This window comes from Nocardia sp. NPDC005998 (genome assembly GCF_040614395.1).
GTDB lineage: Bacteria > Actinomycetota > Actinomycetes > Mycobacteriales > Mycobacteriaceae > Nocardia.
In genome coordinates this window covers 115,021-230,363 of sequence record NZ_JBEXUI010000004.1, presented here as the reverse complement: position 1 = coordinate 230,363, position 115,343 = coordinate 115,021, and the positions used below count along the sequence as shown (strand labels likewise).

Sequence of the window (115,343 nt, the reverse complement as noted above, 5' to 3'; positions counted from 1 at the left end):
TTGGATGCGCACAGTCGTCTAGAACCAGAGGATCACTTCATGGAACTCGGTTTTCATCTACCGATATTCGATATCGATGGCGGTACGACGGCCATCGCCGGTGAACTCGCCAGGGTGGGCGCCGCGGCGGAGGCGTCCGGTGCGACCTGGCTGTCGTTCATGGACCACTACTTCCAGATCGAGCCGACCGGTCTACCGGCGGAGTCGAACATGCTGGAGGGCTACACCACGCTCGGCTACCTGGCCGCGCACACCTCGCGCATCGAACTCGGCCTGCTGGTCACCGGCGTGACGTATCGGCATCCCGGTCTGCTCGCCAAGATCGTCACCACGCTCGATGTCCTGTCCGGTGGCCGCGCGGCACTGGGGTTGGGCGCCGCCTGGTTCGAGCGCGAGCACCAAGGGCTCGGTGTGCCGTTCCCGCCGATCGCCGAACGGTTCGAGCGGCTGGAGGAGACACTGCGGATCTGTCAGCAGATGTGGGACCCGCAGAACAACGGACCCTTCGACGGCAAGTACTACCAGTTGGCCGAGACGCTGTGCTCGCCGCAGCCGATCAACCGGCCCAAGGTGCTCATCGGCGGCAGCGGCGAACGCAAAACGCTGCGGTTGGTCGCACAGTACGGCGACGCCTGCAACCTGTTCGGCTCCTCCCCGGAGGAGGTCGGCCACAAACTCGACGTACTGCGACGGCATTGCGACGAAGTCGGGCGCGACTACAACGAAATCCGCATAACCATGATGGCCAATAATCCGCGCCCGGATCCGAACACTCGCGACGAATTCGTTCGGCAGATGGCCGATTACGCCAAACTCGGCGTGCACACCGTCATCATCATCCCGACTACCGGCTCCCCGGCCGCCTGGATCGACGCCATGGCTCCCGCCGTTTCCCAGCTCGCCGATCTCTGAAACCGGTCTCGCTACGGCACAGGCCTTTTCGACACCCCAGACGCGCGATCGTCTCCGTGTGGTGGCGAAAGGGCCTGTGCCGTCGAGGATGTGACGCGCCCGACTCGCGCAGGGGTAACCGCAACAGCGGGATGTGGATAGGGTGCTGACATCTGTACCGAACAGAGGAGCGGGTATGCACGCGAACTGTCGGAGCAGGCCGGGCGTCTCGTATCGCGTGCGCATTCGCGCCGGTCTCGCGGGAATGGTCGCCGTCGTGCTCGGCGTCGCAGGCGTGGCGACCGCAGGTGCGGCGCACGCCGACCGTGCGGTGGGCGAACTGGTGTCTTCGATCGCGCAAACGCCCGGTTGGGGCGGGTTCGATCGGGTCTCGGTGCTCGAATATGTCACCGAAGGCCCGGCCGGTGCCACCACAACGGCGACGGGATTGCTGTTCACTCCGATTGGCACACCGCCGCCCGGTGGTTGGCCGGTCATCGCCTGGGACCACGGCACCAGCGGCATGGGCCCGCAATGCGGAATCACCACCAAGCAGGCCAGGGGTGACGCCTCGTATCTGCACCGGCTGCTCGACCAAGGCTATGCGGTGGCCGCGCCCGACTATGTCGGCTTACATCCCGGTGCCGCGACACCACATCCGTACCTGCAATCGCGCACCGAAGCCACCGCGACCATCGACCTGGTTCGCGCCGCACGCACCGCCGATGCCAACCTGTCGACGAGGTGGGCGGTCGTCGGTGTCTCACAGGGCGGACACGCGGCGCTGAATACCGGCGCCCTCGCCCCGACCTACGCCCCCGAACTCGACTTCCGCGGCACCGCGGCCTTCGCACCACCCGCCAACCTGGAGCACACCATCGCCCTGGCGGGCCCATACGTGCCCCAAGTACCCGTCCTGGACGGCGTCACCGCCAATATCGCCGCCGCACTCGACGGTATGCGCTTGGCCTACCCCACCGCCGATATCGACAGCTACTTCACCCCGGCCGGCATCGCCCTCATGGACCGCCTGGCCACCCTGTGCGTAGCCGATTGGCCCGCCCAGGCCACCGACCTCCCCCTCGGCTCCTTACTCGCCAAACCACTGCTCACCGGCGACTTCCCGGATCGCCTGGCCCACTACCTTTCCGTCCCCACCTCCGGGTACCGCCAGCCGCTACTCATCACGCAGGGCCTCGACGACACCACCGTCCCTTACCCCCTGACCGCCGCCCTACTCACCGAATTGACCGCATCCGCAACCCGCTACGAATTCCACACCTACCCCACCGGCCACCAGGGCATCGTCGAAGCCTCCTGGCCCCAACTCATCCCCTACCTCACCGGCCTGTTCACCTAGACGCACGAATCCCCCTCCGACGCAACAGATTCAGCCTGGCAGGACGGATCGAGATGGATACCTCCCAACGCTATCGCCACTTCGCCGAGGTCGAAGCACGAGGCAACTCGCACGGTCAGACGCTGGACTGGTTCGTCGACGGGCTCCGGGCGTAGGTCAGGCGGGTGTGTTGTTCAGGAAATGGACCGCTTCCCACAGGTGGTCGTCCGGGTCGGCGAAGTAGCCCGCGTAGATGCCCCAGGGGCGGGTCAGGGGTGGGCGGACGATGGTGCCCGCCCGCTTGTTCGGCCTGGTGCAGGATCAGGTCGACGTCTTCTCGACTGTCGAGGAACAGGCCCAGGCTGATCGGGGATCCCGTGACGCGTTCGGGTGGGATCCCGGCGTCCAGTGCCAGGTCGGTGCGGGCGTACAGGGACAGGATGAGGCCGTTGTCCAGGGTGAACATAGCTACCGAGCCGCCCGGGTACTGCTCGTCGCGGACGAATTCCGTGCCGATGATGCCCGGTGAGGACAGGCCGAGGCCGTCCCGGTAGAAGTGTAGGGACCGTTCCAGGTCGCGCACGGCCAAGGTGATCGCGTTGATATTCGCCTTCATACCGATCCTCCTGATGCTCGAACAGTGGCCGGGGCAATGGCCCCGGCCACTGTTCAGTCAATGCGAGCGGAATCCGGAAGTCTTGAACGAATCGGACGCGCCCGGCCCGGCGGTTCAGTCGAGGCGAAGCATATCCGGCCAGACCCGCGACCAGGGCTGGCGTGCGGTACAGCGCCAGATGGTTACGTTGCGGGTGACATCCGGGTAGCCCAAGCGTGCGTCGACGCGTCCCACCGAAGCCAATTCACTACAGGCCGTGTGCATTTCGTCCTCGGCATTGCCGACCCACAGCACCGTGGTGGCGGAATCCGGCGGAGTGCCGAAGTATCCGAAGCCACGGTTGGGGCTGTAGACGGCGGGCAGTCCGTAGCGCTGCCTATCGATATCCAAAGCGCTTGCCTGCCAATAGGAATCGGCAATGATGACGGCATCGGACCGTTGCACTTCCGGCAGCGCCAGATAAGCATCAGCGGTCGCCTCGCGCAGTTCCGGCCAGCCGAACCTGCCATAGAGGCTGATTTTGATACTGGCCTCGGCCTGGCTGTCGACCGGATCGATGGACGACTCGGGCTGCCACGGCATAGCGAAAGCCGCGATCGCCGCCGAAACCGCGACGAGCGCAACAGTCACGTACCTGCGCCGCCGCGCCGTATTCGCGGTCCAGCGCACCGCGCCCGCCGCCATTACGGCCGCATAGCATCCGGCCGCGTAGTAGGGGCGACCGTTGGTGGCGATGAACACCACCATCAGCAGCGGCGGGACCACCGCGAGGAATCGATACAGCCGCAGCGATTCCCAGCGCAACAGCGCCCAGATCCCCGTGATCAGCAGTACCCCACCGAGTAGACCGGCGAAAGCCAGCGCCATCGGCAGCCAGGTGTACCGGCCGCCGGCCGTCGACTGCTCCGCCGCGACCACCGCACCCAATCGCAGCTGCGGCCAGTCGTGCTCGATCTGCCACATCAGCGTCGGAACCGTCACCAGCACGACCAGCCCCGCACCCACCCACAGCACCGGCCGCCGCAGCAGCTCCCGCGGACCATAGATCGCCACCCCGATGGCGACCGCGACCCAGAAGAACGGAATCAGCCATTTCACCTGGATATCCAGCGCGGTAGCCAGCGCTGCCCATAACAACAGACTGTCGCGGCGCGTGCGCACCCACCGGATCAGCAGCCAGCTGATCAATACCCACAGCGCCGTGTCGATCGTATTGGTAGCCAATTGAGTTCCCTGCACGAGCAGGAACGGCGAGGTCGCATACGCCACCGCGGTCAACACCTGCGCATTCCGCGACCCGCCGAACTCCCGCGCGATCTGCGCACTGATCAGCACCGCGGCAACCGTCACCAGCGCGGCCGGAATCCGCAGGGCCACCAGCGATCCCGGCGCGATCAGATCCATCAGCCTGGCGATCGCGGGCAGCACCGGCCCCTGATCAGCATATCCGAATGCGAGTCTGCGCCCGGCCGACAGGAAATACAGTTCGTCACCGAAGAACCCGTACCGCCCCAGCGAGGCGAACAGCATGATCGCCGCCACCGCCGCGATCGCCCCGACGCCGAGCCAGGCGAACGGCGGTGTCGCCGCGCCGCTCTCGCGCTGCTGAACTTCGCTTTCCATCAGATCAGTCATCGCTTCCCCTCTTACCGGTCGCCACATCGAATAACCGGCACACATGGGCCGAATAGGTTGTCATATCGAAGTCCTTGTCCCGAATGGCCCGCCCGGCCGCGCCGTCGATGGCATCACGGATCGACATGGCCATTACCCGCGGATCGAAGTCGCCGAATTCACCGCGCCGCTGCCCCTCCCGCATGATGTCGACGAGCGGCTGGATGATCTCCTGTTCACCCTCTGCCGAGGCGAAGCGCGGCTTGCCGTCCGCATCACGCAGATTCAGCACCACGTCGATCAGCGCCGCGACGTACCTCTTATTCGCATCGATGAACTGCAGATTCGACCCGATATAGGCGAGCAACTGATTGTGCGCACCCTCCGCGGCCATGACCGCGGGCGCGATGTGCTCGCCGGCGGACACATACAGCTGGATGACCAGCTGCTCCATCAGCTCGTCCTTCCCGGCGAAGTGATACGAGATGACTCCTTTGGAGATCCCGGCATGCTTGGCGATCCGCGCCAGCGAGGCACTGCCGTACCCCACCTCGGAGATCACCTCCACCGCCGAAGCAATGATCTGCCGCCGCCGCGCCTCCTCGATGAACGACCGCCGCTGACCAACCGTCTCATTTTCTGGCCGCACGGCCAAATTTTAGGCGGCCCGGATGAAAGGCCACATCAACCCCAAGGATGACTCCCACCTACCTCGCGAGGATGACCGAGCGATCACCTGAAGCGGCCCCTGCTATTCGCGACCACCCCGGTGTGGGATCACCCCCTGAAACGCCGAAAGGCCGCGCTCCCAGCGGAAGCGCGGCCTTCGGTTCGAAACCTACAGGTACTGGCCCGTATTCGACTCGGTGTCGATGGCGCGGCTGGCGCTGGCGTTCTTGCCGGTGACCAGCGTGCGGATGTAGACGATCCGCTCACCCTTCTTACCCGAGATGCGAGCCCAGTCATCGGGATTCGTGGTGTTGGGCAGGTCCTCGTTCTCGGAGAACTCGTCCACGATCGAATCGTAGAGATGCTGGATGCGCAGGCCCGGATTGCCGGTGTCGAGTACCGCCTTGATGGCGTACTTCTTGGAGCGGTCCACGATGTTCTGGATCATGGCGCCGGAGTTGAAGTCCTTGAAGTACAGGACTTCCTTGTCACCGTTGGCGTAGGTGACCTCCAGGAAGCGGTTGTCCTCGCTCTCGGCGTACATCCGGTCGACGACCCGTTCGATCATCGCGCGAATGCACAGCCCCTTGTCGCCGCCGAACTCTTCGAGATCGTCGGCGTGCAGCGGCAGTCCCTCGGTCAGGTACTTCGAGAAGATGTCCTGCGCCGATTCCGCGTCCGGCCGCTCGATCTTGATCTTCACATCGAGACGTCCGGGCCGCAGGATCGCGGGGTCGATCATGTCCTCGCGGTTGGACGCACCGATCACGATGACGTTCTCTAGGCCCTCGACACCGTCGATCTCCGAGAGCAGCTGCGGCACGACCGTGGTCTCCACATCGGAGGACACGCCCGATCCGCGGGTGCGGAAGATCGAATCCATCTCATCGAAGAACACGATCACCGGCGTACCTTCGGACGCCTTCTCGCGGGCCCGCTGGAAGATGATCCGAATGTGACGCTCGGTCTCACCCACGAACTTGTTCAACAGTTCGGGGCCCTTGATGTTCAGGAAGAACGACTTGGCTTCCTTGGCATCCTCACCGCGCGCCTCGGCGATCTTCTTCGCCAGCGAGTTGGCGACGGCCTTGGCGATCAACGTCTTACCGCAACCGGGCGGACCGTAGAGCAGCACGCCCTTGGGCGGGCGCAGCGCGTACTCGCGGAACAGATCCTTGTGCAGGAACGGCAATTCCACCGCATCGCGGATCTGCTCGATCTGGCGACCGAGACCACCGATATCGCTGTAGTCGACATCGGGCACTTCCTCGAGCACGAGGTCCTCGACCTCGGCCTTGGGGATGCGCTCGAAGGCGAAGCCCGCCTTGGTATCGACCAGCAGCGAATCGCCCGGCCGCAGTTTGCGCACCGGAGAGTCGGGATCGTCGAGATCGTCGACCTCGGCGACCTTGGCCAGCGGACCCGCGAGCCACACCACGCGCTCCTCGTCGGCATGTCCGACAACCAGCGCCCGGCGTCCGTCGTCGAGGATCTCGCGCAATGTGCCGATCTCACCGACCGCGTCGTAGATTCCGGCCTCGACGACCGTGAGCGCCTCATTGAGGCGGACGGTCTGGCCGTACTCCAGGGTCGAGGTGTCGATATTGGGTGAACACGTCAGGCGCATCTTGCGTCCCGAAGTGAACACGTCGACCGTCTGATCCTCGTACACACCGATGAGAATTCCGTACCCGCTCGGTGGCTGACCCAGCCGGTCGACCTCCTCACGTAGCGCGACCAACTGCTGCCGCGCTTCCTTGAGGGTGTCCATCAGCTTGGTGTTGCGAATGGTCAGCGAATCGATGCGGGCTTCCAATTCCCGTGCGCGATCCGGCGAATCGGCAAGTTGCCTTCGGAGTGCAGCCGCTTCGGCGCGTACCGCCTCGAGCTCTCTCCAGGCCGCCGAATCCGAATTCTCGATGGGGCTCATGTGCTGCTCCTCCCAGTCCCGGTCTATCAACGCTACCGGGCGTGAACCGTTCTCGCTTTCCGACATGGTTTCGTCGTGATCACATCTGGGCCGCGATCGGCGGCGGAACCACCATGTTAGCCTGCCCTAACCAGGCCACGGCGACCTGCTTCGCCGACCGAACCGAAAGGTTGCTGACGATGCTCCTTCCCGCCAGGACACTTCGCATGTCCATGGTTATCGCCGCGGCGGCAATGGCCACTACCGTCGGCCTCACCGCCTGCGGCTCCGACGATAAGTCCGATGTCAAGGCCACCGCTACCTCTTTGTCCGCCGCGACGACCAGTACCGCGGGTCACGGCAGCGCCGCCGCGCCCACCGCCGAAGCGCTCACCGCCGTCCTGGACGCCCTTTCCGACCCGGCCAAGTCCACCTCCGAGAAGGCCGGGCTCATCGTCGGCGGCGAGAAGCGCACCGCCAATATCGACCAGATGAACAAGGCGCTCGGCGGCTACGGCAAGCTGACCTACGCGGTCGCCGATATCACCAGCAGCGGCAACACCGCGACCGCCCAGGTGACCATCACCTCACCGCACGGCACCGCCCCCGCCATGCCAATGACCTGGGAATATGTCGACGGCACCTGGAAGCTCTCGGATGCCAGCGGCTGCCTGATGCTCGGCTTTGCCCAGGCCCCCTGCGTTCCGGCCTAACCCTTCGACGGGCGGCGCTGCGGCTTCGGGGTGACCGTGCCCTCGGCTAGCCGCCGCGCGCTGACCAGGAAGGCGGTGTGGCCCTGCATCCGGTGCTCGGGCCGCACCGCAAGTCCGACCACATGCCAGCCGCGCACCATCGACTCCCAGGATCGCGGTTCGGTCCAGCACTCCTGCTCGCGCAGCGCCTCGACCACTTTCGACAATTGTGTGACAGTCGCCACATAGACCACCAGCACGCCGCCCGGGACCAGTGCCTTGGACACCGCGGGCAGCGCATCCCATGGCGCGAGCATGTCCAGGACCACCCGATCGACCGGCGGGCCGTCGTAGTCGGCGACATCGGCCACGGTGATCGACCAGTTGTCCGGACGCTCACCGAAGAAGGTCTCGACATTGCGGATCGCGTGCTCGGCGTGATCCTCGCGGATCTCGTAGGAGACCACCTCGCCCTGCGGGCCGACCGCGCGCAGCAGTGAGCACGTCAGCGCACCGGAACCCGCACCGGCCTCCAGCACCCGCGCGCCGGGGAACATATCGCCCTCGTGCACGATCTGCGCGGCGTCCTTGGGGTAGATGACCGCCGCACCGCGCGGCATCGACAGCACGTAGTCGATCAGCAACGGGCGCAAGGCCAAATACGGCGTGCCATTGGTGGACTGCACGACACTGCCCTCATCGGCGCCGATGAGATTGTCATGCTTGATACCGCCGCGATGCGTGTGGAACTCCTTACCGGGCTCCAGCACCACGGTGTAGAGGCGCCCCTTGGCATCGGTCAGCTGTACCCGGTCCCCGATGGTGAATGGCCCGGTCCGTCTGGCCGTCATGTATCTCCGTTCGCTGGTCGGTGCGGTCTAGCCGTACGGCACCGGCGTGTCGGTACCGCCGGATAGCCTGCCAGGTATGCATTCGCCGGTATCCACGCCCCCTGCCGACACCGCACGGGAGCCTGCGCACGATCGCCAGCGCCCGGCGCTGTCTCCTTCTCGGGCAATGGATTTCAAGCAGTGCCCGCTGAAGTACCGGTTCCGTGCGATCGATCGGATTCCGGAACCGCCGACGCGAATCGCGGTGCGGGGCACGGTGGTGCACGCGGTACTGGAGGATCTGTACGGACTGCCCGCCGCGGATCGACTACCCGCACGCGCCGCCGCCCTCGCCGAACCCGCCTGGGCCCGGGTGCTGGCCGACCGGCCCGAGATCGCCGAGTTGGTCGCGCAGGACGGTTTGGCCGAATTTCTCGACGAGGTCCGCACCCTCGTCGAGGCGTACTACCGGCTGGAGGATCCGACCCGGTTCGATCCGGAGTCGTGTGAGTCGCGGGTGGAGGTCGAGCTCGACGACGGGGTGCTGTTGCGCGGGTTCGTCGATCGGATCGATGTCGCGCCGACCGGCGAGCTGCGTGTGGTGGACTACAAGACCGGCCGCGCGCCCGGACTTGCCCAGGAGACCAAGGCGCTGTTCCAGCTGAAGTTCTACGCATTGGTGGTGCTGCGCACCCGTGGCATCCTGCCCACCCAACTGCGGCTGATCTACCTGGCCGACGAGCAGATCCTCACCTACGCCCCCGACGAGGATGAACTACTGCGCTTCGAACGCACGCTCTCGGCGCTGTGGCAGGCCATTCTGACGGCAGGCCGCACCGGTGACTTCCAGCCGAGCACCAGCTGGCTGTGCGGCTTCTGCAGCTACCAGAATCTGTGCCCCGAATTCGGTGGCACCCCACCGGCCTATCCGGGCTGGCCGGATGGTGGCACCGGGGAGTCGCCGGATGAAACCTTCGCCGACGCGGTCTCCGACTGAGCGGACTCGCGCTCAGCCGGTGAACAGATCCAGATTGAAGCCGTGCGAACCGAGTACGGCGATCACACCGATCAGGACGAGTACCCCGACCACATCACCGATCGCAATGAGCGCATTGCGAATCCGCCACCACGAGCCGACCTGCTCGATACTCGGTTTCACCGCGTCCTCCCCTGTGCTTCGTTCCCGAACGATCCGGCCGTCCGAGGTGTTCCGTTGTTTGTTTCGCCTAACACGCCCCAAGTGTTGACGGCGAATCATTAAGTTTTCGTGAGATCGACCCCGAACTAAATGCACACCGCGCACCAAGGCACGCCGCAGCGATGCTCGCCGGGGCGACCGGCGAGCATCGGAACGACGGGTTACCGCCGCGGATCTACCCGGTGAAGTTGTGGAACAGCAGCACCGACAGACCCAGTCCGACAGCCAGATTCACCACGGCCGCGGAGCCGAAGACCACCACCGGGCGCCAGCCCGCCTCCCGCAGCCCGCGCACGGAGAACTCCAGGCCGATGGAGACGAAAGCGAGGATCAGAAACCAGGTGCGCAGATCGTTGACGATCGCGATATGCGCCGCACCGGACTTCTTATCGGCCGACTGCAGGTACAGGGTGCCGATCACGGAGGCCGCGACGAAGCCGAGCACGAACTTCGGGAATCGTTCCCAGAATTGGCGCGCCGAGGGCCGGGCCGCGCCGGGGGTGCGTTCGACCCGGAGCGTGAAGTAGGCGGTCAGCGCGATCGCAACAATGCCGATCAGCGCGTTCTGCGTGGTCTTGACGATGGTGGCGATCTGCAGCGCCTTCTCCCCCGCGATTGCGCCCGAGGCCGCGACGGCCGCGGTGGTATCGATATTGCCGCCGATCCAGGCACCGGCGACCACGTCGGAGAGGCCGAAAACATCTGCAAGCCAGGGCAATACAAAGATCGACGGCAGCGCGAAGATGATCACCAGCGACGCCGCGTACGCGATCTGTTCGCGCTTGGCCTGCACCGCGCCCGCAGCCGCGATGGCTGCGCTGACACCGCAGATCGAGACGGCCGAGGCCAGCAGGGCACGCAGCTTATCGTCGAGGCCCAGGCGGCCACCCAGCCACCAGGTGAAGCCGAAGACCGTGGTGATCAGCAGCAGCGCCTGCACGATCGACGGTCCGGCGGCGGTGATCAGAATCCTCAGGTTGATCGATGCGCCGAGCAGTACGACACCGGTCTTGATGAAGAACTCGGTGCGGAAACCGGCCGAAAGGCGTTCCCGCAGATCGAGTTTCGCGAGTACAACATTTCCGATCAGACCGATGGCGATGGCATAGACTGGAAATTCGATCGACTTGGCCACCCGCTCGAGCGGAGTGTCGACCGCCCAGCGCGGCACGTGGGTGTCGAAGTAGCGGGTCAGTGCGCCGAGCAGGATGACCACCGCGATACCGGCCGCGATCTCTGCCCCAGTTGGGCGCGAAATCGCTTGTAGTGCAGAGGTTTCGGACTGAACGGGGGCTTGCTCAGCAGTCACCGCGCTCGACTCGGTGGGGTCCGGCTCCGATGCTGCGTTGTCGGGCTCGGCGGCAACGCTTGCGGCGTCGCTCTCGGTCTCGGCTTCGGTCTCCGACATCACGGCACCAGCCAATCCGGGATCGCGCCGATCAGGACCAGGGCAATGAGGACCAGGCCGACGATTGCCGCCAGCCAGTCCTCATTCCACGCGAATGTGCTGCCCGAACGTTCGGCGGGCGGTGTCTGTGACACGGTGGTACTCCTTGCATTTCCTCATCGAGGCCGCAACGTACCAATCAACCGCAGGTCAGCGCACCGGTTGCAATCGCAGTGAATCGATCACTCGGATATAAGGACTCGGCCCCGCCGGACCGACGGGGCCGAGTCGCTCGAAACGTGTCAGAAGGCGCGGCAGGACCGAATATCGAAGGCCAGGATCGCCTTCGCGCCGAGTTCGGCGAGCCGGTCCATCACCTCATTGCCCTGTTTGCGTGGCACCATCGCGCGAATGGCGACCCAGCCCGGATCGGCGAGCGGGGATACCGTCGGAGATTCGAGGCCGGGCGTGATCTTGACCGCCTCGTCCAGCAGCTCCTTCGGGCAGTCGTAGTCCAGCATGATGTACTGCTGGCCGAAGACGACGCCCTGGATGCGCGCGATGAGCTGGTTGCGGGCCCGTTCCTGCTGGTCCGAACCGGCGCGCTCGATCAGGACACCCTCCGAATCGCACAGCGTCTCGCCGAAGGCGACCAGGTTGTGCTGGCGCAGGGTGCGGCCCGACCCGACCACATCGGCGATGGCGTCGGCCACTCCGAGCTGGATGGAGATCTCGACGGCACCGTCGAGGCGGATCACCTCGGCCTCGATGCCCCGCCGCTGCAGGTCGCCGAGCACCAGATTCGGGTAGGAGGTGGCGATGCGCTTGTCGTAGAGATCCTCGACCTTCCATTCGCGCCCGGCCGGGGCGGCGTAGCGGAAGGTGGAGCGGCCGAAGCCGAGTGCGAGCCGTTCCTGTACCGGTGCACCGGAATCCAGCGCCAGATCGCGGCCGGTGATGCCGAGATCGAGCTCACCGGAGCCGACGTAGATGGCGATGTCCTTGGGCCGCAGGAAGAAGAATTCGACCTGGTTGGCCGGATCGAGGACGGTCAGATCGCGGGCATCGGTGCGCCTGCGGTAACCGGCCTCGGCCAGGATCGATGTGGCCGATTCGGAGAGTGCGCCTTTATTGGGGACTGCGACGCGCAGCATGGTTGAGTCCTTTCGGGAAGAAAAACTACGGATCGACGCGCCGTCACAGATGTCGGTACACGTCTTCCAGCTTCAGCCCGCGGCCCACCATCAGCACCTGGACCCAGTAGAGCAGTTGCGAGATCTCTTCGGCGAGCGCTTCGTCGCCCTCGTGCTCGGCGGCCAGCCAGATCTCCCCGGCCTCCTCGAGCACCTTCTTACCCTGGAAATGCACGCCCGCGTCCAATGCCGCCACGGTCCCGGACCCCTCGGGGCGGGTGACCGCACGATCTTGCAGCTCAGCGAACAGGGTTTCGAAGTTCTTCACGATGAGCCATTGTTTCAGACCCGGGTGCGGGGCCGTCGCTCCGGCCCATAACGCAGGACATCCCCGTCGCCCGGCGTATCGGGGGACGGGGATGCGGTCGGCGGGGTCAGGCTCCGGCGAGCAGGGCCTGCAGGTCGGCGACGGCGGTGCGCAGGTGGTCCGCGAAGGCGTACATCTCGTTGGCGACCGCCTTCGGCGTGGCCAGATAGAGGTTCCACCGGTCCGGAAGCAGCACGTAGGCGATGCCGATGCATTTCGGACTGGTCGAGCCGAAGCCGAAGTATCGGATATTGACCGACGGTGCGGAACTGGTGCTCAGGTAGTCGTCGCGCATGATCGTCCAGCCGGGGCTGGTGTACAGCGGGATCGGTTCGGTGACGCCGAGTTCGGCCCCGCGGCGCCGCTGGATCCACTCCAGCTCCCACAGATGCTGTTCGGGCGCGTCACCGGCCTGGCACTGTTTGGCGCGGTCGACGTGCGCGCTCGCGGCGCTCAGCGCGGCGCGCAGCCGATCGGCGTCGGCAGCCGCCGGGTCCTGCATCGTGTCGACGAAGGCCACCATCTCCGGTGTCACCACGCGCATGGCCTCGGTGCGGCCGTTGCGGTACTGCCGGGTGGCGATGGATTCGTACGTGGCCCCGGTCAGCCCCTTGCTGCGCCGGTGCGCCAGTTGATAACTCAGCTGGGCAAAGGCGTCCGGTGAGATGCCGAGCTGCTTGGCCTGCGTCGTCCCGAAATCGAAAGATACTGTCGCGGTGGCATTCTCGGACGCGTAGTGGGCGAATGCCGCGCCCGCCGCGGCGATATCGGTACGCAGGGCCGCATCGAGGACGAATTCGATCGGCTCCACCACGGGCAATCCCTGCGCCTTCGCCCCGGACCGGGTGGCATGTTCGACGGCAGGGGCCTGCAACAGGGTGTCCACGAAGGACAGGATGGTGGTGCCGTCGAGTCCGCAGTGCTCGACATTGATGCCCGCCTGCCCGTCCCCGAAGACGATGAACGATACCGACTTGTCGAACCAGCGGTTGGCGCTGTCACCGTGCAGCAGCTCGTCACAGGCCTGCAGTTCGTCGCGCGGGGCGAAGTCCTCCAGACACAGACAGAACAGTGCCGTCTCAATGGTGTCCAACGCGGCCAGGTTGGCCGGTTCGGCGCGCAATACCTTTCTGCTGGCGGCCCATTCGGCCCGCGCCTTGGTGGTCAGATGTCCGACGGCGGTATCGGTGCGGGCCGAGCGCGCACCGGCCTTGAGCACCGCGCGCAGCCCGTCGGCGAGATCATCGAGCGAATACGGCGCACCATCCGGACCGATCACATCCATCCGGAACATGGTGCCGTGGAAGAACACCACGATGTGCCGGGCATCCGAGGGGCCGGGCCATTCGTCGCTGTAGGGCACCCGCACGGAATCCTGTATCTCTCCCGGAATCCGGGTCTCGGAGAACAGGTATTTGTTCTGCCACATCGACAGCTGCTGGCCACGCTGGGTTACCGGCGCGATCGCCTCGACATCGAGCGCCAACTTGTAGTCGACCGCGGCCGCGATGATTCCGGCCGCGCGCTCCACCTGCGATGCGCCGGTGGAGCTGGCCAGCGGGGTGTCATCGCGGAAGAGGAAGAAGAAGTTGGCGTTGAGCGCGATGCGATCGCGACGGCCCAGGTAGCGGGATGGCCAGAACAGATCCAGCCAACTGCCGACGCCGGGGGTGGCATCGTATTCGGCCAGTGCCGCATGCAGCGTCCGGCCGGGTCCGTCGGCGCGTAGCAGGTCGGCTACCGCGGCCTCGGTGGTGGCGAATTCATCGGCGGTGAGCAGTGGAGCACACCACTGCAGCAATCGCTCGCAGCTGTCCTCCAGCGTCGGCAGGGGCACCCGGGGCAGGTGGTCGTCGGCGGCGAAGGTGCGTTCGGTCAATGCGAGTCCTCGGGGTCGGGGTATTTCGGGAGCGGTCGCGAGATGTACAGGTTGGCGAGCAGCCAGCCTGTGCTTTCCTGGCCATCGGTGTCGATACCGCTGGCGGCCAAGGTATTCAGCACTTGGGTGCGTTCACTGTCGGAGGCGAATCTACGTTGTTCGAACACCCCGGGGGCTCGCTCGGTGCGGTAGCCGAGCGCGGCCAGTTCCGCGGCGATCGACTCGAAACTGAACATGCGTAATACGAAGTGTGCCATCCACGGCCGCCGACGCGGGTGCGCGAGTGCGACACGCGCCAGCGTCTTCTCGGTGACATATCCGACACAACCGGTCGAGATAACGATATCCGCGGCCGCCAGCGTACGGCGTTGCTCGTCGGTCGGTTCGGCGGCCTCCAGATCGGCGTGCACCGTGTCGTGCAGGAATCCGGCGGCGTGTGCGTAGGACAGTGCGGGGCGGGCGGCATCCATGCCGATGAAGCGGACGCCGGGGAGTTGGTCGCGGGCATCGAGGCGGGCGCGGTCGCGGGCGATGAGCGCGGCCTGGTCGGCATCCTCGGCCGTGCGGTAATGGTCGGCCAGATCGCTGATGGTGGTGTCGAAGCGCAGCAGGGCCGCGTTTACACCATAGGAGCAACCGATGTCGAGCACGGTCGGGGCGTCCACGCGCGCGGATGCGCAGTACTCTCGAATCTGTTGCTGGAAGAACGGTTTCGCCAGTTCCGGTATGCGGTAATCCAATTCGGACATCCGGGCGTAGTACTCGCGCGGATCGGGACGGTCGTAGATGTCGTCGAAGGAAGCTTTCCCGGTCGTGTGCAACGGCACTGGCATGTCGTCCCTCTCAGTCGAGCAACCGATCGCCACGGACGGCGGCGGCCGCGGCGGCTAGGTGATCGGGCAGTACCCGCCCGAACAGCTGGCGGGTGCGTTCCACGGTGCCGATGACACCGGGCCGATCGGTGTAGGCGAAGATCGCCGAATGCCGTGCCGTGCCGCCCTCGACCGGTGAAACGCGGTGCAGGGAGAAGCGGCCCTGGAACAGTTGCAGGTCGCCGGGTCGCAGCTCGAGGCGCCGGACCAGTCGCGCACCGGATCCGGTGAGCACGTCACGCACATCGTCGAACTGCTCGGCGTGGGGTGAACGGATATTCGGGCAGTATTCGAAGACGCCACCGGTCTCGGCGGGCTGGGTCAACATGCTGACCGTAAATTCGTTGGTGTCGAAATGCCAGGGATGCGACATGCCCGGCGCCACCACATTCAGACACAGTCCGGCCAGCGGATCGGCGAATTCGTGCAGTTCGGCCAGCCCGAAACAGTCCGCGACGAAGCGTTGGAACAGCCCGCTGATATAGAGCCGGTGAATCAGCGCGTCGACCGGAATGCGGTCGCGCGGGACGAACGCATTGCCGCGTTCGAGCACGATGCGCCCCGGATGGTCTTCCAGCAGTGCGGTATCCAGCGGAATGTTGTAGGCGTTGACCCGCTCGACCTGATAGTGCGCATCGGGGGCCATCGCCTCGCCCTCGGCGCGCAGGGTCTCGATCAGCTCCGGGCGGATGAACTCGCGCAGCACCGTACAGCCGCCGTCGGCGAGTTCGGCGCGGGCCTGCGCCACGGCAGCTCGCCACGCTTCGCCGTTCGGATCCGCCAGCGGATACCGTGCCGTATCGACGATCTCGTCCAGGACACTCGTCGCTGCCATGGCGTAAATTTTGGTGCAGCGGCCGACGACACGCCCGGGATTCGACAAAGTTGCCGGTGACTACGGTCACACCTACCAGCAGCGCGCACTTGCGTTGCGGCACAGTAACTCTCGCTATGCCGAGGCGGAGTACCGATGCACGATCAGCGGGCCCGAGCGATCATGGACGGTCCAGATGCGGCTCGATCGGCCAGCGCGCGGCTCAACCTCGAACGTGCAGAGCGTCTTCCAGATCGTTGATGTTCAACCCTACCAACGAATCACGGAATACCCGCCCCGGCGCGTCCGAAACCGCTATCTCACACGGGATCACGATCACCGCACAGCCCGCCGCGGCAGCCGCGGCCGCGCCGGTCGGCGAATCCTCCAGTGCCACACAGTCTCGCGGGTGCACGCCGAGGAGTTCGGCGGCGCGCAGATAGATCTGGGGCGCGGGCTTGCCGTGCTCGACCTCGTCACCGCAGACCGATACGTCGAAGAAGTCACGGCCGAGGGTATCCAGCCCGAATTCGGTAAGCGACCGCTTGGTATTGGTGACCAAGGCGGTCGCCAGCCCCGCGGTGCGCACCATTGACAGCGCATCCTTCGCACCGGGTCGCCATGGGATCGGGCCCGCCATCAACTCGGTCACCCGCCGCTCGATGAATTCGCCCGCGGCGCGCACCGTCTCCGGCGTCGGGTCGATGCCGAGGCCGTCGAAGATCAGCCGCAGCGCGTTCGGTCCCGATGCGCCGATCAGCGCATGCCGCAGTCCATCGCTCATCTCGTGGCCGTGCGCCCGTGCCAGCTCCCGCACCGCGATATCCCACAGCTTCTCCGAATCGAGCAGTGTGCCGTCCATATCCCACAGCACACCGGCAAGTCGCGCCGTCACCCGATTCGTCTCCTCAACCTCTACAAACCCGACGCGGCGATCAGCAACCGCCCATTATCCGACGAGACCTGGATCCACCGGTTCTCCGATGTGGTCGAGCCGTTCTTCAGGCTATAGGTAAGCGAAACCACCGCCCGATTCTCCCCGTTCGGTGTGACGCCGCCCACGCTCACCGAGCGCACGGTGGACCAGAACTGCGAATAGGAGCCGAAGCCGCCGGTCTGGCCCTGGTAGGCGGGCGTGAGCTGGGACCACGCGCCCTGCACATTGCCGGGCAGCATCCCGTAATAGCCGGAGATGAATTGGGAGACCCGGTCCGCGGTGGCCGGGCCGAACGGGGTGGTGCTGACGGTCGTCGGCGACACGGTGGTCGACGGCTTGACCGGCGAGGTCGGCGTCGGCTGAGCCGTCGTGCTCGGCTGGGAGTTCGACGCCGCGGTGGTCGCCGGTGCCTGCTCCGGCTGACCGGGTTCGATCGCGATCGGCGACTGCGGGCCGTTCTCCGGATTGTTCACCGCGGGCGCTGAGGTCGAGGAGCCGCCCGCCGTACCGCCCTGATCGTCGTTCTTCAGCGACGACGTGATCACCACAACCAGTACGAGCACCGCGACCGCCGCGGCGACCGCCACCGCGATCAGCCTGCCGCGACTCTGCTCCGCGCCGCCGCCACCGCCACCGCCACCGCCACCGCCGGGCACGGTGCCCCCGGACCTCGGCGGTGCGACGGTGACCGCCGGTGCGGCGGGTCCGGACGGTGTTGCGGCGACCGCATCCCTGGCCCCGGCCGCCTGGCCAGCGCCGGGCTTGTTCAGCACTGTCGTCGCGCCCGCGTCGGCGTCGGTCGTAGCGGCGCCCGGCGCTGGCATAACCTTCGTCGCCGCTGGCGTGCTCGCCAATGCCGGGGCGCGGCCCGCCGCAACGGCTTCGAGCGCCTCCTTCGCCTCCCGCATATCGGGCCTGTCATCGATCGAGGCGGACAGCAATCGCATCAGCACCGGACCGAGTTCCCCGGCGTGCCGCGGCGGCGGCACCTGCGCCCGCGCCGCCGCGTGCAGCACCGCGAGCGCGTTATCCCCATCGCCGAAGGGTGGGCTGCCCTCGACCGCCGCGTACAGCGTGGAGCCGAGTGCGAAAACATCCGAGGCCGGTTCCGGATCCTCGCCGCGCGCCACCTCCGGCGCGAGATAGGCCGGTGTGCCCGCCAGGAATCCGGTCGCGGTGACCGTCACATCGCCGACGGCGCGGGAGATGCCGAAGTCGGTGATCTTCACCGTGCCGTCATCGCCGACCAGCAGATTCGCCGGTTTCACGTCCCGATGCACGATGCCCGCCGCATGCGCCGCGGCCAGCGCGGCAGCGGCCTGGGCGCCGATGCGCGCCACCTCGGTCGGCGCGAGCGTGCGCCTGCCCGACAGCTTCGCCGCCAGACTCGGCGCGTCCATGTACTCCATGACCAGCCAGGGCTGGCCGTCCTCCTCGGCGACATCGAAGACGGTGATCGCATTGGGATGGTGCAGTCGCGCGGCGATGCGGCCCTCGCGCATGGCGCGCAGTTTGGCCTCCATCGCCTGTGTCCGGGACAGCCCCGGCCCGAGTAGCAACTGCTTCACCGCGACCGTGCGGCGCAGCCGAACGTCGGTGGCCCGCCACACGACACCCATGGCACCAGTGCCGATCGGATCCGTCAGCCGATACCGTCCAGCGATCAACCGGTCCGCTGTCATGGTGTTGAGCCCCTCCTGCTTGCCCGCCGAGCCATCTCGCACTCCGCGCGTAAGCGGAAATCCTCGAAAATGCTACGCGCCGAACTACATTGCACCCGAATTGCAGCAGGACGCTCGCATCCGCCGACTGCCCCGGATGCAGTACCAACAGTTCCGACTTTGTCATACCTGACCGACATCCATCCACCGCCACGCGCACCCGAAGCCGATACCCCAGGTCAGGCGGGTGCGGCCGTCGAGACACGCCCGCGCGTCGCGGGTCCTCGTGTCGCGTCGCGCGCCCTTTCCGCCGCAATTGATCTCGCATATCACGAGGTAATCAAGGCCCTGAACGCATCGAGCGAACGCAGTCCGATGCGGCGAGAATCACACCGTCGCGTCCGGTCGGATAACGAATTCGGATCGGAAACAGACCGATCGGCGTTGCCCGACCGCGCCCCGGCGCGTCGACGGCGATCAACCCAAGCCCGCGGCCCCGGGTATCCGAGCCGAGCGTGCCGGTCCGACCGAATCCGTCAGGCGTTGAAGTACTTCGCCTCCGGATGCAATAGGACGAACGCGTCCGTCGACTGCTCCGGGTGCAGCTGCAGTTCTTCGGAGAGCACCACACCGATGCGATCGGCCGCCAGCAGGTCGACCAGCTTCGCGCGGTCTTCCAGGTCCGGGCAGGCGCCGTAGCCGAAGGAGTAGCGGGCGCCGCGGTAGCCGAGCTTGAAGTACTCCAGCACATCCGACGGATCGGAGTCGGCCACCGAATGTCCTTCCAGCACCAGCTCCTCGCGGATGCGGCGATGCCAGTATTCGGCGAGCGCCTCGGTGAGCTGGACACCGATGCCGTGCACCTCGAGGTAGTCGCGGTAGTTGTCGGCCGCGAAGAGCTCATTGGCGAAGTCGGCGATCGGCTGCCCCATGGTGACCAGCTGGAACGGCAGCACATCGACCTGACCGGTTTCGCGGGCGTGATCGCGCGAGCGGATGAAGTCGGCGATGCACAGGAAGCGGTCGCGCTGCTGACGCGGGAAGGTGAACCGATAGCGCTGCGGCGCGTCCGGATGCGGCTCCGTCAGCACGATCACGTCGTCACCCTCGGAGACAGCCGGGAAATATCCGTACACCAGCGCCGCGTGCTGCAGCACGTTCTCGGTGGACAGCCGGTCCAGCCAGTAGCGCAAGCGGGGCCGTCCCTCGGTCTCCACCAGCTCCTCGTAGCTCGGTCCCTCGCCGCCACGCTGGCCGCGCAGACCCCATTGGCCCAGGAACAGCGCGCGTTCGTCGAGCAGTCCCGAATACTCGTGCAGCGAAACGCCTTTCACCACCCGAGTGCCCCAGAACGGCGGCACCGCGACCGGCAGATCGACGGCCACATCCGAGCGCGCCGGCACCTCGACCGGCACCTCGACCGCTTTGCGCTGTTCGGCGATCCGCTTGGAGCGCTCATGGCGCGCCTTGCGCTCGGCCGCCTTCTCGCGTTCGGCGATCGCCTCCGGACTGTCCGGATCGATTCCGCCGCCGCGCTTGCGCGTCATGATGTCGTCCATCAACCGCAGGCCCTCGAAGGCGTCGCGGGCATAGTGCACATCGCCCTGGTAGACCTCGGTGAGGTCGTTCTCGACATATGCGCGGGTCAGCGCGGCACCGCCGAGCAACACCGGGAACTGGTCGGCGACGCCCTTGGCGTTGAGCTCCTCCAGGTTCTCCTTCATCACCACGGTCGACTTCACCAGCAGACCGGACATACCGATCACATCGGCCTTTTTGTCGACGGCGGCGTCGAGAATAGTCGCGATCGGCTGTTTGATGCCGAGGTTGACGACCTCATAGCCGTTGTTCGAGAGGATGATGTCGACCAGATTCTTGCCGATATCGTGCACATCGCCCTTGACGGTGGCCAGCACGATGCGGCCCTTACCGCTGTCGTCGGTGACCTCCATATGCGGCTCCAGGTAGGCGACCGCGGTCTTCATCACCTCGGCCGACTGCAGTACGAACGGCAGCTGCATCTGGCCGGAACCGAATAGTTCGCCGACCGTCTTCATGCCCGACAGCAGTGTCTCGTTGATGATCTGCAGCGGCGGCACCTCGGTCATGGCGGCATCGAGATCGGCCTCCATACCGGCCTTCTCACCATCGACGATCCGCCGCTCCAGCCGCTCGAACAGCGGCAGCGCGGCCAGCTCCTCCGCGCGCGAGGCGCGCGACGATGAGGCCGACACACCCTCGAACAGCGACATGAGCTTCTGCAGCGGGTCGTAGTCCGTGCGGCGGCGGTCATAGACCAGATCCAGCGCCGTCTCGCGCTGCTCCTCCGGGATGCGCGCGATCGGCAGGATCTTGGAGGCGTGCACGATCGCGGAATCCAGTCCGGCCTGGACGCATTCGTGCATAAACACCGAGTTCAGCACCTGGCGCGCGGCCGGATTGAGGCCGAAGGAGATATTGGACAGGCCGAGGGTGGTCTGCACCTCCGGATGTTTCTGCTCGAGCAGTCGAATGGCCTCGATGGTCTCGATGCCGTCGCGCCGCGACTCCTCCTGACCGGTGCCGAGGGTGAAGGTCAGCGTATCGATAATGATGTCGCTTTCGCGCAGACCCCAGTTGCCGGTGATATCGGCGATCAGCCGTTCGGCGATCTCCACCTTCTTCTCGGCGGTGCGGGCCTGCCCCTCCTCATCGATGGTCAGCGCGACCACCGCGGCGCCGTGTTCGGCAACCAGCTTCATCGTCTGCTGGAATCGGGATTCGGGGCCGTCGCCGTCCTCGTAGTTCACCGAGTTGACCGCGCAGCGACCACCCAGATGCTCCAGACCGGCCTGCAGGACCGGGGTTTCGGTGGAGTCGAGCATGATCGGCAGGGTCGAGGCCGTGGCAAGTCGCGCCGCCAGCGCCGACATATCCTTGGCGCCATCGCGTCCGACGTAGTCGACGCACAGGTCGAGCATGTGCGCGCCGTCGCGGGTCTGGTCCTTGGCGATATCGAGGCACTTCTGCCAGTCCTCGGCCAGCATGGCCTCGCGGAACGCCTTGGAGCCATTGGCATTCGTGCGCTCACCGATCATCAGGATCGAGGCGTCCTGTTCGAACGGCACCGCGCTGTACATGCTCGATACGCTCGGCTCGTGCACCGGTTCGCGGCGCGCGTCCAGCGGCGGCAGCGTCGGCTCCACCTCGCGCACCGCCGCGGTTACCTGGCGAATGTGCTCCGGCGTCGTACCACAGCAGCCGCCGACCAGGGCGAGTCCGAATTCGGAGACGAAGTCGCGCAGCGCGATGGCGAGCTCTTCGGGGGTCAGCGGATATTCCGCGCCGTTCGCGCCGAGCACCGGCAGACCGGCATTCGGCATGACCGAAACCGGAACCGTCGCATGCCGGGACAGATGGCGCAGGTGCTCGCTCATCTCATCCGGCCCGGTGGCGCAGTTCAACCCGATCATATCGATGCCGAGCGGCTCGAGCGCGGTGAGCGCCGCACCGATCTCACTGCCGACCAGCATGGTTCCGGTGGTCTCCACGGTGACGTGGGTGATGATCGGAATCCGTCGCCCCAGCTTGGCCATCGCGCGCTGACTGCCGGTGACCGCGGCCTTGACCTGGAGCAGGTCCTGGCAGGTTTCGATGAGAATGGCATCGGCACCTGCATCGAGCATGCCCAGCGCGGCCTCGGTGTAGGCATCGCGCAGGGCGGTATAGGGGGCATGACCCAGCGTCGGCAATTTGGTGCCCGGCCCCATCGAGCCGAGCACATAGCGCGGGGTGCCGTCGGCACTTGGACCCATCTCGTCGGCGATCTCACGGGCCAGCCGGGTGCCGCGTTCGGACAGATCGCGGATCCGGTCGGCGATATCGTAGTCCGCGAGGTTCGGCAGATTGCAGCCGAAGGTATTGGTCTCGACCGCGTCCGCACCGGCCTCGAAGTAGGCGCGATGAATGCTGCGCAGCACGTCCGGGCGGGTGTCGTTGAGGATTTCGTTGCAGCCCTCCAGGCCGCGGAAGTCGTCCAATGTCAGGTCGGCGGCCTGCAACATCGTGCCCATCGCACCGTCGCCGATGACGACACGCCGACGGAGCGTGTCGAGAAGCGTGGTATCGAACGCGGCGGAGCTGGACGCAGACATGTGATCAAGCGTAGTGGGCCGGTAGGACATGCCGAACCACCGTGGCGGTGTCGGGGACCACACCTGCCCAGACAGATGAACACCCGGTGCCGCGCCGACCGCGCAAATTCAACGCGACGTGCTCACACGCCGTAGGCTGACCGAGGTGAACTCCAGTGAACCTCCGGTATCACCCGAGCCGGAACTGCCGACATTGCGGGACCCTGTGCTGGTCGCCGCCTTCGAAGGCTGGAACGACGCGGGTGATGCGGCAAGCGGTGCCGTCGAGCATCTGGAATTGATCTGGGATGCCGAGCCGCTGGCCGAACTCGACTCCGAGGACTACTACGACTACCAGGTCAACCGGCCGACGGTGCGTCAGGTCGACGGTGTGACCAGGGAAATCCAGTGGCCCTCCACCATGCTCTCGGTCTGCTCGCCGCCCGGCAGCGACCGCGATGTGGTGCTGCTGCGCGGTATCGAACCCAATATGCGCTGGCGCAGCTTCTGCGGGGATCTGCTCGAGTTCATCGAACAGCTGGGTGTGCAGACCGTCGTCATCCTTGGCGCACTGCTCGCCGATACCCCGCATACCCGCCCCGTCCCGGTCACTGGATCGGCCTATAGCAAGGAAGCCGCCGAGCGGTTCAGCCTGGAGCAGACCCGCTACGAGGGACCGACCGGTATCACCGGTGTACTGCAGGACCAGTGTGTGAAGGCGGGCGTGCCCGCCGTCTCGTTCTGGGCGGCCGTACCGCACTATGTCTCACAGCCGCCGAATCCGAAGGCGACCATTGCGCTGCTGCACCGCGTCGAGGATGTGCTCGATATCGAGGTTCCGCTCGGCGAACTGCCCAAACAGGCCGAGGACTGGGAGACCGCCGTCAACGAGATGACGGTGGGCGATGACGAGATCAGCGAGTACGTGCGCTCGCTGGAGGAACGCGGCGACGCGGCCGTGGACCTGAACGATGCGATGGCCAAGATCGATGGCGACGCGATTGCGGCCGAATTCGAAAAGTACCTGCGTAGGCGGGGTCCGGGCAGCTTCGGACTGTAATCGGTTCGGGCCGTTGCAATTCGACTTCGGACAATTCACCGAAAGTTCGCCAGGGGGGCACTCGTAGGTATGGAAAGGCTTACCATCTAGACTTCTCCGGTGACTATTCACCGGATCGTCGCGCACCTTCGCACTTTCGACGACCGGATCGCCGTCCTCTGCTCTCGATCTCCATCGGCGGCCGTCACAGCAGCGGAATCGGTGCCGGATGGTTTGGAGCGGATCACCTATGCGCAGCTGGCGGCACTTGTCGAGGAGTATGCGCGACAGCTGGGAGCGAACCGGCGGCTCGTCGCGCTCAGGGCGCGCAATGATATCGACTCCCTCGTCGCGTATCTGGGCGCGCTGAGCGCGGGCTGCGTAGTCCTGCTCACCGCGGAGATGACCAGCGAATTGCTGGCCACCTACGATCCCGATGTCGTGATCGATGGCGACGTCGAGGTCCGGCGCGAGACCTCGACGCACCACCTGCATCCGGATCTCGCACTGCTGCTGAGCACTTCCGGCTCGACCGGCTCGCCGAAGCTGGTGCGCCTGTCCGCCGCCAACCTGCTGTCGAATGCGCAGGCCATCGCCGAATATCTGGGCATCGCCCCCGATGATCGCGCCGCGACCACACTTCCGATGTTCTATTGCTACGGATTGTCGGTCGTGCACAGCCATCTGCTGCGCGGCGCGAGCCTGCTGCTCACCGACCGATCGGTCCTCGACGACCAGTTCTGGGACGAAGTCCGCGATCACCGGGTGACCTCGTTCGCGACCGTGCCGTACACCATCGATCTGCTCGACCGCATCGGCTTCGACCGCATGCGGCTGCCCGATCTGCGCTATATCACGCAGGCCGGTGGCTGCCTCGCACCCGAGCGGGTGCGCGCGTACGCGCGGCTCGGCGCGCGCGCCGGATGGGACTTCGTGGTGATGTACGGCCAGACCGAGGCCACCGCGCGGATGGCCTATCTGCCACCGGAATTGGCCGGGAAACATCCGGACTGTATCGGTGTGCCGATTCCCGGCGGCCGGTTCACCCTGGAGCCGGTGCCGGACAGCGAGCACAAGGAGCTGGTCTATCACGGCCCCAACGTGATGATGGGCTATGCCTGCTGCCCGCGCGATCTCGCCCTCGGCCATACGGTCGAATCCCTGCGCACCGGCGATCTGGCGCGGCGCACACCCGAGGGTATGTATCAGGTGGTCGGCAGGCGCAGCCGCTTCGCCAAGATCTTCGGACTGCGCATCGACCTGCAGCGGCTCGAATCCGGTTTCGCCGCTGCCGGTTTCACCGCCTGTTGCACAGATAGTGGCGACCAGTTGGTTGTCGCCGTCGAGAGTCCGGCGGAATCGGTTGCGGCGGTGGCCGCCGAACTGTCCGGTCTGCCCGCCGCGGCCATCCGCACCTGCGCCGTCGCGCAGATACCGCGCTTACCCAATGGCAAGCCCGACTATTCGGCGATCCGGCAACTGCGCACATTCGAACCCGATCTGCCAATACGCGATATCCGCGCGCTCTACGCCATCGCCCTCGGCATCGACCCCGCCCTGATCCGCCCCGACAGCACCTTCGTCGACCTCGGCGGCAACTCACTGACCTACATCACCACCGCGACCCGCCTCGAGCGGGCACTGGGCCGACTGCCCGCGAACTGGCCGGATCGCACCGTCGCCGAACTCGAGCGGGTGCCACACGGCCACACCGCATTCGGCCGCTCGGTCGACACACCGACGCTGCTGCGCGCCGCCGGGATCGTCCTCATCGCGGGTTCACATATCGGGATGTTCGTGCTCTGGGGCGCGGCGCACATCCTGCTCGGCGTCGCCGGATTCAACTTCGCCCGCTTCGCCGTCACCATGACCCCGCGTGCCGAACGACTGCGCAACGCGCTGCACACGGTGGCGCTCATCGCGATCCCGACCGCCGCCTGGGTGGCGCTCACGCTGCTGTTCACCGATTATTACGGCTGGCAGAACGTGTTGCTGCTCAATAAGATTCTCGGCCCGCGCGACAGCCCTACCGCAGGGCACCTGTGGTTCATCGAGGTGCTGGTGCTGTTCATGGTGGTGGCCGCGCTCCTGGTGCGCGTGCCGTTCATCGATACCCTCGCGCGCCGCGAGCCGTTCTGGTTCGCCATGGGGCTGGTGGCCATCACCATGGTGTTCCGGATCTGGTCGTTCGGGCTCTATCCGGCAAAGGATGTGCCGTTTTCACCGCTGGCCTGCTGGTTCTTCGCCCTTGGCTGGGCGGCCGCGAAGGCTACGGCAATCTGGCAGCGGCTGCTGGTGAGCGCCGTGCTACTGATCTCGGTGCCAGGCTATTTCGGCGTTCCCGATCGGGAGCGGCTCGTCATGGCCGGACTGCTGCTGCTGATCTGGCTGCCCGCAGTACGGGTGCCTGCCCTGGTGGCCGGGGTGGCCGCGCTGCTCGCCGACAGTTCGCTATTCGTCTATCTGCTGCACTGGCAGGTCTATCCGCTGTTCGGGCAACACCATGTCGCAGCGCTGCTCGCATCACTCGGGGCCGGTGTGGTCGCGACGTGGTTGGTGACGAATCTGCGCCGCAGATCAGTCCTCGTCAAGAGCTTGTTCGCGAAGGGCCCCTTCTCGAACAGCGCAGCTCTCGATGGTCCACACCTGGGCCGCCGCGTCCTGGGCCAGCTTCGCGAGCAGAATGTCTCGCGGAATCGTCTGGCCGGCAAAGTGATCGAGTGACGGAACCACGACGTGGTGCGCGTCGGCCCGCTTGAGCTCCTGGGTCAGCTCGGCGAATGCCGTGCCGTCACCGGAGGTCGATTCGTGGAATGTTGCGGCGAAGCACAGTCCTTCTTCACGGGCGAGGCTGCTCATCGCATCCTCGAGTTCTGCACCGTGGCCATCGGCCAGATCGTCACGCAAGTATCCATAGATCAACGCTTCCACCCGAACCTCCATTGGATTGGGATCTCTCGCTGTTCTCTTCTGTGGATCTCCCCCGTCACCGACGGGTACTGCGCACGTGCAAGAGCAGATGTTCTTACATATGGGACTTGGCAAACCCTCCGCGCCCATATCCAGCATGTAGGACGCAAAACTGCGAGTGCAGGTGTCAACCCAGTGACATCTGTGTGCCCTATCCGGGCCACTGAGCGTTAACTGGTGCGATACTACAGATGTGGCCGCTGGAGACGATCGACCCGTCTGGGCTGTGCGAATGCGCTCCGAACGTGATGCGCGAGGATGGTCACAAGCCGACGCCGTCCGTGTGATGCGCGCGAAGTCTTCGCACAACCTGCCGACGGACAGTACCCTGCTTCGGAATTGGCGGCGTTGGGAGTCGGGTGAGTCGAGACCGGATGATTTCTATGCTCCGATCATCGCCGCCGCATTTGATACGGTCACGGCCGCGTTCTTTCCGAAGAACCGCCCGAACCGCGATGACGAATTGCTTTCGGCCACTGGTATGGACACGCTCGAGTTCATCGGCCGACTGCGGATGTCCGACGTCTCCTCCGCCACACTGGATGCCATCCGGATCACCGCCGAGCGACTGTGTTGTGAGTACCCGTATGCCGATCCGCACGATCTGCACGCCGAGGGCACGTCGTGGCTGCGCCGCATCACCTCACTGCTCGACGGCCGCCTGACTTTGTTGCAGCATCGGGAAATTCTCGTACTGGCCGGTTGGGTTGCGCTGCTGGTCGGTTGCGTGGACTACGATCTCGGCCGCCGTACCACCGCCGAGGCCACTCGGCGGGCGGCCCATTCGCTCGGCCAGGAGGCCGAGCACGCCGAAATCGTCGGCTGGAGTGCGGAAATGGCTGCTTGGTTCGCCCTGACCCAGGGCAACTACCGCGGCGCGATCGAGGCGGTCGACCCGGCGCTGCTGACCAGCGGCAAACTCGGTGTCGGTGTCCAGTTGGCCGCACAACGTGCGAAGGCCTGGGCCCGACTGGGGAATCGGCACGAGGTCGAGGCATCGCTGAATCAGGGTCGAGCTATTCTCGAGCGACTCGACCATCCGACCAATCTGGACAACCACTTCGTGGTCGATCCGCAGAAGTTCGACTTCTATGCCATGGACTGCTGCCGGGTCGCGGGCGAGGACACGCTCGCGGAATCCTATGCGCGCGAGGTGATCCGGAACTCGACCAGAGCCGACGGGACGGTACGCAATCCGATGCGGGTGTCCGAGGCGCATCTGACCCTCGCGGTGGTCGCCGTGCGCGCCCGCGATCTGGAGTTGGCGGTGCACGAGGGCATGCGGGCCTTCTCCGGGAAGCGCCGGTCGCTGCCGTCGCTGATGTGGATCGCAGGTGAGGCCGCGCGCGAAATCATCGAGCGGTTTCCCGGCGATCCGCGCGCCCTGGTTTATCTGGACCAGTTGCGTGCGCTGTCGCCCGGGTGATCATTTGCTCATCGGCATCTGTTGTTGATTCGCGGTAGTTTTGGCTCATCGCTTGTCTGAGGGAGGGCGATGAATCGAGTTCGCGTCATTGTGCGTCGCGATGCGGACGAATCCCTGCGGACCACGGTGCTGGAGGCGGATGCGCCGATCGCGGACCGGGTCGCGCCGCTGCCCGAACAGGTGGCGTTCGCATGGGATGTGGTCGGAGGTCAGCCCGAAACTGTGCGCAGGATGGTCTTCCAGATCGGTATGGCGCTGCGTGACGCGATGTTCGAACCGCGCACGACCTGGCATCTCACCCGGCTCGTCGACGGATCCGATACCGAGGTGGTATTCGATGTCGACGACAATACGATGCTGTTGCCGTACGAGATGCTGATACTCGCCGACGACCTGCCGTTGGCCATGCGGCCGAATGTGGCCGTCTCGCGTCGGTATTCCGGTGCCGGGCAGCCCGCCCCCGTTCTCGCGCCGGGACCGATGAAGATCCTCGCCGCGGTGGCCGCGCCGACCGAAACTCGCACGGCGAATCTCGCATTGGATGTCGAGGCGGAGATGCAGGCGATCCTCGACGCGGTATCGCAGGTGCCGACCGAGGGTGGCGGCGGTGTGCGCATTCTGGAAGTCGCCTCGCTGCAGCAGATCACCACGGCGCTGCGGGCCGAGGAATTCCATGTGCTACATCTGAGTGCGCATGGGTCGGCGACAGTGCTGGAGCTAGAGGATGAGGACGGCGATCCGGATGTGGTCGACGCCGCCGATCTCATTGCCGCACTGCGGGCATCGGGGCGGGCGCTGCCGTTGGTGGTGTTGTCCAGTTGCGGCGGCGTCGATGGGGGGCCCGCCGGATTGGCCCGCACCTTGATCGGTGGGGGTGTCGAACGGGTGCTCGTCATGCAGACGCAGGTATCCGATCGGTATGCCACACAATTGGCGAAGTCGTTCTACGCCGCGCTTTCCGGCGGATCGGTCGCCTTCGCGCTGAGTCGGGCGCGCTATGCCCTCGAACAGGAGCGGCTCGCCGATGCGGCGGACATTCCGCCCGAGTGGTTCGTGCCGACGCTGCTCACCGGGGTGGCGGACCGGCCGCTGTGGGATCGCAACGCGCCGCCGCGGCCACTCGGTCGGCGCACCCAGGCGCCGAGCGGTGCGACGGTGCGTGAGTTGCCGGTCGGATATCTCATCGGCCGCCGAGGACCGGTTCGCGATATCGTGCGGCTGCTCGACACCGCTGATAGCGGACCCGGCGCGGTGATCACCGGGATGGGCGGACTCGGGAAGACGGCGGTGGCCGGACGAGTTGCCGCGCGCATGCGCGAACGGGGCTGGCATATCGCCGAACATGTGGGGAAGTGGAATCCGACGGCGCTGTGCGCCGCGGTGCGCGCGGCCATTCAGGACGATCCGGCATTGCGTCCGGTGGCCGACGATCTTGCCCGCGATGGTGACGGACAGGTGCTCGAGCATATCCATCGGCTATTGGCCGGGAGCCGATTGCTATTGCTGTTCGACGATTTCGAGCAGAACCTGACCCGGCCGGACGGTGCGGCATTCCTCGATCCTGGTTTCGCCGAACAGTTCTCGCAGTTGTGCCGGGTCGCAACGACGGGACGGCTGTTGGTCACCTGCCGGTATCCGATTCCCGGTGGTCTCACCGAGGTCGGACTGACGCCATTGAGTCCGGCGGAGTTACAGCGAATGTTCCTGCGGCTCCCCCAGATCAGCGGTCTCGGACCGGGTGAGCGTCGGCTCGTCGCGCGGACCATCGGCGGTCATCCGCGGCTCATCGAATTTGTCGACGCGCTATTGCGCGGTGGGGACGGCACATTGCGACCGGTCGGTGAGAAGTTGCGCCGCTTGGCCGATGAGCATTCCGTCGATCTCGGTCCGGACCGGTCGCTGGCCGAAAGTCTGGATACCGCGGTGGTACTCGGCTCCCGCGATATTCTCGTGGACGCGCTGGTGGATCTGCTCGATGCGGCCGAACGCGAACTACTGCTGCAGATTTCGCTATCGCGGACGCCACTGCGGGATCTGGATATCTATCACGCCCGCTTCGGTCCCGACGCGACGCGTACTCAGCGCCGTACCGTCATGGCGACCATCGAAACTCTCCTGAGGTTGACACTGCTGACCACCGATGACGACCGATATGTCGTGCACCCGTGGGTCGCCCAGGCACTCGACACCTATCAAGGCCCCGAACGCATCAGCCGCCACAGCCGAGCCTATGCGATGCGACTGGCCCGAATCTCTGCCGGCTTCCGTGATTTCGACGATTACAGCGAGGCATGTCGACATCTGCTCGCCGCGGGCCGGTACGCGGAGCTCACCGAACTCGCCATCCCCTGCTGCCGGGAGTTGGATCAACTGCAGATCGCGGCGTTGCTCGGCGAGATCATGCCCACCCTGCCGGATGACACTCCCGGCTATCTGGAGCTCGGCGACCGCGAGGTGCGGGCTTTGCGCCGAACCGGAAACCTCGGTGCCGCAACCAATCGCCAAACTGTTCTGGTCGGTGTGCTGCGGTCCCGAGTCCAGTCCTCCCGGGGTAGTGCGGAATCTCGACGCGCACTCGTCCTCGGTCTGGACACCCTCGGTGAACTCGCCATGCTGGCAGGAGATCTCGGCACGGCCCGCGAGCATTACAGCCGGTCCCTGCGCACCGCACGGCATCTCACCAGCACCGACCCGCACAACGTCGATATGCAACAGGTCCTCAGCCGCGCACTGGAGAGCCTCGGCGATATCGCCGTGCGCAGCGGCGATCTCACTGCCGCGCTGGCCCACCACACCGAGGCACTGGCCATCCGACGCAGCCTCGCCGATAGCGACCCCACCCGTAGCGAACTGCGCCGCGATCTCGCCAACGCCTGCCTGCGACTCGGCGACCTGGCGATACTGACCGCCGATCTCGACGGCGCACAGCACCTCTACACCGAATCCCTCACCCTGCACGGTGGTCTCACCGACTCGGGTCCCGATGCCGCCGAATCCCGTCGCGGCGTGGCCATCGCACACGGCAAACTCGGCGACCTGGCCATGCGCGCGGGCCACGGCGATACCGCCAGCCGCCACTATCTGGAAAAGCTCCTCATCAGCAACGAACTGTCCAGGGCCGATCCCGGCGACACCGAAATCGCCCGCGATGTCGCCATTGCCATGCAGCAGATCGGCGATGCCGCGCTGCTGTTCGAAACCCCCGAGGAAGCGGTCACCTTCTTCACCGAGTCGCTGGCCATCCATCGCGAACTCGCGGAAAAAGATCCGGGCAATGCCGAATACCAGCGTGACCTCGCCATCGCCCTCAACCGCTGCGGCGACGTCGCCCTACAACTGGGCGAACTGCACAACGCCCGCACCCACTACACCCGATCCTTGGCCATCCATCGCAAATTCGCCGATGACGATCCCGCCAACGCCCGAAATCAACGCGACCTCAGCATCTCGCACGACAAGCTCGGCGACCTGGCCATGCGCACCGCCGACTATCTGTCGGCCGACCACCACTACACCCAATCCCTAACCCTGGCACAACAACTCGCGGCGGCCGACCCGACCAATACCGAAAAACAACGCGACCTGAGCATCTCCCACCATCAGCTCGCCAAGGTCGCCGTCGCCACCGGCGCCTACACCCTCGCCTTCCGGCACAACACCGCGGCCCTGACCCTCGCCCGTCGCCTCGCCGTGGCCGACCCGGAAAATCTACAGCTGCACCGCGATGTCGGCCTGATCCTGTCCGCCATCGGCGCCGCCGCCGAACGCGAGAACGACTACGACTCCGCCATCGAGGTCTACCGCGAGGCCCTCTCGATCGCCAAGGATCTCCTCGAAACCGACCCCGCCAGCCCCCGCGCCCTGCGCGATATGGAGTTCGCCATGACCAACCTGGATCGAGTCCTCGACATGGTCGAGCCGAACCGGGCCGCCGGCACCGGCATCGACGCCCTCATCGAACAGGGCAAGACCTTGCTCCGGCGCCTCCTGCCTCCGCCTCGGCAGCCATGATTCCGCAGGTAGCCGCAATCTCTGTAGCACCGTGTGCCGCATCCGCTGTAACGTCGGGTGTATGGCGGTGCGCATGAACATCTCGATGGATGACGATCTCGCCGCCCGGCTGCGGGCGGCCTCGAACGATAAGTTGAGCGACTACATCGCCAAGGCCGTGCGCCGGCAGCTACTCGAGGATGAGCTCAGGGCACTGCCCGATAGCACCGGGACCGAATGGGCGAACGACGCCGAACAGACCGCAGAGCACGTATTGTTCGGCCGTGCCAGCTGAACCCACCCGACTAGGCCAGATCTGGAATCTCGTCAGCCATATCTCCGGACGTCGCGCGACCGTGGTGATCGTGGACTCCGATGTGGTGATCCGCCAGCGTCCAATGCTGGTCGCGGCACCGGTGCGGGAGGCTCGCGAAGTACCGTCACGCCATCAATTGCTTACCGTCGCAATGCCGGAGAGCTCACAGGTGATCGCGTTGTACGACATCGCGATCGTTGCGAAGGACAGTCTCACCGAGCAGGTCGGTGAGCTCGCACCGGATGTGCTCGAACAGGTCAAGATCGGGCTGCGGGCTCGATTCGACCTGTGAGCGGCCGAGTGGCGAACCGCAGCAAACCGGACACAGCCACGCCGAATGGGGGTCGGTCGTAACGGCCGCGATCGACCCGCTACTACCCTGTTCCCGGTGACCGACTCCGTTGACGGCCTGCCGTATGCCGCACCCGCACTGTGGGATGAGCGATTGCGGCTGTTCTCCTTCGCTACGGCTGAGAAGCGGGCGGAGTATCTATGGGTGCTGCGGGCATTCGACAGTGCGCGCGCGGCGTATGTGGTGTTGTTGCACGCCGACGATGTGGCGACCTGGATCGAACGCAGCGGAGACGATGCGCCGCGGTTGACGGGAGCGGAGATCGGGCCGCTGCTGGATCAGCTGCACCACTGGGGCGTGGTCGAGCGCAGTTACGACGGAACGCGGGCGGCGACACTCGCGGAGTATCGGAATCGGCACTACGTCTATCAGCTCACTCAGGCCGGGTTCAAGGCATATCGAGCGGTCGCGGGGGTCCTCGAAGCGCGACTGGACGAGGCTGCACTATCGCGACTGGTGTTGCCCGAGTTGCTGGCTGATCTGAATACGCTCGCCGAAGCGAATAGGGCCGGTGACGCCGAGCGCGTCTACCGGACGCTGCGCCGTCTCGATGCCGCGCTCACCGATATGGCGGCGCGGGCCGCGCATTTCTACCTCTCGCTCGGCGATATGGTCCGCACCACCGAGATCACGCCGGAATCGTTCCTCGCGCACAAGGACGCGCTGCTCGCGCATATGCGTGAGTTCAGCATGGATCTGGCCCGTTTCGCGCCGCGGCTGGCCGCCGCTATCGGCGAGATCGAGGAGACCGGAGTCGGCGAACTGATCGAGCGGGCGGCGGGCTGCGACGAACGGGTGCTGCTGAGTGTGGCCGAGCGGCAAGCGGATTGGCGGGCGCGCTGGCAGGGATTGCGAACCTGGTTCGTCGCGACGGCCTCCGACATTCCGGGCGAATCGTCCTCGACCGAGGCCGATCGCCTGCGGGAGGCGACCATGAGCGCCATTGCCGCCGTACTGTCGCTTTTGCGGCGGGTCACCGAGACCCGCAAGGGCGGGGTGAGTCGCGAATCGGCACTGCGGCATCTCGCTGGCTGGTTCACCGCCGCGCCCACCGCCGACAGCGCACACGCGCTCTTCGACGCCGTCTTCGGTCTCGGCAGGCCACGGCACCTATCGCTGGAACATCCGGACGCGGAGCTGATCCCGCCGATCCGGTCCTGGTGGGAGGCGCCGCCACTGGAGATCTCGCGCACCCTCGCCGAAACCGGCAGGCCACCGCAGGCCGGTGCCCCGGCCCGAATTCAGCGCAACGACGCCGGAATCCGCCGACTGCGCGAGGCCCAACTCGAGGCACAGCGCGCCCGCGCGGAGGCCGCCAAATCCCTCGCCGCCGCCGATGTGCACGACCGCGTCCTCGACGAACGCGAGACCGAGGTGTTGTTGCGCCTGCTCGACGCCGCCTCCACCGCATGGGTTCCGGTCAGCGGCCGCGTCGACGGCACCACCGGCTCCGACAGCGGCGTCACTCTCACCGTCTCCGAACATCCCGGCTCGACCGTGGTCCACACCGCCCGCGGCCTCCTGCATTTGAACAACCGCCGACTCCAGGTCGAGCAGACGGCCCGGGGACGGCGCGCATGATCCACGCCCGCCGCGTCGACTCCCTTGCCCTGGACAACTACCAGCGCGCCGCCCGGGTCATCCTCGCCAACCACCTGGTCACCAGGACCTTTCCGGATCGGATCGCGCTGCCGCTGATCCGCCGCTGGGCCACCGAACTCCGCGAGGACCTGGCCGAACTGTTCGGCTACCGACTCGAGGTCACCGAAACGACCGCCCGGCTGTTCCCGGTCGTCGATCGCCTCGACTCCGGCAAACCGGCTCGCGCCGTGACCGACCGCGTCTTCGACCGCCGTCGCTACGCCTACCTGGCCCTGGCACTGGCCGCCCTCGGCCGCGCGGGTGATCAGATCACGTTGTCGGAGTTGGCCGATCAAGTGGCCGCCTATACCGGCCGGGTCGACGGCCTCGAACTGTCCCCGGACCGCGCCGCCGACCGCGATGCCTTCGTCGACGCCGTCGGCTGGCTCGCGCACCGCGGCGCGCTCACACTGGCCGATGGTGACGCGGGCGGCTGGGCCGCCGATCCGGAGGCGGGCGAGGCGCTCTACGACATCGACCGACCGGTGGTCTTCGCCCTGTTCCGCCCGCCACGCGCGCTACAGCATCTGCACAGCGTCAGCGGTCTGCTCACCGAGGACGCCATGGCGCACGGCCCGGCCGCCAATGCGGCGGCCGCCGACGCCGCGCGCCGGGTACGCCGCGGCCTCATCGAGCGTCCGGTCGTCTATGCGGATGATTTGGCCTATGACGAACGTCCGCTGCTGATGCAGGACCGGGTCGTCGCGGATGTCGAACTGTTCACCGGGCTGCGCGCCGAACGCCGGGCCGAGGGCGTCTCGCTGATCGATGTCTCCGGCCGCCTCTCCGATATCCGCTTCCCGGGCACCGGCACGCTGGCGCAGGTGGCGCTGCTGCTGGTCGGTGAGATCGCCGACCGCGTACTCGATATCGATCACCCGGTACCGGTCCGCCACGGTGCACCCGATCCGGCGGTCGCACTGGCCGAACAGCTCGACGGCGCCATTCCGGAATCCACCGTATTCGTCCCGCTCGCCGACCTCCCATCGACCGATCTCGAAGTGGTGGAACAGGATTCGGATTCGTATCCGGATACGGAGGCGATGGCCACGGTGCGGGCGACCTACCCCTTCGTCGAAGCGAGCTGGGTCGGCGAAACCGTACAGGCGCTCACCGACCGCTACGGTGTCACCTTCGCCGCGCAATGGCAGGCCGATGTGCCCGGACTGACCAGGGAGGTGACCGCCCTGCTCGAACGGCTGCGCCTGGTCCAAGTGGTCACGGACGGCCTGATCATCCTGCCCGCCCTGGCGCGCTACCGCGGCGCGGTCGTCACCGTCCGCACGAAGCGCGCCGCCGAATTATTCGTCACCGCCTCCGACAGCATCGGAGCCGACAGCGTTGGTACGGAAGGGATCTGAAACATGTCGCTCATCCACGGCGGAGTGCGGTTCGTCCCGACCCGCGCCGGGATCATCAACCTGTGGGACTACCGCGACCAGGAGTACTGCTTCGCCGACGGCAGGCTGGTACTGCGCGGACCCAACGGTTCCGGTAAGACCAAGGCCCTGGAGGTGCTGTTCCCGTTCGTACTCGACGGCCGGATCGAACCGCGCAGGCTCAACCCGTTCGCCGGTGAAGAGCGCACCATGAAGTCGAATCTGCTGTACCGCAAGCAGGAATCGGCATATTCGTATGTGTGGATGGAGTTCGCACGCGGTAAATGGGACGATCCGGAGGTCGTCACCATCGGCATCGGCATGCGCGCCACCCGCTCCTCCGATAAGGTCACCCGCTGGTATTTCGTCGCCGACGGCCGTGCGGGCGTGGACTTTTCGCTCATCGGCCCCGATGACCGGCCGCTCACCCGCAAACAGCTGGCCGAGCAGATCGGCACCGACGCCATCGTCGACCGTCCGGTCGAATACCGCAATGCGATCGACGCGCGCATGTTCGGCCTCGGCACCCAGCGCTACGACCAGCTGATCAACCTCATTCTCACGCTGCGCCGCCCGCAGCTCGCGAAAAACCTAGATCCGCGCGGACTTTCACAGGCGCTCACCGATGGTCTGCGCCCGCTCGACGAGCAGCTGATTCTGGACGCGGCCCGCTCGTTCAGCGATATGGAGGAGGTCGGGCGCACGCTCGAGGGGCTGGTCCACGCCGACACGGCCACCAGGTCCTTCGTGGGGGTGTACCGGAAATACCTTGCGGTACAGGCGAAGACCGATGTCGACCAGGTGCGCACCCGGCTGGACGCGGTGACCCACGCGAGCACCGCACTGTTCGCCGCCACCGCACTGCGCGAACGTCGCGAGGCCGAACGCACCGCCGCCGAGGCGCGCGCCGACGATGCCGACCGCGCCTACGAACAGGCCCTCGCCGACCGGGAAACCCTGCAGCGCTCCAGCGCCTACGAGGGCAAACAGCAGCTCGACGATCTCGCCGACGCGGTGCGCCGCCTGGAGACCTCGGCCGGCGTGCACCGGGATAAGGCGCTCAAGGCGCGCCAGACCCTCGATCAGCGTGGCCAGGAGGCCGAGCGCGCCAGGGCGGCCGTACAGCAGGCGGCGGCCGCCTTGGCGCGCGGTGAGGACGAGTTGCGTGCCGCCGCCGAAGAGGCGGGTATCACCTGGGCCGGATCGGCCGACCAGGCTCGTGGCGACCAGCTCACCGCCGCGGTCCGCGGACATGCCGAGGAGCGCGACGCCGATGTGCGCGCGGTCCGCAAGGCGCTGGGTCTGATGGATTCCGCCACGGCCGAACGGACTCGGGCCGAACAGCTCGCCGAACGGGCACGGGCGCTGCGCGAATCGGCCGCTGCCGAGGTGTCCGCCGCCGAGGCCGCCGTTGTACTGGCTCGCACCGAAGCCGCTGGCGCACTGCGCACCTGGTGGGATGCGCATCGAGAGGTGTACTCCCCCATTCGGAAGGGCCTTTTCGAGGCGCTCGACGCGGCATTGGCCACTGCGGGCTCCGATGCGGGCGCCGGTGTCGGCGAGGTGCTGGCCGAACGCGCCGAACCGCTCCTCGACGACATTCGCACCCGCCGTCAGGAAGCGCGGGCCAGCGCCGCGCTGGCCGGTGACCGTATTGTCGCGCTGCGCACCGAACGCGACGCCGTCGCGGGCCAACGCGACGAGGCACCACCGGTTTTCGCCGCTCGCGCCCGCAAGGCCGAGGGACGTGCGGGTGCTCCGCTGTGGCGGCTGGTTCGCTTCGCTGATTCGGTGACTCCGGAGCAGGCCGCGGGCATCGAGGCCGCCCTGCATGCCGCCGATCTGCTCGACAGTTGGATCTGCGCAGCAGCCGAACGCCCGGACTACACCTCCGATCAGTTCCTGGTTCCGCTACCGCCCGAGGCCAGGCCGTCCGGGCGCACACTCGCCGATGTCCTTGTCGTCGAGGATGATTCGGCCGACCTGACCGTGCCCCAGCAGGTCGTCGCCGATGTTCTCGCCTCCATCGCCCTGTACGACGAGGACTCAGATCTCGGCAGCGCGGTCGCGGTGAGTACCACCGGCGGGTTCCGCCAAGGGGTGCAGGTGGGTCGCCACCACAAGCCCGAGGCCGAATTCATCGGCGCCACCGCCCGCGCCAAGCGCCGGGAAGTCCGGCTCACCGAACTCGCCGCCGCGCTCGAGGCAGCCGAGCAAGCCCAGCGCCAAGCACAGGCCGATGAAGCCGCCGCCGCTGCCGAACTCGCGCGAATCTCCGCTGCCGCCAAGGCATTACCGCGCCCGTCGGCGGTCACCGCCGCCCTGCGCGCGGTATCGGAATCGGCGGGCATGATGCGGTCGCGCTCCGAGGTGGTGGCACAGGCCGAGCGCGACCTCGACCAAGCGGTGGCCGAGGCGTCCGCGGTGGAGAAGAAGTTGCGTTCGGTCGCCCAAGCGCACCGCACCCCGCGCGATGCCCGCGAGATCGATGCCCTCGCCGCCGCCATCCGCCATTTCGAGAACACCGGAACCGGCCTGCTGCGGCTGCGCGCCGACCACGAACGGGAGCGCGAACGCGAACGCGAGGGTTCGGACCGCTTCGATGAGGCCCGCGATCTGGCCGAGGCCTTCGCCGAGGAGGCCGAGGCCGCCGATGCGGGCTACCAGGAACAGCTGCGCAAGCTCGAAACGCTGCGCGAGGCACTGGGTGCGGGCGCCGCCGATATCGATCGCGAACTCGAACAGGCCCGCGCGAAGATCGAATCGACCAGGGCGGAGCAGAAGGCCGCCCGCAAGGCCGCGAATGCGGCGATCGAGGCGATCGGTGACGCCGAGGCGGCCTTCCGTACTGCACACGAATCGCTGGGCACCGCGCTCACCGAGGTGCTCGCCGATGTGCAGGCCCTCGCGCCCTACGCACAACCGGATCTGCTCACCTTGCTCGGCGCTCCCACCGACAGCCGCTGGCCCAGCAGCGATGCCGCCTGGTCGACCCCCGAACAGCTGCTCTACCGCATTTCGGCGGCCGGACCCGAGGCCGAACCACAGGTGCTGCCCGACGAGGTCGCCGAACTCTTCGACAATCTCACCGCCGCCACGTCATCCGTGCGGGCGGGCGAGGCCGCCCGCAAATCCACCCGCAGTGCGGTCACCTCGGCGCTGCAGGAATTCGATGCCGCGCTCGCCGGTTCCGGCCGCGACTACCGGCTGCAGTGGGATGCCGCGGACGGCCTGACGGTGGTCGGGGTCCAGGACGACAACGGTTTGTCGGCGCTCGCGGATTTCGCCACCCGCATCGATTCCGCCCGCCGCGATCAGGAATTGCTGCTCACCGATGCCGAACGCCGCATTCTCGAGGATGCGCTGCTGACCGGTCTGGCCCAGCAGATCCACGAACGCACCAGCGATGCACGCGATCTCATCGCCCGTATGGGCGCGGAGATGAAACAGCGCCGCATGTCCTCGGGCAATACGATCGGCGTGCACTGGGTCCTGTCCGACAGTCTCTCCGATGCCGCCCGCGCCATGTGCAAGCTGCTCGACCGCGACGCATCCTCGCTCGTCGCCGACGATCTGGCGGCGATCCGCGCTCACTTCGCCGCCGAGATCCGCGCCGCCCGCGCCGCGCATCCGGAGCGTTCGTATCCCGAAATCCTCGCCGCGACATTGGATTACCGGACCTGGCGGGTGTTCTCCTTCACCCTCATCTCGGCCGACGGCAGCGAGGACAAGCTGACCGTGGCCCGGCACAGCGCGCTGTCGGGTGGTGAGCAGTCGGTTTCGCTGCATCTGCCGCTCTTCGCGGCCGCGCACGTCATGCTCGATTCGGCCGACCCGCAGGCCCCGCGCCTGCTCGCACTCGACGAGGCCTTCGCGGGCGTCGATGACAACGGCCGCAGCGAACTGCTGGGCCTGAGTGTGCAGTTCGACCTCGACCTGTTCATGACCGGCTACGACTTGTGGATCACTTATCCGCACGTCCCGGGCTGCGCGCACTACGATCTCGCGCATTCGGCGGCCGAGAACACCGTCAGCGCCACGCTACTGGTATGGGACAGTGGTGATCTGCTCGCCGAGCACGACGGCACCGACCTCACCTCGGCCCTCGGCTCCCCCAACCGCCGCCGTGTCCCGAACGGGATCGAAGGCGGCCTCGCACTGGACAATATGCCGGGCGCTCCCGCCCGCGTTGGCTGAAACCCGAATGGATAGCAGTGTCTTCGAGCTCCACCCCGACCCACCGCAAGGTCGCCATCGCCACCCTGGTCGGCACCACCCTCGAGTGGTACGACTTCATGCTCTACGGCACGGCGTCCGCGCTGATCTTCACTAAGCAGTTCTTCCCGACGCTGAGCCCCGCCGCCGCGACACTGGCGGCATTCAGCACCTTCGCCGTCGGCTTCGGCGCGCGGCCGATCGGCGGACTGCTGTTCGGCCACTACGGCGATCGGATCGGCCGCAAGACCACCCTCGTGGTCTCGCTGATCCTCATGGGTGTGAGCACCACGCTGATCGGCGCGATCCCCACCTACGACAGCATCGGATTCTGGGCTCCCGCACTGCTGGTCGGCCTGCGACTGGTGCAGGGCGTCGGACTCGGCGGCGAGGGCGCTGGTGCGGTCGTGCTGTCGATGGAGCACGCGCCGCGCGGGCGGCTCAATCGGTACGCCAGCTTTCCGCAGATGGGCACACCGGCCGGACTGGTGCTGGCCAATGCGATTTTCCTCGGCACCAGCGCGCTGCTGCCGGAGTCGGCATTCCTGTCCTGGGGTTGGCGAATTCCATTCCTGCTCAGCGCGATTCTCGTCCTTGTCGGGCTCTGGGTACGGCTCGGCATCACCGAATCCGCGGACCATGCCGCCCTCATCCGGCGCGGCGAGGTCGCGGCCTTCCCGCTGCGCGACGCCCTGCGGGTGGGACCCGTTCGACTGTTGCTGATCCTGTTCGCCGCGATCGCCACCTCGGCGGTCGTCTATATCTTCATGGCATTCACCCTGAGCTACGGGACCAAAGCACTCGGATTCAGCCGAAACTTCCTGCTACTCGGCGTCATCATCGCCTCGCTCGTCTGGGCCGCGACCATGCCGCTGTGGGGCGCGCTCGCCGACCGCAGTACCACGCGTCGGGTATTCCTGGCGGGCACGGCCGCGCTGACGGTGTGGTGCGCGGTCTACTTCCCGCTGCTGAACACCGGAAACAAGGCCGTGGTTCTGCTCGCACTGCTCGGCATGGGGGTGACGCTACCGATCAGCCACAGCGTCGGCGGAATCATTGTCGCCGAGATGTTCCCGGCGTCGGTGCGCTATTCGGGCACCTCGCTCATCGTGCAGACCTCGGTGATCCTCGGCGGCGCGCTGGCACCGCTCATCGCGACCGCGCTGTGGACCGCTGGCTCGACCTCCACGGCGGTCAGCTGCTACATCGTCGCCGTCTGTGCGCTGAGCACGATCAGCACGGCCGTACTGTGCTGGGCGCTGCCGATTCGGACATCACCCACCCAGGATGAGATCTCGGAGCCGGTGCCCGTCGGCTGAAACCGCGGGCCGATCGGGTCGCTCGCGATGCGGAGCTACAACCCGAGCAAACTGCTGAGCCACGGCGGAATCGGAATCGATGGCGGAATCGGCAGGACCGGCGGATTCGGCAACGACGGCGCTGGAGCTCGGCCGCCGCCGTCGCTCGCATCGGCGCGCAGCGCCGGGCACATCCCGCCCGGTGTGGTGGCGAGTTCGAAGTGCCACCACTCGTTCTGATAGATCCGGCACAGGCCCCAGCGGTTTCCGTTCGTCTCCAGCCACTGCGCACCGGCCTGCGGCCCGACATCGATGGCCCGGCCCTGGACATGCGGCGACTCATTGGGCGGCAGCACCCAGCGGCGCGCTTCGTCGGGGCTGCCGTAGGTTCGCACTCCGTCGTCCCACAGCGCCTGCTGCTCGGCGGGCGTGCGGTAGCCGGAATTGATGTACAGCGAGACTCCCTCGGCATGCGCCTGGTTCTCCGCCATTGTGTACGCCGTGGCGAGCCCCGGCTCCAGGCCCTCGGTTCCGCTCGCGTTACTGGCCACCTCGCGCTGTTCGACCGGTGCGGCGGTCGCGGTGGGCATCGCCAGCCCGACGGCGACGATCGCCGGAAACAGGGCGGCAGGTATGCCCAGCCGGGCACGACGCGTCAGCAACATGCCAGCGATAGTAGCGACCCTGCCGCGAACCACCCCGCATCTACATCGGCTCCCCACAGCGGGCAACCCCGCTCCGGCGACCAGCACCCCGACCGCCGATCATCGACAGCAACACACCGGCGAATGCGCGGACACCACCGCGTCCGAACAGACACCATTCACATAGCTGTCCACATATGCACAGCACAATAAGTCACCAATGTCCGAAACATCCTGTGCCACGCCCGATTTGTCGCAGCGGAAATCCCGCTGTCCACAATGTATTCCAGTGTTGTGGATCACAATCACCAACTCCCAGCTACCGTCGAGAAACCGATAACCCATCCGCCTTCTCAGCCAACAACTCCACGAGAAGACCGACTGCGCTTGGGCCCCAGGAGTTTTGCCTGCAAGCCGACTGCCGCCGAACACAAAAGCACCCTTTGTCGGGATCCGCAGGCACAAACGGTGCGAATCCTGACAAAGGGTGCAGATTTCGACGGGGTGTTCGGGCCGGGCCACAATGCCCTCCCAAAGCTCAGGCGGGACGCGCCCACCCCGAGCGGCGAATCCCCTCCGCCGCATCACGATTGCGATCAATCCGCTCGTCGATCTCCGTCCCGTGCGCCCGGGCATAGGCGATCGCGATTTCGATCTTGCGCGCCTGCAGATCCGATAGCTGACTCAACACGGCGATCCGGCGTTCCACCGGTCCGTCGAGTTCCTGTAGGCGCGCAACGACTTCCCACACATCCGGTCCGGCGGCCAGCGCTGCCCGGCGGTCGGAGATGGGACCTCGAAAGACGATTCCGGGATAGTCGAGCTGATCGAAACCCTCTCGGATCAGACGGTTGAGCAGTGCGGTCGAACTTGTCCCCGCACGAGCGGCGCGTTCGGCCAACCTACGGCTGGCCGATTCCGAGATACGAAACGACGTACTCATAGCCCTCCTCGACCTCCATCGACACCAGTGCAGCGATGTTCCCCAGTTCAAGGGTGCCTTGCTTGGAGGGCAATGCCACCCGGCAATCGGGGGGACATTTCCGTGTCCGCGCCAATGCCCTGATGGGGCCGAAGGTTGACTCCGGCGGTGATCAGACGCGCTCGGCCGAACGCGTCCGCACGCGCAACGCAATCGGCTTCTGGGTTTCGGCGAAGAAGTCGTTGCCCTTGTCGTCCACAACGATGAACGCCGGAAAGTCTTCGACCTCGATCTTCCAGACCGCCTCCATGCCCAGCTCCGGATACTCCAGGACCTCGACGGACTTGATGCAATCCAGCGCCAGTCGCGCCGCGGGTCCGCCGATGGAACCGAGATAGAAACCGCCGTGTTCCTTACACGCCTTGGTCACCTGGGCCGAGCGATTCCCCTTGGCCAGCATGACGAACGACCCGCCGGCGGCCTGGAACTGATCGACATAGGAGTCCATCCGGCCTGCGGTGGTCGGACCGAAGGAACCGGAGGCGTAGCCCTCGGGCGTCTTGGCCGGACCCGCGTAGTACACGGCCATCTCGCGCAGGTATTCCGGCATCGGCTCACCCGCGTCGAGGCGTTCCTTGATCTTGGCGTGCGCGATATCGCGGGCCACCACCAGCGGGCCGGTCAGCGAAAGCCGGGTCTTCACCGGGTATTTCGACAGCTCCGCGCGGATCTCCGACATCGGCCGGTTCAGGTCGACCTCGACCACATCGCCGCCGAGGATGGAGTCGGTCTGCTCCGGCAGGTAGTGTGCGGGCTCGCGCTCGAGCTGTTCCAGGAACACACCCTCGGGTGTGATCTTGGCCAGCGCCTGCCGGTCGGCCGAGCAGGACACCGCGATCGCGACCGGGCAGCTCGCGCCGTGCCTGGGCAGCCGCACGACCCGCACGTCGTGGCAGAAGTACTTGCCGCCGAACTGCGCGCCGATGCCGAAGGACTGGGTGAGCTTGAAGACCTCTTCTTCCAGCTCCAGATCCCGGAAGGCATGTGCCGCCAGCGAACCCTCGGTGGGCAGCGTGTCCAGGTAGTGTGCCGAAGCGTATTTCGCCGTCTTCAACGCGAATTCCGCACTGGTGCCGCCGATGACGACCGCGAGGTGGTACGGCGGGCACGCGGCGGTGCCGAGCGAACGAATCTTCTCGTCCAGGAACTGGAGCATGCGCGTGGGATTGAGCACCGCCTTGGTTTCCTGGTACAGGAACGACTTGTTGGCCGAGCCACCGCCCTTGGCCATGAAGAGGAATTTGTACGACGGATGTGCGGGATCGCCCGGGGTGGAGTACAACTCGATCTGCGCGGGCAGATTGGTGCCGGTGTTCTTCTCGTCCCACATGGTGATCGGCGCGAGCTGCGAGTAGCGCAGGTTCAGCTTGGTATACGCGTCGAATACACCGCGGCTGATCCATTCGGCGTCATCCACACCGGTCAGCACGCCCTCGGACTTCTTGCCCATGACGATCGCGGTGCCGGTGTCCTGGCACATCGGCAGGATGCCGCCCGCGGAGATGTTGACATTCTTGAGCAGGTCCAGCGCGACGAAGCGGTCATTGCCACTGGCCTCGGGATCATCGATGATCCGGCGCAGCTGGGACAGGTGCGCAGGCCGCAGGTAGTGGCTGATGTCGTGCATCGCCTCGGCGGTGAGCAGGCGCAGCGCCTCGGGCTCGACCTGCAGGAAGGTGCGGCCGTTGTGTTCGAAGGTGTTGACGCCCTCGGTGGTGATCAACCGGTATGGGGTGTCGTCGGCGCCGATCGGCAGCAGATCTGAATAGCGGAAATCCGGCGCGGTCACGGACGCACTCCTTCGGGCGGGCCTGGGATCGGTCTACGCAGGCTGGTCACGAGCACAGCGAGCGTATCGGCCGATCACCGGCCGACCATTGCTTAGGCAAGCCTCACTCGATGCATCGCGTCAAAAGGTTGCACGTTCAACCCCAGCAGTGCTACCTCTCAGATCTGGCAGTTGTCGCGCGACAAACGCGGCACGACAATCCACCTGATATGTCAGAGTTTGGAGCGCACTCGTGACCGATCCCCACTGGCTCGATGATGTCGAAATGCGTGCGTGGGTGGGATATGTGCGCACCCGCGACCTCATCGCCGCCGCGGTCGGGCGCGACTCATCCCGGGAGTCGAACCTCACCTACGTCGAATATTCGGTGCTCGCCTATCTAGCCGACGCGCCCGACCACCGACTCACCTTCGCCGATCTGGCCACCAAACTCGAATGGTCGCAGAGCAGGCTCTCCCATCAGATCACCCGGATGGAGAAGCGCGCGCTGGTCGCCAGGGAACCGATTCCCGACGATGCCCGCCGTACCGCGGCGCGGCTCACCCCGCGCGGCGCGGAGGTGCTGGGCACCGCCGCGCCCGCTCATGTGCGCAGCGTGCGCAGACATATGGTGGACATACTGGACCGCCAGCAATTGGCCGCCCTCGCCGATATCTACGACACGCTGCTCACCCATCATCGAAGAGCCGCCGCCCCCGAATAGCCCGACCGCCGGTCAAGCAGACTGTACGGCGCCCGCCGGTACACCGAGCGCCCGTTCGAACCCGTCCGGCACCACCAGATCGCTGCGATCGAGCTCGCCGACACTGGTCTTACGCAGTCCCAACAGCGCCGAATCAATACCGCCACGCAGGATGTCGAGCACATTCTCGACGCCCGCCTGCCCGTTCGCGGCCAGGCCCCACAGATAGGCCCGCCCGATCATTACCGCGCGTGCCCCCAGCGCCACCGCCTTCACCACATCGCTGCCGCGCCGGATGCCGCCATCGAGCACCACCTCGATCTGTGACCCGACCGCATCGGCCACCACGGGCAGGGCCCGGATCGCCGCCGGAGTGCCGTCGAGATTATTGCCGCCGTGATTGGATACCGAGATCGCCGCGACACCGGCGTCGACTGCGCGCTGCGCGTCGTCGACCCGCATCACCCCCTTGAGCATGACCGGACCAGCCCACTGCTCGCAGATCCACGCCACATCGGCCCAATCCGGTGCTGGCGTGCCCATCCACTCGCCGTACGCACCGAAAAAGCCCGGTGCCGGTCCATCGCCGACGGCCATATTCGGCGCGGTGAGATCCGGAATATGCCCGGACCGAGCGTAAGTCGCGAGCCAGCGCGGCCGCGCCAGGGTCTGCGGTGCGAATCTCAGCATGGTTTTCAAGTCGAGCTTTTCCGGGATCACCGGGCTGCCCCAGTCGCGTCCGTGTGAGAAGGACCAGTCCAGGGTCAGGATCAGACCGACCGCGCCCGCCGCCTTGGCGCGCGACATCCGTTGCAGGATCTCATCTTTCGAACCGCACCAGTACAGCTGGAAGAAGGTCGCCGGATTCGCCGCGATGACCTCCTCGATGGGCTTGCTCGCGAAGGAACTGAGTCCCATGGCGATGCCGCGCGCCGCGGCCGCACGCGCTACGGCCACCTCACCGTCCGGGTGCACCGCCTGCACGCCGGTGGGCGAGATCAGCACCGGCATCGAAAGCTGCTGTCCCAGCAGGGTTGTCGACTGGTCACGAGCGCCGATCGGACCCGCGCAGTGCGGCGCGAAGCCGAGTTCGGTGAAGGCCCGCTGATTTTCCTCGATGGTCTGGCCGCGCTCGGATCCGGCGATCAGCGCGCCGTACACCGATTTCGGTAGTCGTTTCTTTGCCCGCCGCTGCGCTTCGGCAACGGTTTCGAACCAGGGGTTCACGAGAGGGGTCCTTTCGGGGAAGCCACCGGCCACCACAGCCGGATCTGTTCGTTCAGGTCAGTGGTCAGTTGCTGCAGCAGGGCATGGCCCTCTGCGGCGCTCGCGCCATTCGGATCGCCCAGTACGCCATTGGCGCTCACCGCGCGCACTCCCCCGGCACGCAGCAGCGGCAGGATCTCAGCCAGCGGCCGGGTATCGCCGGCGACGGCGAGCTCGGCACGGACGACATCGGGCCGCAGCGCCAATTGCATGGAGGTCTCGGCGCGGCCCGCGTGTGGATCACCCGGATAGCGCGGCATGTACACCCGCACGTCACGGGATTCACTGCGCAGCAGCGCCGCGGCCGCGCGCAGCGGTTCGAGATTGCCGCCGTGCCCGTTGACGAGCACGATGCGGTCGAAGGTATCCGTGGCCGAACGGCACAGCTCCACGATCAGCAACTCCAGGGCGGTCCGCCCGATCGACAGCGTGCCGGCGAAACCCGCGTGTTCACCGCTGGATCCATAGGGAATCGGCGGTGCCACGAGCACATCCGGGCGCAGTTCGGCCAATCGCGCGCACAATGCCACCGCGATATCGGTATCGGTCGACAGCGGCAGATGCGGTCCGTGCTGTTCGGTCGACCCCACCGGCACGGCCAGGATCGCGCCCGCGGCGGCGCGCTCACCAGCTTCCGGCCAGGTCAGCCGCGCGGCCACACTGTGGTCCGCGACACTTTCCAACATGCCGCGAGATTATCGTCAGCGACTGACATAATCAATACCGTGACAGATGCCAGGGTGCGGGGCCGTCCACGCGGCACGACCAAGCGCGAACTCGAACTGATCGCCATGCGACTGTTCACCGAACAGGGCTTCGACGAAACCACCGTCGACCAGATCGCCACCGCCGCTGGTATCAGCGGACGCACCTTCTTCCGCTACTTCCCGTCCAAGGCGGAAGTGCTCTGGTACCAGTTCGACGACGAGGTCGCGGCACTGCGCGCGGCCTTCGCCACCGTGCCCGATGACGAGCCGATGATGACCGCAGTGCGCCGAGTCGTGGTGAACGCCAACCGATATCGCGCCGAGGACGTGCCCGAACTGCGCATTCGCATGCAGCTGGTCGGCAGCGTGCCCGCGCTCGCCGCCACTGCTGGCGCACATTACGACGCCTGGGAGCGCGCGGTGAGCGCCTTCGCCGCGCGTCGACTCGGCGAACCCGAGGACGGCCTGCTCCCGCTCGCCGTCGGCCGTACCACACTGGCCGCCGCGCGTGCCGCCTTCGATGCCTGGCTCACCCGCGCCGACACTCACCTGACCGTCTACCTCGACGAAGCGCTCGCAGCCCTGGCACGTGGATTCGCGCCGCAGGCCGAGGGTTCGGATCTACCATCGAGCTAACGGCAGGTTTCACCGGCGACCGAGATGGGGTATGACTAGGCTCGGTATCGGCGCGCAGCCGAAGGTACGACTATCCCGACAATCCCGTCGAAAGGGGCTGGAATTTCCATGTCCGAGGTGTCCATGAGCCTTTCGGCGGATTCTCTGCCCGTAGGACCCGTCGACACGCTGCTTCCACAGCTGGTCGAACACTTGCGGCAGAACCGAACTGCGCTGCGCGAAGAGTGGGCCAGGCGGATCACCGATGCCCAGCTGCTGACCGCGATGACCCCGGAGGAGATCTTCTCCGAGGCGACCTCCATGTACGACAACTACGTCGAGGTGCTCGTGACCGGTAGCGTCGAGGCCTTGCAGGCCTACGCACGCGATCTGTCCGAACGCATCATTCCGAGAGGAGTCGACACCGACGAGGTCCTCGGCATCGTGCTGCTCCTGCGTGACGTGCTCGCTCGCTCGCTGTTCGAGAAGTACCAGGCCGACTTCGACTTACTGAATGCAGTCCTGGACGCCTACGAGCCCGCCGCGAACCGCATCGCGAGCACCGTCGCCATCTCGTTCGTGCAGGAGCGCGAACGCGTCATCCGCCAGCAGCAGGAAGCCATTCGCGAGCTGTCCACCCCGGTGCTCCAGGTCCGTGAGCAGCTGCTCATCCTGCCGATCATCGGTGTGCTCGACTCGCAGCGCGCTCGCCAGCTCACCGAACAGCTGCTGCGCGCCATTCGCGCCAATCGCGCGAAGGTGGTCGTCATCGATATCACCGGTGTGCCGAAGATCGACTCCACGGTGGCCAACCATCTGGTGCAGACCGTCGACGCGTCCGGTCTGATGGGCGCCAATGTGATCATTACCGGCCTGTCCTCCGAGATCGCGCTCACCCTGGTGACCATCGGCCTGGATCTGTCCAAGATGAACGCGGTCGGCGACCTCCAGGGCGGTATCGAAGAGGCCGAACGCCTACTCGGCTATGAGGTGACCCGGGTAACGGATCGCATGCTCACCGAGCGCGATGGGCGCTGATCGGGACCACCTATGCCGGTTCCGATACTCAAACAAGGCACCTATTTGATCGCGTCGGTTCAGTCAGCCCTGACCGACGCGGATACCGAACGTCTCCAGGACGACCTGATGAAACAGGTCAGCAAATACCGAGCACACGGAATCATCGTGGATGTCACGGCGATCGATGTGATGGATTCGTTCGCCGCGAGATCGCTGCGTACCATCGCGCACATGACGCAGCTCCGCGGTGCCGAAACGGTCATCGTCGGACTGCAACCCGAAGTAGCGTTCGCCATGGTGCAACTGGGCCTCACCTTCGAGGACATGCACACCGCCCTCGACCTGGAAGAGGGCTTGGCGTGGCTGAACCGCAAAACCCCGGCCCGCCGCCAGCGAGATGGTCGTGACAGTGGCCGCTGAGAACTTGGTGATCGTGGTCAAGGTGTCGGGTGACATCGTGATCGCGCGTCAAGCCGGACGTGAGCTGGCGGCCAAGCTCGGATTTTCTCTGACAGATGTGACCATGATCTCGACGGCGATCTCCGAGATCGCCCGCAATATCACCAGTTATGCGGGCAGTGGCGAAATACGTTTGCTGGTCGATGACCGAGAAGGTCGCCAGGCGCTGGTCGTCCAGGCCGAGGACCAGGGACCGGGTATTCGCGATATTGCCCGCGCGCTCGACGACGGATACTCCACCGGCCGCGGTCTCGGACTCGGCCTGCCCGGCGCGCGCCGTCTGATGGACCGTCTCACCGTCGAATCCGCACCCGGACGCGGCACGTTGGTTGAGATGTGGAAGTGGGTACCCAACGGTGCATGAGGACGGGATCATCGGCCGGATCGAATGGGCGGTGGCCGGTCGCGCCCTACCCGGCCAGCGGGTCTCCGGTGATCGCGGCGTCGTACTCGACGCGGGCGGCGGCGCGGCGCTCTTCGCTGTTCTGGACGGACTCGGCCACGGTGCGGCGGCTGCCGACGCCGCCGATCGCGCAGCGCAGGTGCTCTCGGAGAACCGCGCCGAACCACTGGATGTCCTGATGGTGCTGTGTCATCGAGCCATGGCCGATACCCGCGGTGCGGCAGTGTCTTTGGCGCTGTTCGGGACCGCCGATACGGTGCACTGGCTCGGCGTCGGCAATGTCGAATCCCGGATTCTGACCACTGGTCCCGCGGGACTCACCATGCGCGCGACAGTCTTGCTGACCGGCGGCATCGTCGGCTATCGGCTACCCCAGAACCTCCAGGCACAATCCATTCCGGTGCGCCCCGGCGATCTGCTGCTGATGTCGACCGACGGCATCGTCACCGAATCCGCCGACAGCGGCATCGATCTGTCCAAATCCACCGCCGAGATCACCGCCGAAATCCTGGCCAGGCATGCCAAGGACACCGACGACGCCTTGGTGCTCGCGGCACGTCATCGGGGCGGCGTACTGGCGGCGTCGGCGCCGAGCGAGGTGCAGACATGAGCCAGCGTAGCGAGCGAAAAGCCGTCACCGCGGTCACGACGGAGCCGAGCGCGAGCGAGGAGGAGACATGAGCGCGGCGCTGGCCGCATTTCTCGACGCCTACGCGGATGCGCTACGGCGCCACCTGGACTCACCGTCGCAGGCCGGTCTCGGGGAGGGGTACGAACTCGGCCGCCGCGCCCTTGTCGAGGGCATCAGCCTGCTCGATCTCACCGAAAACCACTATCGCGTAGTACAAGCCACGGAGTCGGGCACCGCGGGCGCGAGCGAAACCGCCAAACGCGCCGAAACCGCACTGGAATTCTTGCTGCAGACCCTCGCCGCCCTGGACATCGCCACCCGCGGCTATATCGACGGCACCCGCCGCGCCGAACAACAGCGTTCGCGCATCAATGATCTCGTCGGGCGCGACGCCTTCCGCACCGCGCTGGTGGAATCGCTGCAGGACGGCTTCTTCGTGGCCGACGCGCGCGGCACCATTATCGAGGTCAACTCCGCCTTCGGCGCGCTGACCGGATACGGCGCCGCCGAACTGCCGTTCCCGCTGCCGCATCCCTGGACAACTCGCGACGGTCCGCGATATCCCGATCTCGGCGCCGAGGCGCAGCGTTTCGTGATTCCGGTCAAACATCGTGACGGCCGCACCGTCTGGCTCGCGGTGAGCACCAGCGCGATGGTCGAACCGGAGAAGTACGAGCAGATCTTCGTCGGCACCATCCGCGATGTCACCGCCGAACACGATGCGCAGGCCCGCGATCAGGCGGCCTCCCGGCTTGCCACCGCCGTCGGTGCGGCGACCAGCGTGGTGGAGGTGCTCGCGGTCGGACTCGACGAGTTGCGACGCACCGTCGGCGCGGAGACCGCGGTGGTCATGGTGTGGCCCAACCGAAATACCGGACCGGAGGTGTATATCTCCGGTGCCGAGGGCATTCCGGAGGGCACGGTGCTCGACGCCCGTGCGCGGGCACTGCTGGACCGGGCCCGGCGCAGACCGGCGCGCAGTCTGTTCGCGATTCCGGAGAGCACCGCGAGCTCCGAGGGCATCGTCGCCCCGCTCGGTGAGACCGGCGACGCGGCGCTGTGGCTGCGCTTCGCCGCGCCGCGCGCCATCAGCGCCGCGGACTGGACGCTGTTCTCGCTGCTCATCGGCCATCTCAGCCTGGCGGTACAGCGGGCGCGCAACTTCGATCAGGCGCGCTCGACCTCGCTGACACTGCAGCGGGCAATGCTCGGTCCGATCGAACTGCCGCCGCGGTTCTCGGTGCACTATGAGCCAGCGCTACCGCCGCTGGAGATCGGCGGCGACTGGTACGACGTGGTTCCGCTGCGCGACGGCACCATTGGGGTCGTGGTCGGCGACTGTGTCGGACGTGGTCTGTCCGCTGCCGTCGTGATGGGCCAGTTGCGTACGGCGGCAAGGGCTTTGCTACTGCGTGGCGCCGGCCCGGCGCAGCTGCTCGCGGAACTCGATACCGTCGCCGGCCGGATCCCCGGCGCAATGTGCACGACCGTATGCGCCGCCGTGCTCGACCCGGTGCGCGGACTGGTCCGCTACAGCAGCGCGGGACATATGCCGCCGATTCTGGCCGACGTCGGCCAGCCCGGCAGACTGCTCGAGGGCGGCCGGGCGGTGCCGCTGGCCACGTTCGACACGCCACGGCGGCCCGAGGCCACCACGGCGCTGACCCCGGGTTCGACGCTGGTGCTGTTCACCGACGGCCTGGTCGAACAGCGTGGTGTCGATATCGATGACAGCTTCGCCAAAATCTCGGCGGTACTCGCAGATACCGCGGGTAAATTGCCGCGTGAGGTCGCCGACGCGGTGCTCTCGCGACTACGTCCGGCCGCTGGCTACGATGATGACGTCGCCATGGTCGTATACCGGCAACCGCCCGCCGCGCTGCGGCTGGAGATTCCGGCCGATCCGGATCAGCTCTCGGCCATGCGCAAGCGGCTCAAGACCTGGCTCGCCGCTGCGGCAGTGCCGCACGACCTCGCCTCCGACCTCATCGCCGCGGCCAACGAGGCGTGTAGCAACAGCATCGAACACGCCTACCGCAATGGCGGCGGGCGGGCCACCCGGGCGATGAGCTCGACGGCCGAACTGCTCGGCCGGGCCACGAGCCCCGCCGCGGCGGCCACCACCGACCCCGGAATCGTCGAACTGACCGCCGAATGCGATACCCAACAGGTCGTCATTCTGGTCACCGACACCGGAACATGGAAACCACGCTCGGCCGACCCAGGTCCGCGCGGGCGCGGCATCGATATGATGCGCGCGCTGACGGAAGAATTGGAGATAGATCACAGCGGATTGGGCACCCGCGTCCGCATGTCGGTAACCTTGCCCGCGATCAAATCCCCAGTGGCGAACCCCCTTCGCGGCACGAACCGCCAGATTTCTGGATGACGAATGCAGCGCGAAAGGCGGGTTCATGGCAGATTGTGATGATGTGACCACCAACTCCGGAGATGCGTACCCCCTCGCGGACACGATGACCACCACGGTCGAGGCACAAGATGGCGCGACCGTTCTGACGGTGTCCGGCGAAGTCGATCTGGCGACCGCACCAGCGCTGGAGAACACCATCGAGGCCATCCTCAATGGCAGACCAGCGGTGCTGATCATCGACCTGACCGCGGTCAGCTTCCTCGCCTCGGCGGGGATGGCGACGCTGGTTGCAGCGCATCAGCGGGCCGCAGACGCGACGACCATCGTGATCGTCGCCGACGGTCCGGCCACCAGTCGTCAGCTGAAGATGACGAGTTTGGATCAGGTGTTCGCGCTGCACACCACCCTGGCCGAGGCGCTCGCCAGTCTGCGTTGAGAGCGGGCCGGATGTCGTCGTCGCGACGGACTCCCGGCCCTGGATAGACCGGAATCCCGGCCTCCGCCGCGACGGCGGGGCCGGGATCGGTCGTTTTCAGCTCAGCACAGTTCCCGCAATTGCTCGATCAACTTGACCCGCTCGGCCGGGGTCGCCGCCATCGGCACCACATTCAGCACGGTGACACCCGCCTCGCGGAACGCGGCGAGCCGCTCCTTCACGAATCCGGCCGGACCGACCAGAGAGATGTCGCGCACCAGATCGTCCGGGACGACCTTGGCGGCCTCTTCCTTCTTGCCCGCCAGGTACAGCTCCTGGATCCGATCCGCCTCGGCGCCATAGCCGTACTTGGTGGCCAGGGCGTGATAGAAGTTCTTGCCCTTGGCGCCCATGCCGCCGATGTAGAGCGCCAGATGCGGTTTCACGAATTCCAGTAGCGGCGTGACATTCTCGCCGATGGCGAGCGCGGGACCGGCATAGACGTCCAGCTCGCCGAGGATAGGATCGCGTTTGGCCAGACCGGCATCCAGCGATTCACCCCAGATCTCCTTGGCCTTCTCCGGCAGGAAGAAGATCGGCTGCCAGCCCTCGGCGATCTCCGCGGCCAGCTCCACATTCTTCGGGCCGAGCGCGGCGAGCAGCACCGGAATGCGTTCGCGCACCGGGTGATTGATCAGCTTGAGCGGCTTGCCCAGACCGGTGCCCCGATCGGCGGGCAGCGGGATCTGGTAGTACTTGCCCTGGTACTCCAGCCGCTCCCGGCGCCACACCTTGCGGCAGATCTCCACCAGTTCCCTGGTGCGTCCGATGGGCGCGTCGTAGGGCACGCCGTGGAAGCCCTCGATCACCTGCGGGCCCGACGCGCCGAGGCCGAGCACGTACCGGCCATCGGAGACGAAGTCCAGGCCAGCAGCGGTCATCGCGGTCAGGCTCGGCGTGCGGGTGTAGATCTGCAGAATGCCCGAAGCCAGCTGCAGCCGTGTGGTCTTGGCCGCCAGATACCCGAGCGCGCTCACCGCATCGAACGAATAGGCCTCCGGCACGAAAACAATGTCGAGTCCGGCCTGCTCGAGGTCGGCCACCTCGGCGGCCGCCTCTTTGAAGCCGCCCGAGTAGTTGATGCTCAATCCGATCCGCATAGCACTCAACATAACCGCAGCTACGCGCCGGGCCTGCACCGGCCACCCCGGTGCGGGCGGTAGCGTATTCGCGGTAGTTCTTCACTGTCGTCGCAGGAAAACGAAAGGCCACTCGCCGTGTCGCAGCCCTCCTTCGCTGAGGCCAACCTCGCGCAGTACCTGACCGATCTGGCCGCGAAGGTGCCCGCACCCGGCGGCGGCGCCGTCGCCGCACTGCACGCCGCACAGGGCGCCGCACTGGTGGCGATGGTCGCGCGCTACACCACCCGGGCCAAGGATGCCGAGCACCGGCCGATCGTCGACCGCATTATCGCGGCGTCCGATGCGGCCCGCGAGCGCGCACTGGCACTGGCCGATGCCGACGCGGCCGCGTTCACCGCCGTCGGCAACGCATACAAATTGCCGAAGGACACCCCGGAGCAGTCTGCCGCACGGGCCGATGCGATTGCGGCGGCGTTGATCGAGGCCGCCCGGGTGCCCGCCGCCGTCGTCGACGAGGCCGACGAGGTGCTCTCGCTGGCCGCGGAATTGCTGCCGATCGGCAATCCGAATGTGGTCACCGATATCGGTGCCGCCGCCGACGCCGCCCGCGCCGCGGCCACCAGCTCGCAGCTCAATATCGAAATCAATGTCGGCTCGCTGAGCGCCGAACAAGGCGATAAGTTCGCGACGGTGCTGATCCGCATCGACGAGATCACCGCCCGCGCGGACGCATTGCACGCCGACGTATTGCACGCCGTGCGCGGCTGAGTCTGCAACCGAACGATCGTACTCGCGCCTGGTCGTTTGTCCGACTCGGCGCCGGGTACGCCACCCCTAGAAGCGAAAACTGTGGATCTGGACGGCCGTTACAGAACCGGTACGTCGAGTTGATCATGAAGTCCTAGAATGGATTTCTGCGTCCCACACCAGCGTGAAGGGGTGGAACCATGCGGAGCGCACTCAGATATTTCTTCCTCGCGGCCGTCGTCGTGGCCTTGGCCGCGTTCGGGTCCGGAGCGGCGATCGCCACCACCATCCTCAAACCCGGGGTCGACACCGTATCGGCGATTTCGCCGTCGACAGGCCAGGAAGTAGGCATCGCGACTCCGGTGACGATTCGATTCGCCGCACCGGTCGCCAACCGCGAACGGGCCGAACGGTCGGTCGAGATCCGGGCCACCGCCACACTGCCCGGCCGTTTCTCCTGGTCGAGCGATCGCGAACTGACTTGGGCGCCAACGAGTTTTCTGCCCGCTCGGGCTCTGATCACGGTACAGGTCGGTAACGCACGCACCGAGTTCCGCACCAATGCGGGCGTGGTCGGTGACGCCGATATGTCGGCGCACACCTTTACCGTGAGCATCGGCGGGGCGGTGGCCCGACAGATGCCCGCCTCCATGGGTAAGCCCGGCTGGGAGACGCCGACCGGCACCTTCCCAGTGCTGGAAAAGTTCCGTTCGGTCGTGTTCGACTCGCGCACCATCGGCATTCCGCTGAGCTCGCCCGAGGGGTACGTCATCAATGGCGAGTACGCCGAACGCCTCACCTGGGGCGGCGTTTTCGTACACTCCGCACCGTGGTCGGTGGACTCGCAGGGCTATGCCAATGTCAGCCACGGCTGCATCAACCTGGCCCCCGATGACGCCGCCTGGTACTACGAAAACGTCGGCGTCGGCGACCCGGTGACCGTGCACTGGTGAGCCGTAAACAATCTGTTTTCCTGCGCGACACCGGCCCTCATTTTCGTCGACCGCAGCAAGCGTGGCAGTATCCTGCCGGGGTTGATACAACTGCGGGACACACTTGACGGTATGACCTGATGAAGGTGGGCTATGGATCGACCGGATATGACCTCGCGGGAGAATACTGGCCCGCAACCGAGCATTGCGCCGCAACAACCGCTCGGTGACCCGAGGGCATACCAGGATCCGAACCATCCCATGCCGCACCGCCGAATGCCGATTCCGCAGGTTCCGGCGGCTCCCGATCAGGTGCCACACCACCAAGATCCGGGCCCGCACCGCACTGGCCCCATCGCACAGCCACCCGAAAGCCGGATCAGGCCGGGCTCGATGCGCCCGGCTCCGGCGAATCGTCGCGGCCCGATCCAGAACCCCGCCGACCAGGCCCCGATGCATACCGACCCGCTCCGCCACGTCCCGATCGACGCGGAGCAGACCGGGCCGATACCCCGTCTTCCGATCGACCGACCCCCTGTCGACACGGGCCCGTTCCGCCGAATTGGGGCCGATCTATCATCGACCAATACCGGTCCGCACCAAGAGGTTCCGATCGAGCGGGCACCGCTGAATTCCGGACCGCTGCGACGAGTACCCATCGAGCAGGCACCCACCGACTCCGGACCGCTGCGCCGGGTACCGAACGACCAGAGCGCAACCCCCTCCGGGCCGCTTCGCCAGGTTCCCGACGCGCCGACGCCGATGACAACGGACCCGTTCCGTCGCATAACCGGTCACCAAGGTCCGGGTGCGCAAACGCCGAATCCGCGGGGCCCCGGGCAGACCGGCCCGATTCAACGGGATCCGATCCAGGAGCCACCCACCCACCGAGCCCCGAGCCCTCCGGTCTCGATGCGTCAGGCACTTCCGCAGCACCCCACCGCTTCGGACCCGAGCCAACATGGATCAGCACCGCAATACCCGCAGCCACCCGCACCTGCGCGGCCACACGCGCCGACCATGCCGGAACCGACCCGCCACGCTCCGGGATCGCAAAATCCGATGCAGCATGCGCCTACGGTGCACGGCCGGGGACGACGAGTACCGATGCGGCAGAACCCTATTCATCCAGAGGTCAGCAATAGGTCATTCGCCGAGCAGGATCCGACGGGACACGCACCCACCATGCAGGCCCCGATGGGGCAGCCAACGATCCAGCGAGATCCCCTGCGCCAGAACCCGATCCACTCGGATGCCGCCGCATTGCACCACACCCAGCAAGGCCCGAACCACGGCGCGCCACCGCGGCTACAGCCGCTCGCCTTGCCGGATCCCACCCCTTCAGCGCAAGATCCGATGCGGCAGAACATGACTCATGTTGGCAACGGGGAACTCGACGAGCAGGGGCGCGACTATCAGGACAACTGGTCCGAGTGGGTCGAGGAGCTTCCGGAGGAGAAGCCGCCCGCGCCGGATTACTTCCGGCACGAGGAAGCGCTGGCGGCCATGATCGATCGGTCGGGGCGGAATCGCTCGACGCGACGGTGGCTGCCCGTCCTCGTCGGGTCGGTCGCCGCCGCCGGGCTATTGGTGGTGGCCTTCGTTCAGCTCGACCCGAATCCGCAACCGGCGACGGTGGCCTCGTCCAGCCCGAGCCAGATCGCGGTTGTCGATCCGGCGCCCACCGCGCAATGTCCGGCCGAACAGGTCGGCAGCACAATTCAGGGCAATGGGGCGGGCGGTATGGATTCCGGACCGGCCGTCATCTTCGCCTTCCAGTACGCGTATTACGTCACCCGATCCGGCGAGGCGACCCGAGAGTTCGTGGCTCCCAACGCATCCGTCTCCCCCGCCACGACGATCCAGCAGGGCATCGACGGGATTCCGGTGGGCACGACACACTGCATCACCGTCACGCCGGGTGCCTTCGTCGGCCAGTATCTGGTGCAGGTGACCGAATATCGACCGGATTCGAAGTCGATCACCTACAAGCCCCAGGCCGTCACGACCGCGCGCATCGGCAGCCAAACCCTCATTACCGCGATCAGCGCCGCCAAATAGTCAGACCGGCGAATTCCACGGCACCAGTACGATCTTCCCGCGAACGCGCCCGGATTCACTCAGGTGGTGCGCCTTGACCACCTCGGCCATCGGCAGCACCTGATCGATCTCGACCCGCAACCGCCCGTCGTCGAACAAGGCGGACAGCTCCCGCAGATCGCTGCCGGACGGTGTCACATACAGTCGCTCATATCGCGGATCGTCGTCGGCATCATTGCCCTGCGCATCGATCAGGCGTCCGCCGTCCGCGAGTACCGGCAACGATCGTGACCCGTACTCGCCACCGACGAGATCGAAGACCACATCGATATCGCGCAACGCATCCGCGAAATCGGCTGTCGTGTAGTCGATCACCTCGTCCGCTCCCAGATCGCGGAGAAACTCGTGATTGGCGGTCCGGGCCGTACCGATCACATGCGCGCCGCGGTTCCGCGCAATCTGCACCGCGAAATGCCCGACACCGCCCGCCGCCGCATGCACCAGAACGCGTTGCCCGGCTACGACTTCGGCGAGTCCCTGCCAGGCCGTGAGCACCGCTGTCGGCACTGCCGCCGCGTGGATGTGGTCCAGGCTCGCCGGTTTCGGTGCGAGGATATCAGCCTGCGCCACAACGTATTCCGCATAACCACCGTGACGGCTGAGCACCATGCCGTAGACCTCGGCGCCGACCCCGAACTGCTCGACGCCCGGACCGACCTCGGCCACTATCCCGGAAACATCGAAACCCAGTGTGAACGGCGGATCTCCGAGTTTGCGCACCAGCCCGGACCGAAGTTTCCAGTCCGCCGCATTCATGCCGGTGGCGGCGACCCGCACCACCACCTCACCCGGCCCGGCATTCGGCCGATCGACCTCGACGATTTCCAGGACCTCGGGAGCACCGAATGTTCGTTGCGTGATTGTCAGCATGCCCACGATTCTGCGTTCACCTAGTATCCAAGGGAAAGAAGGCACTTCAATGATCCCGAGGTACCCGATGGATACCATCGTCGACTGGTCCGACTCCGATAACCTGGTCAAGGCTTATCTGACCAACTGTCCGGCGCGCGAAGTGCTCACCGTGCTCGCGGACAAATGGGTGCTGCTGGTCCTCGGTGTGCTGCGCATGGCGGGCGGACCGGTGCGCTTCAATGACCTGCGCCGCCGGCTCGATGGCATCACCCAGAAGATGCTCACCCGCACCCTGCGCAATCTCGAGCGCGATGGCCTGGTCCGCCGCGCCGTCTACCCCACCGTCCCGCCGCGTGTCGAGTATTCGCTCACCGAACTCGGTGCCAGCCTGGGTGAGCTGAGCCATGCGATGGGTGTCTGGTCGGTTCGGCACCACGGCGAAATCCTCACCGCCCGAGACGATTTCGACACGCGCGCGGCAGCGGAACCCGAACCCGTCTGAAGCTGGCAAGCCGTCATGCCCCTCAGTAGGGATGCCGGCCGAGTCAGGCGGCCCGCAGGAGGTCGCCGCCGGAGGCGAGGGCGGCGTAGCGGCCGTCGGCGTCCATGAGTTCGCGGTGGGTTCCGCGTTCGATGATGTGGCCGTGGTCGAGGACGACGATCTGATCGGCGTCGCGGATGGTGGAGAGCCGGTGTGCGATGGTGATGGTGGTACGGCCTTCCGACAGTGCGTCGATGGCCGCCTGCACCTCCTGCTCGGTCCGGTTGTCCAGCGCACTGGTGGCCTCGTCGAGCACCAGAATCGGTGGGTTGCGCAGGATCACCCGCGCCACCGCCAAGCGCTGCTGCTCACCGCCGGAGAAGCGGTATCCGCGTTCACCGACCAGCGTGTCGTAGCCATCTGGCAGGCTCGCGATGTGATCGTGGATCTGCGCGGCCCGCGCGGCGGCGTATAGCTCCTCATCTGTCGCATCGGGTTTGGCGAAGCGCAGATTGTCCGCGACCGATGCGTGGAACAGGTAGGTCTCCTGTGACACCACACCGACGGTGGCGGCGAGATCGGCAAAGGACAAGTCCCGCACATCGATTCCGTCGATCTGCACCGACCCCGATGTCACATCGTAGAGCCGCGCCACCAGGTATCCGAGTGTGGTCTTACCCGATCCGGTCGCGCCGACAATGGCCAGACTGGACCCGGCGGGCACGGTGATATCGATGTCCCGCAGCACATCCCGGGTGCCCGAGCCATACCCGAAGCCGACGTGATCGAAGCGCACCTCACCCTTGACTCCCGAATTCGGCACCGGTACAGGCTTTATCGGCTCCTCGAAATCAGGCTCGAGATCCAGGTATTCGAAGATCCTGCCGAACAGCGCCATCGAACTCTGCACCTGCACACCGGTGTACAGCAACTGCACCATCGGCCGCAGCAGACTCGTCTGCAAGGTCGTGAACGCCACCAGCGTGCCGATCGATACCAGCGGATGTCCCGCCGCGACCGTCAATCCCGCTGCCCAGTAGACGACCGCGGGCATGGCAGCCATGACGATCTGAATCGTCGACTGCCGCCACCGCCCCGCCATCCCGGACCGGATCTCCAGGTCGACCAGCCCGCGCGATTCCTTCGCGAAATCGTCGACCAGTGCGGGCGAGCGCCCCATCGTGCGCCCGAGCAGAATGCCGCTCACCGATAGCGATTCCTCAACAATCGCCGACATGCCCGCCAACTTCTGCTGGCGTTCCGCGGTGATCTTCCTGCGCTCGTCGCCGACGCGCCGACTGATCCAGACGAAGAACGGCAGCATGATCAGCGATACCGCGGTGAGCCGCCAGTCCAACGCGATCATCGCGATCACCGACGCGATCACCGTGGTGAAGTTGGAGACCAGCGAGGTCGCGGTGGAGGTGACCGTCGACTGCATGCCGCCGATATCGTTGGCGATCCGCGACTGCACCTCGCCGGTGCGCGTAGTCGTGAAGAACGACAACGGCATTCGCTGCAACTGCGCATAGACCGCGGCGCGCAGATCGTGCATGACCTCTTGGCCGACCGCGGTGGAGATGTAGGTCTGCAGTACGCCGAAGACGGCGGTCAGGGCGGCGACCGCGACCATGCCCGCGGCGAGTGCGGTCAACAGGCCGGTGCGGCCGTGCGGGAGGGCGTCGTCGAGGATGCCGCGCAGCATGAACGGCGATGCCAGCGCGACCAGGGAAGACAAACCGACGAGCGCGGCGACCAGCGCCAGGCGCGCTCGATACGGACGAAAAAGCCGGACGATCCGGCGAAGTTGATGTGGGGGCTGCACAGGCGCCTCCTTCCGAAGCTATGTCATCAAACTGAGCATGGCTCATAATTGTTCCCGAAACAATGAGTTATGCTCAACATCGTGGAAACCGCTCCTGATCCCGACCTCCCCGAGCTGTTCCTGCGCACCGCCAAGCGCATCCGCCGCAACCAGGTCGCCCGCCTCGCACCGCTTGGCATCACCCCTGGTCAGGCACGTGCGCTGCGTATACTCGGCCACCACGACGAGCCGCTGCGCATGGCCGCACTGGCCGATCACCTCGGCATCGTCCCCCGCTCCGCCACCACCGTGGTCGACGCCCTCGAATCCACGCACCTGGTCTCACGCACCCCCGACCCCACCAACCGTCGCTCCACCCTGGTGACCCTGACCGATTCCGGTCGCGCCGCCATCTCGCAGATGGCCGCCGCCCGACGGCAGGCCGCCGAGGAAGTCTTCGCCACCCTCCGACCCGAGCAGCGCGAAACCCTTCGCGACCTGCTCTCGACGCTCGATGCAGCCGCGACGAGGGCGTGACCGTCCGCCATTTCTCGCCGATGCGCGATCCACACCAATAGACTGTGATGTGCGCCACATTAGACCTTGACGCGCTCTTGGACAGCACGGCCGGTACGTGCAGGTGCTGCCGCGGAGTCGATGCGCGGATCGCGTGACCAACTCCGTACACAAATAGTCGGGGCCTGGTAGCTGGAGATATGCGATGACCCGAACAGCGAGCTCCGATATCCGAGCATTGCGGTCCAGGATGGCTGGGCCGGTATTCGCTCCCGACGATGCGGGCTATGACACGGCCCGCGCGGTCTGGAACGGCGATATCGACAGGCGACCGGCCGTGATCGCCGAATGCCTGTCCCCCGAAGACGTGGCCGCGGCACTTGCTTTCGCCGGGGACCACGCGCTCGAGGTATCGGTTCGCGGCGGTGGCCACGCGTACAGCGGCACCGCTGTCGGCGACGACGGGCTGATGATCAATCTCGGGTTGATGAATCGCGTGCTGGTGGATCCAGCAGGTGCGCGTGCCCGGGTCGGCGGCGGCGCGACCATGGCGGATATGGATGCCGCGACTCAGGTGCACGGGCTGGCCGTGACCGGCGGGGTGATCAGCGATACCGGCGTCGGCGGGCTCACACTCGGCGGTGGTATGGGCTGGCTGACGCGCATGTTCGGGCTGACGATCGACGACCTGATGTCGGCCCAGGTCGTACTCGCGGACGGCCGGATTGTGCAGGCCTGCGAAACTGAGCACGCCGACCTGTTCTGGGCGCTGCGTGGTGGTGGCGGCAACTTCGGCGTCGTGACCGAATTCGAGTTTCGGCTGCATCCGGTCGGACCCGAAGTGCACCTCGGCTTTTTCTTCTGGGGGCTCGAGGACGGGGGCGCCGCGCTACGGCTGTTCCGCGAGTTCATCCCGACGCTGCCACTGCGCTCCGGAGTATTCGTCGGCGCCGGATTATCCGCGCCGCCAGCGCCTTTCGTGCCGGAGCAATTCCACTTGGTGCCGGGCTATCTCCTCATTGTCGCTGGTTTCGATACGGCCGAGGAGCACACTCAGGCGGTGGCCCCGCTGCGCGTCGCGCTACCGCCGCTGTTCGAATTCATTACGCCTATTCCCTATGTCGGATTGCAGAGCCTGCTCGACGACTCCGCGCCTTGGGGCGCCTACGGCTACGAGAAGAGCCTCGACCTCGATGATTTCTCCGATGAGGTAATCGCGGTCATCACCGAGCATGCCGGCAACAAGGCATCACCACTATCGTTCATGCCCATTTTCACACTCAATGGCGCCTTCACCGGCGTCGGCGAGAGCGACACCGCATTCGGCGGCGCCCGCACCGCGCACTATGTGTGCAATATCCAAGCCGCCGCCCTCGACTCCGAAACCCTCGCCACCGACCGAACCTGGGCCCGAACGATCTGGGAAGCACTGCGCCCCTTGGCTGCCAACTCCGGCGGCTATGTCAACTTCATGTCCGACGCCGACGAGAACCGGGTCCACACGTCCTACGGCGCCACCAAATACGCCAGACTGGCCGCCATCAAAACTCAGTACGACCCCGGCAATGTCTTCCACCGCAACGCCAACATCAAACCCGGCTGACAGATAATGGGTTCAGACCAAGGGGTCCGGGCCGACCAGCATGTCGGCAGCGACGATGCGGAGCCCGTCCACCTGCTCCGCATACAGCGCGACACCCGCATGGCTCGCCGCGTCATAGCATGAGAATGTGCTGCTGAGCGCATTCCACCGCCCGCTCCGAATCGCCACCGCCCTGCTCCTGCTGGCCGGAGTCGCGCTGGCCGCGTTCGGCAGCGCGGCCTCGCTCACCCACCACAGCCCAGCCCGCGCCGCCGGCTTCCTGATCGTCGCCGTCGCATTGGCCAGCGTCGCGGTGCTGGTGCTGCGCGGCTACCGATGGATCATCGCCATCACGACCGTGGCTTTGGGCGGTCAGTCGATCGCGGTCGCCGCGACCATCTGGGAATTGATCCACGGCATCGACCCGATCAAATCCCGTCAGCTACACGACCTGGGCGTCACCCCCACCACCGGCGTAGCCATCAACCTGATCTACTCCAGCACCGCCGTACTTCTGTTCACCTGGTTCGCCTTGCGCTACTACCGAATCCGCACCAACGCCTGGCGGTAGTTCGCCAAAATCTCACTGCGGCAAGGAAACTCGACAACCCGCAGTCGCCACGATCGCGTCCGCCATGAACCCGGTACGACACGTCCGGGCGAGCGGCGAACGATCAGGCCGTGCGGGCCTTTTCGGCGGCGGCGACTACATGACGCATCAGGAGAGCGGTGGTTACCGGCCCCACGCCACCGGGAACGGGGCTGAGACCGGAGGCCTTGCCGCGTACGGAGTCCGCGTCGACGTCGCCGACGATTTTTCCGTCGGCTGCTTCGTTGGTGCCGACATCAATGACAGTGGCGCCTTCGCGGATGTGTTTGCCAGTGACCAGGCCGATGCGGCCCGCGGCGGCTACCACGATGTCGGCGGCAGAGGTCACGGCCGGGAGGTCCGTGGTGCGGGAATGACAGATGGTGACGGTGGCGTTTTCCGCGAGCAGCAGTTGGGCCAGTGGCTTGCCGACAATGTTGGAGCGGCCGACCACGGCGACATGCTGACCGGCGAGCGGGATTTCGTGATGCTTCAGTAGTTCGATGACGGCCTCGGAGGTGGCGGGGACGAAGCCGTCCAGGTTGGAGGCGAGCAGGCCGAGGGACAGCGGGCTGACGCCGTCGACATCCTTGGTGGCGGCGATGGCCGAGCTGACATCGTCGAGGGTGACACCGGCGGGCAGCGGGGTCTGCAGCATGATCGCGTCGATGCCGGTGTCCGCGCTGCGAGCGGTCAGTTCGTCACGGATCTGCTGGATCCTCGCGTCGGCACCGAGATCGATGGTGTCGCAGGCGATTCCGAGACGTTCGGCGGCCTTGCGCAGCGAGTTCACGTACCAGGCGCTGGCCGGATCGTCATTGGCCACGATCAGGGCCAGGCGCGGCGCGGTTCCGCTCGCGGTGAGCGCCGCGGCGCGCTCCTTGGTGTCGGCGTTGATGGCGGCGGCGAGTTCCTTGCCGGACAGCGAAACGGTATCCACGTTGTCACACCTTATCGGCTGTACCCCGCGGTCGGTTCGAGCGGTCACCCCGCGCCGCCCGATTTGCCCGAAGTCGGGAAATGACGCGCGGATTGCGTCCGGCAATTACCCGACTATGGCCTGTACCAGCCGTATCGTGATGGCTGCTAGCCAACAGCTAACTGTCAGCTGACCTACCGAAAGCCCCGTTTCACGCGTGGAAAGGTGTCGACTGTCGTGAAGATCTCGAGGCATTGGAAACTATCGGTCGTGACCGCGTTCGCGGCCGCGACCATCACCGCACTGACCGGCGCACCTGCCATCGCGGCGCCGAATACCGACGCCCTCTACAACTCCGCCCAGCGCGCCTTCACCGACGGTGACGACGCCTCCGGACGCGCCGAGCTCCGGGAGCTGATCACCGCGGACCCGACCGACGCCGAGGCCCTGGCGCTGCAGGCGATCTGGTCGAACTACGCCAATGACCTACCCGCCATGGCCGATTCGATAGCACGCCTCACCGCCGTCAACCCGGAGATGGCCCAGGGCACCACGAATGTGCTCGGCGCGATCACCGCCGCCGTCAGCACCCTGCCGAACCCGCTGCCCGCGCTCGTCGGACCGCAGACCGGAATCGTGGTGCTGGGATACGGCTTGCTCCCGGATGGCACGCTCCGTCCCGAGCTCGTGAACCGGCTGACCGCGGCCTGGCTGCAGGCGGTCGCCTCGCCGTTCTCACCCATCATCGTCACCGGCGGCAACCCGCAGAACGGGATCTCCGAGGCCGAGGCCATGCGGGCCTGGCTGATCAGTAAGGGCTTGCCCACCTCTCGGATCAATGTCGAGAGCCGGGCCGGATCGACGGTGCAGAACGCGCTGTTCAGCACCAAGATGCTGCGTGATGTCGGCGCGGACAGCGCGGTCCTGGTCACCTCGCCGAATCACATCCGGCGCGCGGTCGCCGACTTCATTGTCGCGGGCACGCGCGTGGTCGGGGCGACCACCTCGCTCGACCAGCTGGTGTCGCAGTTGCCACCGCCCGCCCGGCAGGCGCAGCGCGGCATCTATCTCGACGCGACGCGCACATTCCAGCTCGCGACCTCTCGCTGAGATCCCACCACGCGAACAGTCGGTCCGAGCTTGCCCTATCGACCCAAGTACTCGACGCGAAAGTGCAGCTCAGACCGATTGCCAACAGAAAACGACTAGCCCTGTCGAATACCCGCACGGCAGGATGTCCCGGTGATGCAAACCGGAGATATCGTCGCGCAACTACGCGCGGCGGGCTGTGTATTCGCCGAGGACGAGGCGCGGCTGCTCACCGCCGCCGCGGCGGAGACCGGCGCCGATCTGGCGGATCTGGTCGCGCAACGGGTTTCCGGAACACCCCTGGAGTACCTGCTCGGCTGGACCGAATTCCACGGCTTGCGCGTCGCGGTCGCCCCGGGTGTTTTCGTGCCGCGCCAACGCACCGCCTTCCTCGTCGACGAAGCTGCCGAACTCGCCCGCACGCTCCCCACCGAGCACCCCGTCGTGGTCGATATGTGCTGCGGTTCAGGTGCATTGGGTCTCGCCATGGCCAAAATCCTCGCGACCGAGGGCCGACAGATAAACCTGGCCGCCGCCGATATCGAACCCGCCGCGGTCGAATGCGCCCGCCGCAATCTCACTCCGATCGGCGCGGCCGTCTACCAGGGTGACCTGTTCGACCCGCTCCCCCGCGAACTGCGCGGACACATCGACATCCTGCTCGCGAACACCCCGTACGTGCCATCGGAAATGATCGCCCAAATGCCGCCGGAGGCGCGCGATTACGAGCCACGTACCGCCCTCGATGGCGGTCCCGACGGCCTGGATATCTTCCGCCGGGTGATCGATGCCGCCCGCACCTGGCTCGCCCCGGGCGGACATTTGCTGGTCGAAGCCAGCGAAGCCCAAGCCCCGCACGCGATCACCGCCCTCACCGAATACGGCTTCACCGGCCGCATCGCCGAATCGGACGAGCACTATGCGACTGTCGTCATCGGCACCAAACCGGTCGCGCGATAGGCAAGTCGACCCGACTAGTTATATGAGGCCATGACGCTGATGACACGGTGGAGGCTGGGCGGCTGTCCGCCGGTGGCTCCCTGGGCGTCGGGGGTAGTTGTAGTGCACGCACCAGACAACTCGACGGCTCTTCCACACCACACCACCAACCCGCCACCACCCCGCCGGATGTGGTGCAGCAGATCGAGACGATGCAGCTCGAGCACAAATGGTCCGCGGCGCGGATACTCCGATGTCACCGCGTCGGCTCCACCGGTTCACCCACTTCGACTCACACGCCCGAGAGATCCTCATCTCTGCCGCCACATGAGCGATCGGTCGGGACTTGCAGCGCTCGACCAAGTGACGGCGGCCCTCGACCGACAGTGGCGCGTTGGCGTGGATCACTCTTGGCGGTGGAACGAGTCCGTGTTGGCAAGCACGGCGTGCGCCCAGGGGAGTTCGATCTCGGCAGGTTCCGCGCCTGGCCGCGGTCGTTTGACAGCCCTATCGGAAACTACGTGCCAGGCCATGTGAAGTGTGTCCTCGCGAAGAAGCCCGGTGAATGACGCGATCGCAGCAGGGTCCTGGGTGGCAGCGAACGCGAAATGAAGCGCGTTTCCCTTGCTAAGGCCGATGATGGGCACCGTCGCTTCGGCGAACGAACTGTCACCGAGCGCGGTCGTAAACGTTCCTTCAATGCGGCCGTCGCCGTCGTCGGTGATGTGAAGACGGGAGCCGTACTCGTTGATCCAGGTGCCGGTCCAGGTGTCTGGTGTGTTGTTCATGCCTTCAGTGTGGGCGGGCGAGGTTGCCGATCGTGAGTGGCTGGTTTGCCTCTCCCCGTGGTTATCATGCCACGTGCTTCGTGTCGTCGCGGTAGTGGTCGAACCACACGCATCATTCGAACTCGCTTGCGTTGCTGATGTTTTCGGTGTCGCGCGGGATGGGGTGCCGCCCTGGGCCGACTTCCGGGTCGCCGCTGAACAACCAGGACAGGTATGGGCCAAGGCGGGTTACCAGATCCTGGTCGAGCACGGCTTGGACGCGATAACGGAAGCCGAGGTGGTGTTCGTCACCGGATGGCCGACACCTGATGAGCTGCCTTCCAACTCGCTCATGGACGCGTTGGTACGCGCACACGCCAACGGCGCCACCATCGCTGGCCTGTGCTCAGGGACCTACGTGCTGGCGGCTGCGGGCCTGCTCAACGGACGCACCGCGACAACGCACTGGTCACAGACCGAAGACCTGGCCCGCCGATACCCATTCGTCCAGGTAACACCCGATGTGCTCTTCGTAGATCACGGCGACGTGGCGACCAGCGGCGGCGCCGGTGCCGCCGCCGACCTCGCACTTCATATCGTCCGTCGGCACTGCGGAACCCGCCTCGCCGACACCATCGCCCGCCATATGGTGCTACCTCCGCACCGTGTCGGCGGGCAGCGGCAATACGCGATCGAATCCCGGCGACGCCACACACCCGAGTCGATGGGAGAACTACTGGGCTGGTGCGCAGACCACCTCGCCGACGATCTGAGCCTGCGGGCACTAGCGAAACGATCTGGCGTCTCCCCACGGACCCTTCACCGTCGATTTGAGGCACATCTCGGCACGACACCGGCGGCATGGGTTCAAGAGCAACGCATGATGCGCGCCGCCACGCTCCTACAAACCACCGACCTCCCGGTCGCAGCCATCGCCGCATCCGTCGGACTCAGCGACCCGGCCAACTTCCGAAAGCAATTCCGTTCAGTAACCGGAGTCAATCCCAACCGCTACCGCGACACCTTCGCCCCGGCCACCGTCAACAACGTCCTGACCCGCGACAACTAGTGCCAGGTCCCCTCGAAACGCGTGAAGCCCGTTCGGGTCAGTACCGCGCTCTACTTCTTGCGGCCGGTGAATTCGTCCATCGAGTGGTACACACCAACCGAATTCAGGAACAGATCGCGCAACTTGATCGGCAGCAGGCCCGAGATCGCCTTATTCAGCCGCGACGTCCACGGCAGGATAACGAGCGGATTGCCCGCCTTCATTTCTTGCCATGAGGTATCGACGACATCATCCTGCTCCAGGATCGGCGTGAACAGGAAACCCTTTGCGCCGTTGAACATTCCGGTATTGATGTAGGTCGGACACACCGTGGTGACCTTCACGTGGTCGTGGCCCGCCTGCTCCAACTCGATGCGCACCGAATCCGACCATCCCAGCGCCGCCCACTTCGACGCCGCGTACACGCTCATGCGCGGATTGGCGACCAGCCCCGCCGAGGACGCGATGGTCATCACCCGCGCCTGGCCGGTGCCGCGCACCATCGCGGGCAGGAATTCGAGCGTAATGTACATCGGCGCAAGGGAATTGATCGCGACCGTCTTATCGATATCGGCACGGTCGGTCGTCTCCCAGAAGTAGCTGTTGCCGCGCACGATGCCCGCATTGTTGACCAGGATATCGATATCGCCGACCGCACCACGGACCGCTGCAGCGGCCTCGGCTATGGAGTCCTGCGAGGCGACGTCGACCACGTAGTGGTGAACGGCCGTACCGCGTCCGGACAACTCGGCCACGGTCTCTTCGAGCGCAGATTCGTTGATATCCCACAGCACCACCGCGGCGGCGCCCTCACGCACCGCGCGTTCGGCGAACAGCTTGCCCAGGCCCATCGCGGCACCTGTGACCAGCACCTTCTTATCCGCTACCGTGTCCAGCTTCATTCGTCCCAATCCTGATCCATCTTGAAAAAGTTGCTGGCGCAATTACTTCTGGCGAAGCGCCTTCATGACCCCGAAGTACAGCGTCATCGTTTTCGCCCACAGTTCCTCGGACATTCCGGGCAGCGGCGCGATGGACAGTACCCGCTGCACGGCGATCGTCTGGGTGTCGATGTACTTCAACAAGCCCTCGGGACCGTGCCGACGACCGGTGCCCGAAATTCCGAGCCCGCCCGAGGGCGCGTCCGCACTGCCCCAGGCCGCGATGAAGCCCTCGTTCACATTCACCGAACCCGCATTGATGCGCGCGGCCACCTTGCGGCCGCGCGCGACATCCTTGGTCCAGACGCTCGCATTGAGTCCATACGCGGTGTCATTGGCCTGCTCGACCGCCTCATCGTCGCTGCCGACGCGATAGATCGAGACCACCGGCCCGAAGGTCTCCTCGCGGTACACCGTCATCCCGGGCCGCACCCCGGCCAGCACGGTCGGCTCGTAGAAGTACGGCCCGAGATCGGGGCGAGCCTTACCGCCCGCCAACACCTTTGCCCCCTTGGCCACCGCATCGTCGACATGCGCACGGACCGTGTCCAATTGGCGCTGGAATGTCAAAGACCCCATATCACTGGCGAAATCGAGCCCGCCGCCCAATTCGATCGCCCGCACATGTTCTACGAATTCGCTGACGAACCGGTCATAGACCGTGTCGTGCACATAGATTCGCTCCATCGACTCACACAGCTGCCCGGCCGAGGCGAAGCAGGCCCGGATCGCGATCTTGGCCGCCCTGGACACATCCGCATCGGCGAGCACCAGCAGCGGATTCTTGCCGCCGAGTTCGAGCGAATAGCCGATCAGCCGCTCCCCGGCCTGCTGCGCGATGGTCCGGCCGGTCGCGCTGGACCCGGTGTAGTCGACATAGTCGGCCCGCGCGATCACCTCGCCGCCGATCACCGATCCGCGACCGAGCACCGCCTGCCACAGTCCGCGCGGCAGTCCGGCCCGCTCGGCAGCGTCGATCGCCCACAGCGCGGTCAGCGCCGTCTGATTGTCCGGCCGCGCGACCACGGCATTTCCGGCCGCCAAGGCGGGCAGCGCATCGGAGGCGGCCAGGGCGAGCGGATAGTTCCACGGCGAGATCACCGCGACCACCCCCTTGGGCCGATGCCGCACATCGACCTGGGTCAGTACCGGCAGCACACCCCGCGGCTTGCGGGTTGCCAGCAATTTCTCCGCGACCGAGGCGTAGTACCTGGCATTGACCGCCACATCCCCAACCTCGTCGAAGGCATGCGGCCGCGACTTACCGGTCTCGGTCTGCACGATATCGAGAATCGTGTTCTGTTCGGCGAGCACGATGTCGTGGAATCTGCGCAGTACCGCGACCCGCTCGCGCACCGAGCGCCGGGCCCATTCCCGCTGCGCGGTGCGCGCGGTGGCGAAGGCGGTATCGATATCGCCGGTCGAGGACTGCGGCAGATCCGCGATCTTGTGTCCGGTGGCGGGCGCGAACACCTCGACCGAGGGTGCGCCGCCCGCGATCGCCCGATCGAGCAGGGGTTGCACCAGGGCCGCGGGCAAGGCGGTCGGTTCGGCCAGTTGGCGGGCGGTCGTCATGGTCGGCCCTCTCATGGGTCTGGTGGACGCGGCAGGAGCGGCGGTCGCACGGCGCGACCATTTCCTGAACACTGGTGTTAGATTAATCATCGGGCCACACCTCGTGTCAAGCTGTCGGGTGTGGAACACAGACAGGTCAGGCTTCGAGTTGTGAGGCATCACCATGTCCGCTGACACATCCCAGACCACTGGCGCGGCCCGGCGCGGTCGACCGCCGCAGACCCAGGAGCAGGCCGAGGAGGTCCGCGCCCGGATCGTGCTCGCGACCGCCGCGGTATTCACCCGGGGCGGCTCGCGCGGGCTCAGCGTCGCCCAGATCATCGAACAGGCCGGACTGGCCAGGCCGACCTTCTACCGCTATTTCGGCAATGCCACCGAGCCGCTGCACGTCGTGCTGGATGCCTCGAACGACGGGCTCGTCAACAACATCCGCACGGCACTGACCGGCCCCGACGAACCCGTCGAACTCGGTATCCGACTCATCGACGCCTACCTCGACTGGGCCCACGGGCACGGCGCGATGCTGCGACCGCTCTTCGCCGAACTACACGACCCGGCCTCACCGGTATCCGCCTATCGCGAACGGGCACTCGACGATATCCGCGCGCTGGTGCGCGAAACGTTCACCGAACTCGGCCGCACGGTACCCTCGCCGCTCGATCTCGATGCGGCGCTGCATGTTTGCGAGTACGTCGTCTATCGCATCTCCGCGGGCACCGCACCGGGTGCCGAGCCGGACGCGGAAACCGTTGCCGCCGCACGGCTTACCATGATCCGCGTGCTGCTGACCACGCTCGGCACCCGCGCCGACCTCGAATACGCCATGACACTGCCCGGCATCTTCCCGGCGGAGTAGACCCCTACATATCCAATTCGAGTTCGCCACCGCGAGAACGCGATACGCAGGTCAGCATCGCGTGTTCCCGCTCACCGGGCAGCAGCGCCCGGTCCCGGTGCTCGACGTCGCCGGAGAGCACACTCGCCCGACACGTCCCGCAGAAGCCCTGCTGGCAGGAATACGCGACGCCGGGCACCGCGCGCCGAATCGCGGTCAGCGCGGACTCGTCGGCGGCGACATCCACCTCGGTCCCACTGCGGCGCAATCGAATACGGAACGGGGCACCATTGCACACCGGCAGCGCCGAGAACCGCTCGGTATGCAGCGAAGCGGTCGGATCGTGCAGCAGCAGCACCTTGCGCGCGGCCTCCGCCAGAGCCGGTGGCCCACAGACGTACACCGCGGCGCCGGTCGGCGTCTGCTCGAAGATCATGCGCGGATCCGGGGCCCCGAACTCGTCGTCCGGCCGCACCACCACATCACCGCCGGTGAAGCGGGCCAGCTCGTACAGAAACGGCATCCGCGCCCGCGTACGCCCGAAATACATGAGCCGCCAGGGTGTTCCGGCCCGCTCGGCCGCGGTGACCATCGGCAGGATCGGCGTGATCCCGATGCCACCGGCCACGAACAGATATTGCGGCGCGGCGATGAGCGGGAAGGCATTGCGCGGCCCGCGCGCCCGCAGCCGGTCACCGACCCGCAGACCCTCGTGGATCTCCCGGGAGCCACCGTCGCCATCGGCCATGTACCGCACCGCGATTCGGTAGCAGCTGCGATCATCGGGATCGCTGTTCAGCGAGTACTGTCGCTGCCGACCCGAGGGCAGGTGCACATCGATATGGGCACCCGGCGTCCAGGCGGGCAGATCCGCGCCATCGGGATCACACAGCGTCAGGCTGACGACCTCGTCGGCCTCGGCCTCGATCCCCATGACCGCCAGTTCGAAATCGAAGCCAGTGTGGCGCACCGGCTGTGGACGCGAAAGCAGATGCACCGCTTTGCCTTCCGTGAAGACGCGCTTATAGGTGTCCACCGCCGACGCGATCATCCGCAGCCCGGCCCCCGGCCGGAACTGCTCCACGGCGGTCATGCGCTCGCCCGTGCTGCCGGTGACTGCGCCAGGTAGCGCAGTGCGTTGTCCATCGGACCGAGTTGCGAGGGATGGAATCCCGGCCGCAGGTAGCGCGGAATCTCGGTGAAGAAGGTGGTGAAACTCGGCACCACGCCGCGCAGTGACGCACTTGCCATCTGCAGCGGCCACCATCTGCCCTTATTCGGCGACGGGTCCCGATGGAACAGATAGGCGCCCGAAATCAGGAACAGCGCGAGCAGTCCCGAGCTCGCGATCAGTGCCTGGCGGGCCTTGCGGGCGTAGCCGCCGTCGAGATACATGTACGCGTCGTAGACCACGCTGCGATGTTCGACCTCCTCGGCACCGTGCCAGCGGATGAGATCCAGCATCGCCGGATGCATTCCCTTCGCCGCAAGTTTGTCATTGGTCAGCAGCCACTCGCCGATGACGGCGGTGTAGTGCTCCATACCAGCGAACAGGGCAAGGCGCTCACACAGCCATTCATGCTTCGCCCGGCCGGAGAGCCCGTGGTCGCCGAGCACCCGGTCGATCAACCAGGCGACGCGATCCACCATCGGAGCGACCTCGAGACCGAGCCGCTCCAGTTGGTGACGGGCCTTTTCGTGTGAACCGGCGTGCATGGTCTCCTGACCGATGAAGCCGCGGACCTCTTCCCGCAGACGCTCATCATCGATCAGCGGCAGCGCCTCGGCCAGGGCCTGCGCCATGGCCCGCTCCCCTTCGGGTAGCACCAGATGCATGACATTGATGATGTGGGTGGCCATGACTTCACCCGGGATGTAGTGCATCGGCACCGAGTCGAAGTCGAAGCTGACGTCCCGCGCATTGATCGCATGAGCCTGATCGGCGTACGTAGTGCCCATCTGATGGTCCTCACGTCTGGTCCGTAGATCGTCAATGTATTGCCGACATCAAATGCTGTCAACATCACATGATGTCAACTTCCCGGCTATGGGAGGATCGAGCTATGAACGACGCCTCCGATGGATCGATACCGGGTATGCGCCGCTGGCGCGGCACGCCTCCGGCCGACCGGATCGCCGCGCGCCGCGAACAGCTCATCGAGGCCGCCGTTGAGCTGATGGCCACGATCGGAGCGTCCGATATCTCCATGCGCGGGGTTTGCCGACAGGCCGGACTAACCGAGCGGTACTTCTATGAGAGCTTTCCGAGTCTCGACAAATTGCTGACCGCGGCGCTGGAGACGGTCGTCCTCGGTGCGCAGGAACGGCTGCTCGCGGCGCTGGCCACCGCGCCGATCGAACCCCAGCAGCTATTCCGGCACGCCATTTCGGCGTTCACCGATTATTTGCTGGAGGATCGTCGGCGCGGTCAGATCATGTTCGTGGAATCGCAGGCCACGCGGGTGCTCGGCGACCGGGGCAACGAACTCATCGAACTGTTCACCGCCCCGATCGCATTGACGATCGCACTGGCAGACGGAGCGCAATCCATGCCGGACGAGTTCGAGAACAGCCTCAACTCGAACGCCATCTTCGGGGCGATGGCATACATGTATCGCCCGTGGCTGGATGGCACCATCGCCGTCCCGCGGGAACGCTTCGACGACCACGCGACCAGCGTGCTGCGCAATATCGCGACCGCACGGTCGTCGACGGCGCAGCAGACGCACTGATCCGGCTACCCCTGCGTCGACACCGGATCCCGATTCCGCGCCCGCTCGAATACCATGGCGCTGTCGGTGATCCGCCCGTGGCGCAGCGTCACCACATCACGTAGGTAGTTCATACGTAGGCGCCACGGCGCTTTGGTGCCCTGGATCGGGAACCTACTCGCGGCGCGCTGCACGTACCCCGGGTTGAAATTCAGGAACAGCGATGCGGCGCCGACGGACGGATCGCGCACCGGCGTGCAGCGGTCGTAGCCGTTGTCGTCCATATGGCGTAGTAGCCGAACGACGTACTCGCACACCAGATCCGCCTTCAGCGTCCACGAGGCGTTGGTGTAGCCGATGATGTACGCGAAGTTCGGCACGTCGGATAGCATCATCGCCTTATAGGCCATATGCTCCGGAAGTTTCACCCGCTGCCCGTCGACCGCGAGTTCGATGCCGCCGAAGGCGAGTAGGTTCAAACCCGTTGCGGTGATGACGATATCGGCATCGAGGGTGGCGCCGGAGGCGAGGGCCAGACCGGCCTCGGTGAATGTCTCGACCTTATCGGTCACGATATCCAATCGTCCCTTGCGAATCGCGCGGAAGAAATCTCCGTTGGGCGCCAGGCACAGTCGCTGATCCCAAGGGTTGTAGGTGGGAGTGAAGTGGGTGTCGATATCGAAGCCCTCGGGCAGCCAGCGCCGTTGCCAGCCCTTGATCCGCTTGCGCATGAATTCCGGATACCGTTGGCTCAGTTGGTATATCGCGGTGGCCAGCGCCACATTCTTGGCCCGCGCCACCGCGTACGCGGCGCGGGCGGGCAGGAATTTGCGCACCTTGACGGCGAGATCGTCGCGCGCGGGTGCGGAGATGATGTAGCTCGGCGAGCGTTGCAGCATAGTCACGTGCGCACCCTGCTCGGCGAGCGCGGGTCCGAGGGTGACCGCGGTTGCGCCGCTGCCGATCAGCACCACCCGCTTGCCCGCGACATCGAGATCGCGCGGCCAATGCTGCGGGTGGATGATCGGTCCGGCGAACCGCTCGCGGCCCGCGAATTCCGGGGTGTAGCCCTCGTCGTAGCGGTAGTAGCCGGAACAGCAGAACAGGAATTCGGCAGTGAGCGTGACGGTTTCGCCGGTATCGGTCCGCTCGGCGCGCACCGTCCAGCGGTTGTCCCGCGATGACCATTCGGCGTCGACCACCCGATGCCGGAACCGGATATGCCGCTCGATACCGCTCTCGGCGGCGGTCGCACGCACATAGTCCAGGATGTCGTCACCGTCGGCGATCGACATCTCTCCCAACCACGGCCGGAAGCGGTAGCCGAGGGTGTACATATCCGAGTCGGAGCGAATTCCCGGATAGCGGAACAGGTCCCAGGTTCCGCCGATCGCGTCGCGGCTTTCCAGAATCGCGTAGCTCCGCCGCGGGAAGGCCCGCCCCAGGTGATACGCCGCACCTATCCCGGACAGTCCGGCACCGACGATGAGCACATCGACGTGCTCGTCAGCGGTCGTCATAGCTCTCACCCTCCGGTATTCGGCGGTTGCGGCGTGACGCCGATCCGCACCGGCGTCGCCTCCAGCCTATCGGTGACCTGTTGTCTTCGAGAACAACACCCCTGACCAATACCTTGGACAAGCGACCAATACCGACCGGTTCTCGAGTGCGCGAAGTGCAGTGAGGTCACTCACATCGATCGTGCATCACCCCAGCGTAGCCGTGAAAGTTCAACTGTCCCAGAAGGATTCCCTCAAACTGGCCATACCCGTGACAAGTTACCGTCCAGTAGCATTCGATCGCACCGACGATCAGAGACGACTCGGAACCGTATTCATCAACGTTTCCAGGAGCGCATGTTTCGATGGAACCGTTTCGTCGGCGGGTGCGTCTCTATGATCAGACGGGACCATGGGAAGGGGCGACCGCGATGGCTGTTGACAGTCCGTTCGGCGGGTGTGTCGAGGATGCGAAGACCGGGGCGCTGAAGGTGCGGATGGAGCCGCAGGCGTTCGTTGATATCGATGCGGCTTGTCAGAATTTGATCATCGATCTCTCCTTGGCACAGAACGATGCGCGTGCGCTCGGCGAGCACTCGGCATGGGGCCTCGGCGAGAACAACCCGCGGCTGACGTCGGCCATCGAGTTGGTGCAAATGTTCCAGGACAAGGCATTCGGCGGCCCGAACAACGCCTACGACACCATCGGTGACTATATCGCGGTCGCGACGGAGATCCAGACGCTCTTCAAGACCATCCGTGACGCCTACGAGCGCACCGACGAAGACTTCGCCCGTCGGATGCGCGAGATCCGCGTATGAGAACCAGCACCGAAAGCTCTTCGGCAGTGGTGGGCCTTCTGACTGCAGTGGCCATTGTTCTCACTGCTTGCAGCGGGGAGAATTCGCCGACACCAGCCTCGACATCGGCGGCACCGTCGACGCCCGGCACTTCGACTGCCTCGGCGAGCACTCCGAACACCGCTGCCGTATTCGACCCCTGCACCGCGCTGACGCCCGAATTCTTGACCGCACACCAGTGGAATGCGCGCACTCCCACCCCCAAACAGGATTCGACGGGCAGCTTCCAATTGAAGGGCTGCTCGTACGTCGCCCAGAGCGCATACACATTCCGTGTCCAGACAACCAATGGAACCCTCGACCAAGTTCGCGAAAAGTTCCCCACCGCAACCGAACTCACCATTGGCGGCCGCAATGCCCTACGCTACGAGGCGCGCCCGGACGTCCCCGGCGGCTGCACCGTCAATATCAATATGAAATCCGGCTCCCTCTACATCCTGGTGGACGACCCCCGCGGTCTGCACCCTCGCAAACTCTCCCCATGCGATAACGTCACCGAAATCGCGGAGGCCGTCGTACCCCTTATCCCGCAAGGCAGCTGACAATGTGAGAGTGCCCGGTTATCGCGCCGCGTCGCCCTGTCCGGCAAAATATTCACGTTCGCGGGCGGCGGAGTTGCGCACCGCATTGTCGACAGTAAGAACTTCACCGTCGGCGATCTCGGTGTGCGATTCGAGCGTGCAGAAGTGGGCTTCGATGGCGGCCACAGCCAGCCTGCTCGGCGCGGCGGATACCTAGGTTCTGATCGGCAAAACCCTGGCCTGGACGCCCACCCGGTACCGAGATCGGCTCCGGCACAGCTAGATCCAGTTCGCGACCAGTCCGCGCCCGGAGAGCGTCTAGTTCGGTCGAATCCGGTTATTCCACAATCGGATCGCCGGTCTGCGCCTGCCACCGGCGTGCGACGCCACGCATCAGCGCCGGGTAGACCAGCAGGTACCGGAACGGCAGGATTCCGGCCATATAAAGCTTCCCGAACACGCCGTTGGGCTTCACCAACACGGCCATCTGGCCGCGGTAGCCACCGGTTTCGTCCGGTACCCAGCCGATATGCATCACCCCATGCATGGTCCGGTTGGCGATCTCGGCTACCCATTCACTGTCGGTACGGTAGACCGAGCGGAACGGCGCACCTTCGAATACCGGTCCGGCTGGCACATCGCGCAGATCCACGGGCAGCCGATCATGCAGCGACGGCACCCGCGCCCCGATCCCGGTATCGTCTTTATCCCAGCCGAGTAGCGCACCGAGTTTCCAGCGGATCGCGAAGAGTGCGCGGTAGATGACGGAGAATTCACTCGAATTCTTGCCCGAGGCTACTTGTTGCACCAGTCGCGGGAAGTCGTCGGGACCGCCCGGCGTCGGCAGTGCCCACACATCCTCGATCCGGAAATCGGGTGCGATGTCATGGATCCGCCAAGGTCGGGAGGTGTGCGCGGATTCCGGGAGCCGCATTGCTCCGCCTCCATCTCTCTGGTTCATCGCGCGCTACCGGGCGGCGAGCCTGAAGATCTGGCGCGGACGGTGTTCGCGATCATCGAAGGTGACATCGACCTGCGCCGCCGCGACCGCGGCGAACGATGCCGCGAAGGCTTCCTCGGATTCCCACTGCCCCGTCGAAACCACCGCGTCGTCACCGTCGGTGCTGATCCAGCAGTCCACGGACAGGCATCCGGGCGCCGATCGCATGGCCGCCGCGACCTTGTGCACGCGGGACACGAAGTCGTCGAAATGTTCGGGTCGCGGGTAGTGGAAGGCGACGAATCCGACCGTCATCACGGTCCCCTCTCGTTGGCGAGGACACCGTTGCCCTCGCAATTCGCTGATGTGCCAACGGCTTTCAAATATACGCTGCCGTATACTTCGATCCTAACCGGCGCTACGCCGGTGTCAACACCGTCAGCGATACTGAAGGTATGGTTGCCGTCACTCGCACCCCACGAAGCAGTTGGATCGAGCAGGGTCTGCTGGCGCTATCGAGCGGCGGTCCGGACGCCGTCCGCATCGAGAGCCTGGCGCAGGCGCTCGGCGTCACCAAGGGCGGCTTCTACGGACACTTCGCTGACCGCAATGCCCTGCTCGAGGAAATGCTCGATACCTGGGAACGCGAAAGCACCGATGAGGTTCGCGCTCGGGTCGAGCGGGAGGGCGGCGATCCGCAGACCAAGATCCGGCGGGCGGGCCTGCTCACCTTCTCCGACGAGCGCCTCCCGATCGACCTCGCCGTACGCGACTGGGCGCGCCGCGACCCGACGGTTGCCGAACGGCTACGCCGAGTGGACAACCACCGGATGGAGTACGCGCGCGAGTTGTTCGGCGCGATCTGCTCGGATCCGGACGAAGTCGAGGCACGCGCCCTGCTCGCCTTCTGCCTGGCGGTCGGCAAACACTTCCTTGCGGCCGATCACCACGACCGCACCCGGCAGGACGTGGTCGTCCGCGCCGCCGACCTGCTGTTCGGGCGGACGCCGGACGAGCACTGAAACTACCTGCGGCGCAACAGAACTCCGCGAATGAACGCCGCCTGGCCGGAATGCTGGATATCGTCGTCGACGACGCTGATCAGCCGGACGCCCAGGGTGACCGGCGGATTCCAGCGGGTGTCGACAATGCGTGGCAGATCGGCGTCGGTCAGTCCGGAGACGTAGTCGATCGTCTGCGCGTGCACCGCGTCGTAGTAGCCCAACAGCAGCTCGGCCGAGATTCGGCCGAGTTCGGCGACCTCCGGGGCGCCGTGGCCGTATCCGGTCGCCGCATCACCGAAGGGCAGTTCGAACCGCTTGGCCCAGCCCGCCGCCGTCCACACCTGTTCGAATCCCGCGACATCGGCGATGTGATCATCCTGGACTCGCGTCAGATGCCAGATCAGCCAGGCAATGGAGTTGGCGTCCGGATCCATCCGAGCCGCCAATTCGTCCTGCCGCAGCCCGGCAACCGCGCCGTGCACATTCTCCTGGACCCGCCCGAATGCATCGACCAACAACTCCGCGCTCGTCATGACCACATGCAATCACACCGCGGTCGCCGATATTCCCCATTCGTCTTGGCGTGTCAGCCCAGCGGCAGCAGCAGGTCGGCCGATTCGAGGTCGAGCAGGGCCCGCTTGGCGGGCAGGCCGCCCGCATAGCCGGTCAGCGCACCGTCGGCACCGAGAACACGGTGGCATGGGAGCAGGATCAGCAGGTGATTGCGCGCGAGTGCGCCACCGATTTTGCGGGCGTCGGCGGTGGTGCGGCCGAGTTGCCGGGTCAGGGCTCCGTAGGTGGTCGTCCGGCCGTAACCCGTGCTCGCCTCGAGCGTCAGCAATACCTCACGGTCGAATTCGCTCATCGGTGTCAAATCCATTGCGACACTGAACCGTCGGCGTTCACCGGTGAGATATTCGTCGATCTGTTCTGCCGCGATTTCGAGATGTTCACGCGCCGTGAGGTTTTCACCGGTCGGCTCGGCGGGTTGCATATCGGTGAATGCGACCCGCGATACACCGGCCGGATCAGCCTCGATCACCAGGTTGCCCAGGGACGAGCCGTACACCAGGCGTGCGGTGGAGGTATCGGACATGATGTTGCTCCTCGATGTCGAACTGTCACCGGGTAGACGCTCTCTGACGACGAAACGTGAGATCACGAGCCGGAGTTGGCCTTCCATACCGCATATGCGGCGGGGAGGCAGACAGCACAGGGACGGTAACCGGCAGCGATGGCGGTTGCTTCATCGGCGAAGAAGACGCGATGGGCGCGGTAGTGGCCGCGGGCCAGGGCGCGCAGGGCGGAGGGGCAGTCGAGGCGGCCGTAGAGTTTGCCGCGCCGATGGCCGCCGTATCGGCCCGGAGTGGGGCTCGGATACGCGCGGTCGTTGGCGTCGGTCAGGGTGTACATCTCATTCGGCGTCGTGCAGCACCAGGCCCAGCGTGTGGCGGTGGCCGCCGCGAATTCGGCTGACGCCGTGCCGGATCGGTGCGCGGGACCAGCCGCGGGCGGACGGGGTCGGCCGGTCTCGGGTGGTGAAGATGAGGGCGTGGCCCTGTTCCAGGATGGTGACGGTGGGTTTCGATTGGGCGCGGGGACGTTGTTCGACAAGGAGGAATTCGCCGCCGGTGTGATCAATGCCGGGACGGTCCAGGCCGATGACGACCTGTAGCGGGAAGACGAGTTCGCCGTAGAGGTCGCGGTGCAGGGCGTTCCAGTCACCTTCGGTGTAGCGCAACAGAATTGGTGTCGGCTTGGTCTGGCCCGCGGCATGGCAGGCAGCGAGCCAGTCCGCGAAACCGTCGGGCCATGGGGTCGGGTCGCCGAGCCGGTCGGCCCAGTTGCGGGCGATGGGCAGCAGGCGGCGGTAGAAGGCCGCGCGCAGGCGCATGATCGGTTCGGGGACCGGATCGGCGAAGTAGCGGTAGGTGCCCTGGCCGAAACGGTAGCGTGCCATATCGATCGTCGACCGGAAGCGGGCCGTATCGTCCCACATAGCGGTGATTTCGGCGCATTCGTCCTGAGTCAGCAGCGGGCCGGTCTGGGCGCAGCCGTAGGCGTCGATCTCCTCGAACAGCATGCGCCATGGTTGGGCGTCGACTCGTTCTTCCAGTGCGGCAAGGATTTCCATCGGCTCTCCGTCACGCCGCTTCGAGGGTCAGCAGGGTGTTCTTGGCGGCGATACCACCGACGTACTGGCCGATCGAACCGTCGCTGCGCACCACCCGATGACAGGGGATCACGACCGGCAGCGGATTGTGCGCACAGGCCGAGCCGACCGCGCGCACGGCGCGTGGATTGCCGACGGCCGCAGCGACATCGGCGTAGCTCGCCCGGTGCCCGTAGCCGATATCGGTCAGCTGCTCGATCACCTGGCGGCGGAAACCGGCGGTCAGCCGCAGGTCCAGTGGCAGGTCGAATTGGGTTCTGGCACCGGCGAAATACTCGTCGATCTCGTGCGCCACGGCATCCAGGCGCGCGGGGGCGGCGAGGACCCGGGGGCTGATCCGCTGGGCGAGTGTGGCGAGCACGGTGTCGTGGTTCTCGTTGGGGTAGGCGACCCGCACCAGGCCCGCGGGAGTGGCCGCGAGCAGCAGGGTGCCAACGGGGGTATCCAGTGTGCGGTAGGCGATATCGAGCAGACCGGCGGCCTGCGCGTCGGCGGCCAGCCGCCGCCGCAGGTGGGACAGGATCTCGGCGGAGTTCGCATTCAGGCCGTCGAAGAGGCCGTCCGGATCCCGGTCGATAGTGGCCATCATGTTCGATCCTTCGGGTAGAGCTTGCGCAGGGTTTTGAGTCCGTCCGCGGCGGCGCGGCGGGCGGCGTCGGTGGAATTTCCCAGTAGCTCGGCGATTTCGGCGTGCGGTAGTCCGGCCAGGTAGTGGTAGGCCACCGCTTGCCGCTGTTTGGGCGGCAGTGCCGCGAGCGCCTCCCACAGATCGGGGTCGTAACCGGCCGGGTCGGCGTTCGGGGCCGCGCGTTCGGGCAGGGATTCGGCAGGGACGGGCGCGCGGGTCAGTGCGCGCCCCACATCGATCGCGCGCCGGTGCGCGATGGTGACCAGCCATGCCTCGATATTCGTGTTCGGGTCGAGGTCGGAGTAGGCGCGCAGGGCCGACAGGAAGGTCTCCGACCACGCGTCGGCCGCATCCGTCGGGCCGAGCACGGCCCGACAGACACGCAACACCATCGGGCCGTATTCGGCCACCACTTCCTCGAACGGAGGCAATCTCACGCTGGGTAGACGCCCGGGCCGGGCGAAACGTGAGATCCCCAGGTCACACTGTCCCTCCGCCAGGCGTATTCGTGTTCGCCGCGGACGAATTCGTCCATGCGCGGCGCGACCAGCTGCGCGCCGGAGATCACTGTGACTCCGGGATCCGCGACAGCCCGCTGGCGCGCAGGACGCGGCGGTCGATGGCGGCACGGATCGAATCGTCGGTGCCGATGATGCGCACGTGGCGGCGGGCACGGGTAATCGCCGTGTACAGCAGTTCCCTGGTGAGCAGGGTGGATTCGGGTTCGGGCAGGACAACGGAGACGGTGTCGTACTGGCTGCCCTGACTGCGGTGGATGGTCATGGCGAAGACGGTGACCACGGCCGGAAATTGGGTGGGGTGCACCAGATATGGTTCGCTGCCGCGCTGCAGGGCCGCGCGCAGGGAGCCGTCGGGCATCCGCACGATCACACCGGTGTCGCCGTTGTAGATGCGGGCCTCGTGGTCATTGGCGGTGACCAGTAGGGGTTGGCCCGGATACCACGGGGCCTGGTGCGAGTCCGGTCCCGCGCCCCCGGCGGCCGCCCATTCGGCCGCCATGCGGTCCCAGCGTTCGACGCCGAACCGGCCCTGGCGGTGGGCGCACAGGAGGCGATGGGATTCCAGGGCGGTCAGCGCGGCCGCGGCGGCACCGTCGAGGGCGGCCGCGGTCACCTCGCGGGCGGCACGCACGACATCGGCGCGGACCGGCGCGGCGTCGTCCGGGGTACACAGCGACAGTTCTTCGCCACCCGCGCGCAGCAGCTCCAGCGCGGTATCGGCGTCGCCCGCACGAACCGCCACCGCGAGTTCGGCGATCTTGCCGCCGAATCGGCGGCCGCGGGTCAATCGGACAATACCGCCGCGCAGACGTGCGCGTTCGAGTCTGGTGAGTGCCTCCGGATTATCTCCGGCCGCAACCGATTCCGCACCGAGCACCTGTTCGAGGACCGGATTGGGTTCGCCCACAACGGGACCCGCGACCAGGTCGGCGAGCACCGCGCCCGCATCGACCGAGGCGAGCTGATCCGGATCACCGACCAGAACCAAGCGGGTATCCGGGCGCAGCGCGGCCAGCAGGCTGCTCATCATGGTCAGCGACACCATGGAGGTTTCGTCGACGACGATCACGTCATAGGGCAACCGGTTGAATTCGTGGTAGCGGAACCGGGTCGCACGGCCGCGCTGCCAGCCGAGGAGCCGGTGCAGGGTGGCCGCGGTGAGCTCGGGCAGTCCGAGGGCTTCGGCCTGTTCGCGCACCGCCTCCTGCAGGCGCGCGGCCGCCTTCCCGGTGGGCGCGGCCATGGCGATGCGCAGCGCGGGCAGCTTCGGATGCGCCTTTTGGTGCGCGTCGAGCAGTGCCAGGATGCGGGCTATGGTGTGGGTTTTGCCGGTACCGGGACCGCCCGCCACCACCGTCGTCCAATGTGTGGCGGCGAGTGCCGCGGCGATGCGCTGACGGTCCGGGGCCGCGCCGACCGGGGCATCGAAAAGGCGATCGAGTTCGCGGCGCACGATGGCGGGATCCACCTTCGGGTGGTGTCCGGAACGTTCGGTGAGCACCCGCCGGATCGTCTGCTCCTGCTGGTAGTACCGGTCCAAATAGAGCAATGGACCCGCGTCCCGGGTGGCCTGCGCCTCGACCAGACGTAATGGCTGCAACGGACCGGCCGATCCGCCGCAGACCAATGGACTCACGCGCAGTGCCGCGACGACGGCATCGATATCTGGCCATGGCAGCGTCGCCGGGTCGATTCCCGCACCGGCATCCCAGGTTTCATCGGCATCGACGCCGATCTCGCGCATGCGGTGCAGTTCCAGGCACACCGAACCCGAGCGCACCGCCCGCACTGCGAGCGCCGCTGCGAACAGCACCTCTGCCGAGGCTTCCCGGCCCATACGCCCCAGTCGCAGTGCGACGTGTACGTCGGCCGCGGACAACACACCGGCCTCGTTGAACAGGCGCAGCAGCCCGGTCCCCCGCTGGGCCAACTGAATCGAGGTCATCGGTCCTCCCCGGCGAGCAGATCGGACAATGCCACGATCAACGCGGCGGGTGGATTCCATTCGAAAACACCACGCCCCGTGGGAGTTTCGAGACCGATCAGGCCGCGAACGAAGAGATAGCAGGCGCCGCCGAGGTGCCGTGCCGGTTCGTAGGTGGGCAGCCGCCAGCGCAGGTAGCGGTGCAGTGCCACCGCGTACAGGAGGGCCTGGAGGGGGTAGTGGGAGCGCAGCATTTCGGCGGCCATGCGGTCGTGGGTGTAGTGCTCGACGGTGAGGTCGCCGGTGCCGAGACGGTTGGTCTTGTAGTCGACGATGACGAATCGTGGTTCGGCACCGGGCTTTTCGGTGACACGCAGGACGACATCGATGCTGCCGGTCAGATAGCCGCGCAGTGGGGCGTCGTCCAGCGCCGCAAGTTGGTCGGCGTAGCTGGACAGGGCATCGTCGGCCGGAAGATGGGTGCGCAGCAGTTCCGCGATGCGGCGCAGGGTAACGGTGTGCGCACCCGGAATGTCGCCGCCCGCGAGCGGGAGTTCGAAGTCGAGTTCATTGAGCTTGTTCCGGTTGGAAATGTCTGCGAGACAACCGAATCCGAGTGGCGTATGCAGAACAGCGAGCAGGGCATTGCCGAGGACCATCGGATCGACCTCGGCCATCAGCTCTTCGGTCGCCTGCCGACAGCGGGTGTGCACCTCGGTGGCGAGATCCGGTGCGTCCGTATCGATTCGTTCTAGCACGCCGTGTACGAGGGTGCCGAATTCCGCACCGTAGGGCAGGGCGTTCATCAGTGACGGGGCCGCATCCGATACCGCGGGTTCGGCGTCGACCAGGACCGGTGCGCCGGGCTCATCGGATGGGCCGCGTTCATCTTCGGGTTCGGCCTCCGGGATCGCCACGTCATGAGCGCCCGCGGTCAATGCCGAATAGGAGGTGCGACGCCACTGCAGGTCCATGGTGCGGGCGAACTCGGCCGCGGCGAGAGCACCGGTTGGCAGTTCGGTGCGCACCCGGCGGATCTCGACCGCATCGGTGCCCTCGACGCCCGCCACCGAAATCGCCTCCGGCGCACCGGCCGCCCATGCCGAAAGCATGGATACCGCAACGGAATCCGCAGGCACCGCCGCCTTGCTCGGCACCAGATCGCCGCCGTCCGGGCGGCCGAGGACCATCCGGTGCAGCGGTGCGTTGGCCGTGGTGATCGCCGGTGCCCACCAGGCGACGATCTGACACATCGCGCGAGTGAGCGCGACGTACAGCAAGCGAAGTTCCTCACCCGCCTCCTCGGTTTCGCTGCGCAGCTTGCGTTCGCCGTAGCCGGAGGCGTCCTGGCCGCCGACATCGAGGACGCGGGCGCCGTCGTCGGTGTGGAACAGCAGGGTCTGCGGGTACGGATTCTTCGCGTTGTCCCAGGCGAAAGGCAGATAGACGATAGGGAATTCGAGGCCCTTGCTGGCGTGCACGGTGGCGATCTGGATAGCCGCGGCATCGCGGTCGAGCCGACGGCTGCGGTCGGTGACCGATCCCGAGGCCGGATCGCGCACCCGGTCGGCGAGCCAGCGGGTCAGCGCGGTGAGGCCGAGCCCTTCGCTCAGTGCGACCTGGTCCAGCAGTTGGGCGATATGCCGAAGATCGGTCAGCTCCCGTTCGCCGTTCTCGATCGACAGCAGCCGCTGCGCCAGATTCGCTTCGGCGGAGATCTTTTCGAAGACGGCGGCGAATCCTGCGCGGGCGAACAACCGGGCCGCTTCCCGCAGTTGCGCGCTGACGCGGCCGACCAGATCCGCACCGCCGCTATCGATTTCGGCGGCGGTGAGGCCGAGCAGTGGTGTGCAGGCGGCCAGTCGCACGCGGTCGGAGCGATGCGGCTGTTCCAGGGCGCGCAAGAGCCAGAGCCAGTCCGTCGCGCTGCCGGTGCCGAATACGCTGGTGCCACCGGCAAGGACGGACGCGACGCCGACCCGGTCCAAAGCCGTACGCACCACATCGATTTGGGATCGCGTCCGCACCAGCACCGCGATATCGCCGGGCCCGATCGGCCTCGGTCCGGCCTTCGCCTCGAACAGCACATCGGATTCCAGCAGCCGCACGATATCCGCGGCGAGGTCGTCGGCGACCTTCGCGCGCATGCGCCCGACCGCCGGGAATCCCGACTTGTTCAGCGGGCCGGCCCCGGTGCGCGGCAGACACCGCATCCGCAGCGGCGTCGTCAGTTCCGCCGAGCCGGACAGTCGCGTCCAGCCACGTGTCGCCGCGACCGGGTAGACGGTGATCTCCTTGTGCCCCAACGCCGCACCGCCCTGCAGGTGATCCAGTGCGGCGAGCAGTCCTGCATCGCTGCGCCAGTTGTCGGTGAGCTCCTTGCGGGTGTCGGCGTGTGCTACAGCGTCGAGATAGCTGAGCACCTCCGCGCCGCGGAAGGCGTAGATGGCCTGCTTTGGGTCGCCGACGAGAACCAGGGTCGAATGTCCGTGGAAGGCCAGCCGCAGGATGTCCCATTGCAGCGGATCGGTGTCCTGGAATTCGTCGACCAGGGCGACCCGATACCGGTCGCGAATGCGACGGCACGCCCGCGGGCCGTGCACCGGATCGGCGAGCACATCATGCAACAGCACCAGCAGATCGTCGAAGTCGCGCAATCCGGCCAGGCGCTTGCGGCGCTCGGTCTCCGCCCGCACGGCGGCGGCGAAGGCGACCCGCTCCCCCGCCGGTCCCGCGCCCTCCGGCACCAGTACTGCGTGCCGATCCTGTACCGCCGCCAGCGCCAGCGTGTGCGCCTCCTTCAGCGAAAACGGCGGCTCGGCACGGGCATACCGGTTCAGGTAGAGGTCGTCGGCGACCGTCCCGATCAGCTCATCGATCGTCTCGACCAGCCGGGACCTGGGATCGTGCTCTCCCGCCAACCCGAGCTCGTCGAGCATCCGCTGGCAGAAACTGTGCGTTGTCGCGATGGTTCCTGCATCGAAATCCGAAAGCGCCGTGAGCAATCGCCGCCTGCGCCGTCGCACCTCGTCCGAATCCGCCTGCGCAACAAGCCGAACCAACTCATCGCCATGCGCTCGCGCGGCCTCCGGATCCGACAATGCCGCAGCCACCGCGACGAACCGATCCCGCGTCCGCTCCCGCAGCTCCTGCGTGGCCGCCCGACTGAACGTCACCAGCAGCAGCTGCGAAATATCGATCCCGATCTCGGCCACATACCGCACCGCCAATCCGACGATCGCATGTGTCTTACCGGTCCCCGCACTCGCCTCGAGTACGGTCGTGCCCGTTGGCAACGGTCCGTTCGGGTCGAATCGGTCGGTATCCAGTGGCGGCGCGGCGAACGCGGTGTCTTCAATGGTCATGCCCGACCGGCTTTCACCGATCGCGAAGCGGCGCATGCGACGCTCGCAATGCTCATGCACACCATCCACTTCCGATGCCAATTGACTGTTCCACCGTCCACCCGAAACCGGCCATCATGCGGTAGGCGCGCCGGACCATTGAGCCGTGATTCCGGACCAGGCGCACGGCGAATCCCCGCGATACCACTCACGGCTGTCCCTGGCTCTCGGCGGCGAGCAGGGGTGCCCACATGCGGCGAGCCAAAGAGCCGAAGCGGGTGGTTTCGCCGGGTTCACCCGCCGGGGCGGGGCTTGCCATGAGGTGTTCCAGGCGCGGGGCTCGGCCCCAGATGTAGCGAAGATGACGGTCGGTGTGATCGCCGAACGGGCCGGGGCCATTGGGGCCGCCGTTGAACTCGCGTTCGGCGGCGGCGATGGCCTCCTCGGCGTTCGAGCCGCGGAAGCGGCGTTCGGCGTATACGGCGGTGGCGGAGGGCGCGATCGGCAGCGGTTCGGTCAGGCCCGCGTCACGCAAGCGGACCAATTCACGCAGAATCGCCAGTGCGGCAGGCGGTTCCGGGGCAGTCAGCTCGGAACGCCATGCGGGACGGCCGAATTGGCCACGCCCGGTGGTGACTGCGCGCCAACTACGGTCCTCGGTGACGGCCAGGGCGAGCAGCGAAACCCACGCGGCAATACGGTGTTTCGGAGCCAGCCGGGAGAATGTCGTGCGAACCAGCGACTCTCCATGCACCTCGGGCACCGTGCCGGTGAGTCGGCGGCCATTGCCCAGATCCACCGCAATATCGACCGCACGCGACGCACCCTCGTACTCGGGCAGCGCCGCGCGGACCAACTTGTCCACCGTGGATTCCACCTCGTCGAGGACTGCGCCGCCGAATCCGAACGGCGGCAATGTTCCGCGCCGCCACTCCGCCGCACGCAGGGTCGATGGGTCCGCACCCGTCAGCCGCGCGGCCAGCAGTCGTTCGCCGAGTTCCCATTTCGCGAGGCCGTCGAGTTCGATGGGCAGCCGGTCGGCAATGTCCTCTTCGTGTTCGGGTACGCGCAGACCGATGCGCTGCCACAGGAACGCACGCACCGGATGCTCGACGAACGAAATCAGATCGGCCAGTGCGATATCGGTGAGTTCGAGTGCGGGCAGCGGCGCGGGCAGGAATGCGGGCCGCTGCTGTGCGGGCTGTCCGGCCGCCTCGGCACCGGCGAGTGCGACTGTGTCGAAGCTGAAGGGGCGCTCGGCGCGGAAATTGCGACGGTCGAAGCCCTGCAATGGGTGTCGGGTCACCACCGCGTCCATCCCGTCCGCGCCGACGTGTGCACGCAGCACGTCCAGCAGTTCGGCGACCGGGATCGCGGGCGGGCGGTGCGCGCCGGTCACCGGGTCGGCGCCGGTGTGGAAGATCAGCAGTCGCTCGGTGGCCGCGAGCACCGCGTCCAACAGGAGCTGGCGGTCCTCGCTGCGCCCATCCCGTTCGCCGAGGAGCGGATTGCGCGCGAGCAAGTCATCGCCGTCGACGCCGCTGGTGCGCGGGAAGACCTCATCGTCGAGCCCGAGCAGCACCACCACCCGATGCGGCACCGAACGCATCGGCACCATCGTGCACACGGTCAGCTCACCGGTACGGAAATTGGCTCTGGTCGGCCGCGCCGCGAGTCGACTCGACAGCAGCACACCAATATCGGCCAGCCGCAATGGCACATCGCCCGCATGGTCGGTAGCCGCGGCCAACTCGCGGCGGGCCTCGGTGCGCACCCATGCCTGACTATCGGGCACATCGGTGAGCAGATCGAGGCAGCGGCCGAGGACCTGCGCCCATTCGTGGGCCGGACGCGGCCCGCGCAGATCCCGCAGGCACACCGCGAGTCGGTCGATGAATTCCGCGAACCGACCGGCCAGATCGACATCATTGCTGTCCACATCGTCCAACGGCAGCGCGAGATCCAGCCAGTCGTCGGCGGATTCGTCCGCGGTCACCCCGAGTAGGATTCGATCCACCGCGCTGTTCAGCGTGTTCTGCGCGAAGTCGGCCAGCCCGAACGCCTGCCGCTGCCGCTGTCCGATCCCCCAGCGCGCGCCGGATTCGGCCGCCCATTCGCGCAAACGCTCGATATCATCGTCATCGAAACCGCAACGGCGCCGGACGGTTTCGGACGCCGCCAGATCCAGCACCTGAGTAACCGTCACCCGCCCATCGGCGAGCTCGAGCAGCACCGCGATCACCACGAGCATCGGATTGGTCACCCCGCGCCCACGATCGGCGAGCCGTACGCGCAGCAGATGCGCCGGATGCGCCGAATCCCCCACCGGCTCAACCGATCCCACCTGCTTCTGACCGAATGCTGCCCGCACCAGCGGCGCGTAGGCCTCGACCTCGGGACACATGATCAGCACATCCCGCGGTTCCAGCGTGTCATCGGCGGCGAACAATCCGAGCAGGCACTCCCGCAATACCTCCACCTGCCGCGCCGGTCCATGGCAGGAATGCACCTGGACGGTCGTGTCATCGAAGGTCGCGGGTACCGGCGGCCACATATCGTCCCGAATTCCGGATTGCAGTGCGGTCAGCCGCGTTCGGCTCGAATCTGCCTGCCCGCCAAGTGGTGTCGAGCCATGGTGCGCATCGCTGGCGCCCGCACCGATGAGCCGCTGCTGCAGCTCGCGCACATCCCGTCCGAGCCCCGCCAGCAGCGGATGCCGGAGCACCGTCGCGCTGACATCATCGCCCCGCGCGACCGCGGGCGCCAAGCCGCCCAACTCCGTCCACATCGCCGGACTAGGATGCGCGAGCGACAGATGCACCGCGCGCCGCTCGGCCAATGCCGACAACACCGCCAGCTGATCGGTCGGCAACCGCGTCACCCCGAACAGCGACACCCGCTCGGGCAGATCGACCGACTCGGGCTCGGCCCGCAACCGCGCACAGGCCGCGTCGAGCCGTTCGGCCGGACTCGGCACCCCGACCTCGGCCCGCAACCGCCGCCACAGCTGCGGTTGCCACAACAGATCATCCGGCACCGCCCGCCCGGCACCATCGGTGTCGGAACCGCTGGCCCATTCCATGATCAGCCCCGGTCGCTGCGCCGCATAGCTGTCGAACAGCGCCGCCAGATGCGCGGCGGTGGCGTATCGACGCCCGACGCGATGCCCGCCCGAATCCCCGGCGCCCAGATGCCGCGCGAGCACCGCACTCCACGGTTCGGCCAGTGACGCGTCGATCACCCGCAGCAAAGTCCATACGAGCTGCTCCGACGCCCACGGATCCGCATCGGGCGCCACCCCACTCACCGCAGCGAGCGCCTCGGCGACCAACGCACCGGGAGATGGGAATTCGATATTCGCGGCGACACCATCCGAACGCCCCGACACTCCGAGCACGGTCGACAGCCGTTGCGTCAGCCAGCGCTCGACACCCTTGGCGGGCACCGCGACCACCTCGGCCGCGAAGGCATCCGGCAACGGCTCGGCAAGCAGCTCGGCCAGTGCCTGCGCCAACGCGTCGGCGCGCTCGGCACGATGAATGTGCAGCGGCATGTGCGCCCTCTCGTCGGTCGATCCGGTATGTCCGCGCTGCGCGTCAAGTCGCCTATCCGTACGCCTCGCCGCTCCCGCACGTTTATACGCCCAGCGATCAGCACGCAACCCTCCGGCCCCACTCCCGCGAGAGTGAAATAAGCCACACGCGAACGATTTACTTCGTCGTGTCACCTCGGAACGAGGCGCTCGATGTGCAACAGTGCTCAACCGGGGAGGAACGGGGATAGCTGCACGAAAGGCTGGTTCGCGTTCAATGATGGCGATGGTGATTCCCCTGGTTCCGAGAGGCGGGTTCACAGTCCGCCGCGTCGGTGACAGATGGGAGCTGGTCAACTCGCGCTCATATGGCCGGACCGTTGTGCTACACACCTGGCCACGTGACCAACATGCCGAGGCCTTCGCGCATTGCTACCGTCTCAACGGGCGCACCGTCGAGGAACTACACGCGGCGTTTCACTAGGCGCTCTGACGAAAGACACTGCGGTGCAAGCACGCAACGCCTGCTACCACAGCGTCGCGCAGAGCTCAAGACGTGCGTCCGGCCCGCCGATGTGCGATCGTGTTGCCTCGTGCGTCACGCCTCCGTCTCTGTTCTCGCCGCTGCGGCGATCCTGGTCCCCACTACCCCCGCGCTGATTCCGTCGGCCTTTGCCGCGCCTCTGGTGCATACGCAGGGCTGCCTGGCCGGTTTCGATTGCGATATGAGCAGCCGAATCGCCGCTGTCGATGCGTATCTGAAGAATCGGCCCGGTGTGACGGGTTACGTAGTCCGTGATCGGGTCAGCGGTGGGGTGTACGCGAACGAGAATGCGGAGAATTCGGTCTGGACCGCGTCCACCATCAAACTTGCCATCGCCGTTGACCTGCTCAACCGCGCACGGGCGGGTGTGATCGGACTCGGTCCCGACGACCGCGCGCTGATGGAGTCCATGCTCGCCACGTCCAATGACCAAGCCGCCGACATCCTCTGGAACAAATACGCGGGCATCGATCGGATGGCCTATAACAATGCCTTCCGCGCCAATGGCATGGTGACGCTGGTTCCGCAGCCGACCAATACCGCGATGTTCCCGGACTGGTCGTTCCAGAAGTGCACGCCCGCCGATCTGGATCGGCTGATGGATTCGGTCTTCAACCATATGCATCCCGACGACCGGAACTATCTGCTCGATCGCATGCGCGCGGTCGACAGCAATCAACACTGGGGCCTCTGGGGTGCGGGCGCGGCAATGCGGCCGGGCCTGAAGAACGGCTGGTCGGAGGAACAGGGCGGCTGGGTGGTCAATTCGGTCGGCTTCGCGGGTCCCGGCGAGCGCTACACCCTGGCAATCATGAGTTCGCTCGGCGGCGATGGCGGCTACACCGAGGGTGCCGCCACCGACACCAAGGTCGCGGAACTGCTTTTCAGCGGACGCTGAGCTGATTCGAGCTACCCGCTCGCGAACGCAATAACACGGGCGCACCATCCCGGGGGAACGGAATTGTCGTGAACCCCCACGGCATTCGGTAATCCTCCGGGAGTTCCCACTCGTAATCGCGTACCAATGCCGCGATGATCGTCTTCACCTCGAGGGTTCCGAAGTGCATGCCGATGCACTTGTGCGCGCCCGCCCCGAACGGCACCCAGGCGAGTCGATGCGATTTGTCCTCGCGCCGCGCTTCGCCGAAGCGTTCGGGATCGAACACGTCCGGCCGGGTCCACAGCTCCGGCAGGAAGTGGTTGATGTGGTAGGCGCAATCGACGGGCGTGCCAGCCGGAATGTAATGCCCGAGAATCTCGGTATCGCGCACCGCACGCCGCACGAAACCGGGTACCGGCGGCATCAACCGCAGACTCTCCTTGATGACCAGATCCAGGTCGTGCATGCGGTCCAAATCGGCGATCGTCGGTGCGGCACTACCGATTTCCGCATCGACGCGCAGCACTTCGGCCCGCACGCGGCGCTGCCATTCGGGATGTTTGCCGAGGTAATAGGCGACGGCGGTGGCGGTGGTCGTCGTGGTGTCGTGCGCGGCCATGATGAGGAAGATCATGTGGTTCACCACATCCGCGTCGCTGAATTCGGCGCCGTCCTCGGTGCGCGCATGACACAGCGCGGAGAAGAAATCCGCCGACTCGGTCCGGCGCTTCTGCGGCAGCATTTCCGTGAAGTACTGCTCGAGCACCCGCCGCCCGCGCAGCCCGGCGCGCCAGTTGCCACCGGGCACGGAATGTCGAATGATCGCGAGCCCGGCATGGGTGCAATCGATGAACGCGTCGATGAGTTTGCGGCGCTGCGTACCGACATCGACGGCCATGAAGGTCTCACTCGCAATTTCCAGCGTCAATTCCTTGATCGTCGGATAGAGCCGGACCGTGCCGCGCTGTTCCGACGCCCACCGGCCGATGGCCGCCCGCGCCACCGGCGTCAATGTCGCCAGATGCGCTTCGAGCCGCTCTCGAGTGAAAGCCTGTTGCATGATCCGGCGATGGAACAGGTGCTCGTCGAATTCGAGCAGCAGTAGTCCGCGCCCGAAGAACGAGCCGATGAAGTAATCCCACCCTTGGCCGAAGTCGCGGCGGCGCTTGCCGAGCACCTCATCTATCGCCTCCGGACCACAGATCAGCACCCGATCCAATCCCAGCGAGGAATTGAGTGAAACCGGGCCGTATCGGCGATACCGGTCCATCATTTCCGCCGGACCCCAGCGCAGATAGTGCAGACCTCGCCCGAAATATGGCAATCCGGCATCGCCGCTCACCGCGGTCGCGGAACTGCCCCGTGGCGGTGTGGCCAGCACATGATGACGCTCGGGAACCCGGCGCAATAGTCGATCGATCACATGGTCGTCAGGAATGTCGATCAACGACGCATTCTCGGACATGATCTATGGTATTCGACAGCAGTGGTGCATCGCAGCACATCAACAACCGGGATCTCGCCGTGACGGCCAGCAGAGCGCCGACTACCGTAAGTCGGGTCAGTAACGTTCGAGGGGCCGCCACCCCAGGTTTGAGGAGCACCGACGATGAGCACTCAGTCTGTCGAGGAGAACCATCGCCACCGGGTGGTGGTGATCGGGTCGGGCTTCGGCGGCTTGTTCGGAACCAAGCACCTCAAGCGGGCCGACGTCGACATCACCCTGATCTCGAAGACCTCGACCCACCTGTTCCAGCCCCTGCTCTACCAGGTGGCCACCGGCATCCTCTCCGTCGGCGAGATCGCCCCCGCGACCCGGCTGGTGCTGCGCAAGCAGAAGAATGCGCAGGTCTTGCTCGGCGATGTCATCGATATCGACCTCGAGCAGCAGACGGTCACCTCACAGCTGCTCAACCAGAACACCGTCACCTCTTTCGACAGCTTGATCGTGGCGACCGGCGCGCAGCAGTCCTACTTCGGTAACGACCAGTTCGCCACTTACGCCCCCGGCATGAAGACCATCGATGACGCGCTGGAGCTACGCGCGCGCATCCTGGGCGCATTCGAAGGGGCCGAGCTGGCCGTCACCCAGGAACTGCGGGACCGGCTGCTCACCTTCGTGGTGATCGGCGCCGGACCCACCGGTGTCGAATTGGCGGGCCAGATCGCCGAACTCGCCGATCGCACCCTGGAAGGCACCTTCCACAACATCGATCCCCGCGATGCGCGGGTGATCCTGCTCGAGGGCGCGGGCGCGGTACTCGGCCCGATGGGCCCGAAGCTGGGCGGTAAGGCAAAGCGGCGGCTGGAGAAGATGGGCGTGGAGATCCAGCTCAACGCCATGGTCACCAATGTCGACGCGCACGGTGTCACGGTGAAGGACGCCGACGGCACCGTGCGCCGCATCGAATCCTCGTGCAAGGTGTGGTCGGCCGGTGTGCAGGGCAGCCCGCTGGGCAAGATGCTGGCCGAGCAGTCCGACGGCACCGAGGTCGACCGCGCCGGTCGCGTCATCGTCGAACCCGATCTGACCATCAAGGGCCATCCGAATGTCTTCGTGGTCGGCGACCTGATGTCGGTACCGAATGTGCCCGGTCAGGCGCAGGGTGCGATCCAGGGCGCGACCTATGCGGCCAAGCAGATCAAGGCCGGGCTGAACGGCCAAGCACCGCAGGATCGTAAGCCGTTCAAGTACTTCAACAAGGGCAGTATGGCGACGGTGTCGCGGTTCAGCGCCGTCTGCCAGATCGGCAAGCTGGAATTCGGCGGGTTCATCGCCTGGCTGGCCTGGCTGGCGCTGCACCTCTATTACCTGGTCGGCTACCGCAGCCGGATCATCACCGTCATCCAGTGGTTCGTAACCTTCCTCGGCCGCAGCCGCGGGCAGATGGCCGCCACCGAACAGTGGGTGTTCGCCCGACTCGCGGTGGAGGCGGTTCAGGCCGATCAACAGGAGGCCGACGAGCTCGCCGCCGCACTCGGTGCACCGCCCGCAGAGAACGGAAAGGCCGCGCTCACTGATAAGGCGGCCAACCGCAAAGTGGGCTGATTCGCCCGAAACCGGCCTTTATCCGCCGAGGCACAAATCGCACCCATCCGAGCGCCCCTCCGGTCGGAATGTCGATCGACATTTCTGTGGTGTCGCCGCGGCGGCTGTCAGCGCGTTCAACGCACCCTCTCGGGTCGTAGGCGACCGACCGAACACCGGACCGGGGTGGAAACCTGACGACGCTGTCGGGTTCCCACCTCTCTTCATTCCCCCGCCCGAACCGCCGCTACACCCGTAGGGCTGTGTGCGGCCCGAAGCTGTGACCGACTACACATTTTCGAGTCGGCGAAGCGGAAGTCAGCCGTTCGGGCCCAGCAGCACTCCGGTTCGGGTGGACAGGGTCCCACCGATGGCCAGCGGGAGGCGGGATGCGACCAAACCGGTCGTGTCCGCGGGCCGGTCATCGGGGTAGACAAGTTCACTGTCCAATGCCCTTGGGGCGCCCAGGTTATCGTCCGTCGCACCGTCCGCGCCGAGTTCCAATCGGTGCCGCAGCAGCGGCAGATCCCCGACGTCGGCAATGAGATCACCACGCCAGCCGCCGTCGTCCTCGCCGGTGCGGCCGATCTGCACCCGTTCGCGCAGCCGCAGCCGGGCCTCGGGCGTCAGCCGCACCACGGTGACGGCGTGATGGTGTGCGCCGCCCGCAACGATCGTCGGCTCCGGATCGAAATCCAGTGCGCCCGCGACGTCGAAACGCCAGTGCGCCAATGACAGTGGCGTTGCCGCGCTGGGCAGTGCGATGGTGGCGGCGACCGAGCGCACGACCAACCGCGCGCCCACGCCGACCACGATCTCGATATCGAGCTCGTCGCCACCGAGCGGGGTCGCGGCGGTGCCGATCAGATGGACGGTATGGGGACCGGTGCGCCGAACCGCCAGCCCGCCGCTCGCGTGGATCTCGGGCAGCGTGCCGACGGCCGCGACAATGCGAACCTCAGTGCGCAACAGCGGATTCGGTGGCCGACCCATCCTGCTCGGCGATCGCGTGCAGTTGCTCGCGCACCCAGGCGAGCACGTCGGTGGCGGCCGGATCCTCGGTCAGCGAGATCATCGCGGTCCGGCGACCGTCGCGAACCTTCGCGGCATCGCGCTCCATCACACCGAGGTCGGCACCGACCAGCGGGGCGAGATCGGTCTTATTGATCACCAGCAGATCCGAGAAGGTCACACCGGGGCCGCCCTTGCGCGGCACCTTATCGCCGCCCGCCACATCGATGACGAAGATCTGCACATCGATCAGGCCGGAGGAAAAGGTGGCGGTGAGGTTATCGCCGCCGGATTCCACCAGGATCAGGTCCAGCGGCGGATTGGCCGCGATCAGATCGTCGATGGCGTCGAGGTTGGCGGTGATGTCGTCGCGGATGGCGGTGTGCGGGCAGCCACCGGTCTGGACGGCGGTGATCCGCTCGTCCGGCAGCACCGCGTTGCGGCGCAGGAAGTCGGCGTCCTCGGTGGTGTAGATGTCATTGGTCAGCACCGCGAGGGAGAGTTCATCGCGCAGCTGCCGGCACAGAGCGGCCACCAGGGCGGTCTTGCCCGAACCGACCGGTCCGCCGATGCCGATGCGCAGCGCCTCTCCGGGCGTGCGCGCACGCTTGGGGCGGTCATGGGAGTGCTGATGCGGCTCGCCGTCGATCAGATGGGGTGGCATATCGTGCTCCTTTCCGCCTTCATCCTTGCCGATCACGCACCTAGGACGCGAACAGGGGCATATCGCGCACCAGGTGCCGCTGGGCGAGCACATCCTGCAGCGGGTCCGACAGCGCGGCGAGTCCGGTCGCGGCCTCGGCCGCGGTGCGATCACAGAGTTCGCCGAGCCGGATCGTGCAGGCGGCGACCGCCGCGGGATCCAGCGCGAGCAACCGCTGCGCCGCCGTCGCGGCTCCGGTCATGGTCGTATAGACGACAACCGCCGCGGTGTCCTCCGGAGTCGCCCCGCAGATGTGCCCCACGACGCCGAATGCCGTGGATAGATGCGGCCGCGCGCCGAGCACCGCCCAATCCCCTCCCGGCCAAACCTGTTTCGCCAACCGCAGCAACCCACGCCCCTGTGCCCGCGACGCCGCCCGCGCGGCCGGGGCCGGAGTCCGCGCATCCGCCTCTGCCTCGGCCCGCACCGCAGCCAACTTCCCGGCGCACACCGCCGCCGCCAATGACGCCGCCACCAGCCCCGATGTCCGGATCCGCCGCCGCAAATACGACTCGACCGTCCCGACATCGCGCACGATCCCGGACGCCACCGCCTCCTCCACACCGCCGGAATGCACATGTCCCCCGATCGGCAGCCGCGAATCGGCCAGCGCGAACAATGTCGCCAACCCACTGCCTCCCGATCTGTCCATCAGTCGATCCTATGCGTGACACGGTCGGGCTCCCTCACCCCGACCGGGCCACACATGATCTTCGGATCGGGACAGGGTGTAGATCGACACGGTGCTGTATCGGATTCGATATGTCGGTCACTCCTGCGGGAAACCGACCGCAATCGAGCGCCGATTCCACGACACGCCCGGTGTGCGATGAGTTTCGGCGTTCGGCGGGGTCTATCTTCCTGAGGCCGTGCCGGTCTCGCGTCAACGAGGAGGTCCGATGTCGGCAGTGAACCAGGAACCAACAGGGCAGCGGCGGCTGGCGGAGCACCCGACCGTGCAGCGGATGGCCGAACGGGCGCGCACGAAACCTGATCCGGTACTGAGCGTTTCGCGGCTGCGCGAGCTCTGTCTCGAGGCCGGAGCCGACGATGTGGGCTTCGTGCCGGTCGAGGACCCGCGCGTAGCGGTCGAACTCGAGCACGCGCGCGAAATCCTGCCCTCCGCACGGACATTCGTGGCCTTCTGCGTCCGGATGAACCGGGACAACCTGCGCAGCACCATGCGCAGCCTCGCCAATACCGAGTTCAACCACGCCGACGACGAAACCAATGAGGTGTCACGGCGAATAACCAGAGCGCTACAGGATGCCGGATACCGTGCCGTCTATCCGGCCCCGGGATATCCGATGGAGGTCGATAAGTTTCCGGGTCGCATCTGGGTGATCGCGCACAAGGTGGTGGCCGAGGCGGCCGGGCTCGGCGTTATGGGTATCCACCGCAATGTCATTCATCCGAAGTTCGGCAACTTCATCCTGCTCGGCACGGTGGTCACCGACGCGGTGATCGACGAACCGAGCGCATCGCTGGATTTCAGCCCGTGTTTGGAATGCAAGCTCTGCGTCTCGGCATGTCCGGTGGGCGCGATCACCAACGACGGCGGCTTCGATTTCCAGGCCTGCTATACGCACAACTACCGCGAGTTCATGGGCGGCTTCACCGATTGGGCCGAAACCGTCGCCGACAGCGATAACGCCGCCGAATACCGCGAGCGCGTCAGCACCGGCGAATCGTTCTCGATGTGGCAGAGCCTGTCGTTCAAACCCAATTACAAGGCCGGTTACTGCATGGCCGTCTGCCCGGCCGGTGAGGATGTGATCGGCGCCTACCTCGACGATCGCAAGGGCCACCTCGATGACGTTGTGCGCCCATTGCAGAACAAGCCCGAACCCGTCTACGTCCTGCCGGGATCCGCCGCACAAGAGCACGTCACGCGCCGGTTCCCGAATAAGACACCGCAGGCCGTAACCAATGGGTTCCCGGACGAGGTCAACGACCTGCTCGATCAGATCGGCCCGCGCCCCCGGCCGCGCAACCGAGCCGACTGACCGGGCCCGGCTAGCGTCGGAAGGAACGCTCCATGAAGCGCTGCGCCCCTTTGCGGGTCAGAGCCGACCAGGCTTCGATACGGTGCGACCACCAGGGCGCGATCTCGCGCGGTTTGACAGTTACCGCGTAACAGACCAGATCGGAGGCTTCGTCGACGGTCAGTCCGGGGACGCGACTGAAGTCGGTCGGTGCGCTCATCCTGGTGTGTACGAGCGGCATGTAGATGGAGGTGGTGATGACCTTATCGGCGGCGATTTCGGCCGCGGCGCTGCGCAACCAGACGTCGAAGGCGGATTTCGACGCACCGTAGGCGGCCCACCGCGGGGCGGGCGGCATGAGCACGCCCCAGGTGGAGATGTTCACGATATGGCCCTGTTTGCGTTCGCGCATGCTCGGCAGCAAGGTGAGCAGTAGACGGACCGGGCCGAGGTAGTTCACGTCGATGGTACGGGTGAAATCATGGAATCGGTCATAGGAATCGTCGATCGAGCGGCGAATCGACTTGCCCGCGTTATTGATCAGCACATCGATGTGACCATGTTCGGCCAATAGGTTGCGGCCGAGCTTTTCGACGGCATCCATATCGGTCATATCCGTCGGGTAGGCGTATGCCGTGCCACCCTCGGCGGCAATGTCGGCCGCCACTTGCTCGAGCTCGTCGACCGAGCGCGCCACCAGCAGCACCACCCCACCGGCCGCCGCCAGTTTGCGCGCAGCGGCCTTGCCGATGCCGTGCGAGGCGCCGGTCACCAGCACGACCCGGCCCGCGACCGCCGTACGCAGGGATTTCTCGCGCGGCCGCGAGGTCGGATACAGCAGCCACGCCGCCACCCGCTCGGCGAGCGGGCGGCCATTGCTCGAAGCGGGAGTGTGGTTCACGCTATCGACTGTATGCGCCAACCGGCCCAGACACCTCCCCTATCGATGATCACTCATCGGCGGCGCGCAGCAGCTCGGGCAGATCCTGGCGGGTCAGATAGGCCGCGATCCGCGGCCCGTCCGCGGCCCGCCGGACCAGGAAGTCGCTGTAGACATCGAGCGACCGCGCGCCGAACGACAGTGTCCACCGCGCCGAAGTCAGCCAATAATGCCCGCCCAGTTCGACGGTCGTCTGCTCGACCAACCGCGCCCGCGGCCCCGAATCGAACTGGCGCGCCCGCGCTTTCGCGCCCGCGACGAACTCCTCCCGGCTCAGACAGCGACTCGACGTCGGCGTGGTCACCAGGATGACGGGTTCGAAAAGACTTGGCAGCGTGGCAAAATCGGACGTCGCGACGATCTCGTCGTATCTGCGGATAAAGCCCTCGATCGAGGTGATGTCATGAGAAAACATGACATCTAATTATATCGCGAATCGAGCCCGATCCCGCGGAGGCGCGCCGTTCAGCGCCGCGGCGCGAATGCCGCGACCGCCGCCATCGCCACCAGCAGCACCGCGCCGACCGAGGTCGCGATATGCATTCCGGAGACGAAGGATTCGCGCGCGGAATCGATCAGCGCGGTGTTCCCGTCCGCGTGCTGAATGGTTTCGCCGAGGGTGTCCGCATAGGCACCGCCCGATCGGAAGACCAGCGCCGCAATCGAACCCAGTAGCGCCAAGCCGAGCGCATTGCCCAGTTCGAAACTGGTCTCGGAGATCCCGACCGCGGAACCGGCCCGCTCCGGCGGCACCGAGGACACCGCCACATCCGACACCAGGGTGAAGGCCAGGCCGTAACCGATGCCCGCAATCGTCGATCCGGCCAGGTACCAGGCGATTCCGCCGTCCACGCCGACACCGATCAGCATGACATTGCCCACCGCTGCGGCCAACAGCGCCAGCACGAAGGTGGAACGCACCCCGAGCTTGTGCCCGATCCGCGCACCGCCCATCGAGCAGACGAAAACCGCGATCGCCATCGGAATCCCGAACAGCGCGGCCGCCAGCGGCTCACGTCCGGTCACCGATTGCAGATAGACACTGGTGAGATAACTCATCGCCGCCAGCGACATCATGCCGACCAGACTCGATCCGATGGCGACCGTGAACTGCACCCGCCGGAACAGCCGCAGGTCCAGCAGCGGTTCGGCCAGCTGTCGCTGCCGTCGCACGAAGACGGCGAGCAATACGACGCCGACGAGTCCGATGCCGATCGATGCGATGTCGAACCCCTCGGCCGCGATCTGCTTCACCGCGTACACCGCCGGGAGGATGCCGCCGATCGACAGCAGCACACTCGGAATATCCAGCGGGCCGACCACACCCGAGCGATGTTCGGGCAGTACGAACGGACCGAAGGCGAGCAGGATCAGCAGTACCGGAATATTGATGAGAAATACCGAGCCCCACCAGAAGTGGTGCAACAGCAAACCGCCGAGTACCGGCCCCACCGCGGATCCGCCCGCGAAGAACGCGGTCCACACCCCGATCGCCGCGGCGCGTTCGCGGGCATTCGGAAACAGGCTGGAGATCAGCGCGAGACTCGACGGCAGCAGGGTCGCACCGCCCATACCCATCAGCGCCCTGGCGATGATCAGCACCACCGCATTCGGGGCGAAGGCCGCGACGACCGAGGCGATGCCGAATACCGAGGCACCGGCCAGCAGAATATTGCGCCGCCCGATCCGGTCCCCGAGATTGCCCATGGTGATGAGCAGGCCCGCGATGAGGAAGCCGTAGATATCGAGAATCCACAGCTGCTGCGCGGCCGACGGATCGAGATCCAGGGTGAGCGTCGGCATGGCCAGGAACAGCACCGAGATATCCATCGACACCAGCAGCACCGGCAGCAGTAGCACCGCGAGGCCCAGCCAAGCGCGCCGCGAACCCGTCGGCGCCGTCGCCACCCGCGCGGCCTCCACCTGAGTCATTCCCGAATCCTCTCCGTGTCGCGTACGGCGTACGCGTCCGTCCGGGTACAGTGTACGCATGCGGCCTCAAAACTGGAAGCGAGTCATGGGATGACCGAGCCGAAGCTCACCCGAGCCGCCATTGTCGACACCGCGATCACCCTCGCCGACGAGGAAGGTCTCGACGGGTTGTCCATGCGACATATCGCCGAGCGGATGGGTGTCGGCGCCATGTCGCTGTACCGGCATGTCGCGAATAAGGATGAACTGCTCGCCCTGATGACCGATGAGATATCGGCTCGCAACCCGTACCCCTCACCGGAGGGGCAGAACTGGACTTGGCGCGACCGGGTCCGCATTGCCGCCGAGATCGATTGGGCGCTCTACCAACAGCATCCGTGGGTGCTGCTGACCTTCGCCATGCCCCGGTACAGTTTCGGTCCACAGGGCCTGGCCTGTTTCGCGTGGCTGGTCGAGGGTCTGCGTGAGTTGAATGTCTCGACCCGCGAGGCGGCAACCATGGCTTTCGCGGTGTGGAACTACATCTCCGGGGCCACGCTCCCGCATATCAGTGGTGCACTGGTCGCGCGCAAGGGCATGAATCCGGAAGGGGACAACGGACTGCGGGCATTGCTGGAAGGAAAATCACAGCTGCCGATTCCGCCCGCACTCGCCGATCTGAACGGCAGCGGTGTGAGCGATCTCACTTCAGAGGATCTGTTGTATCTCGGATTGTCCGCACTCTGCGACGGATTCGAGGCCCGCTGCGTTCGGACGAGCACGTCTTGACCTGAATGGCACTTCAGGTTGCACGGTTGACTCGATTGCCGACGAACAGGAGTCACCGTGCACGCCATCCGCCTTCATGCCTTCGGGCCGGCCGAGAATCTGCGCTACGAAACGGTGCCCGATCCGGTGCCCGGACTGGGGCAGGTGCTCATCCGGGTCGCGGCGGCGGGCGTGCACGTCGTCGATACCGCGTTGCGCAGGGGCGAGCCCGGACCGTACCCGCTGCCACAGCTGCCGACCATTCCGGGCCGTGAGGTCGCCGGGTTCGTGGACCGGATCGGGCCGGATGTCGATACGTCCTGGCTCGGCAAGCGGGTGGTCGCACATCTCGGGGCGGTTCCCGGTGGCTATGTCGAGTTGGCCGTGACGGAAACCGTTCGGCTGCACGAGATTCCGACCGATCTCGATGCGGCCGAGGCGGTCGCGATCATCGGCACCGGGCGAACGACCATGGGGATTTCGCTGTTCACCGAACTCGGTCCCGACAGCGTGGTGGTGGTAACCGCGGCGGCAGGCGGCATCGGGACCCTGCTGGTTCAGCATGCGAAGAACGTCGGCGCCACCGTGGTCGGCCTGGCCGGTGGACCAGCGAAAGTCGAACTGGTGCAACGCAATGGAGCCGATATCGCGATCGACTATCTACTCCCCGACTGGCCGGCTCAGGTGCTCGCCCGACTCGGCGACCGGCGTGCCACCGTGCTGTTCGATGGTGTCGGCGGCGAAATAAGCGGCGCCGCAATCGATCTGCTCGCTAAGGGCGGTCAGCATCTCGTCTATGGCGCGGCCAATGGCGCGCCACTATTGCTGTCGGAGGAGGAGTCGGCGGCGCGCGGCATCATTTCCGAACTGGTCGTCGGACCGCGCCTCATCCAGCGGGTCGGCGGTGATCTGCGCCCGCTCGAGGACAAGGCCATGGCCGAGGCCGCAGCCGGTCGACTGCGGCCCGCGGTCCAGCGTTTCGCGCTGGCCGATGCCGTCGGTGCGCACCGCGCGCTGGAGACACGCGGCACCGTCGGCAAGGTGGTACTTCAGGCGTAGCAGCGATAGCCCCAGCCAACCAGCTGCTAGTCGACCGACTCGCCGTTGACCACGGCGTACACGAAGCCGTCCCAGCCCTTGCTGCCCACTGTCTGCAGCACCGTCGCATCGAGACTCGGCTCGGCGGCCAGCAGATCGATCAGATCGCGGCTCGCCTGCACCATCGGGTCGTCGGAATGCTCGTCGGCGACAGCACCATTGCGCACCACATTGTCGACGATGATCACCGATCCGGGGCGGGTCAGGCGCAGCGCCCAGAGCACATAGTTCGAATTGTTGACCTTGTCGGCATCGATGAACACCAGGTCGAACGGGTCCGGATCCTCATCGGCCAGCACCGGCAGGCTGTCCAGGGCCGCGCCGACCCGGATATCGACCCGTTCGCCGACTCCGGCCCGATCCAGATTCTCCCGTGCCACCGCCGCATGCCGCGGCTCGAACTCCAGGGTGACCACCTGCCCCTCCTTGCCCACCGCGCGGGCCAGCCAGATCGTGCTGTACCCGCCGAGCGTCCCGATCTCCAGCACCCGACGCGCCTGGACCGACCGCGCGATCAGATGTAAGAACTTTCCCTGCGCGGGCGATACATCGATCGCGGGCAGCCCGGCCGCCGAGTTCGCGGCCAATGCCGCCGCAGTCGAATCCCCCTCTCCCACCAGAGTCTCCACCAGGTAGCTGTCCACATCGGCCCATTCGAAGGTCGTCATACCCGCAGTCTGCCACCGCACACCCTGATACCGCCGCAATCGGACACCAGCGACCGCATGGAATTCGGCCGCCCCTGGCGATTCGCGCACATGTTTCGGCCACCTCGCACAGGTTGCAAACCTATGCGCGGCACTCACAAGATCTGCGATAGCGGCCCGGCCGTGGTGCGGCGGATCCACGTCGGGGAAGCGGTTCGCGTACTGGCCGATGATGGCGGCGCCTGCCTCGTCGCCGACCACGTCGTGGACCAAGCCTTCGACTTGGTGGCGGCGTCCAGCCTGGGCGCGGCGCATGCAGGACATGATCTCGGTGGAGATCACGGAGGGGTCCGTGCCGCGCGCAGCTGCGGCGACGCGCGCGGCAACATGCGTCCGTGCGGATTCCGCTGGGGCGACGTCCTCAGAACAGGAAATACCGCTGGGCCATTGGCAACTCGGTGGCGGGCTGTTCCGTCCAGACCTCGCCATTGATGCGGACGGTGAAGGTGTCCGGATCGACCTCGATGCGGGGCATGGCGTCGTTGTTGGTCATATCCGCCTTGGTAACGCGGCGAACGTTCTTGACGGGAGCCAGTTTCCGGCGCAGGCCGAGACGTTCGGCGAGACCGTCCTCGATGGCCTGTTCGGAAACGAAGTGCACAGATGTGTCCGCGGCGACCAGTGGTGCGGCACCGAACATGGGGCGCGGCAACACCGGCTGCGGGGTCGGGATGGAGGCGTTGGCGTCACCCATGGCAGCCCAGGCGATCGCACCGCCCTTGAGGACGGCGTGCGGACGGACACCGAAGAATGCCGGGTCCCAGAGGACCAGATCCGCGAGCTTGCCCACTTCCACCGAACCGATTTCGTCGTCCAGGCCGTGCGCGATCGCCGGACAGATCGTGTACTTCGCGATATAGCGCCGCACCCTCGCATTGTCGGCGGCGCCGTCACCGGGCAGCGAACCACGGCGGCGCTTCATGACGTGTGCGGTCTGCCAGGTGCGCACGAGGACCTCGCCGATGCGGCCCATGGCCTGTGAGTCGCTGCCGATCATCGAGATCGCGCCGAGATCGTGCAGCAGATCCTCGGCGGCGATGGTGGAGGGCCGGATCCGACTCTCCGCGAACGCGAGGTCCTCTGGGATGGACGCGCTGAGGTGGTGACACACCATGAGCATGTCCAGGTGCTCGTCCAAGGTGTTGACCGTGTGCGGGCGGGTCGGGTTGGTCGAGCTGGGCAGCACATTGAGATGCGAGACGACGGTGATGATGTCGGGCGCGTGCCCGCCACCGGCACCCTCGGTGTGATACGCGTGGATGCCGCGGCCCGCGATGGCGGCGATGGTGTCCTCGACGAATCCGGCCTCGTTCAAGGTGTCCGAATGCAGCGCCACCTGCACACCCGCCGCATCGGCGACGGTGAGGCAGGCATCGATCGCGGCCGGAGTGGACCCCCAGTCCTCGTGCAGTTTGAAACCCGCTGCGCCGCCGCGCAATTGCTCCCACATGGATTCGGCGCTGACCGTATTGCCCTTGCCGAGCAGCACGATATTCATCGGCCAGCCGTCGGTGGCCGCCAACATCCGCGCCAGATGCCACGATCCGGGCGTGACCGTGGTCGCCTTACTGCCCTCGGCGGGACCGGTGCCGCCGCCGATCAGGGTGGTGATGCCGCCGCCGAGCGCCTCGTCCATCAGCTGTGGACAGATGAAGTGCACATGACAGTCGATCGCGCCCGCGGTGAGGATGCGGCCATTGCCCGAGATGATCTCGGTATTCGGACCGACCACCAGATCCGGATGCACCCCGTTCATGGTGTCCGGATTGCCCGCCTTGCCGATCGCGCAGATGCGGCCGTCGCGAATGCCGACGTCGGCCTTGATGATTCCCCAATGGTCGATGATGACCGCGCCGGTGATCACGGTGTCCGGGGTGCCCTCGGCCCGGGTCGCGCGGGCTTGTCCCATGGATTCGCGCAATACCTTGCCGCCGCCGAATACGGCCTCATCGCCCGCGAGACCAGGCCCACCGCTGCGATCTTCGGTGATCTCGACGAGCAGATCGGTGTCCGCCAGGCGAATTCGGTCGCCGGTGGTCGGTCCGAAGAGCTCGGCATACCGTGCGCGGCTCAGCTCACTCATCGCGTCCTATCTCCCGGGCGCACGGAATCATGCGCCCCACACCGAATCGTCTGCGCAAGCCCGCGCGGCATACGCATCGTGCAGGCGGTCTCGCGCTAGCCATCGAGACGTCCAGGAGGCGTCAGGCTGATGCCGTGGACCGCACGGGCGCCGCCGAGCGGGACCAGCGAAACTCGTTGTCCGAGACCGGGCTCGAAGCGCACCGCGGTTCCGGCGGGGATATCGAGCCGACGCCCGTGCGCGGCCGCCCGATCGAAACGCAACGCCGCATTGGCCTGCGGGAAATGCGCGTGGCTGCCCACCTGGACCGGCCGATCACCGGTGTTCACGACATCGAGTTCGATCCGATCCGCGCCCGCGTTCAGCTCGATAGTGCCCTCCGCACAGAAGTATTCACCCGGGACGAGCGGAGAATCAGCCATCACCGCCCCTAACCGATCGGATGATGGACGGTGACCAGCTTGGTGCCATCCGGAAAAGTGGCCTCGACCTGCACATCGTGGATCATCTCCGGCACGCCCTCCATCACATCGGCACGCGTGAGAACCGTTCGCCCCGAAGACATCAGCTCCGCGACGGTGCGCCCGTCGCGCGCGCCCTCGAGCACGTGGTCGGTGATCAGCGCGACCGCCTCGGGATGATTCAGCTCGAGTCCACGCGCCTGCCTGCGCCGGGCCAGTTCGGCCGCATAACTCAGCAGCAGCCGTTCCTGCTCATGCGGCGACAGTCGCATCCGGGCTCCTCGGCGGTCGTGGATCAGGGTGACGGTAATTCTGGCACGCCCGTGTCGGGGGTGCCGGTCAATCCCTGGCGGGCAGATTCTGCAGCCGCACCTGGCCGCGGGCGACCGTGCGTCCCTCATCGTCGGTGAGCACGACCTGCCACAGCTGCTGCAACCGGCCGCGGTGCAGCGGCGTCGCCTCGCCGAAGACCTTGCCCTCGCGCACCGAGCGCAGGAAGTCGCTGTTGTTGTTCACGCCGACCACGGTGCCCTTATTGCCCTGCGCGGTGTACCAGACCCCGCCGCCGATGCTGGCGAGCGATTCGATGACGGTGCAGTACACGCCGCCGTTGACAATGCCGGCCAGCTGCTGCAGCTGTGGTCCCGCGGTCAGCTCACCACGCACCCGGTCCGGCGTGACCTCGGTGAATTCGAGGCCGATCAGATCGGTGAAGGTGTTCTTGCTGAGTTCGGTCAGCAGCTCCGGCGTGACCTCGGCCAGCGACTGGATCTGGGCAACTTCCCGCTGTGTCATGCATTCACCTTGGCACAGCGTGTCTCGGGTCTCGCACGATGCTCCCCGATGGCCGTTTGCATCCCCGATACAGAGCGGCGGGCTCCAAATGCACACAGAGCCCGCCGCGGCAATGGATCGGGGGTTCACGGCAGCCCTCCGGAACACTCGGCCGATCCCAACGCCGTGACTACTATAGGTCAGGCTTACCTAACTAGGCAATTCCGTACCGTGTCGCACTAGGCTCGCGGCGGTGCATTCGATCAAGATCCTGCGGTCTACCAGACACTTTCTGCCAGAACGCGTCCCGCGCTCGACCGTCGAGGACATCATCGACACGGCCCGGTGGACCGGTTCGGCGCGCAACCGTCAGCCATGGCGGTTCATCGCCGTGACCACCGACGCGCTGCGGGTCGAACTGAGCAAGCTCGGCCACTATGCCGGCCATCTCGCCGAGGCGCCACTGATCCTCGTATTGCTCTCCGCGGACAACGGTTTCACCGATACCGAGTTCGATATGGGTCGCATCTGCCAGTCATTGTGCTTGGCGGCTCACGACCACGGCCTCGGTACGTGCGTCACCACATTTCACCCCGCAGAGAACGTCACTCGGGTGGTCGCCCTGCTCGATATCCAGCCCGGCTGGCTGCCACACCACGCGATCGCCATCGGCCGCCGAGATCCACACCGACACCGGAGTCCATCGGCCATCCCCGCCGGACGGCTGCCCGGGTCAACCCTGCTCACCTGGGCATAGCAGCGTCTACCGAACCGGGCACCCCGTCGCACGTCGCACCGGCAGACCACGCTCCTCCAGCGCAAGCAGCAATCCCGCACCACGCCGCGCACCGACCAAGGAATCCGTCCGCGCCAGATCCGGCACATAGGTGGCCGCGCCGACAATGGATTCGCCGACGAGGGACCAGAACCGGCGCTCACCGAGCCCCGCGCAGCCCGCCAGGGTCCGCTGGATCAATCGCAGCGACGGCTCGCACCGATGCGCAAGCCAGACGTACATCGCCTGCTCGCACGGCAAAGTCACCACACCGGGCCCACCGGCCAGTCGATCGCCGTCGAGTACGCGAATCGTGGTGTCGTCCAACCCAGCCCAGTCGATGCCGCCGTCATTGTCGGCGTGGATCCACAGGTTGTCGATACCCGGATCCCACACCCGCCCCTCGGCCACCAGCAGGGCGACCACCCGCCCGATCACCGCGTGGATCAGCGCGGTCGCCACCACTTCGGCGGCGGTATCGGCGCTGATCATCTCCGCGGCGTGGCGCCGGTACATCAACTCGATCCGACCCTCGCGCAATCCGTCGGCAAGCCGCCACCAGCGCCGCCTGCCCTGCTCGGACATGGCGGTCACCGCGTAGACCCGCGGGTGTTCGGGTTGTAGTGAGCGCAGCCGGGCACACGCTCTCCCGAACGCCACATGGGGCTGGCCGGGCATGCGGGTTGCCACTGACTCGGGCATCGAACCTCCTCGGGTCGGCTCGGTAATGAGGTCGGGTCGCAAAGATAGGTTAGGCTTACCAGACCTAGCAACCGGACACCGCATATCGAGTCAGGAGAAGTTCGTCGCCGTGACGGCATCACGCACCATCGCGCCGGGGGCGCGACGAACGAATCCAGCGCGTTATCGCCGACTCGGGCTCGTCCTGCTGAGCGCGCTACTGCTGCTCGCGGCCGTGGCCAGCATCGCGATCGGCACCCGATCGCTGTCACCCGGCACCGTCTACGACGCCGTGCACAATGCCTTCACCTGCCCGGGAGGACCGTTCCACTGCCCGGCCGGATCGACCGCGGAGGAGATCGTGCGCGGACTTCGCCTGCCGCGCACCGCACTTGCGCTGGTCACCGGGCTCGCACTGGGTATCGCCGGTGCGCTGATCCAGGGCTATACCCGCAATCCGCTCGCCGACGCGGGACTGCTCGGCTTGAATGCGGGCGCGGCATTCCTTGCGGCGCTGAGTATTTACCTGTTCGCGCTGACCGCGCCCGAACAGTACATCTGGTTCGCCTTCGCGGGAGCGCTGGCCGCGGGGTCGGTGGTATTCGGGGTGTCGGCGATCGGCGGCGGTAAGGCGAGCCCGCTCAGCTTGGTGCTGGCCGGTGCCGCGGTGACCGCAGTCCTACAGGCCATGACGAATGCCATTGTGCTGCTGGACAATGCGGCGCTGGACAGCTACCGATTCTGGGTGGTCGGCACCGTGAACGGACGCGATGCCGAGGTGTTCTGGCAGGTGCTGCCGTTCTTGGCGCTCGGCGTGGTACTCGCCGTCGTGGCCTCGCCCGGGTTGAATCTGCTCAGCCTCGGTGACGAGGTCGCGCGCGGGCTCGGCGTGAATATCGGGCGCAGCCGGGCGCTCGGACTGGCCGCAATCGTCTTGCTGAGTGGCGCGGCGACGGCGGCAGTCGGCCCGATTGCATTCATCGGGTTGGTCGTGCCGCATATCGCACGGGTTTTCACCGGTCCCGACTACCGCTGGCTGATCCCGCATTCCGGACTGCTCGGCGCGCTGCTGCTGCTCGTCGCCGATGTGGCCGGGCGAATTGTGGCGCGCCCCGGCGAGTTACAGGTCGGTGTGATGATCGCGGCCCTCGGTGCGCCGTTCTTCATCCTGCTCGTCCGTCGCAAGAAGTTGGTGAGCCTGTGAGCGACCGAATCATGGACGAGCTCTCCCCAGATCACACCGCCTTCGCGCAGGCACCGCCCCCGGCATCGACCGAGATACCGCTGAATCGCATCCGCCCCGCCCTGCGCCTCGGCCCGGCCTCCATAGTGCTGCGTCCCACCATGGCGCTGATAGTTCTTACACTCGCCGCCACCCTGCTCACACTCTTCTGCCTCGATATCGCCTTCGGTGACACCCACATTCCGCTCGGCCGCGTCCTGGATGTGCTGACCGGCGGCGGCACCCGATCCCAGCGTTTCATCGTGCTGGAATCCCGTTTGCCGCGCGCGCTCACCGCGCTGGTCGTCGGTGCGGCACTCGGCATCGCGGGTGCGATCACCCAGTCCATCCTGCACAATCCGCTGGCCGCGCCGGATATCCTCGGCATCACCACCGGTTCCAGCCTGGGTGCTGTTGCCGTCCTCGTCGGAACCGGCGGCACGACAACGGGATTCGCCGCGAGCGTCGGCGCCCCGCTGGCCGCGCTTGCCGGTGGGCTGTGCACCGCGACCGCCATCTACGTACTCGCTTGGGGCCGCGGCGTGACCGGCGACCGCGGTGTCACCCCGATGCGACTGGTACTGATCGGCATCGGGGTGAACGCATTCCTGTTGTCCGGCATCAGCTTTCTGCTCACCCGCGCCAGCCTGCAGGATGCGGCCCGTGCGCAACTCTGGCTCAATGGCTCACTCAATAGCGCCGATCGGACCAGGCTGATCCCGGCCGCGCTCGCACTGGCCGTGGTCGCGTTGGTGGCGGTGGGCTCCGCGAGAACCCTTGCCGCGCTGCGCCTCGGCACCGATACCACCCGGGTGCTCGGGGTTCGGATCCAGACCCAGCAGGCCCTGTTGATCGGCGCGGCCGTGGTGGCCGCATCGGTCGCCACCGCCGCGGTCGGTCCGGTCGGATTTGTGGCGCTCGCCGCACCGCAGATCGCGCGCCGACTGCTGCGAACTCCCGGCGAACCGCTCATCGGCTCGGCGTTCACCGGTGCCATCCTGGTGGTCGGCGCGGATGTTGCCGCGCGCACGCTATTTCCGGTCGACCTGCCGGTCGGTGTCGTGACCGCCGCCTTCGGCGGACCGTTCCTGCTCTACCTGCTCGTGCGTATGAATCGGAAGGCGACCCTGTCATGATCACCGACACGCGGCTCTCCGCACAGGAAGTCACCCTCGGCTACGGCGACCGCGTCATCGTCGATGGACTCAGCATCGGTTTCGCACCCGGCGTGGTCACCACCGTCATCGGCCCCAATGGCTGCGGCAAGTCGACCATGTTGCGCGCGCTGGGTCGGCTGCTGCGCCCGCAACAGGGCCGAATCCTGTTGGACGGTAAGGCGATCTCGTCGATGAAGACCAAGGATGTCGCGCGCATCGTCGGCATGCTGCCGCAGTCGCCGGTCGCGCCCGAGGGGCTGACCGTCGCGGATCTCGTTGCGCGCGGACGTCATCCGCACCAGTCCTGGATCCGGCAGTGGTCGGCCACCGACGAAGACGAGGTCATCTCCGCGCTCGCCGCGACGGGCGTTGCCGATCTGGCCGATCGCACCCTCGACGAGTTGTCCGGCGGGCAGCGCCAGCGCGCCTGGATCTCGATGGCATTGGCCCAGGGCACCGACATCCTGCTGCTCGACGAGCCGACCACTTATCTCGATCTCGCACATTCGGTCGAGGTGCTGGACCTCGTCGACCGCCTGCACGACGAGCACGGCCGCACCGTGGTGATGGTGCTGCACGATCTCAACCTGGCCATCCGCTATAGCGACCGGCTCATCGTCATGCGCGACGGACGCATCGTCGCCCAGGGCGCACCCGCCGACATCATCAATGTCGCGTTGCTGCGCGAGGTCTTCGATCTCGACGCGTCCGTGTTGGAGGATCCGGTGTCCGGTCGACCGATGATCGTGCCCATCGGAACGCGACACGTCCGGGCCGCCTTCGAATCGGACGCGGTGCCGAGCTAGTCCCAGCGCTGGGGCTGCCGCACAACCTATGACAAATACCACACCAGCTATCAAGCAGTTACGACGACCTGTAGTACGCAATTGTGTCGTTGAGTCCGTAAACTTGTGGAATGGCAGGACTTGGTGAACTCGAGAAAGCGGTCATGGACCAGCTGTGGTCGACTGACGAACCGCAGACCGTACGGCAGGTACACGAGGCTTTGGCCGCCCGCCGTGAGCTCGCGTACACCACGGTGATGACGGTGCTGCAACGACTGGCGAAGAAGAACCTCGTGGTGCAGCGACGCGACGACCGCGCCCACCGCTACGCCCCGGTGCACACCCGCGATGAACTGGTGGCCAGCTTGATGGTCGACGCACTGCAACAGGCCGATGTGGCGGGCAGCCGCGCGGCAGCGCTCGTGCACTTCGTTGAACAGGTCGGTAGGGACGACACGGACGCGTTGCGCGAAGCACTCGCTAAGCTCGAAGCATCCGAAGATACTGCGCCGCCGAAGCAGTAGTCTTGGGATCCTGGCCTCACAATGAGGTGAGTGCCCTGGCCCCACAACGCAGTGAGCTGAGTCGATGAACGCAACCGCGCCGGTCTTTGCCGGTCTCGCTTTGCTTCTCGCGGGGCCCGCCCCAGCGCTGTTGAGCCGCGCGACCTGGCCGTACCGGACACCGCGTGCTGCGCTCGTGTTGTGGCAGGCCATCGCGCTCGCAGCCGTGCTCAGCGCATTCGGTTCGGGGCTGGCCATCGCCGCCCAACTACTCGTACCGGGACCGGACGGTCGCCCGACCACCTCCCCGGCGCGCGAGATCGATGCGCTCGGACTGCCGCTGTGGCTGGCGTACGTTTTCGTCTTCGCCTTGACGCTGCTGGTCGGCGCGCGACTGATGTACGCGATCGTGCGCGTCGGCGTGCACACCCGCAGGCGTCGGGCGCGCCACCGCATGCTCGTCGATCTGCTCGACCAGAGCGGACCACAGCGCCGCGCGGCCGATATCCGGGTGCTCGGCTCGACCGAGCCGATCGCCTACTGCCTGCCCGGCCTGCGCCAGCGGGTGGTATTGAGCGAGGGCACGCTGACCAGCCTGCAGGACGCCGAGGTCACGGCCATCGTCAGCCATGAACGCTCCCATCTGCGGGCCCGCCACGACCTGGTGCTCGAGGCCTTCACCGCGGTGCACGAGGCATTCCCCCGGGTGGTGCGCAGCAAGGCGGCGCTCGGCTCGGTGAAACTGCTGATCGAACTGCTCGCCGACGATTCGGCCGTGAAGGTCACCGGCCCGAAGCCGCTGGCCCGCGCCCTGGTCGCCTGCGCGAAATCCACGGCACCGCAGGGCGCGCTCGCCGCTGGCGGTCCGACCACCTTGATCCGCATCCAGCGACTGGGTGGACGCATCGGCGATATTCGGGTCGCCGCGGCGGCCTATCTGGGGTCGGCGGCCATCCTGGTGGTCCCGACCATGGCCGTCGCGGTACCCTGGCTGGTCGAACTGGATCGACTGCTCCGTAACTGATTCATCCGGTTCCACCTGATACACCCGGTCCTACCGCATCCGGCGATGACCGGGCCCAACCATCTCGGCGGCACCTCGCGTGCCCGGATCCTCCCGCGCCGAGACATGAAAGGCACACAACCCCGTTGACCTCCTCCACCCCTGCCACCACCTTCGCGGATCTGGGCCTACCCGCCGTGCTCGTCCAGGCTTTGCGCCGCGACGGCATCGAGACCCCGTTCCCGATCCAGGCCGCGACGGCGACCGATGCGCTGGCGG

Annotated in this window: 104 protein-coding genes and 2 pseudogenes (1 of these 106 running past the window's edge); 49 read left to right on the top strand and 57 right to left on the bottom strand. The window is 66.3% G+C overall.

Annotation, left to right across the window (positions count from 1 at the left end; translation table 11 throughout):
- Positions 1–39: 39 nt before the first annotated feature.
- The gene (locus tag ABZ293_RS09435; RefSeq protein WP_355178923.1) at positions 40–912 is read left to right on the top strand and encodes an LLM class F420-dependent oxidoreductase; all 873 of its coding nucleotides are present in this window, start codon (positions 40–42) and stop codon (positions 910–912) included.
- Positions 913–1,087: 175 nt separating this feature from the next.
- Complete coding sequence (locus ABZ293_RS09430) at positions 1,088–2,251, top strand: lipase family protein (protein ID WP_355178921.1); 1,164 nt, start codon at positions 1,088–1,090, stop codon at positions 2,249–2,251.
- A gap of 115 nt (positions 2,252–2,366) precedes the next feature.
- On the opposite strand, the gene ABZ293_RS09425 is transcribed toward ABZ293_RS09430, so the two are convergent.
- The 4 genes from ABZ293_RS09425 to arc form a co-directional block, all read right to left on the bottom strand.
- Positions 2,367–2,846 (bottom strand): VOC family protein, encoded by a 480-nt coding sequence (locus tag ABZ293_RS09425; protein WP_355178919.1) that lies wholly within the window; start codon positions 2,844–2,846, stop codon positions 2,367–2,369.
- 114 nt (positions 2,847–2,960) lie between these two features.
- Positions 2,961–4,481 (bottom strand): glycosyltransferase family 39 protein, encoded by a 1,521-nt coding sequence (locus tag ABZ293_RS09420; protein ID WP_355178917.1) that lies wholly within the window; start codon positions 4,479–4,481, stop codon positions 2,961–2,963.
- The gene (locus ABZ293_RS09415) at positions 4,474–5,109 is read right to left on the bottom strand and encodes a helix-turn-helix domain-containing protein (RefSeq protein WP_355178915.1); all 636 of its coding nucleotides are present in this window, start codon (positions 5,107–5,109) and stop codon (positions 4,474–4,476) included. Before ABZ293_RS09415 ends, ABZ293_RS09420 begins: the two co-directional genes overlap by 8 nt.
- 189 nt (positions 5,110–5,298) lie before the next feature.
- The gene (gene arc / locus ABZ293_RS09410) at positions 5,299–7,059 is read right to left on the bottom strand and encodes a proteasome ATPase (RefSeq protein ID WP_355178913.1); all 1,761 of its coding nucleotides are present in this window, start codon (positions 7,057–7,059) and stop codon (positions 5,299–5,301) included.
- Between the two features lie 206 nt (positions 7,060–7,265).
- On the opposite strand from arc, the gene ABZ293_RS09405 reads away from it, so the two are divergent.
- Positions 7,266–7,751 (top strand): hypothetical protein, encoded by a 486-nt coding sequence (locus ABZ293_RS09405; RefSeq protein WP_355178911.1) that lies wholly within the window; start codon positions 7,266–7,268, stop codon positions 7,749–7,751.
- Here the strand turns inward: ABZ293_RS09405 and ABZ293_RS09400 are convergent.
- Entirely contained in the window at positions 7,748–8,581 is an 834-nt protein-coding gene (locus tag ABZ293_RS09400) for a tRNA (adenine-N1)-methyltransferase (RefSeq protein ID WP_355178909.1), read from the bottom strand. The two genes, ABZ293_RS09405 and ABZ293_RS09400, sit on opposite strands and share 4 nt — an antisense overlap.
- A gap of 76 nt (positions 8,582–8,657) precedes the next feature.
- Between ABZ293_RS09400 and ABZ293_RS09395 the strand changes: the two genes are divergently transcribed.
- Positions 8,658–9,557 (top strand): RecB family exonuclease, encoded by a 900-nt coding sequence (locus tag ABZ293_RS09395; protein WP_355178907.1) that lies wholly within the window; start codon positions 8,658–8,660, stop codon positions 9,555–9,557.
- A gap of 12 nt (positions 9,558–9,569) precedes the next feature.
- Here the strand turns inward: ABZ293_RS09395 and ABZ293_RS09390 are convergent, their stop codons facing one another.
- The 11 genes from ABZ293_RS09390 to metH all read right to left on the bottom strand — a co-directional run bounded on the left by ABZ293_RS09390 (position 9,570) and on the right by metH (position 22,941).
- A complete protein-coding gene (locus ABZ293_RS09390) occupies positions 9,570–9,719 on the bottom strand; it encodes a hypothetical protein (RefSeq protein ID WP_355178905.1) in 150 nt (49 codons plus the stop codon).
- A 214-nt stretch (positions 9,720–9,933) separates the two neighbouring features.
- A complete protein-coding gene (locus ABZ293_RS09385; RefSeq protein WP_355178903.1) occupies positions 9,934–11,166 on the bottom strand; it encodes a putative sulfate exporter family transporter in 1,233 nt (410 codons plus the stop codon).
- The gene (locus ABZ293_RS09380; protein WP_355178901.1) at positions 11,166–11,300 is read right to left on the bottom strand and encodes a hypothetical protein; all 135 of its coding nucleotides are present in this window, start codon (positions 11,298–11,300) and stop codon (positions 11,166–11,168) included. Before ABZ293_RS09380 ends, ABZ293_RS09385 begins: the two co-directional genes overlap by 1 nt.
- A gap of 147 nt (positions 11,301–11,447) precedes the next feature.
- Positions 11,448–12,299 (bottom strand): ATP phosphoribosyltransferase, encoded by an 852-nt coding sequence (hisG, locus tag ABZ293_RS09375; RefSeq protein WP_354960451.1) that lies wholly within the window; start codon positions 12,297–12,299, stop codon positions 11,448–11,450.
- A 43-nt stretch (positions 12,300–12,342) separates the two neighbouring features.
- A complete protein-coding gene (locus ABZ293_RS09370; protein WP_354960458.1) occupies positions 12,343–12,624 on the bottom strand; it encodes a phosphoribosyl-ATP diphosphatase in 282 nt (93 codons plus the stop codon).
- Between the two features lie 88 nt (positions 12,625–12,712).
- A complete protein-coding gene (locus tag ABZ293_RS09365) occupies positions 12,713–14,524 on the bottom strand; it encodes a choline/carnitine O-acyltransferase (protein ID WP_355178899.1) in 1,812 nt (603 codons plus the stop codon).
- On the bottom strand, positions 14,521–15,357 hold the full coding sequence (locus ABZ293_RS09360; RefSeq protein ID WP_355178897.1) for a class I SAM-dependent methyltransferase: 837 nt from the start codon (positions 15,355–15,357) through the stop codon (positions 14,521–14,523). The genes ABZ293_RS09365 and ABZ293_RS09360 overlap by 4 nt, the downstream gene beginning before the upstream one ends.
- A gap of 10 nt (positions 15,358–15,367) precedes the next feature.
- Entirely contained in the window at positions 15,368–16,231 is an 864-nt protein-coding gene (locus ABZ293_RS09355; protein ID WP_355178895.1) for an arpA protein, read from the bottom strand.
- A 202-nt stretch (positions 16,232–16,433) separates the two neighbouring features.
- A complete protein-coding gene (locus tag ABZ293_RS09350; RefSeq protein WP_355178893.1) occupies positions 16,434–17,105 on the bottom strand; it encodes an HAD family phosphatase in 672 nt (223 codons plus the stop codon).
- Positions 17,106–17,125: 20 nt separating this feature from the next.
- Complete coding sequence (locus ABZ293_RS09345; RefSeq protein WP_355178891.1) at positions 17,126–18,829, bottom strand: protein kinase; 1,704 nt, start codon at positions 18,827–18,829, stop codon at positions 17,126–17,128.
- 515 nt (positions 18,830–19,344) lie between these two features.
- Positions 19,345–22,941 (bottom strand): methionine synthase, encoded by a 3,597-nt coding sequence (gene metH / locus ABZ293_RS09340; RefSeq protein WP_355178889.1) that lies wholly within the window; start codon positions 22,939–22,941, stop codon positions 19,345–19,347.
- Between the two features lie 145 nt (positions 22,942–23,086).
- On the opposite strand from metH, the gene ABZ293_RS09335 reads away from it, so the two are divergent.
- From ABZ293_RS09335 to ABZ293_RS09290, 10 genes are all read left to right on the top strand, one after another.
- Positions 23,087–23,980: a PAC2 family protein gene (locus ABZ293_RS09335; RefSeq protein WP_354960801.1), complete on the top strand. Its 894-nt coding sequence runs from the start codon at positions 23,087–23,089 to the stop codon at positions 23,978–23,980.
- Between the two features lie 99 nt (positions 23,981–24,079).
- Entirely contained in the window at positions 24,080–26,683 is a 2,604-nt protein-coding gene (locus tag ABZ293_RS09330; RefSeq protein WP_355178887.1) for an AMP-binding protein, read from the top strand.
- 532 nt (positions 26,684–27,215) lie between these two features.
- Positions 27,216–28,355, top strand: a complete 1,140-nt coding sequence (locus ABZ293_RS09325) for an XRE family transcriptional regulator (protein ID WP_355178885.1) — start codon at positions 27,216–27,218, stop codon at positions 28,353–28,355.
- 69 nt (positions 28,356–28,424) lie between these two features.
- Complete coding sequence (locus ABZ293_RS09320; RefSeq protein WP_355178883.1) at positions 28,425–32,366, top strand: CHAT domain-containing protein; 3,942 nt, start codon at positions 28,425–28,427, stop codon at positions 32,364–32,366.
- Positions 32,367–32,427: 61 nt separating this feature from the next.
- On the top strand, positions 32,428–32,640 hold the full coding sequence (locus ABZ293_RS09315) for a hypothetical protein (RefSeq protein ID WP_355178881.1): 213 nt from the start codon (positions 32,428–32,430) through the stop codon (positions 32,638–32,640).
- The gene (locus tag ABZ293_RS09310; protein ID WP_355178879.1) at positions 32,630–32,953 is read left to right on the top strand and encodes a type II toxin-antitoxin system PemK/MazF family toxin; all 324 of its coding nucleotides are present in this window, start codon (positions 32,630–32,632) and stop codon (positions 32,951–32,953) included. The genes ABZ293_RS09315 and ABZ293_RS09310 overlap by 11 nt, the downstream gene beginning before the upstream one ends.
- A gap of 153 nt (positions 32,954–33,106) precedes the next feature.
- Positions 33,107–34,594, top strand: coding sequence for a TIGR02677 family protein (locus tag ABZ293_RS09305; protein WP_355179121.1), 1,488 nt, complete (start codon positions 33,107–33,109; stop codon positions 34,592–34,594).
- Positions 34,594–36,015, top strand: a complete 1,422-nt coding sequence (locus tag ABZ293_RS09300; RefSeq protein ID WP_355179119.1) for a TIGR02678 family protein — start codon at positions 34,594–34,596, stop codon at positions 36,013–36,015. The genes ABZ293_RS09305 and ABZ293_RS09300 overlap by 1 nt, the downstream gene beginning before the upstream one ends.
- Before the next feature lie 3 nt (positions 36,016–36,018).
- Positions 36,019–40,230: a TIGR02680 family protein gene (locus ABZ293_RS09295; protein ID WP_355178877.1), complete on the top strand. Its 4,212-nt coding sequence runs from the start codon at positions 36,019–36,021 to the stop codon at positions 40,228–40,230.
- Positions 40,231–40,247: 17 nt separating this feature from the next.
- On the top strand, positions 40,248–41,567 hold the full coding sequence (locus ABZ293_RS09290; RefSeq protein ID WP_355178875.1) for an MFS transporter: 1,320 nt from the start codon (positions 40,248–40,250) through the stop codon (positions 41,565–41,567).
- A gap of 35 nt (positions 41,568–41,602) precedes the next feature.
- Here ABZ293_RS09290 and ABZ293_RS09285 read toward each other — a convergent pair whose 3' ends face one another.
- From ABZ293_RS09285 to ABZ293_RS09275, 3 genes are all read right to left on the bottom strand, one after another.
- Positions 41,603–42,211: a M15 family metallopeptidase gene (locus ABZ293_RS09285; protein ID WP_355178873.1), complete on the bottom strand. Its 609-nt coding sequence runs from the start codon at positions 42,209–42,211 to the stop codon at positions 41,603–41,605.
- A 517-nt stretch (positions 42,212–42,728) separates the two neighbouring features.
- Positions 42,729–43,133: a hypothetical protein gene (locus ABZ293_RS09280; RefSeq protein ID WP_355178871.1), complete on the bottom strand. Its 405-nt coding sequence runs from the start codon at positions 43,131–43,133 to the stop codon at positions 42,729–42,731.
- 151 nt (positions 43,134–43,284) lie between these two features.
- On the bottom strand, positions 43,285–44,961 hold the full coding sequence (locus tag ABZ293_RS09275; protein WP_355178869.1) for a fumarate hydratase: 1,677 nt from the start codon (positions 44,959–44,961) through the stop codon (positions 43,285–43,287).
- Positions 44,962–45,193: 232 nt separating this feature from the next.
- On the opposite strand from ABZ293_RS09275, the gene ABZ293_RS09270 reads away from it, so the two are divergent.
- On the top strand, positions 45,194–45,664 hold the full coding sequence (locus ABZ293_RS09270) for a MarR family transcriptional regulator (protein WP_355178867.1): 471 nt from the start codon (positions 45,194–45,196) through the stop codon (positions 45,662–45,664).
- Positions 45,665–45,676: 12 nt separating this feature from the next.
- On the opposite strand, the gene mftD is transcribed toward ABZ293_RS09270, so the two are convergent.
- Together mftD and mftE are read right to left on the bottom strand one after the other, a co-directional pair.
- Positions 45,677–46,870 (bottom strand): pre-mycofactocin synthase MftD, encoded by a 1,194-nt coding sequence (gene mftD, locus ABZ293_RS09265; RefSeq protein WP_355178865.1) that lies wholly within the window; start codon positions 46,868–46,870, stop codon positions 45,677–45,679.
- Positions 46,867–47,595, bottom strand: coding sequence for a mycofactocin biosynthesis peptidyl-dipeptidase MftE (mftE, locus tag ABZ293_RS09260; protein ID WP_355178863.1), 729 nt, complete (start codon positions 47,593–47,595; stop codon positions 46,867–46,869). Before mftE ends, mftD begins: the two co-directional genes overlap by 4 nt.
- Positions 47,596–47,634: 39 nt before the next feature.
- Here mftE and mftR point away from each other — a divergent pair, with 39 nt between their 5' ends.
- The 7 genes from mftR (at position 47,635) to ABZ293_RS09225 (ending at position 53,551) form a co-directional block, all read left to right on the top strand.
- Entirely contained in the window at positions 47,635–48,252 is a 618-nt protein-coding gene (gene mftR, locus ABZ293_RS09255; RefSeq protein WP_355178861.1) for a mycofactocin system transcriptional regulator, read from the top strand.
- Between the two features lie 108 nt (positions 48,253–48,360).
- Complete coding sequence (locus ABZ293_RS09250) at positions 48,361–49,269, top strand: STAS domain-containing protein (RefSeq protein ID WP_355178859.1); 909 nt, start codon at positions 48,361–48,363, stop codon at positions 49,267–49,269.
- A gap of 12 nt (positions 49,270–49,281) precedes the next feature.
- A complete protein-coding gene (locus tag ABZ293_RS09245) occupies positions 49,282–49,671 on the top strand; it encodes an STAS domain-containing protein (RefSeq protein WP_159930623.1) in 390 nt (129 codons plus the stop codon).
- Entirely contained in the window at positions 49,649–50,074 is a 426-nt protein-coding gene (locus tag ABZ293_RS09240; RefSeq protein WP_355178857.1) for an ATP-binding protein, read from the top strand. Before ABZ293_RS09245 ends, ABZ293_RS09240 begins: the two co-directional genes overlap by 23 nt.
- Positions 50,067–50,723 (top strand): SpoIIE family protein phosphatase, encoded by a 657-nt coding sequence (locus ABZ293_RS09235; RefSeq protein ID WP_355178855.1) that lies wholly within the window; start codon positions 50,067–50,069, stop codon positions 50,721–50,723. Before ABZ293_RS09240 ends, ABZ293_RS09235 begins: the two co-directional genes overlap by 8 nt.
- Positions 50,724–50,790: 67 nt before the next feature.
- Positions 50,791–53,133, top strand: coding sequence for a SpoIIE family protein phosphatase (locus ABZ293_RS09230; protein ID WP_355178853.1), 2,343 nt, complete (start codon positions 50,791–50,793; stop codon positions 53,131–53,133).
- Positions 53,134–53,158: 25 nt separating this feature from the next.
- On the top strand, positions 53,159–53,551 hold the full coding sequence (locus ABZ293_RS09225; protein ID WP_355178851.1) for an STAS domain-containing protein: 393 nt from the start codon (positions 53,159–53,161) through the stop codon (positions 53,549–53,551).
- A 101-nt stretch (positions 53,552–53,652) separates the two neighbouring features.
- Here ABZ293_RS09225 and ABZ293_RS09220 read toward each other — a convergent pair whose 3' ends face one another.
- Positions 53,653–54,690 (bottom strand): LLM class F420-dependent oxidoreductase, encoded by a 1,038-nt coding sequence (locus ABZ293_RS09220; protein ID WP_355178849.1) that lies wholly within the window; start codon positions 54,688–54,690, stop codon positions 53,653–53,655.
- Between the two features lie 117 nt (positions 54,691–54,807).
- On the opposite strand from ABZ293_RS09220, the gene ABZ293_RS09215 reads away from it, so the two are divergent.
- The 3 genes from ABZ293_RS09215 to ABZ293_RS09205 all read left to right on the top strand — a co-directional run bounded on the left by ABZ293_RS09215 (position 54,808) and on the right by ABZ293_RS09205 (position 58,412).
- Positions 54,808–55,440 (top strand): cyclodeaminase/cyclohydrolase family protein, encoded by a 633-nt coding sequence (locus ABZ293_RS09215; RefSeq protein ID WP_355178848.1) that lies wholly within the window; start codon positions 54,808–54,810, stop codon positions 55,438–55,440.
- Between the two features lie 179 nt (positions 55,441–55,619).
- Positions 55,620–56,372 (top strand): L,D-transpeptidase, encoded by a 753-nt coding sequence (locus ABZ293_RS09210; RefSeq protein WP_355178846.1) that lies wholly within the window; start codon positions 55,620–55,622, stop codon positions 56,370–56,372.
- A 1,086-nt stretch (positions 56,373–57,458) separates the two neighbouring features.
- On the top strand, positions 57,459–58,412 hold the full coding sequence (locus tag ABZ293_RS09205) for a hypothetical protein (protein ID WP_355178844.1): 954 nt from the start codon (positions 57,459–57,461) through the stop codon (positions 58,410–58,412).
- On the opposite strand, the gene ABZ293_RS09200 is transcribed toward ABZ293_RS09205, so the two are convergent.
- Positions 58,413–59,321, bottom strand: coding sequence for an NADP-dependent oxidoreductase (locus tag ABZ293_RS09200; RefSeq protein ID WP_355178842.1), 909 nt, complete (start codon positions 59,319–59,321; stop codon positions 58,413–58,415). It lies immediately after the preceding gene.
- Between the two features lie 67 nt (positions 59,322–59,388).
- Between ABZ293_RS09200 and ABZ293_RS09195 the strand changes: the two genes are divergently transcribed.
- Entirely contained in the window at positions 59,389–59,805 is a 417-nt protein-coding gene (locus ABZ293_RS09195; RefSeq protein WP_355178840.1) for a helix-turn-helix domain-containing protein, read from the top strand.
- A gap of 43 nt (positions 59,806–59,848) precedes the next feature.
- Here the strand turns inward: ABZ293_RS09195 and ABZ293_RS09190 are convergent, their stop codons facing one another.
- Complete coding sequence (locus ABZ293_RS09190; RefSeq protein WP_355178838.1) at positions 59,849–61,609, bottom strand: ABC transporter ATP-binding protein; 1,761 nt, start codon at positions 61,607–61,609, stop codon at positions 59,849–59,851.
- An 81-nt stretch (positions 61,610–61,690) separates the two neighbouring features.
- On the opposite strand from ABZ293_RS09190, the gene ABZ293_RS09185 reads away from it, so the two are divergent.
- The 3 genes from ABZ293_RS09185 (at position 61,691) to ABZ293_RS09175 (ending at position 64,257) form a co-directional block, all read left to right on the top strand.
- The gene (locus ABZ293_RS09185; RefSeq protein WP_355178836.1) at positions 61,691–62,125 is read left to right on the top strand and encodes a MarR family transcriptional regulator; all 435 of its coding nucleotides are present in this window, start codon (positions 61,691–61,693) and stop codon (positions 62,123–62,125) included.
- 184 nt (positions 62,126–62,309) lie between these two features.
- A complete protein-coding gene (locus tag ABZ293_RS09180; protein ID WP_355178834.1) occupies positions 62,310–63,707 on the top strand; it encodes an FAD-binding oxidoreductase in 1,398 nt (465 codons plus the stop codon).
- Between the two features lie 127 nt (positions 63,708–63,834).
- The gene (locus ABZ293_RS09175) at positions 63,835–64,257 is read left to right on the top strand and encodes a hypothetical protein (RefSeq protein WP_355178832.1); all 423 of its coding nucleotides are present in this window, start codon (positions 63,835–63,837) and stop codon (positions 64,255–64,257) included.
- Between the two features lie 103 nt (positions 64,258–64,360).
- On the opposite strand, the gene ABZ293_RS09170 is transcribed toward ABZ293_RS09175, so the two are convergent.
- On the bottom strand, positions 64,361–65,215 hold the full coding sequence (locus ABZ293_RS09170) for a bifunctional 5,10-methylenetetrahydrofolate dehydrogenase/5,10-methenyltetrahydrofolate cyclohydrolase (protein WP_355178830.1): 855 nt from the start codon (positions 65,213–65,215) through the stop codon (positions 64,361–64,363).
- A 249-nt stretch (positions 65,216–65,464) separates the two neighbouring features.
- Between ABZ293_RS09170 and ABZ293_RS09165 the strand changes: the two genes are divergently transcribed.
- Both ABZ293_RS09165 and ABZ293_RS09160 read left to right on the top strand, forming a co-directional pair.
- Positions 65,465–66,304, top strand: a complete 840-nt coding sequence (locus ABZ293_RS09165) for a YdcF family protein (protein ID WP_355178828.1) — start codon at positions 65,465–65,467, stop codon at positions 66,302–66,304.
- A gap of 135 nt (positions 66,305–66,439) precedes the next feature.
- A complete protein-coding gene (locus ABZ293_RS09160; protein ID WP_355179117.1) occupies positions 66,440–67,243 on the top strand; it encodes a putative protein N(5)-glutamine methyltransferase in 804 nt (267 codons plus the stop codon).
- Between the two features lie 225 nt (positions 67,244–67,468).
- Here ABZ293_RS09160 and ABZ293_RS09155 read toward each other — a convergent pair.
- Both ABZ293_RS09155 and ABZ293_RS09150 read right to left on the bottom strand, forming a co-directional pair.
- Positions 67,469–67,630 (bottom strand): annotated as a pseudogene (locus ABZ293_RS09155) (leucine zipper domain-containing protein); the annotation flags it as partial.
- Positions 67,627–68,010, bottom strand: coding sequence for an avidin/streptavidin family protein (locus ABZ293_RS09150; RefSeq protein ID WP_355178826.1), 384 nt, complete (start codon positions 68,008–68,010; stop codon positions 67,627–67,629). The gene ABZ293_RS09150 and the pseudogene ABZ293_RS09155, both read right to left, overlap by 4 nt.
- A 73-nt stretch (positions 68,011–68,083) precedes the next feature.
- Here ABZ293_RS09150 and ABZ293_RS09145 point away from each other — a divergent pair, with 73 nt between their 5' ends.
- A complete protein-coding gene (locus ABZ293_RS09145; protein WP_355178824.1) occupies positions 68,084–69,058 on the top strand; it encodes a helix-turn-helix domain-containing protein in 975 nt (324 codons plus the stop codon).
- Between the two features lie 50 nt (positions 69,059–69,108).
- On the opposite strand, the gene ABZ293_RS09140 is transcribed toward ABZ293_RS09145, so the two are convergent.
- Both ABZ293_RS09140 and ABZ293_RS09135 read right to left on the bottom strand, forming a co-directional pair.
- Positions 69,109–69,939 carry an SDR family NAD(P)-dependent oxidoreductase gene (locus tag ABZ293_RS09140; RefSeq protein WP_355178822.1) on the bottom strand — a complete coding sequence of 277 codons (831 nt, stop codon included), beginning with the start codon at positions 69,937–69,939 and terminating at the stop codon, positions 69,109–69,111.
- 42 nt (positions 69,940–69,981) lie between these two features.
- Positions 69,982–71,553: a succinic semialdehyde dehydrogenase gene (locus tag ABZ293_RS09135; protein WP_355178820.1), complete on the bottom strand. Its 1,572-nt coding sequence runs from the start codon at positions 71,551–71,553 to the stop codon at positions 69,982–69,984.
- Positions 71,554–71,716: 163 nt separating this feature from the next.
- Here ABZ293_RS09135 and ABZ293_RS09130 point away from each other — a divergent pair, with 163 nt between their 5' ends.
- The gene (locus ABZ293_RS09130; RefSeq protein ID WP_355178818.1) at positions 71,717–72,409 is read left to right on the top strand and encodes a TetR/AcrR family transcriptional regulator; all 693 of its coding nucleotides are present in this window, start codon (positions 71,717–71,719) and stop codon (positions 72,407–72,409) included.
- 4 nt (positions 72,410–72,413) lie between these two features.
- On the opposite strand, the gene ABZ293_RS09125 is transcribed toward ABZ293_RS09130, so the two are convergent.
- Entirely contained in the window at positions 72,414–73,481 is a 1,068-nt protein-coding gene (locus ABZ293_RS09125; RefSeq protein ID WP_355178816.1) for a PDR/VanB family oxidoreductase, read from the bottom strand.
- Positions 73,478–74,347, bottom strand: a complete 870-nt coding sequence (locus ABZ293_RS09120) for a metal-dependent hydrolase (RefSeq protein ID WP_354959302.1) — start codon at positions 74,345–74,347, stop codon at positions 73,478–73,480. Before ABZ293_RS09120 ends, ABZ293_RS09125 begins: the two co-directional genes overlap by 4 nt.
- A gap of 104 nt (positions 74,348–74,451) precedes the next feature.
- Here ABZ293_RS09120 and ABZ293_RS09115 point away from each other — a divergent pair, with 104 nt between their 5' ends.
- On the top strand, positions 74,452–75,120 hold the full coding sequence (locus ABZ293_RS09115; protein ID WP_355178814.1) for a TetR/AcrR family transcriptional regulator: 669 nt from the start codon (positions 74,452–74,454) through the stop codon (positions 75,118–75,120).
- A gap of 5 nt (positions 75,121–75,125) precedes the next feature.
- Here the strand turns inward: ABZ293_RS09115 and ABZ293_RS09110 are convergent, their stop codons facing one another.
- Positions 75,126–76,619: an NAD(P)/FAD-dependent oxidoreductase gene (locus tag ABZ293_RS09110; protein ID WP_355178812.1), complete on the bottom strand. Its 1,494-nt coding sequence runs from the start codon at positions 76,617–76,619 to the stop codon at positions 75,126–75,128.
- A gap of 410 nt (positions 76,620–77,029) precedes the next feature.
- Here ABZ293_RS09110 and ABZ293_RS09105 point away from each other — a divergent pair, with 410 nt between their 5' ends.
- Entirely contained in the window at positions 77,030–77,419 is a 390-nt protein-coding gene (locus ABZ293_RS09105) for a hypothetical protein (RefSeq protein WP_355178810.1), read from the top strand.
- A complete protein-coding gene (locus ABZ293_RS09100) occupies positions 77,416–78,000 on the top strand; it encodes a DUF3558 domain-containing protein (protein WP_355178808.1) in 585 nt (194 codons plus the stop codon). Before ABZ293_RS09105 ends, ABZ293_RS09100 begins: the two co-directional genes overlap by 4 nt.
- Before the next feature lie 18 nt (positions 78,001–78,018).
- Here the strand turns inward: ABZ293_RS09100 and ABZ293_RS09095 are convergent, their stop codons facing one another.
- The 3 genes from ABZ293_RS09095 to ABZ293_RS09085 all read right to left on the bottom strand — a co-directional run bounded on the left by ABZ293_RS09095 (position 78,019) and on the right by ABZ293_RS09085 (position 79,234).
- Positions 78,019–78,165 carry a hypothetical protein gene (locus tag ABZ293_RS09095; RefSeq protein WP_355178806.1) on the bottom strand — a complete coding sequence of 49 codons (147 nt, stop codon included), beginning with the start codon at positions 78,163–78,165 and terminating at the stop codon, positions 78,019–78,021.
- Between the two features lie 151 nt (positions 78,166–78,316).
- The gene (locus ABZ293_RS09090) at positions 78,317–78,913 is read right to left on the bottom strand and encodes a DUF2867 domain-containing protein (protein ID WP_355178804.1); all 597 of its coding nucleotides are present in this window, start codon (positions 78,911–78,913) and stop codon (positions 78,317–78,319) included.
- Positions 78,914–78,946: 33 nt separating this feature from the next.
- On the bottom strand, positions 78,947–79,234 hold the full coding sequence (locus ABZ293_RS09085; RefSeq protein ID WP_355178802.1) for an antibiotic biosynthesis monooxygenase: 288 nt from the start codon (positions 79,232–79,234) through the stop codon (positions 78,947–78,949).
- Between the two features lie 140 nt (positions 79,235–79,374).
- Between ABZ293_RS09085 and ABZ293_RS09080 the strand changes: the two genes are divergently transcribed.
- Positions 79,375–79,941: a TetR/AcrR family transcriptional regulator gene (locus tag ABZ293_RS09080; RefSeq protein ID WP_355178800.1), complete on the top strand. Its 567-nt coding sequence runs from the start codon at positions 79,375–79,377 to the stop codon at positions 79,939–79,941.
- Positions 79,942–79,943: 2 nt separating this feature from the next.
- On the opposite strand, the gene ABZ293_RS09075 is transcribed toward ABZ293_RS09080, so the two are convergent.
- From ABZ293_RS09075 to recC, 9 genes are all read right to left on the bottom strand, one after another.
- Positions 79,944–80,456, bottom strand: coding sequence for a DUF664 domain-containing protein (locus tag ABZ293_RS09075; RefSeq protein WP_355178798.1), 513 nt, complete (start codon positions 80,454–80,456; stop codon positions 79,944–79,946).
- Positions 80,457–80,509: 53 nt separating this feature from the next.
- Positions 80,510–81,019: a methylated-DNA--[protein]-cysteine S-methyltransferase gene (locus tag ABZ293_RS09070; RefSeq protein WP_355178796.1), complete on the bottom strand. Its 510-nt coding sequence runs from the start codon at positions 81,017–81,019 to the stop codon at positions 80,510–80,512.
- A 62-nt stretch (positions 81,020–81,081) separates the two neighbouring features.
- Complete coding sequence (locus ABZ293_RS09065) at positions 81,082–81,336, bottom strand: Ada metal-binding domain-containing protein (protein WP_355178794.1); 255 nt, start codon at positions 81,334–81,336, stop codon at positions 81,082–81,084.
- 1 nt (position 81,337) lies between these two features.
- Positions 81,338–82,057: a 2OG-Fe(II) oxygenase gene (locus ABZ293_RS09060; RefSeq protein WP_355178792.1), complete on the bottom strand. Its 720-nt coding sequence runs from the start codon at positions 82,055–82,057 to the stop codon at positions 81,338–81,340.
- Positions 82,058–82,067: 10 nt separating this feature from the next.
- Complete coding sequence (locus ABZ293_RS09055; RefSeq protein WP_355179115.1) at positions 82,068–82,682, bottom strand: methylated-DNA--[protein]-cysteine S-methyltransferase; 615 nt, start codon at positions 82,680–82,682, stop codon at positions 82,068–82,070.
- Entirely contained in the window at positions 82,682–83,161 is a 480-nt protein-coding gene (locus ABZ293_RS09050; RefSeq protein ID WP_355178790.1) for a sigma-70 family RNA polymerase sigma factor, read from the bottom strand. Before ABZ293_RS09050 ends, ABZ293_RS09055 begins: the two co-directional genes overlap by 1 nt.
- A gap of 127 nt (positions 83,162–83,288) precedes the next feature.
- Complete coding sequence (gene recD / locus ABZ293_RS09045; RefSeq protein ID WP_355178788.1) at positions 83,289–85,190, bottom strand: exodeoxyribonuclease V subunit alpha; 1,902 nt, start codon at positions 85,188–85,190, stop codon at positions 83,289–83,291.
- Positions 85,187–88,534, bottom strand: a complete 3,348-nt coding sequence (locus tag ABZ293_RS09040; protein ID WP_355178786.1) for a UvrD-helicase domain-containing protein — start codon at positions 88,532–88,534, stop codon at positions 85,187–85,189. The genes recD and ABZ293_RS09040 overlap by 4 nt, the downstream gene beginning before the upstream one ends.
- 187 nt (positions 88,535–88,721) lie before the next feature.
- Complete coding sequence (gene recC, locus ABZ293_RS09035) at positions 88,722–92,066, bottom strand: exodeoxyribonuclease V subunit gamma (RefSeq protein ID WP_355178784.1); 3,345 nt, start codon at positions 92,064–92,066, stop codon at positions 88,722–88,724.
- A gap of 572 nt (positions 92,067–92,638) precedes the next feature.
- On the opposite strand from recC, the gene ABZ293_RS09030 reads away from it, so the two are divergent.
- Positions 92,639–93,487, top strand: a complete 849-nt coding sequence (locus ABZ293_RS09030) for a tat pathway signal sequence (RefSeq protein ID WP_355178782.1) — start codon at positions 92,639–92,641, stop codon at positions 93,485–93,487.
- On the opposite strand, the gene ABZ293_RS09025 is transcribed toward ABZ293_RS09030, so the two are convergent.
- Positions 93,474–94,934: a cytochrome P450 gene (locus ABZ293_RS09025; RefSeq protein WP_355178780.1), complete on the bottom strand. Its 1,461-nt coding sequence runs from the start codon at positions 94,932–94,934 to the stop codon at positions 93,474–93,476. The genes ABZ293_RS09030 and ABZ293_RS09025 overlap by 14 nt on opposite strands.
- Positions 94,935–95,078: 144 nt before the next feature.
- On the opposite strand from ABZ293_RS09025, the gene ABZ293_RS09020 reads away from it, so the two are divergent.
- Positions 95,079–96,518, top strand: a complete 1,440-nt coding sequence (locus ABZ293_RS09020) for an NAD(P)/FAD-dependent oxidoreductase (RefSeq protein ID WP_355178778.1) — start codon at positions 95,079–95,081, stop codon at positions 96,516–96,518.
- Between the two features lie 297 nt (positions 96,519–96,815).
- Here the strand turns inward: ABZ293_RS09020 and ABZ293_RS09015 are convergent, their stop codons facing one another.
- The 3 genes from ABZ293_RS09015 to ABZ293_RS09005 are packed head-to-tail and all read right to left on the bottom strand — an operon-like array spanning position 96,816 to position 98,863.
- Complete coding sequence (locus ABZ293_RS09015) at positions 96,816–97,466, bottom strand: urease accessory protein UreD (RefSeq protein WP_355178776.1); 651 nt, start codon at positions 97,464–97,466, stop codon at positions 96,816–96,818.
- A complete protein-coding gene (gene ureG / locus ABZ293_RS09010) occupies positions 97,456–98,172 on the bottom strand; it encodes an urease accessory protein UreG (RefSeq protein WP_355178774.1) in 717 nt (238 codons plus the stop codon). The genes ABZ293_RS09015 and ureG overlap by 11 nt, the downstream gene beginning before the upstream one ends.
- 40 nt (positions 98,173–98,212) lie before the next feature.
- On the bottom strand, positions 98,213–98,863 hold the full coding sequence (locus ABZ293_RS09005) for an urease accessory UreF family protein (protein ID WP_355178772.1): 651 nt from the start codon (positions 98,861–98,863) through the stop codon (positions 98,213–98,215).
- Between the two features lie 247 nt (positions 98,864–99,110).
- Here ABZ293_RS09005 and ABZ293_RS09000 point away from each other — a divergent pair, with 247 nt between their 5' ends.
- The gene (locus ABZ293_RS09000) at positions 99,111–100,217 is read left to right on the top strand and encodes a 4Fe-4S binding protein (RefSeq protein ID WP_355178770.1); all 1,107 of its coding nucleotides are present in this window, start codon (positions 99,111–99,113) and stop codon (positions 100,215–100,217) included.
- A gap of 10 nt (positions 100,218–100,227) precedes the next feature.
- On the opposite strand, the gene ABZ293_RS08995 is transcribed toward ABZ293_RS09000, so the two are convergent.
- From ABZ293_RS08995 to ABZ293_RS08985, 3 genes are read right to left on the bottom strand one after another with little or no spacing between them, the layout of a single operon-like run.
- Positions 100,228–101,097, bottom strand: a complete 870-nt coding sequence (locus tag ABZ293_RS08995; protein WP_355178768.1) for an SDR family NAD(P)-dependent oxidoreductase — start codon at positions 101,095–101,097, stop codon at positions 100,228–100,230.
- A gap of 49 nt (positions 101,098–101,146) precedes the next feature.
- A complete protein-coding gene (locus tag ABZ293_RS08990; RefSeq protein ID WP_354959155.1) occupies positions 101,147–101,551 on the bottom strand; it encodes a hypothetical protein in 405 nt (134 codons plus the stop codon).
- A 50-nt stretch (positions 101,552–101,601) separates the two neighbouring features.
- Complete coding sequence (locus ABZ293_RS08985; protein ID WP_355178766.1) at positions 101,602–103,068, bottom strand: MFS transporter; 1,467 nt, start codon at positions 103,066–103,068, stop codon at positions 101,602–101,604.
- 90 nt (positions 103,069–103,158) lie between these two features.
- Between ABZ293_RS08985 and ABZ293_RS08980 the strand changes: the two genes are divergently transcribed.
- Both ABZ293_RS08980 and ABZ293_RS08975 read left to right on the top strand, forming a co-directional pair.
- Positions 103,159–103,836, top strand: coding sequence for a TetR family transcriptional regulator (locus tag ABZ293_RS08980; protein ID WP_355178764.1), 678 nt, complete (start codon positions 103,159–103,161; stop codon positions 103,834–103,836).
- 57 nt (positions 103,837–103,893) lie between these two features.
- Positions 103,894–104,874, top strand: coding sequence for a zinc-binding dehydrogenase (locus ABZ293_RS08975; protein ID WP_355178762.1), 981 nt, complete (start codon positions 103,894–103,896; stop codon positions 104,872–104,874).
- Between the two features lie 26 nt (positions 104,875–104,900).
- On the opposite strand, the gene ABZ293_RS08970 is transcribed toward ABZ293_RS08975, so the two are convergent.
- The 5 genes from ABZ293_RS08970 to ABZ293_RS08950 all read right to left on the bottom strand — a co-directional run bounded on the left by ABZ293_RS08970 (position 104,901) and on the right by ABZ293_RS08950 (position 108,959).
- On the bottom strand, positions 104,901–105,581 hold the full coding sequence (locus ABZ293_RS08970) for an O-methyltransferase (RefSeq protein WP_354959151.1): 681 nt from the start codon (positions 105,579–105,581) through the stop codon (positions 104,901–104,903).
- A 400-nt stretch (positions 105,582–105,981) separates the two neighbouring features.
- Complete coding sequence (locus ABZ293_RS08965; protein WP_355178760.1) at positions 105,982–107,703, bottom strand: urease subunit alpha; 1,722 nt, start codon at positions 107,701–107,703, stop codon at positions 105,982–105,984.
- Positions 107,704–107,798: 95 nt separating this feature from the next.
- Positions 107,799–108,125 carry an urease subunit beta gene (locus ABZ293_RS08960; protein ID WP_355178759.1) on the bottom strand — a complete coding sequence of 109 codons (327 nt, stop codon included), beginning with the start codon at positions 108,123–108,125 and terminating at the stop codon, positions 107,799–107,801.
- Positions 108,126–108,133: 8 nt separating this feature from the next.
- Positions 108,134–108,436 (bottom strand): urease subunit gamma, encoded by a 303-nt coding sequence (locus ABZ293_RS08955; RefSeq protein WP_063037372.1) that lies wholly within the window; start codon positions 108,434–108,436, stop codon positions 108,134–108,136.
- Between the two features lie 67 nt (positions 108,437–108,503).
- Positions 108,504–108,959: a PaaI family thioesterase gene (locus tag ABZ293_RS08950; RefSeq protein ID WP_355178757.1), complete on the bottom strand. Its 456-nt coding sequence runs from the start codon at positions 108,957–108,959 to the stop codon at positions 108,504–108,506.
- A gap of 232 nt (positions 108,960–109,191) precedes the next feature.
- Between ABZ293_RS08950 and ABZ293_RS08945 the strand changes: the two genes are divergently transcribed.
- On the top strand, positions 109,192–109,695 hold the full coding sequence (locus ABZ293_RS08945) for a nitroreductase family protein (RefSeq protein ID WP_355178755.1): 504 nt from the start codon (positions 109,192–109,194) through the stop codon (positions 109,693–109,695).
- A 6-nt stretch (positions 109,696–109,701) separates the two neighbouring features.
- Here the strand turns inward: ABZ293_RS08945 and ABZ293_RS08940 are convergent, their stop codons facing one another.
- On the bottom strand, positions 109,702–110,415 hold the full coding sequence (locus ABZ293_RS08940; RefSeq protein WP_355178753.1) for a hypothetical protein: 714 nt from the start codon (positions 110,413–110,415) through the stop codon (positions 109,702–109,704).
- 109 nt (positions 110,416–110,524) lie between these two features.
- On the opposite strand from ABZ293_RS08940, the gene ABZ293_RS08935 reads away from it, so the two are divergent.
- The 6 genes and pseudogenes from ABZ293_RS08935 to ABZ293_RS08910 all read left to right on the top strand — a co-directional run.
- A complete protein-coding gene (locus ABZ293_RS08935; protein ID WP_355178751.1) occupies positions 110,525–111,598 on the top strand; it encodes an iron ABC transporter permease in 1,074 nt (357 codons plus the stop codon).
- A gap of 140 nt (positions 111,599–111,738) precedes the next feature.
- The gene (locus ABZ293_RS08930) at positions 111,739–112,752 is read left to right on the top strand and encodes an iron chelate uptake ABC transporter family permease subunit (protein ID WP_355179113.1); all 1,014 of its coding nucleotides are present in this window, start codon (positions 111,739–111,741) and stop codon (positions 112,750–112,752) included.
- Positions 112,749–113,579 (top strand): ABC transporter ATP-binding protein, encoded by an 831-nt coding sequence (locus tag ABZ293_RS08925; protein WP_355178749.1) that lies wholly within the window; start codon positions 112,749–112,751, stop codon positions 113,577–113,579. The genes ABZ293_RS08930 and ABZ293_RS08925 overlap by 4 nt, the downstream gene beginning before the upstream one ends.
- Before the next feature lie 110 nt (positions 113,580–113,689).
- The gene (locus tag ABZ293_RS08920) at positions 113,690–114,082 is read left to right on the top strand and encodes a BlaI/MecI/CopY family transcriptional regulator (RefSeq protein ID WP_354959141.1); all 393 of its coding nucleotides are present in this window, start codon (positions 113,690–113,692) and stop codon (positions 114,080–114,082) included.
- Between the two features lie 64 nt (positions 114,083–114,146).
- Positions 114,147–115,085 carry a M56 family metallopeptidase gene (locus ABZ293_RS08915; RefSeq protein ID WP_355178747.1) on the top strand — a complete coding sequence of 313 codons (939 nt, stop codon included), beginning with the start codon at positions 114,147–114,149 and terminating at the stop codon, positions 115,083–115,085.
- Positions 115,086–115,210: 125 nt separating this feature from the next.
- Positions 115,211–115,343: pseudogene (locus ABZ293_RS08910) on the top strand (DEAD/DEAH box helicase); its annotated part runs 1,232 nt beyond the window's last position; the annotation flags it as partial.

Coding starts and splice junctions, on each gene's coding strand:
- ABZ293_RS09420 (WP_355178917.1), bottom strand. CDS start 4,481: ATGACTGATCTGATGGAAAGCGAAGTTCAGCAGCGCGAGAGCGGCGCG.
- ABZ293_RS09025 (WP_355178780.1), bottom strand. CDS start 94,934: ATGTCCGAGAATGCGTCGTTGATCGACATTCCTGACGACCATGTGATC.
- arc (WP_355178913.1), bottom strand. CDS start 7,059: ATGAGCCCCATCGAGAATTCGGATTCGGCGGCCTGGAGAGAGCTCGAG.
- ABZ293_RS09385 (WP_355178903.1), bottom strand. CDS start 11,166: ATGTCGGAGACCGAAGCCGAGACCGAGAGCGACGCCGCAAGCGTTGCC.
- ABZ293_RS09210 (WP_355178846.1), top strand. CDS start 55,620: ATGCGGAGCGCACTCAGATATTTCTTCCTCGCGGCCGTCGTCGTGGCC.
- ABZ293_RS09055 (WP_355179115.1), bottom strand. CDS start 82,682: ATGGCCACTATCGACCGGGATCCGGACGGCCTCTTCGACGGCCTGAAT.
- ABZ293_RS09150 (WP_355178826.1), bottom strand. CDS start 68,010: ATGAACAACACACCAGACACCTGGACCGGCACCTGGATCAACGAGTAC.
- ABZ293_RS09020 (WP_355178778.1), top strand. CDS start 95,079: ATGAGCACTCAGTCTGTCGAGGAGAACCATCGCCACCGGGTGGTGGTG.
- ABZ293_RS09325 (WP_355178885.1), top strand. CDS start 27,216: ATGCGCGCGAAGTCTTCGCACAACCTGCCGACGGACAGTACCCTGCTT.
- ABZ293_RS09125 (WP_355178816.1), bottom strand. CDS start 73,481: ATGACCGCCGTGGAGCAGTTCCGGCCGGGGGCCGGGCTGCGGATGATC.
- recC (WP_355178784.1), bottom strand. CDS start 92,066: ATGCCGCTGCACATTCATCGTGCCGAGCGCGCCGACGCGTTGGCGCAG.
- ABZ293_RS09200 (WP_355178842.1), bottom strand. CDS start 59,321: ATGCTGACAATCACGCAACGAACATTCGGTGCTCCCGAGGTCCTGGAA.
- ABZ293_RS09005 (WP_355178772.1), bottom strand. CDS start 98,863: ATGGACAGATCGGGAGGCAGTGGGTTGGCGACATTGTTCGCGCTGGCC.
- ABZ293_RS08965 (WP_355178760.1), bottom strand. CDS start 107,703: ATGAGTGAGCTGAGCCGCGCACGGTATGCCGAGCTCTTCGGACCGACC.
- ABZ293_RS08940 (WP_355178753.1), bottom strand. CDS start 110,415: ATGCCCGAGTCAGTGGCAACCCGCATGCCCGGCCAGCCCCATGTGGCG.
- ABZ293_RS09140 (WP_355178822.1), bottom strand. CDS start 69,939: ATGAAGCTGGACACGGTAGCGGATAAGAAGGTGCTGGTCACAGGTGCC.
- ABZ293_RS09435 (WP_355178923.1), top strand. CDS start 40: ATGGAACTCGGTTTTCATCTACCGATATTCGATATCGATGGCGGTACG.
- ABZ293_RS09090 (WP_355178804.1), bottom strand. CDS start 78,913: ATGCGGCTCCCGGAATCCGCGCACACCTCCCGACCTTGGCGGATCCAT.
- ABZ293_RS09425 (WP_355178919.1), bottom strand. CDS start 2,846: ATGAAGGCGAATATCAACGCGATCACCTTGGCCGTGCGCGACCTGGAA.
- ABZ293_RS08915 (WP_355178747.1), top strand. CDS start 114,147: ATGAACGCAACCGCGCCGGTCTTTGCCGGTCTCGCTTTGCTTCTCGCG.
- ABZ293_RS09130 (WP_355178818.1), top strand. CDS start 71,717: ATGTCCGCTGACACATCCCAGACCACTGGCGCGGCCCGGCGCGGTCGA.
- ABZ293_RS09395 (WP_355178907.1), top strand. CDS start 8,658: ATGCATTCGCCGGTATCCACGCCCCCTGCCGACACCGCACGGGAGCCT.
- ABZ293_RS08970 (WP_354959151.1), bottom strand. CDS start 105,581: ATGACGACCTTCGAATGGGCCGATGTGGACAGCTACCTGGTGGAGACT.
- ABZ293_RS09085 (WP_355178802.1), bottom strand. CDS start 79,234: ATGACGGTCGGATTCGTCGCCTTCCACTACCCGCGACCCGAACATTTC.
- ABZ293_RS09100 (WP_355178808.1), top strand. CDS start 77,416: ATGAGAACCAGCACCGAAAGCTCTTCGGCAGTGGTGGGCCTTCTGACT.
- ABZ293_RS09400 (WP_355178909.1), bottom strand. CDS start 8,581: ATGACGGCCAGACGGACCGGGCCATTCACCATCGGGGACCGGGTACAG.
- ABZ293_RS09295 (WP_355178877.1), top strand. CDS start 36,019: ATGTCGCTCATCCACGGCGGAGTGCGGTTCGTCCCGACCCGCGCCGGG.
- ABZ293_RS09000 (WP_355178770.1), top strand. CDS start 99,111: ATGTCGGCAGTGAACCAGGAACCAACAGGGCAGCGGCGGCTGGCGGAG.
- ABZ293_RS09250 (WP_355178859.1), top strand. CDS start 48,361: ATGTCCGAGGTGTCCATGAGCCTTTCGGCGGATTCTCTGCCCGTAGGA.
- ABZ293_RS09405 (WP_355178911.1), top strand. CDS start 7,266: ATGTCCATGGTTATCGCCGCGGCGGCAATGGCCACTACCGTCGGCCTC.
- ABZ293_RS09345 (WP_355178891.1), bottom strand. CDS start 18,829: ATGACAGCGGACCGGTTGATCGCTGGACGGTATCGGCTGACGGATCCG.
- ABZ293_RS09315 (WP_355178881.1), top strand. CDS start 32,428: ATGGCGGTGCGCATGAACATCTCGATGGATGACGATCTCGCCGCCCGG.
- recD (WP_355178788.1), bottom strand. CDS start 85,190: ATGACCTCGATTCAGTTGGCCCAGCGGGGGACCGGGCTGCTGCGCCTG.
- ABZ293_RS09240 (WP_355178857.1), top strand. CDS start 49,649: ATGGTCGTGACAGTGGCCGCTGAGAACTTGGTGATCGTGGTCAAGGTG.
- ABZ293_RS09430 (WP_355178921.1), top strand. CDS start 1,088: ATGCACGCGAACTGTCGGAGCAGGCCGGGCGTCTCGTATCGCGTGCGC.
- ABZ293_RS09065 (WP_355178794.1), bottom strand. CDS start 81,336: ATGTACACCCTGACCGACGCCAACGACCGCGCGTATCCGAGCCCCACT.
- ABZ293_RS09115 (WP_355178814.1), top strand. CDS start 74,452: ATGAACGACGCCTCCGATGGATCGATACCGGGTATGCGCCGCTGGCGC.
- ABZ293_RS09040 (WP_355178786.1), bottom strand. CDS start 88,534: ATGACCATTGAAGACACCGCGTTCGCCGCGCCGCCACTGGATACCGAC.
- ABZ293_RS09060 (WP_355178792.1), bottom strand. CDS start 82,057: ATGGAAATCCTTGCCGCACTGGAAGAACGAGTCGACGCCCAACCATGG.
- ABZ293_RS09280 (WP_355178871.1), bottom strand. CDS start 43,133: ATGAGTACGTCGTTTCGTATCTCGGAATCGGCCAGCCGTAGGTTGGCC.
- ABZ293_RS09135 (WP_355178820.1), bottom strand. CDS start 71,553: ATGACGACCGCCCGCCAACTGGCCGAACCGACCGCCTTGCCCGCGGCC.
- ABZ293_RS09180 (WP_355178834.1), top strand. CDS start 62,310: ATGACCCGAACAGCGAGCTCCGATATCCGAGCATTGCGGTCCAGGATG.
- ABZ293_RS09080 (WP_355178800.1), top strand. CDS start 79,375: ATGGTTGCCGTCACTCGCACCCCACGAAGCAGTTGGATCGAGCAGGGT.
- metH (WP_355178889.1), bottom strand. CDS start 22,941: ATGTCTGCGTCCAGCTCCGCCGCGTTCGATACCACGCTTCTCGACACG.
- ABZ293_RS08960 (WP_355178759.1), bottom strand. CDS start 108,125: ATGGCTGATTCTCCGCTCGTCCCGGGTGAATACTTCTGTGCGGAGGGC.
- hisG (WP_354960451.1), bottom strand. CDS start 12,299: ATGCTGCGCGTCGCAGTCCCCAATAAAGGCGCACTCTCCGAATCGGCC.
- ABZ293_RS08925 (WP_355178749.1), top strand. CDS start 112,749: ATGATCACCGACACGCGGCTCTCCGCACAGGAAGTCACCCTCGGCTAC.
- ABZ293_RS09205 (WP_355178844.1), top strand. CDS start 57,459: ATGCGGCAGAACCCTATTCATCCAGAGGTCAGCAATAGGTCATTCGCC.
- ABZ293_RS08985 (WP_355178766.1), bottom strand. CDS start 103,068: ATGACTCAGGTGGAGGCCGCGCGGGTGGCGACGGCGCCGACGGGTTCG.
- ABZ293_RS09320 (WP_355178883.1), top strand. CDS start 28,425: ATGAATCGAGTTCGCGTCATTGTGCGTCGCGATGCGGACGAATCCCTG.
- ABZ293_RS09355 (WP_355178895.1), bottom strand. CDS start 16,231: ATGGCAGCGACGAGTGTCCTGGACGAGATCGTCGATACGGCACGGTAT.
- ABZ293_RS09110 (WP_355178812.1), bottom strand. CDS start 76,619: ATGACGACCGCTGACGAGCACGTCGATGTGCTCATCGTCGGTGCCGGA.
- mftE (WP_355178863.1), bottom strand. CDS start 47,595: ATGTTGGAAAGTGTCGCGGACCACAGTGTGGCCGCGCGGCTGACCTGG.
- ABZ293_RS09225 (WP_355178851.1), top strand. CDS start 53,159: ATGGCAGATTGTGATGATGTGACCACCAACTCCGGAGATGCGTACCCC.
- ABZ293_RS09220 (WP_355178849.1), bottom strand. CDS start 54,690: ATGCGGATCGGATTGAGCATCAACTACTCGGGCGGCTTCAAAGAGGCG.
- ABZ293_RS08920 (WP_354959141.1), top strand. CDS start 113,690: ATGGCAGGACTTGGTGAACTCGAGAAAGCGGTCATGGACCAGCTGTGG.
- ABZ293_RS09105 (WP_355178810.1), top strand. CDS start 77,030: ATGGCTGTTGACAGTCCGTTCGGCGGGTGTGTCGAGGATGCGAAGACC.
- ABZ293_RS08955 (WP_063037372.1), bottom strand. CDS start 108,436: ATGCGACTGTCGCCGCATGAGCAGGAACGGCTGCTGCTGAGTTATGCG.
- ABZ293_RS09120 (WP_354959302.1), bottom strand. CDS start 74,347: ATGGGCACTACGTACGCCGATCAGGCTCATGCGATCAATGCGCGGGAC.
- ABZ293_RS08980 (WP_355178764.1), top strand. CDS start 103,159: ATGACCGAGCCGAAGCTCACCCGAGCCGCCATTGTCGACACCGCGATC.
- ABZ293_RS09075 (WP_355178798.1), bottom strand. CDS start 80,456: ATGACGAGCGCGGAGTTGTTGGTCGATGCATTCGGGCGGGTCCAGGAG.
- ABZ293_RS09160 (WP_355179117.1), top strand. CDS start 66,440: ATGCAAACCGGAGATATCGTCGCGCAACTACGCGCGGCGGGCTGTGTA.
- ABZ293_RS09070 (WP_355178796.1), bottom strand. CDS start 81,019: ATGTCCGATACCTCCACCGCACGCCTGGTGTACGGCTCGTCCCTGGGC.
- ABZ293_RS09360 (WP_355178897.1), bottom strand. CDS start 15,357: ATGCCAGTGCCGTTGCACACGACCGGGAAAGCTTCCTTCGACGACATC.
- ABZ293_RS09230 (WP_355178853.1), top strand. CDS start 50,791: ATGAGCGCGGCGCTGGCCGCATTTCTCGACGCCTACGCGGATGCGCTA.
- ABZ293_RS08990 (WP_354959155.1), bottom strand. CDS start 101,551: ATGTTTTCTCATGACATCACCTCGATCGAGGGCTTTATCCGCAGATAC.
- ABZ293_RS09285 (WP_355178873.1), bottom strand. CDS start 42,211: ATGTTGCTGACGCGTCGTGCCCGGCTGGGCATACCTGCCGCCCTGTTT.
- ABZ293_RS08950 (WP_355178757.1), bottom strand. CDS start 108,959: ATGACACAGCGGGAAGTTGCCCAGATCCAGTCGCTGGCCGAGGTCACG.
- ABZ293_RS09195 (WP_355178840.1), top strand. CDS start 59,389: ATGGATACCATCGTCGACTGGTCCGACTCCGATAACCTGGTCAAGGCT.
- ABZ293_RS09245 (WP_159930623.1), top strand. CDS start 49,282: ATGCCGGTTCCGATACTCAAACAAGGCACCTATTTGATCGCGTCGGTT.
- ABZ293_RS08930 (WP_355179113.1), top strand. CDS start 111,739: ATGGCGCTGATAGTTCTTACACTCGCCGCCACCCTGCTCACACTCTTC.
- ureG (WP_355178774.1), bottom strand. CDS start 98,172: ATGCCACCCCATCTGATCGACGGCGAGCCGCATCAGCACTCCCATGAC.